Annotated in this window: 74 protein-coding genes and 4 pseudogenes (1 of these 78 running past the window's edge); 24 read left to right on the plus strand and 54 right to left on the minus strand. The window is 69.8% G+C overall.

The features are described 5' to 3' along the window. The 6 genes from ACIHFD_RS47995 to ACIHFD_RS48020 form a co-directional block, all read right to left on the minus strand. Positions 1-587: the 5' portion of an ABC transporter permease gene (locus tag ACIHFD_RS47995; protein WP_397372589.1), read on the minus strand. Its footprint begins 364 nt before the window's first position; the window shows 587 of its 951 coding nt (coding positions 1-587); it begins with the start codon at positions 585-587; its stop codon lies off the left edge, out of view. Further along, the gene (locus tag ACIHFD_RS48000; protein WP_397372590.1) at positions 587-2182 is read right to left on the minus strand and encodes a hypothetical protein; all 1596 of its coding nucleotides are present in this window, start codon (positions 2180-2182) and stop codon (positions 587-589) included. Before ACIHFD_RS48000 ends, ACIHFD_RS47995 begins: the two co-directional genes overlap by 1 nt. A gap of 141 nt (positions 2183-2323) precedes the next feature. Continuing rightward, positions 2324-3343 carry a LacI family DNA-binding transcriptional regulator gene (locus ACIHFD_RS48005; RefSeq protein WP_397372591.1) on the minus strand — a complete coding sequence of 340 codons (1020 nt, stop codon included), beginning with the start codon at positions 3341-3343 and terminating at the stop codon, positions 2324-2326. Then, a complete protein-coding gene (locus ACIHFD_RS48010; RefSeq protein WP_397372592.1) occupies positions 3340-4320 on the minus strand; it encodes a LacI family DNA-binding transcriptional regulator in 981 nt (326 codons plus the stop codon). Before ACIHFD_RS48010 ends, ACIHFD_RS48005 begins: the two co-directional genes overlap by 4 nt. 47 nt (positions 4321-4367) lie before the next feature. Next, positions 4368-5549: a cellulose-binding domain-containing protein gene (locus tag ACIHFD_RS48015; RefSeq protein ID WP_397372593.1), complete on the minus strand. Its 1182-nt coding sequence runs from the start codon at positions 5547-5549 to the stop codon at positions 4368-4370. Between the two features lie 158 nt (positions 5550-5707). Beyond that, entirely contained in the window at positions 5708-6523 is an 816-nt protein-coding gene (locus ACIHFD_RS48020) for an SGNH/GDSL hydrolase family protein (protein WP_397372594.1), read from the minus strand. A gap of 501 nt (positions 6524-7024) precedes the next feature. Between ACIHFD_RS48020 and ACIHFD_RS48025 the strand changes: the two genes are divergently transcribed. From ACIHFD_RS48025 to ACIHFD_RS48035, 3 genes and pseudogenes are all read left to right on the plus strand, one after another. Next, positions 7025-7273 (plus strand): helix-turn-helix domain-containing protein, encoded by a 249-nt coding sequence (locus ACIHFD_RS48025; RefSeq protein WP_397372595.1) that lies wholly within the window; start codon positions 7025-7027, stop codon positions 7271-7273. 195 nt (positions 7274-7468) lie between these two features. Continuing rightward, positions 7469-7972: pseudogene (locus ACIHFD_RS48030) on the plus strand (BREX system ATP-binding domain-containing protein); the annotation flags it as partial. 1915 nt (positions 7973-9887) lie between these two features. Continuing rightward, positions 9888-10280: pseudogene (locus ACIHFD_RS48035) on the plus strand (sigma factor-like helix-turn-helix DNA-binding protein); the annotation flags it as partial. A gap of 176 nt (positions 10281-10456) precedes the next feature. Here the strand turns inward: ACIHFD_RS48035 and ACIHFD_RS48040 are convergent. After that, a complete protein-coding gene (locus tag ACIHFD_RS48040) occupies positions 10457-12826 on the minus strand; it encodes an SCO7613 C-terminal domain-containing membrane protein (RefSeq protein ID WP_397372596.1) in 2370 nt (789 codons plus the stop codon). A 581-nt stretch (positions 12827-13407) separates the two neighbouring features. On the opposite strand from ACIHFD_RS48040, the gene ACIHFD_RS48045 reads away from it, so the two are divergent. Next, positions 13408-14304, plus strand: a complete 897-nt coding sequence (locus ACIHFD_RS48045; RefSeq protein ID WP_397372597.1) for a TetR/AcrR family transcriptional regulator — start codon at positions 13408-13410, stop codon at positions 14302-14304. Positions 14305-14395: 91 nt separating this feature from the next. Here the strand turns inward: ACIHFD_RS48045 and ACIHFD_RS48050 are convergent, their stop codons facing one another. From ACIHFD_RS48050 to ACIHFD_RS48060, 3 genes are all read right to left on the minus strand, one after another. Further along, positions 14396-15994, minus strand: coding sequence for a hypothetical protein (locus tag ACIHFD_RS48050; RefSeq protein ID WP_397372598.1), 1599 nt, complete (start codon positions 15992-15994; stop codon positions 14396-14398). 58 nt (positions 15995-16052) lie between these two features. Further along, complete coding sequence (locus tag ACIHFD_RS48055; protein WP_397372599.1) at positions 16053-17030, minus strand: hypothetical protein; 978 nt, start codon at positions 17028-17030, stop codon at positions 16053-16055. Between the two features lie 107 nt (positions 17031-17137). Continuing rightward, entirely contained in the window at positions 17138-17917 is a 780-nt protein-coding gene (locus tag ACIHFD_RS48060) for a hypothetical protein (RefSeq protein WP_397372600.1), read from the minus strand. 350 nt (positions 17918-18267) lie between these two features. On the opposite strand from ACIHFD_RS48060, the gene ACIHFD_RS48065 reads away from it, so the two are divergent. Together ACIHFD_RS48065 and ACIHFD_RS48070 are read left to right on the plus strand one after the other, a co-directional pair. Further along, positions 18268-18960 carry an AAA family ATPase gene (locus ACIHFD_RS48065; RefSeq protein ID WP_397372601.1) on the plus strand — a complete coding sequence of 231 codons (693 nt, stop codon included), beginning with the start codon at positions 18268-18270 and terminating at the stop codon, positions 18958-18960. Continuing rightward, entirely contained in the window at positions 18960-19106 is a 147-nt protein-coding gene (locus ACIHFD_RS48070) for a hypothetical protein (RefSeq protein WP_397372602.1), read from the plus strand. Before ACIHFD_RS48065 ends, ACIHFD_RS48070 begins: the two co-directional genes overlap by 1 nt. An 80-nt stretch (positions 19107-19186) precedes the next feature. Here the strand turns inward: ACIHFD_RS48070 and ACIHFD_RS48075 are convergent, their stop codons facing one another. From ACIHFD_RS48075 to ACIHFD_RS48150, 16 genes are all read right to left on the minus strand, one after another. Further along, the gene (locus tag ACIHFD_RS48075) at positions 19187-19699 is read right to left on the minus strand and encodes a carboxymuconolactone decarboxylase family protein (protein ID WP_397372603.1); all 513 of its coding nucleotides are present in this window, start codon (positions 19697-19699) and stop codon (positions 19187-19189) included. Between the two features lie 308 nt (positions 19700-20007). Further along, complete coding sequence (locus ACIHFD_RS48080; protein ID WP_397372604.1) at positions 20008-20460, minus strand: DUF2690 domain-containing protein; 453 nt, start codon at positions 20458-20460, stop codon at positions 20008-20010. Positions 20461-20548: 88 nt separating this feature from the next. Beyond that, complete coding sequence (locus tag ACIHFD_RS48085; protein ID WP_397372605.1) at positions 20549-21775, minus strand: MFS transporter; 1227 nt, start codon at positions 21773-21775, stop codon at positions 20549-20551. Then, positions 21772-23007, minus strand: a complete 1236-nt coding sequence (locus ACIHFD_RS48090) for an acetyl-CoA carboxylase biotin carboxylase subunit family protein (protein WP_397372606.1) — start codon at positions 23005-23007, stop codon at positions 21772-21774. Before ACIHFD_RS48090 ends, ACIHFD_RS48085 begins: the two co-directional genes overlap by 4 nt. Then, entirely contained in the window at positions 23004-23564 is a 561-nt protein-coding gene (locus tag ACIHFD_RS48095; RefSeq protein ID WP_397372607.1) for a cupin domain-containing protein, read from the minus strand. The genes ACIHFD_RS48090 and ACIHFD_RS48095 overlap by 4 nt, the downstream gene beginning before the upstream one ends. Beyond that, the gene (locus ACIHFD_RS48100; RefSeq protein ID WP_397372608.1) at positions 23564-24502 is read right to left on the minus strand and encodes a hypothetical protein; all 939 of its coding nucleotides are present in this window, start codon (positions 24500-24502) and stop codon (positions 23564-23566) included. Before ACIHFD_RS48100 ends, ACIHFD_RS48095 begins: the two co-directional genes overlap by 1 nt. Positions 24503-24506: 4 nt before the next feature. Continuing rightward, positions 24507-24962: a GNAT family N-acetyltransferase gene (locus tag ACIHFD_RS48105; RefSeq protein ID WP_397372609.1), complete on the minus strand. Its 456-nt coding sequence runs from the start codon at positions 24960-24962 to the stop codon at positions 24507-24509. Further along, positions 24963-25877, minus strand: a complete 915-nt coding sequence (locus ACIHFD_RS48110) for a hypothetical protein (RefSeq protein WP_397372610.1) — start codon at positions 25875-25877, stop codon at positions 24963-24965. It lies immediately after the preceding gene. Next, a complete protein-coding gene (locus tag ACIHFD_RS48115) occupies positions 25878-26156 on the minus strand; it encodes a hypothetical protein (RefSeq protein WP_397372611.1) in 279 nt (92 codons plus the stop codon). It abuts the gene before it with no gap. Then, the gene (locus ACIHFD_RS48120) at positions 26149-27060 is read right to left on the minus strand and encodes a chlorinating enzyme (protein WP_397372612.1); all 912 of its coding nucleotides are present in this window, start codon (positions 27058-27060) and stop codon (positions 26149-26151) included. Before ACIHFD_RS48120 ends, ACIHFD_RS48115 begins: the two co-directional genes overlap by 8 nt. After that, positions 27057-27980 carry an amidohydrolase family protein gene (locus ACIHFD_RS48125; protein ID WP_350734065.1) on the minus strand — a complete coding sequence of 308 codons (924 nt, stop codon included), beginning with the start codon at positions 27978-27980 and terminating at the stop codon, positions 27057-27059. Before ACIHFD_RS48125 ends, ACIHFD_RS48120 begins: the two co-directional genes overlap by 4 nt. Continuing rightward, positions 27977-28207 (minus strand): acyl carrier protein, encoded by a 231-nt coding sequence (locus tag ACIHFD_RS48130; RefSeq protein WP_350734063.1) that lies wholly within the window; start codon positions 28205-28207, stop codon positions 27977-27979. The genes ACIHFD_RS48125 and ACIHFD_RS48130 overlap by 4 nt, the downstream gene beginning before the upstream one ends. Continuing rightward, positions 28204-29706: an AMP-binding protein gene (locus ACIHFD_RS48135; protein WP_397372613.1), complete on the minus strand. Its 1503-nt coding sequence runs from the start codon at positions 29704-29706 to the stop codon at positions 28204-28206. The genes ACIHFD_RS48130 and ACIHFD_RS48135 overlap by 4 nt, the downstream gene beginning before the upstream one ends. Beyond that, the gene (locus tag ACIHFD_RS48140) at positions 29696-31048 is read right to left on the minus strand and encodes a hypothetical protein (RefSeq protein ID WP_397372614.1); all 1353 of its coding nucleotides are present in this window, start codon (positions 31046-31048) and stop codon (positions 29696-29698) included. Before ACIHFD_RS48140 ends, ACIHFD_RS48135 begins: the two co-directional genes overlap by 11 nt. After that, complete coding sequence (locus ACIHFD_RS48145; protein ID WP_397372615.1) at positions 31045-32643, minus strand: GMC family oxidoreductase; 1599 nt, start codon at positions 32641-32643, stop codon at positions 31045-31047. The genes ACIHFD_RS48140 and ACIHFD_RS48145 overlap by 4 nt, the downstream gene beginning before the upstream one ends. Next, the gene (locus ACIHFD_RS48150) at positions 32644-33480 is read right to left on the minus strand and encodes a TauD/TfdA family dioxygenase (protein ID WP_355209419.1); all 837 of its coding nucleotides are present in this window, start codon (positions 33478-33480) and stop codon (positions 32644-32646) included. Between the two features lie 326 nt (positions 33481-33806). Between ACIHFD_RS48150 and ACIHFD_RS48155 the strand changes: the two genes are divergently transcribed. The 5 genes and pseudogenes from ACIHFD_RS48155 to asnB all read left to right on the plus strand — a co-directional run. Next, the gene (locus ACIHFD_RS48155; RefSeq protein WP_397372616.1) at positions 33807-34502 is read left to right on the plus strand and encodes a class I SAM-dependent methyltransferase; all 696 of its coding nucleotides are present in this window, start codon (positions 33807-33809) and stop codon (positions 34500-34502) included. Positions 34503-34523: 21 nt separating this feature from the next. After that, positions 34524-35747, plus strand: a complete 1224-nt coding sequence (locus ACIHFD_RS48160) for a diaminopimelate decarboxylase (protein ID WP_397372617.1) — start codon at positions 34524-34526, stop codon at positions 35745-35747. A 2-nt stretch (positions 35748-35749) separates the two neighbouring features. Then, positions 35750-36568: a 2,3,4,5-tetrahydropyridine-2,6-dicarboxylate N-succinyltransferase gene (locus tag ACIHFD_RS48165; RefSeq protein WP_397372618.1), complete on the plus strand. Its 819-nt coding sequence runs from the start codon at positions 35750-35752 to the stop codon at positions 36566-36568. A gap of 12 nt (positions 36569-36580) precedes the next feature. Beyond that, the gene (locus ACIHFD_RS48170) at positions 36581-37780 is read left to right on the plus strand and encodes an aminotransferase class I/II-fold pyridoxal phosphate-dependent enzyme (RefSeq protein ID WP_397372619.1); all 1200 of its coding nucleotides are present in this window, start codon (positions 36581-36583) and stop codon (positions 37778-37780) included. Next, positions 37777-39519: pseudogene (gene asnB, locus ACIHFD_RS48175) on the plus strand (asparagine synthase (glutamine-hydrolyzing)); the annotation flags it as partial. The gene ACIHFD_RS48170 and the pseudogene asnB, both read left to right, overlap by 4 nt. Here asnB and ACIHFD_RS48180 read toward each other — a convergent pair. The 5 genes from ACIHFD_RS48180 to ACIHFD_RS48200 form a co-directional block, all read right to left on the minus strand. Then, positions 39467-40294 (minus strand): polyprenol monophosphomannose synthase, encoded by an 828-nt coding sequence (locus ACIHFD_RS48180; RefSeq protein ID WP_397372620.1) that lies wholly within the window; start codon positions 40292-40294, stop codon positions 39467-39469. The pseudogene asnB and the gene ACIHFD_RS48180 overlap by 53 nt on opposite strands. Before the next feature lie 9 nt (positions 40295-40303). Then, a complete protein-coding gene (locus tag ACIHFD_RS48185) occupies positions 40304-41782 on the minus strand; it encodes an ArnT family glycosyltransferase (protein WP_397372621.1) in 1479 nt (492 codons plus the stop codon). Between the two features lie 58 nt (positions 41783-41840). Then, entirely contained in the window at positions 41841-42518 is a 678-nt protein-coding gene (locus tag ACIHFD_RS48190; protein WP_363971897.1) for a response regulator transcription factor, read from the minus strand. Further along, positions 42515-43615 (minus strand): sensor histidine kinase, encoded by a 1101-nt coding sequence (locus ACIHFD_RS48195; protein WP_397372622.1) that lies wholly within the window; start codon positions 43613-43615, stop codon positions 42515-42517. Before ACIHFD_RS48195 ends, ACIHFD_RS48190 begins: the two co-directional genes overlap by 4 nt. A 416-nt stretch (positions 43616-44031) precedes the next feature. Beyond that, positions 44032-44634, minus strand: a complete 603-nt coding sequence (locus ACIHFD_RS48200; RefSeq protein WP_397372623.1) for a hypothetical protein — start codon at positions 44632-44634, stop codon at positions 44032-44034. 185 nt (positions 44635-44819) lie between these two features. Here ACIHFD_RS48200 and ACIHFD_RS48205 point away from each other — a divergent pair, with 185 nt between their 5' ends. After that, positions 44820-45032: a hypothetical protein gene (locus ACIHFD_RS48205; protein ID WP_397372624.1), complete on the plus strand. Its 213-nt coding sequence runs from the start codon at positions 44820-44822 to the stop codon at positions 45030-45032. Here ACIHFD_RS48205 and ACIHFD_RS48210 read toward each other — a convergent pair. The 8 genes from ACIHFD_RS48210 to ACIHFD_RS48245 all read right to left on the minus strand — a co-directional run bounded on the left by ACIHFD_RS48210 (position 44986) and on the right by ACIHFD_RS48245 (position 51138). Next, positions 44986-45519, minus strand: coding sequence for an OsmC family protein (locus ACIHFD_RS48210; protein ID WP_363971903.1), 534 nt, complete (start codon positions 45517-45519; stop codon positions 44986-44988). The two genes, ACIHFD_RS48205 and ACIHFD_RS48210, sit on opposite strands and share 47 nt — an antisense overlap. Before the next feature lie 135 nt (positions 45520-45654). Then, positions 45655-46563 (minus strand): glutathione S-transferase C-terminal domain-containing protein, encoded by a 909-nt coding sequence (locus tag ACIHFD_RS48215; RefSeq protein WP_397372626.1) that lies wholly within the window; start codon positions 46561-46563, stop codon positions 45655-45657. Positions 46564-46851: 288 nt separating this feature from the next. Further along, positions 46852-47751: a hypothetical protein gene (locus ACIHFD_RS48220; protein ID WP_397372627.1), complete on the minus strand. Its 900-nt coding sequence runs from the start codon at positions 47749-47751 to the stop codon at positions 46852-46854. Between the two features lie 76 nt (positions 47752-47827). Continuing rightward, positions 47828-47992 carry a hypothetical protein gene (locus ACIHFD_RS48225; protein WP_397372628.1) on the minus strand — a complete coding sequence of 55 codons (165 nt, stop codon included), beginning with the start codon at positions 47990-47992 and terminating at the stop codon, positions 47828-47830. A 51-nt stretch (positions 47993-48043) separates the two neighbouring features. After that, positions 48044-48520 carry a GNAT family N-acetyltransferase gene (locus ACIHFD_RS48230; protein ID WP_355209462.1) on the minus strand — a complete coding sequence of 159 codons (477 nt, stop codon included), beginning with the start codon at positions 48518-48520 and terminating at the stop codon, positions 48044-48046. Then, entirely contained in the window at positions 48517-49494 is a 978-nt protein-coding gene (locus ACIHFD_RS48235; protein WP_397372629.1) for an ABC transporter substrate-binding protein, read from the minus strand. Before ACIHFD_RS48235 ends, ACIHFD_RS48230 begins: the two co-directional genes overlap by 4 nt. Positions 49495-49513: 19 nt before the next feature. After that, positions 49514-50275: an amino acid ABC transporter ATP-binding protein gene (locus tag ACIHFD_RS48240; protein WP_397372630.1), complete on the minus strand. Its 762-nt coding sequence runs from the start codon at positions 50273-50275 to the stop codon at positions 49514-49516. Further along, positions 50272-51138 (minus strand): amino acid ABC transporter permease, encoded by an 867-nt coding sequence (locus ACIHFD_RS48245; RefSeq protein WP_397372631.1) that lies wholly within the window; start codon positions 51136-51138, stop codon positions 50272-50274. The genes ACIHFD_RS48240 and ACIHFD_RS48245 overlap by 4 nt, the downstream gene beginning before the upstream one ends. A 519-nt stretch (positions 51139-51657) precedes the next feature. Between ACIHFD_RS48245 and ACIHFD_RS48250 the strand changes: the two genes are divergently transcribed. Beyond that, positions 51658-52059 carry a hypothetical protein gene (locus ACIHFD_RS48250; RefSeq protein ID WP_397372632.1) on the plus strand — a complete coding sequence of 134 codons (402 nt, stop codon included), beginning with the start codon at positions 51658-51660 and terminating at the stop codon, positions 52057-52059. Beyond that, entirely contained in the window at positions 52052-56545 is a 4494-nt protein-coding gene (locus ACIHFD_RS48255; RefSeq protein WP_397372633.1) for a hypothetical protein, read from the plus strand. The genes ACIHFD_RS48250 and ACIHFD_RS48255 overlap by 8 nt, the downstream gene beginning before the upstream one ends. Positions 56546-56556: 11 nt before the next feature. Here the strand turns inward: ACIHFD_RS48255 and ACIHFD_RS48260 are convergent, their stop codons facing one another. The 11 genes from ACIHFD_RS48260 to ACIHFD_RS48310 all read right to left on the minus strand — a co-directional run bounded on the left by ACIHFD_RS48260 (position 56557) and on the right by ACIHFD_RS48310 (position 67324). Next, positions 56557-57012, minus strand: a complete 456-nt coding sequence (locus ACIHFD_RS48260) for a hypothetical protein (protein ID WP_397372634.1) — start codon at positions 57010-57012, stop codon at positions 56557-56559. A 143-nt stretch (positions 57013-57155) separates the two neighbouring features. Then, positions 57156-58538, minus strand: a complete 1383-nt coding sequence (locus tag ACIHFD_RS48265; protein WP_397372635.1) for a DUF1996 domain-containing protein — start codon at positions 58536-58538, stop codon at positions 57156-57158. A 232-nt stretch (positions 58539-58770) separates the two neighbouring features. Further along, a complete protein-coding gene (locus tag ACIHFD_RS48270; protein WP_397372636.1) occupies positions 58771-58899 on the minus strand; it encodes a hypothetical protein in 129 nt (42 codons plus the stop codon). A 19-nt stretch (positions 58900-58918) separates the two neighbouring features. Continuing rightward, positions 58919-59725, minus strand: coding sequence for an alpha/beta hydrolase family protein (locus ACIHFD_RS48275; RefSeq protein ID WP_397372638.1), 807 nt, complete (start codon positions 59723-59725; stop codon positions 58919-58921). A gap of 15 nt (positions 59726-59740) precedes the next feature. After that, positions 59741-60568, minus strand: a complete 828-nt coding sequence (locus tag ACIHFD_RS48280) for a carbohydrate ABC transporter permease (RefSeq protein ID WP_397372639.1) — start codon at positions 60566-60568, stop codon at positions 59741-59743. Continuing rightward, the gene (locus ACIHFD_RS48285) at positions 60565-61494 is read right to left on the minus strand and encodes a carbohydrate ABC transporter permease (RefSeq protein ID WP_397372640.1); all 930 of its coding nucleotides are present in this window, start codon (positions 61492-61494) and stop codon (positions 60565-60567) included. Before ACIHFD_RS48285 ends, ACIHFD_RS48280 begins: the two co-directional genes overlap by 4 nt. Next, complete coding sequence (locus ACIHFD_RS48290; RefSeq protein ID WP_397372641.1) at positions 61491-62786, minus strand: ABC transporter substrate-binding protein; 1296 nt, start codon at positions 62784-62786, stop codon at positions 61491-61493. Before ACIHFD_RS48290 ends, ACIHFD_RS48285 begins: the two co-directional genes overlap by 4 nt. 197 nt (positions 62787-62983) lie before the next feature. After that, a complete protein-coding gene (locus tag ACIHFD_RS48295; protein WP_350743148.1) occupies positions 62984-63985 on the minus strand; it encodes a LacI family DNA-binding transcriptional regulator in 1002 nt (333 codons plus the stop codon). A gap of 236 nt (positions 63986-64221) precedes the next feature. Further along, on the minus strand, positions 64222-65217 hold the full coding sequence (locus tag ACIHFD_RS48300) for a LacI family DNA-binding transcriptional regulator (RefSeq protein WP_355213123.1): 996 nt from the start codon (positions 65215-65217) through the stop codon (positions 64222-64224). Positions 65218-65336: 119 nt separating this feature from the next. Further along, positions 65337-65510: a hypothetical protein gene (locus tag ACIHFD_RS48305; protein WP_397372655.1), complete on the minus strand. Its 174-nt coding sequence runs from the start codon at positions 65508-65510 to the stop codon at positions 65337-65339. Between the two features lie 50 nt (positions 65511-65560). After that, on the minus strand, positions 65561-67324 hold the full coding sequence (locus tag ACIHFD_RS48310) for a cellulose binding domain-containing protein (RefSeq protein ID WP_397372642.1): 1764 nt from the start codon (positions 67322-67324) through the stop codon (positions 65561-65563). A 682-nt stretch (positions 67325-68006) separates the two neighbouring features. Between ACIHFD_RS48310 and ACIHFD_RS48315 the strand changes: the two genes are divergently transcribed. Beyond that, positions 68007-69296: a PP2C family protein-serine/threonine phosphatase gene (locus ACIHFD_RS48315; protein WP_397372643.1), complete on the plus strand. Its 1290-nt coding sequence runs from the start codon at positions 68007-68009 to the stop codon at positions 69294-69296. A gap of 12 nt (positions 69297-69308) precedes the next feature. Here ACIHFD_RS48315 and ACIHFD_RS48320 read toward each other — a convergent pair whose 3' ends face one another. The 4 genes from ACIHFD_RS48320 to ACIHFD_RS48335 form a co-directional block, all read right to left on the minus strand. Further along, positions 69309-70034, minus strand: coding sequence for an alpha/beta fold hydrolase (locus ACIHFD_RS48320; RefSeq protein ID WP_397372644.1), 726 nt, complete (start codon positions 70032-70034; stop codon positions 69309-69311). A 39-nt stretch (positions 70035-70073) separates the two neighbouring features. Next, the gene (locus tag ACIHFD_RS48325) at positions 70074-71030 is read right to left on the minus strand and encodes an alpha/beta hydrolase (protein ID WP_363971945.1); all 957 of its coding nucleotides are present in this window, start codon (positions 71028-71030) and stop codon (positions 70074-70076) included. Positions 71031-71133: 103 nt separating this feature from the next. Then, positions 71134-72120, minus strand: a complete 987-nt coding sequence (locus ACIHFD_RS48330; RefSeq protein ID WP_397372645.1) for an alpha/beta hydrolase — start codon at positions 72118-72120, stop codon at positions 71134-71136. A gap of 48 nt (positions 72121-72168) precedes the next feature. Next, a complete protein-coding gene (locus tag ACIHFD_RS48335) occupies positions 72169-75018 on the minus strand; it encodes an AAA family ATPase (protein WP_397372646.1) in 2850 nt (949 codons plus the stop codon). 256 nt (positions 75019-75274) lie between these two features. Between ACIHFD_RS48335 and ACIHFD_RS48340 the strand changes: the two genes are divergently transcribed. The 9 genes and pseudogenes from ACIHFD_RS48340 to ACIHFD_RS48380 form a co-directional block, all read left to right on the plus strand. After that, a complete protein-coding gene (locus tag ACIHFD_RS48340; RefSeq protein ID WP_397372647.1) occupies positions 75275-76228 on the plus strand; it encodes a hypothetical protein in 954 nt (317 codons plus the stop codon). 245 nt (positions 76229-76473) lie between these two features. Next, the gene (locus tag ACIHFD_RS48345; RefSeq protein WP_397372648.1) at positions 76474-77523 is read left to right on the plus strand and encodes a GlxA family transcriptional regulator; all 1050 of its coding nucleotides are present in this window, start codon (positions 76474-76476) and stop codon (positions 77521-77523) included. Positions 77524-77693: 170 nt separating this feature from the next. After that, positions 77694-78845, plus strand: a complete 1152-nt coding sequence (locus ACIHFD_RS48350; protein ID WP_397372649.1) for a TDT family transporter — start codon at positions 77694-77696, stop codon at positions 78843-78845. Next, the gene (locus ACIHFD_RS48355; RefSeq protein ID WP_397372650.1) at positions 78846-78971 is read left to right on the plus strand and encodes a hypothetical protein; all 126 of its coding nucleotides are present in this window, start codon (positions 78846-78848) and stop codon (positions 78969-78971) included. 714 nt (positions 78972-79685) lie between these two features. Continuing rightward, entirely contained in the window at positions 79686-80882 is a 1197-nt protein-coding gene (locus ACIHFD_RS48360) for a hypothetical protein (RefSeq protein ID WP_397372651.1), read from the plus strand. 58 nt (positions 80883-80940) lie between these two features. Beyond that, a complete protein-coding gene (locus tag ACIHFD_RS48365) occupies positions 80941-81780 on the plus strand; it encodes an SGNH/GDSL hydrolase family protein (RefSeq protein WP_397372652.1) in 840 nt (279 codons plus the stop codon). A gap of 120 nt (positions 81781-81900) precedes the next feature. Then, positions 81901-82845: an RNA polymerase sigma factor gene (locus ACIHFD_RS48370; protein WP_397372653.1), complete on the plus strand. Its 945-nt coding sequence runs from the start codon at positions 81901-81903 to the stop codon at positions 82843-82845. A gap of 86 nt (positions 82846-82931) precedes the next feature. Beyond that, positions 82932-83642: an alpha/beta fold hydrolase gene (locus ACIHFD_RS48375; RefSeq protein ID WP_397372654.1), complete on the plus strand. Its 711-nt coding sequence runs from the start codon at positions 82932-82934 to the stop codon at positions 83640-83642. Positions 83643-83743: 101 nt separating this feature from the next. Continuing rightward, positions 83744-84189: pseudogene (locus tag ACIHFD_RS48380) on the plus strand (arabinofuranosidase catalytic domain-containing protein); the annotation flags it as partial.

Here is an 84189-nt window from a genome sequence, read left to right on the forward strand (position 1 = left end):
TAGATGATGCTGTTCCACCCGCAGTGCTGCCACACGTCGGAGATCACGTACACCGGTACGAAGGCCGCCGTGTCGCCGAGGAAGTTCACCCCGTCGAGGCCGAACAGGGCGGAGACCCGGGTGAGCAGCCCGGTGGACGGGTTGAGGAACGCCTGCAGCATGCCGACGATGACCACGATCGAGATGAAGTGCGGCAGGTACGTCGCCGTCTGCATGACCCTTTTGCGCCGGCCGCCGGCGATCTGGTTGATCATCAGGGCCAGCAGGATCGGCGCGGCGAACCCCACCACGAGCGTGGTGAAGGCGATGACGAACGTGTTCTTCAGCAGCGGCCAGAACAGCGGGCTGTCGAAGAACTGCCGGAAGTACTTCAGGCCGACCCAGTCCCCGCCGGTGAGCCCGGCGGTGAAGTCGAACTCCCGGAAGGCCAGCTGGATCCCGTACATCGGGACGTACATGAACACGGCGACGAACCCGACGGCCGGCAGGACCATGAGCCACAGTTGCCAGTACCGCCTGACGTGCCGGCCGGCGCCCATCCTTCGGGCGCCGGCCGGCTTGCGAGCCGCGACGAGAGACTCCGCCATCAGCGCGTCTTCACGTACTCGTCGTAGTAGCGCTGGTAGATGTCGATGTTCTTCTGCAGGCCGGCGTTCTGGACCTGCTGGACGTACTGTCCCCACTGATCCTCGACGCCGCCCTTGGTGATCCACTCGGCGAACTTCGTCATCGCGGAGTTGAGCATCGTGGTGTTGTTCAGCCCGAGCTGGTTGGTGTCGTCGGGCTTCATCTGGATGAACTGGAACGGGTAGACGTCCTTGTCCACGTCCATGTTCGCCAGCGCCTTCTGCAGCGGCTCGGTCTGCTCGACGGCCTCGTCCAGGTCGGCCGGCAGCTTCACCTCGATGTCGTCCCGGATCCAGACCGGGCCGGCGTCGGCGATGGTGACCGTCCACTTCCAGGTCGACGGGTCGACCTTGGGGTCGGCCGGCGGGAGCACCTCGTACTCCTTGTCACTGATCTTCTTGACGTACTTGCCGAGGTCGCCCCACAGCACCTGCAGCGACATCTCCTTGTCGTAGAGAGCGTTGACGATCTTGAGCGCCGCCTGCTTGTTGCTCGTCTTGGCGGACATGAGGATCTGGTTCGACGGGAAGTTCTCGCCGTTGGAGTCGTACGTCCAGGTCACCGGGGTGGTCTGGCCGGCTTTGGCGAGCAGCGGCGCCATCGCGACGTACTGATCGGCCAGCTCGGCGCCGAACCGGTCGCTGGCCGTCCAGCCCCAGCTGAAGCCGACCTTGGCCACCTTGCCGGAACCGCGGCCGACCGCCTGGTAGGCCGAGTAGTCCTGCGTCATGACGTTCTTGCTGACCAGGCCGGCGGCGTAGCAGCGATGGAGGAACTCGATCACCTGCTTGTAGCGCTCGTCGACGAGGAAGTTGCCGACCTTGCCGTCCTCCAGGAAGTAGCCCTGGCCGCCGCCGCCCGCGATCGGCAGGCCGACGCTGCCGAGCAGCACGCTGGGCTGGAAGTAGCCGAAGCCGCCCGTGCCGACCGGTGACCAGTCCATCGGGATCTCGTCGTTCTTGTCACCGTTGCCGTTGGCGTCCTCCTCCTTGAACGCGACGAGCACGGTGTAGAGCTCGTCCCAGGTGGTGGGGACCTTCAGGCCGAGCCGGTCGAGCCACTGCTTGTTGATGTACTGGTGGGTCACGGTCGTCGGCCAGAACCGCTTGTAGCCCGGGACCGCGTAGACCTCGCCGCTCGTCAGCGTGGCCATCGACTTCAGCTGCGGCTTCGCCGCGAACAACGCCTTGACGTTCGGAAGCGCGTCCAGGTCGTCGGCCAGGTTCTCGAAGAGCGTCCGGTACGTGCCCAGGTCGGCGTTCGTGATCGCGTTCGTGCCGATGATCAGGTCCGGCACGTCGCCGGCCGCCAGCATGGTGGACTTCTTCTGGTCCCAGTCGGCGGAGATCTCCTGCCACTGGATCTTCACGCCCGCGATCTTCTCCAGCTGTTTGGGCCACTCCATCGTGCTCATCGGCTTGGTCAGCGGATGCTTGTTGACCAAGATCCGCAACGTGTTCGGATCGCCGGAGTTCTTGCCGGAGCAACCCGCGAGTGCGGTGAGGCCGGCCGCGACGACGAAGGCCCGGCGGGACAGAGCCGGTGAGGTGGCCATGCGGTCCTCCTGAGGGGGGGACGGAGGGGTGTGACCGAGATCTCGGTGAATGTTTCAGCGATGTTAGGGGCCGTCATTCAGCGTTGTCAATGACAAGACAATCAGGGGAAGTAGTGATCGCGCCAAGGGGTGCGGAGCGGGTCAGGCCTGCCCGGACGAGTCGCGAATCAGCAGGTGCACGCCGGTGTGCACCTGCCGGGCCGCGCCGTCGTACCCGTCGAGGCGCTCGATGAGCAGGTGGACGGCGGCGGCCACCATCTCGCCCTGGTCGGGGCTCACCGACGACAACGACGGGATGGTGAACTCGCCCTCGTCCGTGTCGTCGAAGCCGGTGACCGCGACGTCCTCGGGGATGCGGATGGCGTGCGCGCGCAGGGCTTTCAGCACGCCCACGGCGATCGTGTCGTTGACGCAGACCGCGGCGTCGAACCTGGGCCCGGAGCGCCGCAGCAGCCCCACCATCGCCTCGTAGCCCGAGGCCCTGCGGTCCCAGTCGGAGCTGTAGGCTACGAGCGAAGGATCATGCTCGATGCCATGCTCCTCCAGAGCGGCCACGAACCCGGAGTAGCGGTCCCCGGTCGGGACCGCGCCCGCCGGACCGTTCCACACGAACGCGAGCCGCCGCCGGCCGGTGGCCAGCAGGTGCCGGGTGATCGCCAGGAAGCCGGCGTACTCCCCCATCAGCACACCGTCGAGCGTCTTGATCGGCGCGCCGCCCAGGGCCACCGCCGGGCGCCGCGGCGCCGCGCCGGCGAGCAGCTCGTCCGACAGGTGGTGCGGGCAGATGATGACGCCGTCGACGTCGGCGGTCGTCACGCCGAGCACCGCGTCGCGCTCGCGCTCCCCGCCGTTGGCGATCCGCAGCGTGCTGGTGAACCCGCACTCGGCCAGGGCGAGGATGAGCCGCTCGGCGTTCTCCGCGAAGTACGGCTGGTAGAGGTTCGGCACGACGACGGCGATCCGGCCGGTCCGGCCGGAGGCGAGCCCGCGCCCGGCCTGGCTCGTGGCGTGTCCCGCCTCGTAGCCGACCTCCTCGACCGCGGCCTGGACCTTGGCCCGGGTGGCGGCCGAGACATGCGGGCGGCCGAGCAGGACATTGGACACGGTCTTCGCCGAGACCCCGGCCCGCACGGCGACATCCGCCAGCGTCGGGCGCTTCACCGCGGGTCCCGGCCGAGCGTGGACTCACGCCGGATCAGCTCGACCGGGGAGACGACCGCGCGCGGCCGTCGCGGCGCCGTGCCGGCGAGGCGTTCGGCGAGTAGCTCCAGCGCGCTGCGCGCCAGCCGGGCCGGTCCCGGGTCGATCGTGGTGAGCGACGGCGTCGAGAACCGCCCGTCCTCCAGGTTGCCGTAGCCGGCGACCGCCACCCGTCCGGGGACGTCCACCCCGTGCTTGACGAGCGCCGCGAGGGCCCCGAGCGCCACCTCGTCGTTGACGCACAGCAGCACGTCGACGTCCGGGTGCCGCTCCAGCACCTGTACGGCGGCCCGCGCTCCCGCGCGCCGGTCGGCCACCTCGCCGAGGTCCGCGCACGGCACGGGCACCGGACCGGATCGGTCGAGACAGGCGCGCAGCTCATCCTGATGCGCGCCGAGCAGCGCCGGGCGGGACCGGCCCATGACGGCGAGGTGGCGGGCCATCAGGGCCGCCGCCTCCGCGACGTCCTCCTGAACGCGATCCACCTCAACCCGGTCCACCTCGGCCGCGCCGCCCTGCACGACGACCACCGGGCGGTCGTCCGGCCCGTCGCCGACCGGCCCGACCGGCCCGATCAGCACCACGCCGTCGAACGTCTTCCCCCGGGCGGCGAGCACCGCCGCCACCCGGGCCGGATCGCCGTGCGTCGGCTCGACCGCGGCGAGCATCCCCCAGCGGTCGGCCTCGGTGACCAGGGCTTCGACGAGTCCCGCGAGATACGGGCGGCGCAGCTCGGTGACGGCGATGCCGACCACCCCGACCTGCCCGGTCCTGAGCGTCCTGGCGGCCCGGTTGGGGACCCAGCCGAGCTCGTCGATCGCCGCATGCACCCGGCTCACCTTCTCCGGACGGATGTGCGGCTCGCCGTTCACCACACGTGACACGGTCTTGATCGAGACGCCCGCCCGATCGGCCACCTCCCGCATCGTCACGCGCATGCGAACAGCGTAGGTCACGGTAGGACTTCTCAGCATTCGGTTTGTGATCAGCAGGCCAGGGGTGCCGAGCCGAGCGCCACGTCGTCGTACCAGAGGGTGTCCTGGTCGTTGCCGTAGCTCTCCCAGCCCAGCCGCAGCGTGGCCGGGCGCGGCGCGGTGGCGCGGCGCAGCCACTGGGAGTCGATGTCCTGCGTCGGGGTGCCGTCCACGCGCAGGCCGGCGACCTCCTGGTTGTCCAGGTACGTACGCATCGACTGCTTGGTGGTGTCGATCTCGTAGCGCAGGCAGACCCAGCGGTTGACGGGAAGCGCGGTGCTGAGCGCGACGCCCGCCGGGCTCTGCTCGGGCAGGGTGGCGTCGTCGGACTCGCGGTTCCACTGCAGGGCGCCGTTCTGGCCGCCGATGCGCAGGTCGCGGTTGCCGTCATTGGCGTCGGCCATGGTGATCATGCTGACGTGCGTCGCGGGCAGGGCGGTCGTGTGCCGGACCCACATCCTGGCGTAGACCACCGGGCCGACGCGGGAGACGTCGCGGGTGGTGCCGACGAAGAGGTGATTGCAGTAACCGCCGCCCCCGTTGACCCGCAGGGACTTGCCGCCGCTGTGCGTGATCGCGGTGTCGATCACGGCCGTGCCGGTGCCGGCGCAGTTGGGGGTGACGACCTGCCAGTCGCCGGACGGGCTGCCCGCCTGGTCCTCGAACCCGGAGCAGACCGTCGCCCCCGAGCAGCCGGGCGGCACCGTGGGGGTGACCGTCGGGGTGACAGTGGGCGTTACGGTGGGCGTGACGGTGGGGGTTTGGCTCGGGGTCGTGGTGCCGTTGCAGGCCACGTCGTTGAGCGTGAAGTCGGTGGGCGCGGGGTTGGCCGCCGACCAGGTGGCCTGCAGGCCGAACTCGGCGCTGCCGCCCGTGGCCAGCGCGCTGTTCCACGCGACGTTTGCCGCCGTCACGACCCGGCCGGTCTGCTCCACCTGCGCGTTCCACGCGCTCGTCACCCGCTGGTCCCCTGCGTACGTCCACCGCAGCCGCCACCCGCTGAGCGCCGTCCCCAGGTTCGTGACCTTCACCTGCGCGGTGAAGCCGCCCTGCCAGGAGTTCACGGTGTAGTCCACTTTGCACCCGGTGTCCGCGGAAGCGGGGGCGGTCACGGCGGCGATGCCGCCGATCGCCACGGCGACGCAGGCGACGACTGCCCAGAGCCGGGCAGACAGCGTGTGGGGACCGGACATGACATCGCTCGCCTTCGGGGTCCGTATGGGAGCGCTCCCAAACCGTCTCTTGAAGACGATGGTTCGCGGGATCACGCCGAAGTGTCAACCCCGCACCTGCTCCCTACGCACCTGACCAGGGAGCTCACCGCTGAACCTTTCATCCCGGCCGCACGGGATCAGCCCGCGGCGAGGGCGGACAGGATGGAGTCGGCGATGACCCGATGTCCGGCGGCGTTGGGGTGGTCGCCGTCGGCGGCCAGCAGCGGGGTGTCGTCCCGGGAGCCGTCCCCCTTGAACGGGCCGTAGACGTCGACGTAACGCGCGCCCTTCGCCGCGGCCGCACCGGCGAGGGTCCGGTTCACGACGCGCGTGAGGGCGTCGCTGTTCGACATGTACGCCGTCCCCTTGGCCCGGGCGCTGTCGCCGTCCAGGAACACGTTCCAGTAGCCGGTCACGACGATCCGGCTGCGCGGGCGGGTCTGCAGCGCGCGAACCTTGCCGAGGATGCCGTCCACGTTGGCGCGCAGCCGCGCGAGATCGTTCTTGTAGCAGGCCAGCCCCGCGCGGGGACCGCAGTCGTCGTCCTCGAGCGCGTCGCTGTCGAAATCGTTGGCGCCGATGGTGATGATCACCAGGTCGGCTTTCACGATGGCGTCCGCCGCCGACCCGCCGTCCATCTGATCGAGCAGCCCCTGCGAGGTGAGCCCTCCAGTGGCCAGGTTGTGGACGGCGACGCCGGTGCCTTGCCTGGTCGCCAGGGTCTTCCTGATCAGCGAGACGAAGGTGTCGCAGTCACACGCGGAGCCCGCGGGCACCGAATCGCCCAGCCCCACGATGGAGGTCACCGCCGCCGGTCCGGGGTGCGGGGTGGCGACCGTCTCACCGGCTCGCGCGTCCCTCGCCACTCTCGCGACCGGGACGGTCTCGAGCGCGACGCTCCAGGCCACGGCGAGGACCGCGACCACCGCGACCCCTCTGAACCGCCGGGTCATGCCGGCATCGCGGCGGCCTGCTCCGTGACGCCCGCGCATGATGCCCACCCACCGCACGCGATCGCCCCCCTGCCTTACCGCCTCAGCCCCGCGTCACCGTACCGGCCGCCTGCGGCAGCGTGAGCGAGATGCATCAGCTTACGCTGGACACTCCACGCAAAACCCCGCAACCACGGCAGAACCCACGGCCCACGAGGACCCTTCAACGGCGGTGACGGCAGGCGAGTCCCGTGCCGGATGGGTCTCACCGGCGCGGCTGCCGGCCGATTCGGCGAAGGCGCCGTGGACCAGGACGATGACGCGCTGCTCGCTCATGAGTGGACCTTTCCGGTGTTCGGTACGTCGCGGCTTGTGACAGCCCCCGAGAAGTTGCTGGTCGATGTCCGGATTTTGGTGGGCCTACCAGTCATCGACGACGGTCACGCTAGGGACGTCACGGATGCGAAGGCGGCGCGGACAGGTGGACCCTGTCCCGGCAGAAGAGAAGGGGGCTGACAGGCGATGGCCGATCTGGACTATGGCTGGCGTCTTCGCGAGGTCATGGCGGAGCGCGGCATGTCCTCCACCGTGGAGCTGCGTCCCCTGCTGGCCGCTCGCGGTGTCGATCTGTCGCCGAGCCAGGTGTACCGGCTCGCGGTCGGCAAGCCGGAACGGCTCAGCCTCCGCACGCTGATGGCGCTGCTGGACATCCTCGGCTGCACGATGGACGACCTGATCCGGCCGCTGCCCGCCCGCCGTACCGGGAAGTGACCGCTCCTCCCCGCGACAACGCCTGACGAAGTCCGCACCCTCCCCGCCGGACACTCCGTTCGCCGCATCCACGCTCGCCGCCGCGCGGCGCCATCCAGCCGGTTCGTTGATCAGGCCGTCTGGATGAGATATTGCATTAGATGAAAGTCGGTCCCGGTATCGCCGGTGATGCGTGGTGCGGAAGATATGGCGGAGATGCCCGATAAGGCTGATCTTGGGGGTGGGTGGTCCGCGACAGGCGGAACCCCGCGGCCGGGGTGGCTGGTGGGCCGAGAGGCGGAGTGCGCCACGCTCGACCGGCTGCTCGCGGACGTCCGCGGCGGCGAGAGCCGGGTGCTGGTGCTGCGCGGCGAGGCCGGAGTCGGCAAGTCGGCGCTGCTGGACCACCTGATCGCGAAGTCCGCCGGGTGCCGGGTCGTGGCCGCGACAGGGGTCCAGTCGGAGATGGAGCTGCCCTTCGCGGCCGTCCACCAGCTCTGCGTGCCGATGCTGGACCTCCTCGACACCCTGCCCGAACCCCAGCGTGACGCGCTCGGGACCGCCTTCGGGATGCGCGCCGGGCCCGCTCCCGACCAGTTCCTCATCAGCCTCGCCGTACTCAATCTCCTAGCCCAGGCCGCCGACGAGCGTCCGCTCGTGTGCGTGATCGACGACGCCCAGTGGCTCGACCGCGCTTCGGCGCAGGTCCTCACCTTCGTGGCCCGCCGCCTCATGGCCGAGAGCGTGGCCTGCGTCTTCGCCGTCCGTGACTCCGGCGAGACCGGCGTGCTGCCGGGCCTGCCCGTGATGGAGGTCGGCGGACTGCGGGACTCCGAGGCGCGGACCCTCATCAGCCGGGTGGTCCCAGGGCCGCTGGACGAGGAGGTGCGCGACCGGATCCTGTTCGAGTCGCGGGGGAACCCGCTGGCCCTGCTCGAACTGCCACGCGCCGCGTCCGCGGGCGGATTCGTGGCGGCGGCGAACGGGCAGTCGCTGGCGGGCCGCCTCGAGGACGGCTTCCAGCGCCGGCTGAACGGCCTGCCGGCCGCCAGCCGGATGATGCTGCTGCTGGCCGCCGCCGAACCCCTCGGCGATCCGGCCCTGCTGTGGCGCGCCGCCGACGTGCTCGGCGTCGACACCACGGCGGTCGACGAGGCCGACGAACTGATCGACTTCAGCGACCGGGTACGTTTCCGGCATCCGCTCGTCCGTTCCGCGGTGTACAACGCGGCCGTTCCGAGGGAGCGCCGGCAGGCCCACCGAGCGCTGGCGGAGGCGACCGACGCCGCCACCGACCCGGACCGGCGGGCCTGGCACCGCGCGCAGAGCGCCGCCCACCCCGACGAGAGCATCGCCGCCGAGCTCGAACGCTCGGCCGGGCGCGCCCAGGCCCGCGGCGGTCTGGCCGCCGCCGCGGCCTTCCTGGAACGGGCGGTCGGGCTCACCCCCGACGCCCGGCGCCGGGCCGAACGCGCGCTCGACGCCGCCCGGGCCAAGCACCTGGCCGGCGCCCTCGAGTCCGCGCTGGCGCTGCTGGCGGCGGCCGAGGCCGGGCCGCCGGACGAGCTGCGCCGCGCCAAGGCCGAATCCCTGCGCGCCGAGATCGCCCTGACCTCGAACCGCGGCACCTCCGCCCCGGCGATCCTGCTCAAGGCCGCCAAACAGCTCGAACCACTCGACATCGGCCTGTCCCGCGACACGTATCTCCAGGCGCTGCTCGTGGCGATCGGCGTCCTGCCCGGCTGGGACGGCATCATCGAGGTGGCGGCGGCCACCCGCGAGGCGCCACCCGCGCCCGGCGCGCCCCGCGCCGCGGATCTCGTCCTCGAAGCCCTCTCCCTGTCCTACACGCAGGACACCCTGACGGCCGAGCCGGCCCTGCGGCGTGCCGTGGACGCCATCATGAGCGAGGAGACCCCGCCCGCCGAACAGCTCCGGTGGGTCTGGTTCGTCAACTTCTCCGTCATGAGCCTGTGGGACGACGAGGCCGGTCGCGACCTGACCCGGCACTACCTCCGCCTGATCCGCGGCTCCGGCGCGCTCGCGCTGCTGCCCCTGGCGCTCAGCCTGTCCACGATGCTGTTCCTGTTCGAGGGCGACCTGGCGGAGGCCGAGACCCAGAACGAGGAGGCGAAGGCGAACGCGGTCGCCGCCGACGTCTGGACCACCTCGGGGGCAATGGTGCAGACGGGCGGCGACCTCGGCCTCGCGGCGTGGCGGGGAGACGAGGAGGAGACCGAGCAGCTCGCGGAGATCATCGCGAAGGAAGGAGCGGTCCGCGGGGAGGGGAGGACGCTGGAGATCAGCCATTGGGTCCGATCCGTCCTCTACAACGGGCTCGGCCAGTATGAGAAGGCTCTGGAAGCCGTTCTGCAGGCTGGCGTGGACCACCGGGCGCCGGGCGGCTGCGGGGTCCAGTGGGCTCCCCTCGAACTCGTCGAGGCCGCCGCGCGTACCGGCCGGCACGACCTGGCCGCCCGTACGCTGGAGCGGCTCTCCCGCTCCACCCGGGCGGGCGGCACGGACTGGGGCCTCGGCCTCGAGGCCCGCTGCCGGGCGCTGCTCTGCGACGGAGAGCAGGCCGACCGCCACCTTCGTCGAGGTGCGTCCGCGCCTGTTCGGCATCGCCTACCGGATGCTCGCCGGCTCGGCGGAGGCCGAGGACATCGTCCAGGAGACCTGGCTGCGCTGGCAGAACACCGAACGCTCGGCCATCGCCAACCCGGCGGCGTTCCTGACCCTGATCACGACGCGGCTGTCCATCAACGCCGTGCAGTCCGCCAGGGCCCGCCGCGAGACCTACATCGGCCCCTGGCTGCCCGAGCCCATCGACACCGGCGCCGACCCCGCCGCCGGAGCCGAGCGAGGTGAGGCGCTCGAACTCGCCCTGCTGTTACTGCTGGAGAAGCTCACCTCGGCCCAGCGGGCCGCGTACATCCTCCGTGAGGCCTTCGTCTATCCCTACGAGCAGATCGCCGAGATCATCCAGCTCAGCCCGGCCAACGTCCGCCAGCTGGTGAGCCGCGCCCGCAAGCACCTGAGCACCACCCGGCGCGGGTCGATCGGCCCCGACGAACACCGCCGCCTCCTGTCGGCCTTCCTCGACGCCTCCCAGGAGGGGAACCTGACGGCCCTGGAGAACCTCTTCGCCGCGGACGTCGTCAGCTCCCCCGACATCAGAGGCGCGGCGGCGGAGTCCGGGGTTCATCCCATCGCCCGCAGGACGTCACGCACCCGGCGCAGGTCCCGCATGCGAGCCTCGTACGTCGCCCCGACGACCACGAGCAGCACCCCGCCGACGGCGATCGGCACCCAGCGCGGCACCGCGAGGAACATCTCCGACACGTACGGGGCCAGTGCCCGCACCGCGACCCCGGCGAGCACGACGCCCCCGATCACCGTGGGCGCCTGCAGCCGGAACCGGGCTCCGGCGAACAGCACCATCAGCGCCAGCACGCCGAGCGCCAGCGACCGCCGCCATTCCGTGTCCGAGTAGACGACCACCAGGCTGGGCAGCATCGTGAAGGAGAGGCCCGTGCCGTAGGCCGCCCACGACGAGACCGGCGCGGCGCGCCGCCGCAACCAGCCGAATCCCAGCAGCACCAGCGAGCACGGCACCGTGTACGCCTCGACGACGGTGACCTCGTCCGCCCCCAGCCGCAGCCACGAGGCCAGCAGCAGCAGGGTGGTGCCGGCGTACCTGAGGCCGCTCGCACCGCCTGCCCACAGCGACATGAGCAGCACCAGCACTCCGGCCACGGCGAATCCCACGCTCGCCGCGACCAGGACGCGCAGGCCCAGCGAGAACCCCACCGCCACCGCCTCCAGCCCGAGGAACAGCGCGGCGAAACCCAGCCCCCAGACCCTCAGCCCCTTCAGCCTGGCCACCAGCGCCATGGCGGCGGCCGCCAGCGCCAGGATCGGCAGCACGATCAGCGTCGCCGGCTCGCTGCCGAACGCGTACGCCGCCGCCCGTACCGCGGCCGGACCGGCGACGAGCGCGCACGCCACCGCCCACCAGGGCGCCCGGCCGAGTGTGGCGGCCACCGCCGGCGCCACGGCCAGCACTGCCAGCACCGCCACCGCGGCCGGGTAGGGCATCGCGAAGGCTTGGGGTACGACCGCGACCATGAGCACCCCGGCCACCAGCGCCCCGACCGCCAGCACCCGGAACACCAGCCCCCCGGACACCAGCGCGCGGGACACCGCTGCGTGGGACGTCGCTGCCTCGGACGCCGCCCCCTTCCTCGGCATCGGCCACCCACCGGTCCCGCGCACGGCCACCAGTAGGAGGCCGAGCGCCAACGTGCCCAGCACCGCCACGTCCGCCGGCGTCGCAATCTCGAACGGCTGCCACTGCCGCCCGTTCCAGGCGCCCGTCCAGAGCACGTCCAGCCAGGCCAGCGGCGCCACCAGCGTGGCCACGAGCCGAGGCAGCACCACCAGCGTGGTCAGCAGCGCCACCAGCCCACCGGTGGCCATGCCCGCCAGCCGTACCCGCCGCCAGGGCAGCCAGGCGGCGGCGAGCACCACCACGAGTGCGGGAACGAGGAACGCCAGAGGACGCCAGTCCGTCCCCGGCCCGACCAGCACCGGCTGCGCCAGCGCCGCCGGGATGGCGATCAGCGTGAGCGCGGTCCCGACGGTGACCACGGCCGCCCAGGTCTCCCCCAGAGCCTTGCCCGGCCTGGCCAGCAGCCACGTCACGAACCCGCCGAGCAGAGCCAGCGCGACCAGTGGCGCCGACCTGACCAGGGCCTGGCCGACGGAAGGGGACCCCAGCGCGTCCGCCGAGCCCACCAGCAGGGCAAGCATCGCGACCCCGCTGCCTGCCACGGCGGCCGTCACCCGCACCGCTCCCCGGCCATAACGGACCAGGGGGACGTCCAAGGCCGCCGTGGCCACCAACATGGCCACCAGCCAGGTCTCCGGCAGGTCGCCGGTCAGCAGCGGCAGGACCGGCTGCGCCAGCACCACGGCGACCGGAGCGGGCCCGCGCAGCCGGGTGACCCGGGCATAAGCCACCAGAATGAGCGCGGTAAGCCCGAACACCCCCGCCGTGTAGTGCAGCGCGTCGAGCGCGTCGACCCCGAGGAAGCCCACCCGCCTGGCCGCGTACCCGTCGAGCAGCAGCAACACGACCGCGAGCCCGGCCACGGTCTCAGCCGTCGCGGTGAGCCTGCGCCGGATCAGCACGACCGGCGCCAACATGACCAGCGCGGTGAACGCGGCCAGCACGACCGCCCGCCCGGCCATGCTCATCTGCCCCCAGCTCACCACGGTGAACACCACCGCCGCCACCGTCAGCAGCAGCCCACCAAGGATGAGCAGGACATTCTTCGCCGTACCCGGAGAGACCTCCCGCCCCGGAACACCGGGCCCCGCACCTCCAGGCCCGGCCGCCACCCCCGGATACGGCGGCAACACACCCGCATAGGAAGGCACCACCCCCGCCGCACCCGTCTCTGCCGCCCCCTGACCCGCGACGCCGGCGCGCAGGATGCCGATCAGTTCCGTACGGCGGGCCTGCAGCCTGGCCTGCTGCTCCCTCAGCCCGGTGAGAGCCTGATCCACCTGCCAGAGCTCGTACGCGGCGGGCCCCTCCAGAGGCAGCGCACACCTGGGGCACCTGGACACCGGCCCTTGGGACCCGGTCCCGGACAACACCGCACCGCAGTCCGGACATTTCATACTTCCACGCACCGATACTCCGTTTGAGCCTGTCGAGATGACCCATATTCCACCCCGACGCCCTTGCGAACCACTGTCACCGGCAACCACGAACGACGACCGGCCGACGCATGGGAGCAACCTCCGGAACGAGGTCGCGCTCCGGGACGCTCAGCAGGCGGTCAGACCGGCCCCGGCCCCTGACCACCTTGGTCCCGCCGGCGTCTCGCCGCTGGGCGTGTCGTCGCAACGTTCCAGGAGAGTCAGCAGACGGAGCAGCCGACGCGGACCGCGGCGGCCGGACGTCACGTCCTGGGCGCGGGAGCGGATCACGATCCCGCCCGGGCGACACCGCTTGATCAACGCGAGCCGGGCCCGCCTCGGGCAGGGGATTCGGCCCTCGGTCGAGGGACTGGGCGGCAATCAGGCATGCGAACGCCGCGAGCCGGTTGAGAGGCTCCAGACCTGTCAGGGTGAGGACGACGGTGAGGATCACCAGGATCAGCGCGGCCGAACTGACGCCGAAGACGAGCCATCCGCGGCGCCACGACAGGACCGAAACAACGATCATCGCCACGATCCCGGCCAAGAGGAGCGGCGGCATGGCGCGGCCGTGGTCGACGTTGAGGGCCTGCCAGTACCGGACGTACGCGGGCCCCGGCATGCGAGCCACGGACGGGGCGATCACCACGAAGAGGACGCCGCCCGCGTACAGGCCGACCAGCAGTAACGCGACCGTCCTGGACGCGACGAGAACCAGGGACACCGCACGCCCCTCCACGACGAAGATCGCGACGGCGGCGCGGGAGTTGATGATCAGGAACGGCTACGCCGACACCACCATGGCCGAAGTGGCGCGCGAGGCCGGCGTGGCCGTCCAGACGCTGTACACGTCCTCCCCCGGCGGCAAACCCGCGCTCGCCAAGCTCGTCTACGACGTCACGCTGGCCGGAGACGCCCAACCCCTGCCGCAGAGCGACCGCCCCGAGGTCCAGGCGATCATCGACGAACCGGACCCCGCACGCAAGCTGGCCCTGTACGCCGCCACGGCCACCGCGATCCTTCGGCGCATCAAGCCCGTGCACCGCGTCCTGCGCGCGGCGGCCGCCGCGTCCCCGGCCGACCCGGGACTCCAGGACCTCCTGGCCGACATCGAACGCGAAAGGCTGACGGGAAGCCGCGGACCGGCCGAACATCTGCACGCTCTCGGCGCCCTGCGCCCGGACCTCCCTCCGGCCAGGGCCGCCGAGCAGATCTATGTCCTCACCTCGACGGAGAACTTCGAGAAGCTGACCGAGGTGTGCGGATGGAGTGAGGCCGAGTACGAGGAGTGGCTCGCCTCCATACTCGCGGCGGCCCTCCTCGGACCCCCTCACGAGTGAGATCCCCGGCGCCGTTCGTCCCCGGGTGCCGTAGTCGGGTGTCGCGAATCGCCAGACCCCTCACAGCATCGGGTGCCGGCTTCAGACCATCTCAGGCTGTCGACGGATCGTCCACCGACTCGCGAACGCGCCGGCCGGTGAGCTCCTCCAGCTTCGCCATCAGGCCCTTCGCCTGGTCCCTGAGCAGGCCGCGGACGAGAAGTTCGACAGTGTCGCCAGCGACCCGCACGTCGGCCGTGTCGAGCAGGCCAAGCCTACGGTCCGGATACAGCCGCAGCTCACTGATCTCGCTGTGGGCCACCCGGGTGACATCAGATATCCGGTTCCTGGTGTCCAGCTCGATCGCGCGCACATACCGATCGCTTACAACGATGACCGCCGAGCCTGGCATACCACCGCTCATGCGGTACGGCGCGAGGCAGACGAACCGCTCCCGCTCGTCCAGTGACTCCATGACGATGTTCAGCAGCAGGTCCTTGTTGCCAAGAGTGCGTTGCATGAACGGCAGATGCTGCTTGAGCAAAGCGTCTATCTCGGCCCGGGAACGTGGCACACCGACCACGGACGGCTTCCCTCCAGACGGGACGGACGCCTGGAATGAGGGCCAGCCGAGCTCCTTCCGCATCCGAAGGTACTCGCGTGTCCCATAAGCGCTGAGGTCGAAGAACCACTGCCGGACATCGTCGGTCAGCCGACCTCGTCCCGCGAAGATCAGCCCGCAGCCGATCAAGGAGAGCAGCGCTTGCGCGCGCCACTGATCGCCGAAACTCCCGCGGTTGGCCCACCTCTGCGCGGTGCCGTGGAACGCCGTACTGACCGCCTTCGGCCCCATGACAGAGGCGGCTTCCGACTTGTCAGGGGTGACGATCGCGACTTTGAGGTCGTGCCGTATCGGGGAGTCGACCGCGAAGTCTCCCAACCACTCCCGGGCGAGGCTCAGCAGCAGATACGCCGGATCGTAGGCGAGCGATGCGGCTTCGGCGAATCCGCCATAGTCGATGAGCTTGAACCCCTGCGGATCGTCGGGGTGCACGAGCACGTTTCGCACGTTCAGGTCACCGTGCGCGCGCCCACGCCGAACGAACAGGGAGTGTGCGTCATTGCTGTGTGCCAGCGCCAGTGGGTTGAGCGCCTGTCCGCCATCTCCGTCCGGCACGAACTCGGCCGTGGCCAGCCCACGCGTGGCCGCCCATGTGGACAACGCGCTCCCGGCCTCGAGCCGGTCTCCGAGCAGGAGTCGCAGGTACTCGCCTGCGGTCATGGGCAACGGCGGATGGGCACGCGCCGAATTCCACTCGTCGAGCAGGGAGCCGACCACGGTTCCGCAGACTTCGTGCAACCTGGCATGGTGTCGCAGCTTCACCAACGGCTGCACCATGGACTGGTCACCGCCGGCAATCTCCATCTGGATCATCCACCAGGTGTCCAGCGGGATCGCGTCACCGATCAACTCCACCAGATGCGCCTCGCGAAACTCCCGCGGCGAGTGGTCCAGCGCCTGGCGCGTCCGCCGCGCCTCGCCGGGGCCGTCCTTCGGCAGGAATTTGAGTATCGCCTGTCGGTCGATGACGTTCTTCTCGAACTGAAGGACGACAGCTACCTTGGCCTCGCTCATCCCTCCGTCGAGCCACCCCACCAACCTGGTGTCGTAGCCGGTGGAAAGATGCCACCGGTCGTAGGCGTCGAGCACTGCGGAGGGAAGCCGTGCTTCCCATCCGTCGCCTAGCCTCTTGCCCACGTGATCCGTCCTATTCCAGAAAGAACAAGATGATGGAAATGATGATCCCGAGCACCCCGATGAGAATGCCGTAGAACTCCCAAGGCCTGTCCCTGACGATATCGCGCAGTATGCGCCGCTGAACGGCTTGCAGGCTCAACGGCAGCGCTTGGAATCCCTGCGGCAGCGTTCTGCACAGTTCTCGCAGCCCACTCATGTTCAGCGACGCCTGGTTGACGCGGGCCCCCTCTTTGAGGAGTGTCTCTGCTCTGATCCAGCGAGCGTCCGGGCCGACGAGCAGGTACGGGCGTGACGACTGGAAGTGGAGGAAGGTGATTTCGTACCTGGTGAGGACGCCCAGCGTGCGCGAAAGTTGCGTGATCTCGGCCGTACCCATGTCCATAAGCTGATCCTTGCCGGCGTCAAAGACGAAGCGCGGGAGTTCTTCCTCCAGTTCCCGGATCGCGACATCACGCATCGTCGGATCAGCGGGACGCATCCGTCCGCCCGGGAGTTGGTACTGATTGGCCGCGCTGTCATACATGGCCAGGCAGCAGACGCCCTGCCCACGCAGCCGCGCCGTAACAAGGATTTGGGCGACGCGTACATGGCGTAGCGGCCGGGCCCGTGGGTTCATGTGCGCACGCTGGCGCTCTATCAGGTAGAGGAATTGCGGCCCCGTGAGGATCGTGTGGTTCAGATACGGCGGATCGCCTATTCGGGCACGTTCCCAGTTGCCCAGGACGGCTGTACCGGTCTCGACGTGCTCGGCCAGGCTGCTGAGGAATAGTGCGGAGGAAACATGCGCGGCCTTGACCCGCTGGTCTTTGACCGCCAGCACGCCAAAAGTGTTGAGCAGCGTGATCAGCATCCGGCCGACGAACTCTGCCTGTTCCTGGTCCAGCCCCATACCCTCACACAGGGACGCTTCCAGCACGGGCCCCTCGTTCTCGCCCGGTAGTCTCCGAAGCAGTTCCGCTACGGCCTGCCGCACCTCTGACTCCGTCATTACACAATGTTCTCGAGCTTCGCGGCTCCGAGCCAAGGGTCCTCATGGCCCCTGCGATGCCGGCGCAGGTAGAACGTTCAACACCTGCTTGATGGGCAGATGCCGTCTCAGGTCTGGCCCCAGCGTTCGAGATCCGGCAGAGCCAAGGTCTGACCTGCTGTGACGGCATCCTGCACACTGCGCGCAAGAGTGCCTTCTACCGAGGCCGCCTCCTGTAAAAGCCTTTTCATGCCCAACCTGTCGTCTGTGTGTGCGAGCAGGTTGTGGTACTGGTTGTTGTTCCGCAGCTGCGCTTGAGCCCGTAGTGCGGCGTCGGCCTCCAGGACCCGGTGCGCATAGGCTTCCAGCTCCACGACCCGTTTCGTGACCATATTGGCCGAATGCTGTATGGCCCGTTGCTGAGGGGCCAGGACAGCCCTCAGCTCAGCGGTGACGATGACGCCATGGGTGGCACGTGCCTGCTCGGCACGAAGGAAGCTCTGATCACGCAGAAGGCGACAGATCTCCCACAGTTGCTGGGGCAGGAGCACATGATTGGCGACAGAATCCAGATACCCCCACCGGTTGACCTCGGACCGGCTGATTGTCGAGATGGCGTCGGAAGCCCGTTTGAACAGGACATGGGCTGCGTTGTCAAGATCGCTGGGAAGGACATAGCGAGGGCGGTAGAGCCGGGCGAGCCGACTGACAGATCCGCGATCTGCACCTATAAAGCATGCTGTCACGGCCATAGAGAGCAGAAGAAAGGCGAGCGCGCCAACCCAGGACCCTGAGATCAAGGCCAAGGCGATGCCGGCGAGAAACACCATGCCGGCTGTGACGCCAAAGATGATCGACCACTCACTCCCTCCGCCCCACGCTTGAAGGTTGGCAGTCCCGACGCGCACGATGCGGCGTTGGTCATGGGGTGGGACAGTGGGATCGACAACTGGCCAGGGATAAGCCCAAGCATGCACGGTTGATCATCCTCCATCGACTATGGCATGTTCCATGGGCTGGACTCGGCACCGTGCGGATTCCAGGCAGCAGATAATCGCAGAGGTCACTTCTCGATACAACCGAATGTATTGGATTGGTCCGGTTCAGTGGGCACATGATCTCCGGGAACCATGATTCCCAGAAGAAGGAGCCTGCTGTGCCGAACAACGACCAGCAAGAGTTTCGCCGGCAGATGGTGGTGTCGGCGCAGTAACCGGATGGCCTCGATACGGTCTTGCTGTCGGTCGCCTCCCCGGTAATGGTGGCTGGACTGAGCGCTCCGCAGCCGGGGATGGCCAGCGGCTACGGGGCACGCATCAATGGGATCGGGCTTGTCGCCTTCCCGGCCACCGCGGCGCCGACCCGCCATGAGCTGGTTCACGCGCACCGCCCGGTAGCCGGCGCGCAGCAGACCGCCAGGTGCCGGGTCGGTCCGGCCGGGCGGACCGTGCTCGCCGGCAGCGCCACCGAGTTCGAGCGGCTGGTCCCGTTCGGCGTGTACGTGGACGCCTTCACCCGACTGGCGGACGAACAGGGCGGGCACGTCGACGGTGGCCGACCAGGTGGCCTCGCGGAGTCCGCCCTGCGCACGTTGTTGTCGGCGGGCGAGACGAGCGACACCGTACGGGGCAGGCTGGATCGCTTCCATGCGTATCGAGGCATTCGTGCGCTCCTGATCCACCTGGCGACCGGCCGCGGCGCCGTGCTCGCACTCGACGACCTGCACTGGGCGGACGCCCCGTCGCTCGAACTGACCGAGTTCCTGCTTCGCAACCCGCCCGCCGCCGGATTCCTGCCGGCCATCGCCTGCCGCTCCACGATGATCCCGCCGGCGGTGGCCGACGCCGTCGCCTGCCAGGACGCGTACATCACCAGGCTGAGCCTGTCCCCGCTGGATGAGGAGGCGGCGGCGGCATACCGTCCGACGCCGGCCCCCGGCCCCGGCGGTTGATGTATCGGATCAGCGGCGGCAACCCGCTGTTCCTGCGGGCCTTGCACGACGCCGACGACAACGCCCTGGCGAAGCCGGCCGACGGCGGCCCGGGCGCGGCTCGCCACCGAGGAGCGCGCCTTGCCGGCCGGCCCATGGAGAGCTGACCGCCCCGAGAAGCGCGCCTTTCTGGTCGGCGCGCCGAGACCGGGAATCGGGATCGCGCCCTCCACCGCCCGGGAGGTCCTCAGGCGGGATTCGCCGCCCGGGCTGACGTCCACCACATGCTCCGGCTTCCTGCGGCCGCCGCTCCACGGGCGTCCGCGTCGGGCGGCGCGCCGCTGCCCTCCAGGCGGGTGGTGATCGCGATCCGGTTGTGCGCGTTGATCACTGTCGCGGCCCAGATCAGCGCCGCCAGCTGTGTCTCCTCGAACTGCCTCGCCGCCTCGGCGTACACCTCGTTCGGGACCTGCCCCGCGAAGACGAGGGTGATCGCCTCGGTCAGCGACAGCGCGGCGCGCTCCCTGCCGTTGAAGAGCTTGCTGTTCCGCCAGGCCCGCAGCTCGCGGATGCGCTGCTCCCCTTCCCCCATGGCCCGCGCGTCCTGGGTGTGCCGGTCGAGCGAGAGGGAACAGCCGTTGATCTGGGACGCGCGAATCTTGATCAGCTGGAGCAGCCCCGGCGCGATGTCCGCCGCCTGCGCCGCGGCCAGAGCGGCCTCGTGCAGGGCGCTCATCGCGCTGGAGACTTCGGGGGTCACGTTCTTGATCGCAATCCGCGGGGCAATCGTGGCTACAGACATGTCGTGACTCTCATCTCGCTCGTTGAAGCTCTTTCAAGCAAGGACGGGCGCAGCGACGATGTGGCGATATGTCCCCCTCTCCGTCCCGCTCGAGAGCGCGCCCCCGGCACCAGGCCCCGCGCGCGCCCTCCGTACTGCATGGGATACGCGACATCGGCCGCCCCGGTTCGCACCACGGATCTCACCGAGGACGCGCTCGATCGGGAGCACAGGTCAGAGGTCGGGCCCGGTCGGGCGGGACCGTAAACGATTCCCCGGAGTGCCGCTCAGCCGCACGCCTTCGCGGTGCCGCCGGAGCCGGTCTGGACGCTGCGGCGGCCGGCGTTCCACTCCACCTCGACCCTGCCCCAGGCGCAGGTTCTGGGGGCTCGGAGCATGTTGCCCCAGTGACGGCCGTTGTTACCCGGCTTGAAGTCGTACGCGTCCCTCCTGTTGTCCACCGTGTACACGTAGATGGTGCCGCTCACCTTGGAGTCGGTCCTGATCTCGACCCAGTTGGTCTTGCACCGGGGGGACCACCAGAGGTGGATCCGCCCGGCGGCCCCGCGGGGCTGATGTCTGACGAGCGTGCCGGTCCGCACCACCTGGGCGGAGTTCCAGCAGCCCGTCTCGGCCGGGTCTTGGTGGTCGTACGCATTGGCCTGCGCGTACGCGGGAGCCTGCGCCGGCAGGACCGCCGTCATGGCGGCCACGGCGATGGCCGCAACTCGAAGCTGCACGAGGAGTCGACTCCTTACCTCGAACGACAAATGAAGAACGCCGAGGCTCAGAATAACAGAGCGCGTGCTCCAAAATTGCGGACCGTGACTACCGCGGGACGAGGTCGCGGACGCCCGCGCGCATGCCGAGACAGGCGAGCACGCCGAGACCCGCGCACATCACCCAGACCGCGCCACCGACGTACTCGAACAGCGCCGTGCCGACGCTGGGGCCGACGGCCCAGCCCGCTGTCTGGCAGGTGGACAGCGCGCCGATGTAGCGGCTCCGCAAGGCGGGCGTAGGGGCGGCGAGGGCCGGATATGCGCCGATGGACGGGGCGCTGATGATCTCTCCCAGCGTCCAGACGACGGCTCCGAGGATGAAGACCCACGGGCCGAAGGGCAGGCCGAACAGGCCCAGGCCGATGCCGAGGAGGAGGCAGCCGGCGGCGACGGTGGCCCGCATGGAGAAGCGCTGGATGAGGGTGGTCAGCGGCAGTTCGACGAGAATCACGAGCGCGCCGTTGAGCGCGACGACCGCGCCGTAGAGCGCGGTCGGGTAGCCGCGTTGCTGCACCTCGAGCGGCAGCGTCGACTGGTACTGGACCTCGGCGACCGCCGTGATGAACATCCCGGCGAGGAACAGCAGGAACCGCCGGTCCCGCAGCAGGTCACGGTACCGAGCGGTCTCCTCCGGCGCGGCGGTGTCCTCGCGCAAGCGGTGCCCGGCCGCGGCCGGCATGACGAGCAGGACGACGACGGCGAAGAGCAGGTCGACGACGGCGTTGACGACGAAGACCACCTGGTACGAGAACGCGGCGGCCAGCCACACGCCGAGCAGCGGCCCGATGGCGGCGCCGAGGTTGAGCCCGAACCGGCTGGCGGCCGAGGTCATCACGAGCCGCTGCGGCGGCGTCAGCTCGGCGAGCATCGTCGCCGCCGCCGGGCGGTACATCTGCCCGAACGCGCCGGCGGCGAAGCTGACGATCAGCAACGGGACGATCGCCGTCACGGCGGCGAGCCCCGCGGTGGAGAAGCCGCACAGCAGCATCGACCACACGATCACCGCCCGCGCGCCGAACCTCCCTGTCACGCTGCCGCCGACGAACGTCCCCACGATCGACCCCACCCCGAAACCGGTGAGGACGAAGCCGGCCTGCGCGGGGCTGTAGCCGATGCCCGTCAGGTACAGGACCAGGAAGAGCGCGACGAAGCTCCCCATCCGGTTCAGCGCGATGCCGAACAGCAGCACGATCGCCGGCCGCGGCAGCTCGCGCAGCGTGCGGATCACTCCGGCGGGAGCCTCGTCGGCGGGTGCCTTCGACACGTCGGTCACGCGGGGCTCCACGTGCAGCGCAACGCCGCCAGCGCCCGGTCGAGCGCGGCGGACAGCTCCTCACGGGTGGCCGCGGCGGCGGTGGCGAAGGCGACGCGGCCCTCCATGAGGTCCTTGTGCGGCAGCAGGACGACCTCTCCCGGGCGGACGAGCGGGACGGCCAGGTCCGCCTCCGGCGGCAGGCCGGACTCGTCGAAGGCGATCTCCTCGACGCGGGTCTCGTGCCACGGCGGGTAGGCGAACCTGATCCCCGCGCAGAGCGCGCGCGTCCGCGTGAGGTCGGGGACGTCGCCGCACGAGACCGCCGCCAGAGCCAGGCCCGGGTCCACGCCGGAGGCGCTGTGGCACAGGTACGAGATGAGGTCACCGCCGAGCCGACCGTTGATCTCGATGAGCTTCGGGCCCTCGTCGGTGAGCTTGAGCTCGGTGTGCGTGGCGCCGGTCGCGTACCCGATGGCCGCGTGGACCTGGGTGAGGAAGCTGGTGATCGCGGGGTCGCCGAGCAGCGGGTCGTCCCCGCGCGTCCAGTGGCCGGTCTCCTCGAAGTACGGCGCGTAGCCCATCTCCTTGTGCGAGACGAAGACCGGCAGGACCCGGCCGTCCCGTACGACGGAGTCGACGCCGATCTCCTCCCCGGTCAGGTACTCCTCGATCATCACGGAGCGGTCCGGAGATCGCAGATCGGCGGCCGGGAGGCGGTGCGCGGAGGCGAAGTGGTCGGCCAGTTCCTCGCCGTCGCGGACCAGCGCGACGGCCTGGCTCGCGACCCCGGCCCTGGGCTTGATGACGACCGGATAGCCGAACTTCTCCGCCACGGCGCGCGCCTCGGCCACGTCGGCGACCAGCACCGACTGGGGCTGCGGCACGCCACGCGCGGCGAGGGCCGAGCGGGTGACGTGCTTGTCGCGGCAGGCGCGGGCGGCGTCGGGGCCCGGGCCGGGCAGGCCGACGGCCGCGGCGGCGAGCGCGGTGTCGACGACGTGGTCCTCGGCCCACGTCATGACCCCGTCAACGGCGCCGTCGATGGCGCCTTGTGCCACGACCGCCCGGACGGCCGCCACGATGCCGTCCGCCGTCATGCCGGGTACGACGCTGACCCCGGAGACGTACGGCGCCTCCCACTCGGCCGGCCGGCCGATGACGAGGTGGACGTCGTAGCGCTCGCCGATCCGGCGCAGCATGAACTCCCGGTACAGGCGCGGCCCCGTCCCCACGACGACGAGCCGCTTCATGACGGCCGCTCCGCGCCGATGCCGACGAACGCCATCAGCGCCGGTGTCTCGGCGCGGTTGTGCCAGGCGTGCCGGGTCCCCTGCTGAACGACGCAGGCGCCGGGGGTGAGCCGGACCTCGTCGCCGGAGTCGAGTTCGAGCCAGAGCTCGCCTTCGAGGCAGATGCCGTAGTCGAGCGTGTCGGTGGTGTGCATCCCCGACGGGTCGCCGGGTTCGAAGACGTCCATCAGCCCGGGGAGCCGCCCCTCGACCTCGGCGTCGATCTCGGCCTGGTCCTCGGGCGACGACGCGGACGGCAGTCCGACGATCGCGGACGCGGGCGGGAAGCGCACGAGCAGCAGCCGCGTCCCGCCGGCTCCGGCGAAGAACGGCAGCGTGATCGGGTCGGCGGCCTTCGGTCCGACGGTCGCGCCGCCGTCGGGGCTGCCCCACAGCAGGTACATCTCCTGGCCGGGCAGCGCGCGGGCCGTGATCGGCGCGACGGGCGTGTCACGTACGATCACCGCCGCGCCGTCCGGGCCGAACCCGGTCACGACCAGGCGTGGATCGATCGCCATCAGGCTCCCCCTTGTCCCCGCAGCCGCTTCAGCGTGTCCTCCTCCGCCGCGCGGAGTTCCGCGCATGCCGCGGCCACGCGGAACGCGTCCACCTGGCCGATCGCCTTGCCGATCATCAGCTGGTTCCTGATGTCCTTGCACCGGCCGACGAGGTCCGCGAGCGCCGGCTCGACGTCCGCGTACGCCGGTTGCCGCGCGGCGAACTCCCGCAGGCAGGCCCGCGACCCCTCATACACCGAAAAAGCGTCATAAAGCAGGGCGATCGTCCGCGCGGGCGTGATCCACCGCGTCCCCAGCAGGTCCGCGACCCCCTCCAGCAGCGCGTACGTGTCGTCGTACGTCCGGAGCACCTCGGAGAACGCCGCCGACGACCCGGTCACCGCCGCCGCTTTGTCGTACGGGCCGGCCGGGAACCAGCTGACGTGCCGCAGCTTCCCGTTGTCGTACGCCGCGGCGATGACGTCCTCGGGGTAGGCGTACCGGCACAGCACGCTCGCCCGGTTGTCGTCGAGGATCGACCAGTGCCCGTCCGCGTACGAGGTGAGCGTGATCGTGTGCACGACGTGGTCGGTCCGGTACTCGGGGGTGTGTGGCAGGTAGTACACGTCCACGAACAGGATCACGTAACCGGCGCGCCCGGCCGTGTCGATGACGATCTCGCGCGCCTGCGCGTAGGTGTCGAACGGGACGTACTCGCGGGCGATCCCAACGCGGGCGAGGGCCGCGGGGTCGAGGAGCTTGCTCTGGAAGTCGTATTTCGGGCGGCCGAGGCGGATGACCTGGTCGGCGATGTCGTCGCCGCCGACCAGGCAGTTGTAGAAGACCAGCGGCAGGTCGGGAACCCGCTCGGCGAGCATGACCATGGCCTGCCGCTGGTAGCAGTTGAGGAACGACCGGTCGTATAACTGCTGGTCGTAGTCGTAGACGTCGTCCTTCATGCCGTCAGAGCGTCCGGGTCATGAAGGCGCTGTGCGGGTCGGGGCCGTAGCCCGCGAACGGACCGCAGGGCTCGAAGCCGAACTTCGCGTACAGCTTCCGCGCCTGCTCGAAGTGCTCGGTCGAGCCGGTCTCCAGGCTGAGCCGCTCGAGGCCCATCGCCTTGGCCTCCTCCAGCATGTGGGCGAGGAGCAGGCTCGCGATGCCGTCGCGCCGCCGCTCGTGGGCGGTGCGCATGGACTTGACCTCGCCGTGCCCGTCGTCGATGCGCTTGATCGCGCCGCAGCCGACGAGCTGGTCGCCGTCGTACACCGACCAGAACGTGACCTCGGGGACGCGCAGCCCGTCGAGGTCGAGCGCGTACACGCTCTCGGCGGGGGTGATGGCGTGCATCTCCCGCAGGTGTTCCTCCAGGAACGCGGCGATCTCCGGTCCGCGCAGGTCGTCGACCACGATCTTCATTTACTCTGCCTCCAGTAGTGCGCACGCGAAGAAGCCCGGTGCGGAGGCCTGCGCGAGGTAGAGCGCTCCTCGCTCCGGGCCGGACTTGTCGGTGTGGTCCATCAGGTTGATCAGCCAGTCCGCGTTACCGCAGTGACCGTACCGGGTCATCGGCCCCTGGAAGTGCAGGAGCTCGCGGGCCTGGCCGGCGGCCATCGCGTTGAAGCTCACGATGGGAGCGAACAGGCTCGAGGTGAAGATCTTCGTGACGTCCCCCGGCACCCGGCCCGCCTGACGGAACGCCTGGTCCAGCGCGGCCCGGGCGACCGCCTGCCGGGACGCGAACGTGTCCTGCCCGACCATGCCGGAGAAGTCCGCGGCCAGCCCGGTCCCGGCGAGCGTGAGGCCGCCGTGGTCACGGCTGATCAGGCAGCCCGCCACGGCGTCCCCGAAGAGCGCGAAGGACTTCACCCGGTCGCGGTCGTCCGGGGTGAAGTCCAGCGCCACCAGCACGACGTTGCGCGCGCCCGCGCCGGCCTCCGCGCCGGCCAGGCCCCAGGCGTACCGAAGGGCTTCGAGCGAGCTGCAGCACTGCTGGAGCGACACGATCGCGGGAACGCACGCGGTCAGCCCGGCGGCGCGCATGACCTCGACGGCGACGTCCCTGCCGAGCAGGCCGAGCACGCCGTCGGAGGTCGCGAGCACGAGCCGGTCCACCTCCGCCGCGCGGACCCCGTGCGTGCTCAGCACCTTCGCCACGCAGTCCACGACGTACGGGACGAGCGGCCCGGTCATCTTCCGGTAGGTGCCCGTGCCCATCGCGGCGAACGCGGTGTCCGGCGACACCGCGCGCCACAGGTCCTCGAACCCGGGGATGTCCTCAGGACGGCCTATGGCGTCGCCGACCACGTACGCGAAGGACCCGATGCCGCCCACTCAGACCTCGGCCGGCGTGCTCGCGTCGATTTCCTCGATCACCGACAGGATGCCGTCGATGTCCTCGAGCATCGGCACCCATTCGGGGCGCAACGCGATCCGCCCGTTCGCCTTCTCCTCGATGTAGCTGTTGACGAGGATGAGGATGTTGAGCGAGCTGATCCCGAGCTCGGCGCGCGACCTGCTCTGCGCGACCTCGTCGTAGGTGAGGTCCGGTGCCATGGGCTGCGTGCCGAGGAAGTCGACGAAGTTTCGCAGCCGGTCGTCGATGTCAGGCATCGGCGGGCACCCGCTTGAACGCGAACCCGTTGAGGTTCTCGGTGTAGATGCGGTTGTAGCCGTACCTGTCCTCGCCGGAGACCAGGACGCAGCCGTGGTAGTCGAGGGCGATCTCGTCGCCGAACTCGACCAGCCTGTCCACGTGTTCGTACACCTTGGTCTGCGGGATCACGTACCTGGAGGCGTAGCCGAGGCGGGTCTGGTCGCTGACGTTGGGCAGGGACCCGTGGACGCACTTCTCGACGAACAGGACGAACTGCCCGGGGCCCATCTCCATCTCGACGACGTCCTCCTTCTCCGGGTCCCAGTCGGGGTCGAGCTGGAGCTCGGAGTAGTCGTAGCCGAAGAAGTCGGTCTTGCGCTGCGGGCCCTTGGTGAGCCGCTTGTTCTCGTCGTAGAACCAGCGCTTCTGGCTGCCGCGGATGAAGCGCAGGCAGCCGTTCTCGCGCTGGGCCGGGGAGAAGGCGGTCCAGACGCTGACGTCCTGGAGGACCGCGTCGTCGTCGCGGTCGTACGCGAAGCTCAGCGACGGCGTGGCGGCGGTCGTGGTCTCGCCGACGATGTACTTCTCGACCTGGTGCCAGCCGGTGCCCGCGTCACCCGGCTGCTTCTGGAAGATGTTGGACTTCCAGCAGATGATGTCCTCACCCAGGAGCGAGCGCAGCTTGTTCACGATCTCCGGCCGCGAGATGTGCTCGGAGAGCGTGTCGCAGTCCAGGTGCCGGTCATAGTTGATGACCGTCGAGTTGTGCGGCTTGTTCTTCGACAGCGCCATCTCGATCATGGCCTTGCTCCAGATCTTCTGAGCCTCGTCGGGCTCGTAGAGATCGAAGGGGCCGACGTAGCCGTTGTCCTTGAAGAACCGGACCTGTTCGGCGGTGAGGCCGTCGGTCAACGTGGTCATCTGCCTGTGCCCTTCTTGTCGAGGAGCCGTTTCGCGTTCTTCCCCATGAACAGGTCGCGATCGGCCTGGGTCATCTCAGCCGGGAAGGCTCCTTCGGCCGTGAGTCGTTCCACGAAGTTCGTCTGTTTGCCCTGCAGCCGGAAGATCGGCCAGTCGGTGCCGAACAGCACCTTGTGGTTGATGTTGCGGCGGAAGAACCGGTTGAGTCCCGCCACGCCGTCGGGGGCCTCGTAACCGCTGGCGTCGATGTAGACGTTCGGCCGGTTGTTGCAGAGCATCGCGCACTCGTCGGGGTAGTGGACGCTGCCGTGCGCGAGCACGAAGTCCACGCCGGGGAAGTCGCGCGCGGGCCGGTCCACGTAGATGGGCAGCGCGATCTCGAAGTCGAGCGCCGGGGAGGTCGCGCCGATGTGCGACAGCACCGGCAGCCGGTGCTGCGCGCAGATCTCGTAGTACGGGTAGAGCGCCTTGTCGTCGAGGCGGTAGCCGCACGGCGGGTAGAGCTTCATGCCGTCGAAGCCGTACTCGACGACGGCCCGCTCGAACAGCGCGATCCCGTCGGCCCCCCAGCGCGGGTCGACGCCGGCCAGGACGCGGAAGCGGCCGGGATGCCGATCGACGACCGCCTTGTGGTGATCGATGATCTCCTCGATGGAGTGCGTGCTGTCCTTCAGCGCGTACGTGAAATCCGGCAGCAGCAGGACGGCCTCGTCGATCCCCGCGTCGTCCATCTCCTTCACGAGCTGGTCGCACAGCGGGTCCTGGAGGGTCGCGTCGTGCATGCGGCGCAGCCGTTCCTTCGTGGCGGGCAGGCCGCGCGCCTGCATGGCCGCGGCCATGTTGTCGATGACCCCGTCGCGGAACGACGGCGGGAAGCACATCTCGGCCGCGACGTGGCAGTGGAAGTCGATGATCGTCATGAGTTCGCTCCCAGGCAGATGCCGACGATGTCGTGCACGTACTCGGCCTCGATGAACTCCCCCATGCGGCTCATGGCGTCGATGCCGGTCTGCTCCTCGAGGACGAACACGATGCTCATGAGCCCGATCGAGTCGACGCCGAGGTCGTTCCTGAGGCTCATGGACGGCGCCACGTCCCTGCCGGGCAGAACGCTGGCGATGATCTGGCAGAGCGCGTCCTCGGTCACCTGTCGCCACTCCCCCAGACGGCGCGCGCGACCGCGCCACGGTCGATCTTGAAGTTCCGGGTCAGCAGACCGCTCTCCACGGTGAGCTCCTCCGCCGGGCGGACGAGAGTCGTCGCGATCCGGTGCGACGGCTCGCGGCCCGCGTTCCTCCGCTTGATGTACGCCTCGATCTCGGCCGCCCTACCTGTGTCCTCGGCCCAGACGACGCAGGCGAGCAGCGCGGCGCCGTCCGGCAGGGCCACCATGGCGCGGACGCCGGGAAAGGCGCGTTCGACGTCGGCTTCCAGCTCGGCCGGGTTGATCTTCACCCCGCTCCGGGTGATGATCACGTTCTTCTTGCGGCCGGTGAGCCTCAGGAACCCGTCCTCGATGACCCCGAGGTCGCCGGTGGCGATCCTGCCGTCGGGGAGGAAGACCGCGTCCTGCGTGTCGACGCCTTCGTACACGTATCCGACGACCTGGGGCCGCTCGGCGCGCACGACGACCTCGCCGTCGTCGCCGAGTTCGACGGTGATGCCGTCCACGGGCCGTCCTGCGGTGCCGACCCTGGCCTGGCCCGGCACGTTCATGGCGATCCAGCCGATCTCGGTGCTGCCGTAGAGCTCGTAGAGCGGCGCGCCGAGCTCCTGGAACAGGGTGACCATGGCCGGCGGCACCGGCGCGGACCCGGTGTACATGAGCCGCACCCGCGACCCGTACATCGACAGCCACCCGCGGCCCTTGTCCATGCGCTCGGCCGGGGCGGCGGCCATGACCCGGTTGTGGAGCAGCTCGAAGAAGGACGGCGGGCCGAGGATGATCGTGGGTTCCACGGTCTTGAAGGCCTGGAACATGATCTCCGGCGGGACGACGGTGGCCGCGCAGCCCGTCCAGATCGCGAGGTAGGTGAGGTAGCGCTGCTGGAAGTTCGAGTACGGCATCACGATCGCGATGTCGTCGTCCGGCGTGACCTGCCACGCTCGGGCCGACAGCTCGACGGTGTTGGCGATGCCGTCGTCGGTGAGCAGCAGGCCCTTCTGCGTCCCCGCGGTGCCCGAGGAGAACGCGATCGTGCGCACGCCGGGCGGCAGCGCCGGAGCGCCGGGGTGCCGTACCGGGTCGAGCTTGACCGGCCGGTCGGAGAGGATGGCGGTGGCCGCGGGCAGGCCGGCCTCGCCCGGGAGCGCCCGGGTCAGCAGCAGCGCGGCCAGCCGGTACGTGCCGACGAGCGCGCCGATCTCCGCGGGATCGTGACGGTTCTCCGCGGGGATGGCGACGGGGACGCAGCCGAGGGCGAGCAGCGCGAGGTCGGCGAGGATCCACTCGTAGGAGTTGGGGCCGAGCACGCCGACGAGGTCGCCCGCGCCGAGGCCGCTGTCGCGCAACTCGGCCATCAGCAGGCGGGCGTCGTCGTGGATCTCGGCGTACGTCCTGACCAGCGTGCTCCCGTCGCGCGACAGGAACCGCATCCGCTGCCCGGGGTGCTCGGCGAGCCTGTCCACCAAGGAGTCAACGAACATGGAGGTGTTCCTGGACGTACTCGACGGACCGCATGGGCCTGCGGCGTAACTCCTCGACCAGCGGCTCGAGGGGCCCGAGGTCGGCCGGGCCGTACGCGGCGTGCAAGGCGAGCGCGGGCCCGGGGTCCGGCAACAACAGGGTCTCGGCGAGGACGCGGGCCAGCGACCGCAGCCCGGCGAGCACCGCGTCCGGCTCACCGGCGAGGGCAAGGCCGTCGAGCGCGAGCGCGCCGAGTTTCGCGAGGTAGGACAGCTGGAGGAACATGCCGTCGCTGTCGGGGAACGTGCCGAGCCCGCGGTCCACGTAGCGCAGGCACTCGGCCAGGTAGTACGCGATGACGTCGGCCTGGTCCAGCCCGAGCGGCCCGGCCCACACCTCGGCGAGGACGAGGATGCCGAACACGTCGGCGGCCGTCTCCTGGAGCACCCCCACGACCCACGGGTCGGCGGTCCACAGCGGGGTGAAGTCCGTGGCGGGCCGGTGCACGAAGTGCCCGAACTCGTGGCTGAGCACCCCGAGCGTCGGAATCCCCGCGAACCGCTCGGCCGCCGGGTCGAACCCGTTCCCCACCCGCGCGTACCGGGCGGAGAGCGGCCCGGACACCGTGTCGAGGACGGCCCGGTGGGTGTTGCGGAAGTAGTAGGTCTTCTTGTACGGCGACTCGTCGACCCCTTCGTCCTCCGGCAGGAAGTACGCGATGTGCTTGGGGTGCAGGTTGCCCTCCCCTGCCATGAAGAACAGCCGGGTCGCGCCGAACGCCGGGAGGTCGCCGAGCCGGAGGTCCGCCATGAGCGTGCGCAGGTACGGCTCGACCTGGTGCCGCTCGGCGAGCGCGGCGGCCACGAACTCCTGCCCCACGTCGTCGCGGCGGCAGGCGAACGCTGTGGGCAGCCCGCCGGGGTCCTTGCCCGACCAGGTGCCGAGATGGCCCGCGACGAGCGTCACGTCCTCCCGCAGTTCCGCCAGCTCGCACAGGGCCTCGGCCGGGTAGCCGTGCTCGACGGCGTCGGCGCGCAGCGCGAGCGCGCGCCGGTCGGCGTCGCCGGGCAGGTGCTTGGCGATGTCACGCATGGCGGAGGCGACCAGCGCCGGGGCGTGGAAGCGCCGTCTTTCCCGCGCGTCCTCGGGCGGCCCCGCCGCCTCCTTGACCCGTTGCCAGTCGGCGTCGACGGCCGCCTTCAGCGCGGCCAGCCCGGCGAGGAAGCCATCACCGAGGTCCGGGGTCTCGGCCGCGAGGTCGAGGCAGGCCAGCTGGTAGCCGTCGGACGGCGGCCAGAAGGCGCTGCGCCAGTCACGGAAGGTCCCGGCGGCGGCCAGGTTGCGTGCGTAGTCGAACCTCATGCGTTCTCCAGGAAATCGGCGATAACGAGCGCTGCGCCTTTTTCGCCGATCATCATGCTCGCGGCGTTCGTGTTGCCGGAGACCATGGTCGGCATCACCGAGGCGTCGATCACGCGCAGCCCGGACAGGCCGTGGACGCGCAGCCGGTGGTCGACGACCGACATCGGGTCGGCGCCCATCCGGCACGTCCCCACCGGGTGATAGGACGTGTCGCCGTTCTCCCGCGCGTAGGCGACCAGCTCGTCGTCGGTCCGGACGTCCTTGCCCGGGATCAGCTCGAACTCGCGGTACGCGTCGAGCGCGGGATCCTCGACGACGCGGCGCGCGATGCGCATCCCGGCGACCAGCCGCGCGCGGTCGGCCTCGGCGGCGAGGAAGCGCGGCCGGATCGCGGGCGGGGCCATCGGGTCAGCGGAGCGGATGTGGATGGATCCGGCCGACTCGGGCCGCAGCGGATAGACGCCGACGGTCATGCCGGGAGCCGTGTCCAGCCGCCGGGTCGCCCCCGCGCCATAGCTGGCCGGGGCGAAGTGGAACTGGACGTCCGGCCGCTGCTCGGCCCCGGACGAGCGGACGAACCCGTGGCCGAGCGCGATGGGCAGGCTGAGCAGCCCCCGGCGGCGCGTCACGTACGTCGCGACCTCGCGGGCCAGGCGCAGGCCGCGCGAGCGCTCGTTGAACGTGATGGGACGGCGGACCCGCCAGCGCAGCCGGGTCGCGTAGTGATCGCGGAAGTTCTCGCCCACGCCGGGCAGATGGTGCACGACCGGCACCCCGGCCGCGGCGAGCACGTCGGCGGAGCCGATCCCCGACAGTTCGAGCAGTTGCGGCGACTGGACGGTCCCCGCGCTGAGGATCACCTCGCGCCGGCAGCCGGCCTGCCGCGCCCGGCCCTGGTGGCGAAAGCTGACGCCGACGCAGCGCGTTCCCTCGAACCGCAGCCCGGTGACATGCGCCTCGGTGAGCACCATGAGATTGGGCCGCCGCAGCGCACGGCGGAGATACGTCCCCGCGGCCGACGAGCGGCGGCCGCGGTCGTGGTTGACCTGGTAGTAGCCGAAGCCCTCCTGGTCACCGGAGTTGTAGTCGGGGTTCTCCCGGTATCCGGCTTTCTGCGCGGCCACCAGGAACGCGTCGCACAGCTCGTCACGCTCGCGCGGCAGGCCGACGCTGATCAGCCCGTCGCTCCCCCGGCTCGGCCCGCCGACCCCCGCGCTCTCCAGGCTCCTGAAGTACGGCAGGACATCGGCCCACGACCAGCCGGGGTTGCCGAGCCGCTCCCACTCGTCGTAGTCCTCGCGCTGGCCACGGACGAAGATCATGCCGTTGATCTGGTTGGATCCGCCGAGCAGGCGCCCGCGGGGGATGCGCAGGGTCCGGCCGCCGATCGTCGGGTCGGCGTCGGTCTCGAAGCACCAGTCGTACCTGGGGTTGCCCATGAGGATGGTCTCGGCGGCCGGGATCGACAGCAGCGGGCTGCGCCGCCGCGACCCCGACTCCAGCAGGAGCACCCGTGTGCCGGGGTCCTCGGACAACCGCGACGCGAGCACGCACCCCGCCGCGCCCGCCCCCACGATGATGTAGTCCGCCCGCATCTAACCGGCCGCCGCGAGGGTGGTCCGGTGCATCAGGCGCCGGTGCTTGACGTGGTCGTAGGAGGTGGCCCGGTGCATGGCGCTGCGGTTGTCCCACAGGACGATGTCGCCGGCCTGCCACCGGTGGCGGTAGGTGAACCGCGGCATCGTGGCGAACTCCTGCAGGAACGTGATGAGCGGCCGGCTCTCGTCCTCGGACATCCCCTCGATCCGCCACGGCACGTTGCCGCCGACGTACAGGGCCTTGCGCCCGCTCACGTCGTGCACCTTCACGATCGGGTGCGCGACGTCCGCCCACTCCTCGCGTTCCTTCGCGGTGGGCGGCGGCCGGTCCGGGTAGTTGTAGGGCCGTGACCGGACCCGGCTGATGACGACCCTGAGATCGGCGATCCGGTCCTTGACCTGGTCCGGGAGCGCCTCGTAGGCGGCGTACATGTTGCCGTACCAGGTGTCCCCGCCGACCGGCGGGACCTCGCGGGCGTACAGCATCGACCCCGCCGGCGGGGCGGTCAGGTACGCGCCGTCGCTGTGCCACACCCGGCCGCTGTACGCCGAGCCGATCGGCTTGCCGTCGCGGGTCAGATTCGACAGGACGAGGATCTCGGGATGGTCGTCGGCGTTGAACTGGGACCGGGTGTACGTGACCACCTGACCGAACCTGCGGCTGAACTCCACCTGTTCGGCCGGGGTCATTTCCTGACCCCTGATCAGCAAAATGGTGGTGTCGATCCAGGCGCGATAGATGCGCTCGAAATCATGGTCGGAAATATCACCGGTGACATCGATCCCGCGGACTTCGGTGCCAATACCCGCCGTGATGGGAATCAACTCAAGCACGGCGGGAGCATACGACCCGGCCGCCGCGCGGCGCAAGGACGCGGGAAACTTTCATTTTCCGTAATCGGCCCGGCGAGCGACCCCGATAAGAGTCGTGACAAAATCCATGCACCGGCACCGACCAGCGAGTTTACATGTTACAAACTTCTCACACCCAACGAATGAGCGTGCGCCGGCCTTTGCTCCGGCCGGAATTGGACAGGGGCCTTTGCCCGCCGTCGGCCGCGTGTTACGCTCCTGCCGCTCGTCCGACGACCGGAAACTCAACGGCGAGAAATCCGCCCCGCCGGCACGGCTTCGACACCGTCAACCCAGGGAGGGAAAGGGTGCCGCAATCCAGACCGGAGCTGGCGCGCATTCACGACTATTACTGCCTGCCTCGCTCCGTCGGCTCCGCCTCGCAGAGCATCTATGACATTTGGGAGAGCGGTGGCGCTTTCAACGACTCCATCACCCCGTCGACCTACGTCCCCGAATACCGTGCGCACATCGTCCTCAAGATCCTGATGCTGACCGCGCCCGGGGCGGCGGTGCTGTCGCTCGGCTGCGGCAACGGCTTCGTCGAAGGCGACCTCGTCGCGCACGACCGCGACGTGCGCGCCATCGACTGCAACGCCGAAGCCGTCGAGCTGACCAGGAAGAAGGGGGTCGACGCTCGCACCGTCGACTACTTCGACCTGCGTCCCGCCGACGCCGCCGACGTCTCGGCCATCTACGCCGACGGCCTGCTCGGCCACCTCTTCGACGCGGCCGGGGAGCTCGCCCCCGCCCTCGGCAAACTGCGCGACCTGGACCTGCGGCCGGGAACGTACCTGGTCCTGTCCAACGACGCGCCCCGCGACGCCAAGGCCGACTTCGCGCCGCACCAGCACGTGGACGGGTTCTGGTTCATCGCGAAGGACTATCTGCACAAGAGCCTGATTTCTTTCGGGTTCGAGCCGGTGGAAAGCTATTATTTCCCGTATTTGCGGCCCGTGAGCGGAATACGCAACCGCACGATCTGCGTCGCGCTCGTACCCTGACGATCGGATCCCGCCTTGCCAATGTCGGCTGAATTCGCCGAGCGACTGCTGCCGCTGCTCCCCGATCTCGTCGCGGATTACGGCACGCCATTCCATCTCTACGACGCGCGCGGCATCGTGGCCGCCCACGAGGCGATGACGCGCGCATTCGGCGACACCTCGTACCGGCAATATTTCGCGGTGAAGGCGTTGCCGAACCCGAATATCCTGGCGTTGCTGCGCGCCGCCGGAAGTGGTTTCGACTGCTCCTCCGCAGTGGAAGTGCGCCTTGCCGGGGCGGCCGGCGCGCAGGCCGGTGACATCGTGTTCACCTCCAACAACACCGCGCTGTCCGAATATCGCACGGCCCGCGCCGCGGGAGCGCTGATAACGTTCGACGACAGGTCGTTCGCGGAAAAGGTCGATGAACTTCCCGAGACCGTCGCCTTTCGCATCTCCCCCACCGGTCTGGCCGCCGGTTGCGCGCTCATGGGCAACGCGGCGCACAGCAAGTTCGGCGTGCCCGTGCACGAGCTCGCGGACGCGTACGCGGACGCCGTCGCCCGTGGCGCGCGACGGTTCGGCATCCACGGCATGACCTGCGCCAACGAGCTCGACACCAGCCGCGCCGCGCGGGCGGCCGCCGACGTCATCCGGCACGGCGCGCGGGTCGCCGAGGCCGTCGGGATCGAGCTTGAGTACGTGAACGTCGGCGGCGGGCTCGGCATCCCGTACCACGAGGACGACAAACCCATCGACTTCGGGGCGTACGCGGACGAGATCCTCGCCGCCAGGGAGGAGTTCTTCGGCCCCGGCGGGCCGCGCATCCTCACCGAGATCGGCCGGTACGTGACCGGCCCGCACGGCGTCCTCGTCACCCGCGTCATCAACCGCTGCCGCAAGGGCCACGAGATCGTCGGCCTGGACGCCTCGATGTCGTCACTGATGCGGCCCGCCATGTACGGCGCGTACCACCACATCTCCCTCCCCTACGCCGAGGGCAGGGAGATCGGCAGATTCGACGTCGTCGGCGCGCTCTGCGAGAACCTGGACAAGTTCGCCGTCGACCGCGAGCTGCCCGAGCCACGCGACGGCGACATCGCGCTCATCCACGACACCGGAGCCCACGGCCACTCCATGGGCTTCACCTACAACGGCCGCCTGCGTCCCGCCGAGCTGATGCTCACCGACGGCGGCGACGTGGTGGAGATCCGGCGCGCCGAGACCTACGACGACTACATCGCGACCGTCCGCTGGGGAGCGTGACCTTGAACAGGAGCTTGGTCGAGACCGCCTTCGAGCGGCGGGAGTCGTTGTCCGCGGACGAGCTGGCGGCCCTCGCGCCGCACGTCACCGCCGGACTCGCGGCCCTCGACCGTGGAGAGCTGCGCGCGGCGCGGCCGGAGGGGCCGGAGTGGGTGGTCGACACGTTCGTGAAGAAGCTCATTCTGCTGTCGTTCCTGATCGGCCGGAACAAGGTCGGGTCCGGCGGCCCGCGACAGCCGAAGAGCTTCGACAAGATCGCGCTCAAGTTCGAGACCTGGGACGATGCCGTCTTCCGCGACGCGCGCCTGCGCGTGGTCCCCGGCGGGGTCGTCCGCCACGGCGCGTACGTGGCGCCCGGGGTCGTGCTGATGCCGTGTTTCGTCAACGTGGGCGCCTACATCGGCCCGGGCACGATGATCGACACCTGGGCCACCGTCGGCTCCTGCGCGCAGATCGGCGCACGCTGCCACATCTCCGGCGGAGCCGGCATCGGCGGCGTGCTCGAACCCATCGGTGAGCAGCCCGTCATCGTCGAGGACGACGTCTTCGTCGGCGCGCGCTCGGAGATCGCCGAGGGCGTGGTCGTACGGCGGGGCGCCGTGATCGGCATGGGGGTCTTCCTCGGGCGATCCACCCCCATCGTCGACCGCGCCACGGGAAAGGTCACGTGCGGAGAGGTCCCCGAGAACGCGGTCGTCGTCCCGGGCTCCCGCATCGACGCCAACAATCCCGATATATCGGTGTATGCGGCGATCATCGTCAAGCACGCCGACGACCGCACCCGCGGCAAGACGGCCCTGAACGACCTCGTCCGCGACTGAGCCCCTTCATCGATGCCGTCACCCTCATCGCCGAGCGCCTTCGACCGGCTGCGCGCGCTCCTGGCGGGAATCCCCGCACCTGCCGGCGTCACCCCGATCCCCCTCCACCTCGGGGAGGCTCGCCTCGTCACGCCGCCGGTGGACGGCCGGCTCCTGGCTGACGTGGCCGGCTGGACGCGGTATCCCCCGCTCGGCGGCACCCCCGAGCTCCGTGCCGCCTACACGGGCTGGCTCGAACGCCGCTTCGGCACCCGCGTCGGCGCCGCCGTACGTGAAGGGTCGCTCGCGATCGAGCCGTCCCCCGGCACGAAGCAGGCCGTCACGGCCGCCATCGCCCTCGCCGTCTCCGGCAGCGTCCGCTCGCCCGCTCCGGCGGTCGTCCTGCCCAATCCGTTCTATCCCACATACCACGCGGCGGTGTCGGCGGCGGGCGGCCGGGCGATCTTCTACGGCCACGCGTCGGAGGTCGCCGCCGCCGTGGCCGCTCGGCGGGACGTCGCCGCGGTCGTCGTCTGTTCACCGGGCAACCCGCGCGGCGAGACGCACAGCCCCGGCACGGTACGCGCGATCAGCGCGGCGACGCGAGTGGCCGGTGCGCTGCTCGTCGTCGACGAGTGCTACATCGACCTCGTCCACGGCGCGTCCGCGGGCGGCGGATTCCTGGCGTCCGGCACGGCGAGCGAAGCGGGGCGCTTCCTGGTGCTCCACAGCCTGTCCAAGCGGTCCGGGATGCCGGGCCTGCGGTCCGGGTTCGTGATCGGGGATCCGGAGAGCGTGGCGGCGTACGCGAACCACAACCGCACCTGCGGGGTCTCGCTCGCGGAGCCGGTGTGCGCGGTGGCGGCGGGGCTGTGGGCGGATGACGCGCACGTCGCGCGCCTGCGGTCGGCCGTGAGCGCGAACTGGGATATCGCTGACGAACTGTTCGGCGATCTCGCCGGTTATCGGCGGGCCGAGGCGGGATTCTTCCTCTGGTTCCCCGTACCGGACGACGAGGAGGCGGCGCGCCTGCTGTGGCGGGAGGAAGCGGTGACGGCGATGCCGGGCCGCTACCTCGGCGCGGCCACCGACCGCGGGGCCAATCCCGGCGCGGGCCACCTGCGCATCGCGCTCGTCCACGCGCCGGACCGCACCCGCGAGGCGCTGACCCGCGTACGGCGGTCGCTCGCGGAGCCGAGACCTACTACTACTGCAGGGGAGCTGACCAGATGAGCGGCGGCCTCATCGGATGGATCGACCTCGAACGCGACCTCATGGAACGGGCGGACGTCGTGGGCGCCATGACGGACACGATGGGCGATCGCGGGCCTGACGGAGGCGCGGTCCACATCATCAGGCACGCGGCGCTGGGCCATCGCCGCCGCACGACCCCGGGCGCCGGCGAAGGGCATCAACCGGCGCTGTTCGCGACGCGCGGCGGCCCCTCGCCGGACGACGGGACCGTCGTGCTCGTGTACGACGGCGCGATCTACAACCTGGCCGCTCTCCGCCGGTCCCTCGGCCTGTCCCCCGTGGCCACCGACACCGATGTGCTGCTCCACGCCTACCTGACGCACGGCGCGGACTTCGTCGGCCGTCTCGTCGGCGCGTTCGCGATCGCGATCTGGGACGGGCGGGACCGGCGGTTGCTGCTGGCGCGGGACCACATGGGGCTGAAGCCGCTCTACTACCACCCTTATGCGGGCGGGATCCTGTTCGCCTCCCTCCCGAGGGGGATCATGGCGAATCCGCTGTTCACCCCGGTTCTCGACCGGTCGCTGATGACGATCGCGCTGCAGCCGCGCCTCACGCTCGCCGGTGAGACGCCGCTCGTCGGGGTGCATGAGGTCAAACCCGCGCACGTCATCACGTACACACCCGGCCACGGGCCGGTTTCGCGCGCGTACTGGCGGCTGACGAGCGAGCCGCACGACCACACGCCAGCCGAGACCGCCGAACGCGTGCGGGAGCTGCTCCATGACGCCGTGGCGGGCCAGTTGCCCGCGTCGGGGCCGTGCGGCGCGATGCTGTCCGGCGGCGTGGACTCGACGTCGGTGGCGGCGCTGGCGGCTCGGCTGCTGCCGCACGCGCTCGATACGTACTGCGTCGAGTTCGACAGCGACAAGGCGCACTTCGCGCCGACGGAGCTGCGCCCGGACGTGGACGCGCCGTACGCCGCGGCGGCGGCCGAGTACATGGGCAGCAGGCACACCACGCTCACGGCGACGATGCCGGACCTGCTCGCCGCGATCCCGGCGACGCGCCGCGCGCGCGACCTCCCCGGGTGGGGGCAGTTCGACGCGTCGATGTATCTGCTGTTCCGGCGGATGCGGCAGGACACGCCGGTGGCGCTGTCCGGCGAGGCGGCGGACGAGTTCTTCGGCGGGTATCCGTACCTCTTCAAGACCGAACTGATCCGGCGCGACACCTTCCCGTGGCTCGGGGACGGGCCGAAACTCGCCGACTTCCTCGTGCCGGAGCTCGCGCGGGACGGTGACGAGAAGGCGCGCTACGCGCAACTCCTCGGCGAGGTACCGCGCCTGCCGGGTGAGGCGGGGCTGGACGCGCGCATGCGGGAGGTGCTCTATCTCGGGATGGCGGGGCCGCTCGCCGTCGTGCTCGACCGCAAGGAGCGGATGAGCGCGGCGCAGGGCCTTCACGTGCGGCTGCCGTTCTGCGACCACCGGCTCGTCCAGTACGTCTGGAACGTCCCCTGGTCGATGAAGTGCTCGGGTGGGTTGAAGAGCCTGCTCAAGGACGCGATGGCCGGCATCCTCCCGCCGACGACGCTGACCCGGGAGAAGAGCGCCTACCCGCACGTCCAGAACCCGGCTCACGATCAGGCGCTGGTACGCGAGGCGACGTGGATCGTGAACGCGAACGAGTCGCCGCTGCGCGCCATGTTCGACGCGCCGCGGCTCAACGACCTGCTGAAACGGATCGGCGCCGACGAGCTGCGCGCGCAACTGCCGGGCGGGGCCAGCGCCGCGCAGCTGCTGGTGCAGCTCGTCGAGCTGAACGCGTGGGTGCGTGAGTATCGGGTGTCCTTGTCCTGAGGGCCCATACGGTCACCCGCCAGAGCGCCTCGAAGAGGACACCGGCGCTCATCTTGCTCGCCCCGCTCGTACGGTCGACGAAGGTGATCGGCACCTCCGCCACCGTGCACCCGTGACGGACGGCTCGCAGCGTGAGATCCACCTGGAAGCAGTACCCCCGCGACTCCACGCTTCCGAGGAGGATCTTCTCCAGTGCGGCGGCCCGGTAGACGCGGAACCCGCCGGTGGCGTCGGCGACCGGAAGCCGGAGCGCCAGCCGTACGTAACGGTTCGCGAGTCGTGAGAGGAGCTCCCGTCTGCGCGGCCAGTTCGCCACGCGGCCGCCGGCCACCCAGCGGGAGCCGATGACGAGGTCGGCCCGCTCGGCCGCGTCCAGCAGGGCGGGCAGCCGCTCGGGAGGGTGCGAGCCGTCGGCGTCGATCTCCACCAGCGCGTCGAAGCCCCGGTCGAGTCCCCAGCGGAAGCCCGCCAGGTACGCGGCGCCCAGCCCTTCCTTGCATTGCCGGTGCAGGACGTGCACGCCGTCGAGCTCGGCCGCGAGCCTGTCCGCGATCAGGCCCGTCCCGTCGGGGCTGTTGTCGTCGACGACGAGAATGTGGGCGGCGGGTACGGCGGCGCGGATCCTGCCGACGATGCCGGGCAGGGTGTCTCGTTCGTTGTAGGTCGGCGTGACGACCAGGACGGTGTTCATGATCGCTCCTCAACTCGCGTGCCGGAAGTCGGGCCAGGCGGTCTTCCACGAAGTCCGCGGTCCTGAGCAGACCGTGACGGGCAGGCCCTGCTCCTCGTTCGCGACGCCGGTGCCGTGGTCGATGTCGCTGGCGGATTCGCAGCGCGTGAAGCGCAGCCGCAACCGCTCCGGCGGCAACCCCACGGCGACCACCGTCTGCGCCGTTTCCGGCGGTGGGCCTTGGAACCACAGCTCGTTGTGGCCGCTGTAGACGGGAATGTCCGGCGCGAACCGGTCCAGCGCGCCGGCTTCGCCGTAGTTCGCGGTGAGCACGACCGTTCCGGACGGCAGCGTTCGGTACACCCCGGCCACCTGGGCGGCGAAGCGCGGCCAGCCCACGGACTCCCTGGACACCTCGTTGGGCGAGGAGCCGAGCGCCGACAGCGGGAGCAGCGGCAGCGCCACGGCGATCCCGATGACCGAGGTGCCGAGCAGCCCCCACCACACCAGCCGACGCCGGGCGACCCGGCTCTCCGTCCACGTGGCGGCTGGCACGCAGCCGGCCACGAAGGCGAAAATCAGGCTCCCGGCGACATAGTCCGCCCGTCCTCCCGACGCCCAGCCGAGCAGGATCGTCACCAGGGACGCGATGGCCAGCGGCCGGGTCTCCGGCCGCCCGCGCAGCCAGAGCCACCCGGCGACGGCGATCGCGAAGGCTCCCATGCTGAGCAGCACCACCAGCATGGGCACGAACATGATCCGGTTCACGGATTCGCTGAGCGTGGCGGCCATGGTGAGCTGGGGCCAGCCGTTGGTGGCCTGGTAGAGCAGGTTCGGAGAGGCGATGAGCGCGGCCAGGAGCGCCCCGGACCAGAACCACCTGTCGCTGAAGACGGCACGCGGCCCCTTCACCGCCATGCCGACCGTGATGAGCAGCCCGGTGGCCAGGCCCGTGATCAGCAGGACGATGAGGTGCTTGTTGAACGTGGCGGCTCCCGCGACGGCGCCGGCCGCCAGCCACCATCGCCCGTCGCCGCGCAGCAGGGCACGCAGCACGCACAGGATGCAGGCCGTCCAGAACACGAAGTCGGCCGACTGGGTCAGCAGGGTGTGCCCGGCGAGCAGGGGGAACATCCCGGTGCCGAGGCCGGCGGCGGCGAGCGTCTGCGCGTTCGCGCGGCCGCCGAGCTCCCGCGTGATCGCGGCACCGAGGAGGATCAGCAGGCCAGCGCACAGCGCGGGGACGACCCGCAGGCCGACGATGGTGTCCCCGAACAGCCCCGTGGACAGCCGCGCCAGGAGCGGGGTCAGCGGGGGCTGGTCGAAGTACCCCCAGGCGGGAGTCTGGCCGAGCATGCGGAAGTAGAGCTCGTCGCGGTGGTAGCCGTACCACGGGCTCAGCATCAGCAAGGTGACCACGACGACGCCCGCGATGGGACCGATGGTCCGCCAGGCGATCGCCGGGAGCGAGGGAGCGGTGTTCCGGAGTCGGGGGGCTTGAAGAAGCATGCCTCCACGGTTTCCGATGGCCCGCCGTCTGTCGTCTGGCCGGGAACAGAACCTGGGGTCAGACCCCAGGCATAGGCGGCGACTCCCCGGGGCGGACGACGCCGTGGTCGAACGCGAAGACGACCGCCGCGGCCCGGTCGCGCACCGCCAGCTTCGTGAAGATCCGGCCGATGTGGGTCTTGATCGTGCCCTCGCCGATCACGAGCCGGTGGGCGATCTCGGCGTTCGTGAGCCCCCGGCCGATGAGCTTGAGCACGTCGAGTTCGCGGGCGGTGAGGTCGCCGAGCCGCCGGACCGCGTCGGGATCGGTCACCGGATCCGCGCGGTAGCGCCGCAGGACCCGCCCGCAGACGGCGGGGTCCAGCCAGCCGTCGCCCGCCGCCACCGCGCGTACGGCCCGCTGAATGTCCTCGGCCGGAGCGTCCTTGAGGCAGAACCCTGACGCGCCGGCCCGCAGAGCCGCCGCCAGAATGTTGTCCTCGCCGAACGTGGTCAGCACCAGGATGCGGGACGCCGGATCCGCGGCCAGCAGCGCGCGGGTGGCCTCCACCCCGTCCATGCGCGGCATGCGAATGTCCATGACCACGGCGTCGGGCCGGACGCGCGCGACCTCCGCCAGCGCGGCCTGGCCGTCGGCCGCCTCGCCGACCACGTCGAACCCGTACGGCTGGCGCAGGATCGTCCGCAGTCCTGCCCTGGCGAGCTCCTGATCGTCGACGAGCACCACCGAGATCATGCGGGCAGCTCCGTCCGTACGACCCACCGGTCGTTCTCGACGCCGGCGGTGACGTGGCCGCCGACCATGCGCACCCTGTCGGCCATCGCGCGAAGTCCCATGCCGCCATTGTGCCGAGGTGGGCTGCCGGGCAGGGAATTGGTGATCGTGGCCCGTACGGCGCCTTCCTCCGATATGCGCAGCCGTACCTCGACGGAACTCCGCGGCGCGTGGCGGCTCGCGTTGGCCAGTGCCTCCTGCATCAGCCGGTAGAGCACCATCCCGGTCGTCGGGCTCACCGCCGTCAGCTCACCGTCGACGCTCGACTCGAGTTCCAGGCCCGCCGTCCGGTATTCCTCGAAGAGCTCGGGAAGCCGGGGCGCGGTGGGCTGAGGGGCGACCACGGCCGGGTCGGAGCCTTCTTCGGCGAGAACGCGGACCACCTTTCGCAGCTCCGCCATGCTCTGCCGGGCAAGGCGCTCGGCCTCGGCGATCCCCGCCGCCGCTTCCCCGGGGTCGTGCTCGAGCGCCAGCCGCGCACCCCCCAGATGCAGCACCGTCACGGCGAGCGTGTGCGCGACGATGTCGTGCAGATCGGCCGCGAGCCGCTGCCGCTCGGCCAGGGCGGCGGCAGCGGCGGCGGTGCTCTCCGCGCGGTGCAGCCGCTCGCCGACCTCGATGCGGTAACGCGCGGCCCAGCCGCTCCAGAAGACGAGCGTCACGGCCGCCAGCCAGTTGGGCCACCCGGGGTCCGGCGTGGTGAACGCCGCCGCGACCACCACGGCAAGCGAGGCGAGCCACATGGCGATGCCCGGCCAGAGCCGCAGGTTCAGCGCGACGAACGCGATGTAGATCACCAGGACGAACCAGCCGATGCTGTTGACCGCGAGCCCCGTGAGCGCCGCTATGGCCGCGGGGGCCAGGAGACCGGCCACCTCGGCGAGCCGGCCCGACGCCGTACGCACGATGACGAGACAGAGAACGATGAAGGCGCCCCCTCCGGCGAACGGCCACCCGCAGCCGCAGCCACGCGTGATCGTCTGCGCCCACGACAGCCCGACCAGCAGCATCAGCAGCCCGAGGCCGGCCGGTAACAGCCAGCGGGGAGTCACCACCACCCGCCCATCGTAGGAACCGCCGGTTCGGCACGCATCCACCCGGAGTGGTACCCGCCATCTGCCCACGGTCAGAGGACAGAGGCCCCTGACGAGCACGCCCGCGGGCGATCGGCAGTCGAGACTCAGGAACTCGCAGTCATCGAGTAAGGCGAATTCGGGGTCGTCCTCGCGCGGCCATACCTCTCGCCGGATACGGGTGACCCGCTTCAGACGGAACCTGCCGTCTCCGGACCAGGTCGTCCGCTCATGAGAGAAGTTCCGCATCAGCTCGAACAGGCGCTGCACCCCTCGTTCGGACCAGGGCTCTCGGTGGTGGCGGGGAGCTCACCGTCTCGAGCCGGGCGTCCGGGCCGCCGGGGCGTGCGCGCCTGGCCGACCGGCGCCCCACACGCCTGCGGTCAGCGTCGGCGTTCTTGTCAAAGGCGTTCGAGTTCTTCGGCGCGGCGCAGGTCCTTGGGGCGTCCCAGGGCTCGGCGCATCAGGATGAGGTCGTCCCGGCGCAGGTAGCGCACCCGCAGACCGTCCGTGTCGACGGCGGTCAGTGCCCGGTTGAGCAAGGGGCGTACCGGCAGTGTTCCCCACGGCAGGGCGGGCGTGCAGCAGTCGCCGCTCACCTGCGGAGAGTCGAACGGCACCTTGGGACGCAGGAACGCCTGCGGCCTGGGCGGGATGGGGCGATGTTCGTCGTCCAGCAACGTGCAGCCGGCGGCGGCGAAGGCGTGTGTCAGGGCGTCGGCCTGCTCCGGTGCTCCGTCCCACAGCAGGTCGAGGTCTCCGGTCAGCTCCGTTGAGCCGTGCAGGATCCCGGCGACCTGGCCGATCACCACCGCTCGTGCTCCGGCCGCGTCCAGAGCCCGCAGCAGCGGGAAGGGGTCGAAGCGCTGCGCGCTGTCGGTCGCGAGGCTGCCGGCGACGGGATCGGCGTCATCGTGGGTGCGACCGGTGGCGGGGCGGCTCCGGGTCAGGGCCCTGGTGCGGTCGACGGCCTCGTGCAGCAGCTCCAGCGGTCCACGGTTCACCGCTTCATCCAACACCACGCGTACGACCGTGATCAATCTCGGCGCCGACGGCCGTGAGGTACGGACTCCCCGCCCAACCGCGATCGACCCCACGCGCACGCCACGACCGGTCACCGTCAGGCAGCGCGGCTCGGGTGCCCGCCGGGACCGCCTCCTGCCCGCCGCCGAAGTGCATGGGACCGGCGATGTGCCACCTCGAGCACTGCGCCGGGCGCGCCGAACGGCTCTACGGCCATGCCGCCTTCCGGGAGATCGACGAGGTCGCGTTCGCGCTGCCGTTCACCTTCGATCATGAGGACTACGCGCAGATCCTCACCGACATCGCCACCGAGCTCGGCCGGCGGTCCGGCCTTAGAGGGCCGGCGCGCCGGCCCGGGTCCGGACCACCGTTCCGCTGACCGGCTGTGGGTTGCGGATCAGGTTGAGGATGGGGCACACCCGCTCGACCTCGGCGTGCAGGTTCGCCAGCTCCTCGTCCGAGGCGGGCGAGTCGATCAGCACCTCATAGGTGAAGTTGTGCGGGTACACGGGAATGTCGCCGTCGCCCGGCTGCTGGGCCCTGGGGTCGTATTCGGCCTGTACGTCCACTTCCAGCGCGTCGATCGGCACCGCCAGCTCGGCCGCCTTGATCAGGAAGATGTGCGTGACGCAGCTGCCCAGAACGCCGGCCTGCAGCTCGGGCGAGGTAGGGCCGAGGTCGTAGCCGGCGAAGTCGGACCCGCTGTCGCTGATGATCTGGAAGTCCCTGATCCTGATGCGCCGGATCCCGCTGCGGCCTTCGGCGGTGACGTGGGCATGCAGCGGGACCGGCCCGGCGGCGGGTGCCTGCCGGCGGGCCAGCAGGGCGGTGCGTTTGTGTGACAGGTACTCGCGTAGGGTGCTCATGGTCTTTCTCGTCTGATCAGCGCTGGTCACGGGGCCGAGCGGGGTGTCGAGCGGGGTGTCGATGACGGCGCGCGGCGCCGGTTCGGTCCTGGTGGGATGTCGAACGGGACACCGCCGGATGGACCTGCTCGCGCGTCATCGGCCCCGCCCGTGCGGGGAGTCCCAGGCGGCGGGCAGCCCCTCGATCGTCTCCCTGAACGCCGGCCGCTGGTAGAGGTCGCGCGCGTACGGCCACAGGTGCTCGAAGTCGGTCAGCGTCCGCTCGCTGATGAGGTCGCCGCGGTTGTACTCGGAGTCGAACCTGGCCAGCGTCACCCACAGCCGCACGTCCGCCTCGGTGATCGTGTCGCCGGCCAGGAACCGCTGCCCGGACAGGCGCTCGTCCAGCCGCTCCAGGGCCGCGACGACGCGGTGGCGCTCGCTTTCGCGGTCTTCCTCGGTGGCGGCACGCGCCACCCGGGAGACACCGGCGTTGATGTCGTAGTAGATCCAGCCGTTGAGTTTGTTGATCTCCGGGCGGAGCGAGTCCGGGTAGAGGTCGACGGAGGTGTCGGCCCACTGCTCGAACTGGGTGGCCAGGTCGATGGTGATGTCGGGGAAGTTGTTGCTGACGATCCGGCCCGTCCGCCGGTCCCAGAGCACGGGGACCGAGATGTGGCCGCCGTACGCGTGCTCGGTGGCCTCGTAGGCCTGCTCCAGCAGGGTGAAGCCGTTGACCGGGTCGGGGCCGCGGCGCTCCCTGAACGCCCAGCCGCGGCCGTCGCGCTCGTCGTCGACGTACGACAGCGAGACCACGTCCTCCAGGCCCTTGAGCTGGCGGACGATGGCGGCGCGCTGGGCGTACGGGCAGACCCAGGCGACGTAGAGGTGGTAGCGGCCGGGCTCGGCGCGGAATCCGCTGGAGCCGTCGGCGGTGACGCGGCCCTGGAAGGGATAGATCGGGCGGTTCCAGTCCGGCGAGAGGTGCAGACGGCCGGGGCCGTAATGACCGTACGCGGCATGGTCGACGGGACTTGCGTAGACCGGCGTCTGGGTGATGGACACGGGCTCTCCGGGTTTCAAGAGTTATTTCCTACTCGACTTATAGGGTACTTGATATCCCATACTTCTGGTAGGAAAATGGGGCTACTTTGACGAGCGCCAGGAGGAACCCGGTGGCCCTGGGAGCAGCGCCGGCGGCTCATCCCCTACTTCGCCGACGACATCCGGCTGCTCCAGCGCGTCACCGGCGAGGACTTCAGCGACTGGCTCCGCCCCCGCGAGCGCTCCGGCGGGCTGGTCGGCGCCCGGCCACCGGGCCAGCGGCAGTCACGCAACGGCCGCCGGTCCTGATCATCGCAGCTCGGTACGCAACTCGTGGGCGCCGTCCGGGCGGGTGAACTCGTAGTACAGCCGGACCCCGCCACCCGGCAGGTCCACGAGCTCCAGGTAACGCAGGCCCCGGCCGCGATGCGGCGACTCGGCCGCAGGGGCCTCGCCCAGCGCGGTCAGCACGGCCGGGTCCGTGCCGGCGGCGATGCCGGTGCGCTCCTCGTAGTTCTCCGCCGCACTCGCCCGCCCGTCGTAGAACGCCACCACGCGGTCGCCGTCGAAGCGCACCGCGCTGATCCGGACGCCGCGCGCGTCCCACAGCCCGGGCCGGCCGCTCAGCGCCGTGCCGTGCCAGGTCCACTCCAGGCCGTCGGCGCTGGTGGCGTAGTCCGTGACCATCTGGTCGGCCTCGTCTGGGTCGGCGAGCGGGTGGCAGGAGGCCCACAGGTGCCAGACGCCGTCGCGCCGTACGATCACCGTGTCCTTCACTCCGGTCTTCGGGTCGCCCGGCAGAACGGTGACCCGCGAGCGCGCGTCGAACGCCGCCGGGTCGGCCGCCTCGAGCACCTCCACCCGCCAGTGCTTGGTGCCGGTGGTGGCGCAGCTCAGGTACAGCCGCCAGCGCCCGTCCGGCAGGCGTACCAGCGCGGGCCGCTCCAGGGACTCGGCGTCCATCTGCTCGCGGGTGACGGTGGTCAGCGTCTCGAAGCGCTCGCCGTCCGCCGAGCGGGCGACCACGACGGCGTACCCACGCCCCTGCCCGACCGGGCGGCGCAGCCGGTAGGCGAGGTAGATCAGCCCGTCCGCGGCCACCGCGCTGGGCGCGCCCGCCCAGTGCCCCTCCCCCTCGACCGGCGGCTCGACCGCGACCACGGCGCGATCGAGGTCGGGGAGCAGGGCGGCGTTCTCGTCGATCGACATGTCCGCGACACTAGGCGACGGCTCGGGGCTGGGCACGGACGATGACCTTCCTTGAACGTTTCCTCGGTGGCCGCCGTCACGCCTCGGCGGCATCGGTGAACGCCGACCGGCGCCACCAGGACCGCCGCGGTGCGGAGGGCTGCTCCTCCTGCTCGAGCTCGGCCTCGTCGTCCGGGAGGTCGTACCAGTGCATATCCCCCGAGAGGTCCGTGCGGACGGCCACGTCGCGGTCCTCGTTCATGCCGGTAATGTACGATCACACGTTGCAGATAGTCAACTTTCCCTACTCGCTTTACAGGAATCCATGCAGATCCTTGACGAAGGCGAGCGGGCCCTGCGCGGGGCGGTCGGCGACGTCGAACTGCGGGTCGTAGCCACTGGCCAGATAGAGGCGCACGGCCTCGGGCTGGCGCGGCCCGGTGGTCAGGTAGATCCGGCCGTACCCGCGGCGCAGCGCTTCCCGCTCCAGCTCGCGTACGACGAGGCGGCCGAGCCCTTCGCGGCGGTGGCGCGGGTGCGTCCACACGCGCTTGACCTCGGCGGTCGCCGCATCGTAGCGGCGGAACGCGCCGCCGGCCACGGTCTCGCCGCCGGACACCACGATCAGGAACGCCCCGTACGGCGGCGCGAACTCGGACTCCGGATACCTCGCCAGCTCGTCGTTGGGCCCGTACCGGGAGGTGTACTCCAGTTGCAGCCCGGCCAGCAGCGGCGCGGCGGCCGGGTCCGACATGGGGACGAGCCGCACCTCCGCGGTGAGCTCGCTCATGACTCCTGCCGAGGCAGGCCGGGCGGGTTGATCTGCGACTCGGGGATCGCCTCGTTGCCCAGACCCCACCGGTCGAGCACCTCCTTGTACTTACCGTTCTCGATCACGGTGTTGAGCGCCTCGTTGAGCGGCTTGACCAGGCCGTTGTCCTTCTTGGTCATGGCCGCGATGAGTCCTTGCAGGTCCGGGCCCGCGCCGGAGAAGGTGCCGACGATCCTGGAGCCGCCGCTGACGGCGATGTTGTAGGCGATGGTGGGGTTCGGGCCGAAGTACGCCTGGACGCGGCCGGACTTGAGCCCCAGCAGCACGTCGCTGTACTTCTCGTAGTAGAGGATCTCGACCGGTTTCAGCCCGGCGGCCCTGTTCTGCTTGTCCCAGTCGAGCAGGATCTTCTCCTGGTTCGTGCCAGACCCGACCGAGACGCGCAGCCCGGCGATGTCGGCCGGCTTGGCGATCTGCTTGATCGGGCTGTTGCCGGGGACCTGCCAGCCGAGCTGGTCGACCCGGTACGTCGCGAAGTCGTAGGTGTCCTTGCGCTCCTCGGTGACCGTGACGTTGTTGAAGACCACCTCGTCCTTGCCGGACCTGGCGGCGAGGAAGAGGTTCTCCCACGAGCTGATCCGCGGGGAGATCTCCAGGCCCAGCACGTCGGCCACGAGCTGGGCGAGGTCGGTCTCCACGCCGATCAGGGTGGTGTCGTCGTCGGCGCGGAACACCAGAGGCGCCGCGCCCTGGCCGCTGAAGCCCACCGCGAGCTTGCCGTCGGCGGCGATGTCCTTGGGCACCTGGGCCGCGATCGCGTTCACCTTGTCGGCCCGTACCCGGTTCTGGTCAGGGCTGAGGTTGATCTTCTTGCCCGCCACCACGGGGGCTGCGGTGGCCGACGGGGCGGTGACGGCGGGCTCGGCGCCGCAGGCGGTGGTCAGGAGGAGGAGCGCGGGCACGGCGAGGGCCCGCGCGAGCGAAGCGCGCATGTCACGGTGTCCTTCGGGATCAGAGAACCTTGCTGAGGAAGGTGCGGGTACGTTCGTGGGCGGGGGCGTCCAGGAGCTGTGCGGGCGGTCCGAGCTCGACGATGCGGCCGGCGTCCATGAAGGCCACGATGTCGGCCACCTCCCGGGCGAACCCGATCTCGTGGGTGACCACGATCATCGTGGTGCCGGCGCGGGCGAGGTCCTTGATGACGTCCAGCACCTCGCCCACCAGTTCGGGGTCCAGCGCCGAGGTCGGCTCGTCGAACAGCAGCAGCTTGGGCTCCAGAGCGAGCGCCCTGGCGATGGCGACCCGCTGCTGCTGCCCGCCCGACAGCGTGCGCGGGTAGGCGTCGGCCTTGTCCGCCAACCCCACCCGGGCCAGCAGCCGCTCGGCCAGCGGCGCCACCTCGGCCCGCGGCCGGCCCTGGGCCGACAGCGGCGCCTCCATGAGGTTCTGCCTGACGGTGAGGTGCGGGAACAGGTTGAACGACTGGAAGACGAACCCGATCTGGGTGCGCTGGCGCAGCACCTCGCGTTCCGGCAGCTCGTACAGGCGGTCGCCGGCCTGCCGGTAGCCGAGCAACTGGCCATCGACGCGGACCGAGCCGCGGTCCACCTTCTCCAGGTGGTTGATCGTCCGCAGGAGCGTGGACTTCCCCGACCCCGAGGGGCCCAGGATCACCAGCACCTGACCCTGGCGGACGTCCAGGTCCACTCCGCGCAGCACGTGCAGGGCGCCGAAGCTCTTGTGCACGCCGCGTAACCTCACCATGGCGCTCATCCGCGCCCCCTGCCGTAGTGCCGCTCCACGTAGTACTGCACGATCGACAGGGCGGTGGTCAGGATGAGGTACCAGATGGCCGCGACCAGCAGCAGCGCCATGACCCTGCCGTTGCGGTTGTAGATCACCTGCACCTGGTAGAACAGCTCCGGCAGCGCCATGATGTAGACGACCGAGGTGCCCTTGACCAGGCCGATGATCTCGTTGCCCGCGGTGGGCACGATGGTCCGCATGGCCTGCGGCAGGATGATCCTGAAGAGCCGCCGCGCCGGCGGCAACCCCAGGGCGGCCGCCGCCTCCCGCTGCCCGTGGTCCACCGACAGCAGGCCGCCGCGGACGATCTCGGCGGCGTACGCGGCCTGGTGCAGCGCCAGCCCGAGCGCCGCCGCGGTCAGCGGCCCGATCAGGTCCATCGTGCCGAAGTCGAAGAACGCCGGCCCGAACGGCACGCCCACCGACAGCCTGGGGTAGAGCAGCGCGAGGTTGTACCAGAACAGCAGTTGCAGGATGAGCGGCACCGACCGGAACAGCCACACGTATGCCCAGGCCACCGACGACAGCAGCCGGTTGGGCGAGAGCCGCATGAGCGCCAGCAGCGTGCCCAGCACGAACCCGAGCACGATGCCCAGCGCGGTCAGCTCCAGCGTGAGCAGCACCGAGCGCACCACCGACGGCGCGAACAGGTACTGCCCGACGATGGGCCACTCCCACGCGGGGTTGGTGATCAGGGCGCTGGCGACCATGGCCAGTAGGACGAGTACGCCTGCCGCGGCCAGCCACCGCAGCGGGTGCCGGGCCGTGACCACCTCCAGGGGCCGCTCCGCGTCCTGGCGCGAGACCTCCTGCACCTCCGGCAGCGTCACGAGCCGCCTCCACTTTCGATCACGAAATCACTCCTCTGGAGAGGGGGGTCGATGGATGAGATCTCGTGATCAGCGACACTGCGCGCTGGCGACGTGGCCGTGGTCCACGTGCGGGCGCCGGGTCAGGTTCGCGGCCTGGCTCATGCCCACGAAGCTACGAGCCGGATCACCTAAAGTCAACATTTCCTACTGGATATACATAGTTATCCGCCGGCCCCACACTGCGGGCGAGGCCGCGCCGGAAGCCCCCATCGTCGCGTCCACCCATCCCCCACCTGCGCCCCCGACGTGCGGCCGCGAGCTCCACGACCACCGGCGCGCTGAGGTCGGCGAGCCGCAACGCCACCCACGGATAGCGTTGGCCGTTCGGACATCTTGACATTTCAGCCGTCTGGTGTTTCTGCATAATACAAATGGACGTAAGTTACGCGCTTCGGACTCAAGTTATTTGATCTTATGATTTCCGTGTACTTTCGCTCTATCTTAGGTACGCGAACGTGACCCACCAGGAGGGACGTCATGGACGTACGCGTATCGATCGAAGATGAAGAAGATTCACGCCACCTGGAGTCGTTGCGCCACTGGATCGGAGGCACGGCCGAGCTGAAAGGCCGCGTCAATGACGTGACGGCCCCGCCACCTCCCGGCACTTTGGGGCCGTTTCTGGAAAGCATTGTCGTTGCTCTTAGTTCTGGTGCGGCGGGCACCGCATTCGCTTCTGCTCTGCTGTCCTGGGTACGGCAACAAAGCGGCGCGGTCAAGGTTCGAGTAGACCTGCCCGACGGGCATCAAATCCATGTCGACGCGACTCAGGTCAAAGCACTTTCGCCCGCGGAATTGCGGGAGCAAGTGGAGTCGGTCCTGCGTGAACTCCGCCAAGCGGAGGAGAAACACGATCAGGGGCGGACGCCGGATGAGTGACCTGTCGGGTGAGGGTGTGCGTGTCCTGTTGATCGGCACCGCCGACCACAGTGACTCTCAGCTGCCGGCGGTGCCCGCCGTCGAACGGACCATCACCGCACTACGGGACCGCCTGGTGAACAGGTGTGGTGTGCCGGACGAGCATATTCGCCTGCTGCTGAATCCGCCCAATGCCTTGGCCATCGGATCCGCAGTGACCGAAGAGGCAAAAAAGGCCAAGACCATACTGCTGGTCTACTACATCGGCCACGGGCTCTGGAGCTCGGAGGGACAGCTCTATCTGGCAGCGTCTTCCACCAGCACGCTCACGCCTGGCCTCGCGGAACTCCAGGCCTACTCGACGTCGATGTTGCGGCAGGCCATCGCCGGCTCGCCGACCGCCTCGACCGTGGTCGTCCTGGACTGCTGCTTCTCCGGACGCACGGACCTGGGGTCCTGGGCACCGGAATCAGTTTTTCAGCCGTCCCCGACCCATGGGTTGTACCTCCTCGGTTCCGCCGAACAACTCGCGCTGGCACCGGAAGACCAGGAATACACCACATTCACCGGTGACCTGATCTCGCTGCTGGACAACGGCGATCCCCTCGCCGGTAATTTCCTGACCCTTGACGACGCCTACCATTTCATCCTCCGCAGAATGTGGGAGAGAAGCGGCCCGCTGCCTCACCGGCAGGAAGGAGGACGAAGCGGCCATATCATCCTGTCGTCAAATCGATCTGCTTCACAAGAGATCTCTTCAGGGCAGAAGGAGGCCCAGTTACCGGGGCGCAGCCCTTATCTGAGTCTCCAGCCGTTCGGCGAGGAGGACTCGAAGATCTTCCACGGACGCGACGAGCTGACTTCCGCCATTCTCAAGAAGATCGCCGATCGGCTGAGCACTGCCGGGGTCATGCTGTTGGTCGGCGCGTCAGGCAGTGGAAAGAGTTCGCTGCTGCAGGCCGGCCTGCTCGCGAGAATGCGTCGTGGAGATCTCAACATATCCGGCACCAGCGGCTGGCCCTGCATCAGCATGACGCCGGGATCGTCTCCCGTTCAAGCACTGGCCGCGCGACTGGCCCCTGATGACCCGGCAGCCTTCAATCGGGTGTTCTCCGACCCCGACCACTCCTGCCGCCTGGCCACAGATCTGCTCGCCGACCGCCCGGGCGTGCGCCTGATCCTTCTGGTCGACCAACTGGAAGAGATATTCACTCTGTGCGAGGACGAAGGACTGCGTAGCAGGTTCATTCGCTGCCTGCACGCCATGACCCTTCCTGATCCCCGGACCGGTCGGCCTCCGGCAGTCGTCATCGGCGCACTCCGCGCGGATTTCTACAGCCAGGCGACCCGGCATCCGGAACTGTCCGCTGCCCTTCAGGACAGGCAATTCGTGATCGAGCCGATGAAGCCGCCAGAGCTACGTGCGGCCATCGAGCAACCTGCGACGATGCTGGGCCTGGAACTGGATGAAGGGCTGGCGGATCTGGTCCTGCACGAACTAGGCGCCTTTCGCCCACAAGGTCCTGAACCCGGATCTCTGCCGCTGCTCTCACACTCGCTCTGGGAGACGTGGAAACGTCGGGAGGGCAGACGGCTGACAGTGCGAGGCTACCGGGAGAGCGGAGGCATAGAGCGGGCGATCGAGCGATCAGCTGATGACACCTACCGGGCGCTCACCCCTTCGGCGCAGCTGGCCACGCAGAGCATCATGCTCAGGCTCATCAAAATCAGTGGCGATGTCTCGAACATCGACACCGAGCCGATCGTCACAGCGCGACCCGTGAACCAGGGCGACCTCCTACGAGGCCTGGATCCCGAAGCTGCATTGCAGTCCGTGAAGGCGCTGGACGCGGCCCGATTGATCACTACCGATCGAGAGATCGTCCGTATCAGTCACGAGAGGCTGCTGCAGGCCTGGCCGCTCCTTCAGGACCTGGTGAAGGAGAATCGAGAATGGCTGATCCTACGCGACGAGCTCGCCGCGGACGCGAAAGCGTGGATGGTCGACCGTGATCCCTCTCTGCTCTACCGGGGCGGGCGGCTCGACGCGGTCAGGGAACGGGTGGCCAAGGCGATCGACCACCACCAGCTCGAATCGAACTCGGAGCGGTTCTTCGAGGCGTCCGTCACCTACGAACGGCAACGCGGCAGAATCAGGCGCGGTGCGATAGCGGCGCTGGTCGTACTCACTCTCATCGCTTCGACGGGCGCGTTCGTGGCATGGTCGCAGAGCAGGGCGGCACAGCGCCAGGCACAGGTGGCGACCGCCCGAAGCATGGTCGCCGGCGCAGAGGCGGTCCGGGAGTCCGACCCGCGCCTGGCGCTGCAACTGGGGGTCGCCGCGTACCGGCTGGACCCCAATCGAGCCACGAATGCAAGCCTGTTGCAGACTTTGACGACCTCGCGCTACGAAGGCACCATTCTCGACTTCAAGGGTCGTGTGGAATCTGTGGCGATGTCACCCAAGGACGCCGTCATGGCCAGCGGTGACGACAATGCCACGCTCAAACTCTGGGATGTTTCCGATCCACACCGTCCGCAATTGATCGGCCCGCCTCTCACCATGTTCAAGGACGTGGTATCCGCACTGGCCTGGCGGCCCGATGGCAAGATGCTGGTCGTCGGAGACCGGGATTCCGTGTCGTTCTGGGACATGTCGACCCGGGACAAGCCAAGGAAGCTGGGCCAGATCCCTGGGCTCGGCAGCAATGTGACCGACATCGTCTGGGCGGCCGACGGGCAGAAACTCGTGGTCGGCAATCCTGCCAATGCCGCACTCCTGCAGGTTCGGCCCGACGGGGATCTGAAGGTCGCCGCCAACTTCAGATCTCGAGCAGGGAGTCATGACAACCCGCCTCTGGCAATGTCAGCGGATGGCCGCCTGCTGGCGGTCGCGGACGGCAGCTCACAGAAAATGCAATTGTGGGACGTGGCCGACCCACAAGCCGCACATCGACTCGGGAAACCCATTCCGGCCCCGTCCTCACTTATCAGCGATCTGGCCTTCTCTCCCGATGGCGACCTCTTGGTGATGGCGACCGAGGACGTCGGCCTGACCATCTGGAATCTGACGGATCCAGCGTCACCGCGAAAGGTCAGCGACACGACGTCGGCCACCTACCAGACCGACAAGATCACATCCATGACCTTCACTCCGGACGGCACGCGCCTGATTTGCAGCAGCCAGGACGGCACGGTTCAAATATTGAAGTTTCCGGTCGGCGTCAAGCTTTCCGAGCAAAGATTCCTGGCCCCCGATCGAACCGACATTCCACTTACCGGCCACCGTGGGCCGGTTCTCGGAATATCGCTGTCCAAGGACGGATCGCTGCTGGCCACCGCCGGACAGGACGGTTCGGTGATGCTGTGGGACATGTCGGACGCCAGGACTCGCCCTCATCTCCTGGGTGTTCCCTTGCCCGGGCAGCAGAAATTGCCGGGAAGCGCTCTGGGACCGACCTCGGCGACGCTGTCCGCTGGAGGCGACTTCCTGGCCGACGGCGCGGAGAACGGTCAGGCCATGCTGTGGGATGTCGGCGACCCAGGCAAGCCGGTGGCTCTGCCGACGATCAGGTTCTGGACGCCACCGGACAAGAACTCCGAAGGCGGTCCGTACGCTTCGGCCCTCTCGGCGGACGGACGCTTCCTTGCCACGCCGAGCGGCCCAGGCGACTTCGGTGTCAAGATTTGGAAAGCCTCCGGGCGGAGCGGCTTCGTACCACTGCCCACCGCGGTTTCCGGGCACACGGGCACTGTCGTGTCCCTCGCCTGGAGCGCTGACGGGGCCATGCTTGCCAGCGCGGACGTGCGTGGCGCGGTGCGTCTCACCGACATGCGGAGGGTGGAGACTCCTGCCGAGTTGGTGACGATCCACCATGGAGGCGAACTCAGGGATGTCCTGCTGGCTTCGAGCAAGCGGATTCTGGTCAGTGTGGGCGTGGATGACAGTGCCAAGATCTGGGATATCTCCCATCCTCGTTCGCCGCGGCAGGTCGGGACCGTTCCCACCGGCCTCATCGGTTCCTTCCGTTCGTCGGTCGGCCTCTCGGCTGATGGGCGATTCTTTGTCGTCGGACACACCACCGCTTCGTTCAGTCTGTGGGATATCAGCACGCCGGAAGCGCCAAGGAAGATCGTCACCGGCCTGACCGGGAAGGTCGGACCCGTTTCCGCGGTGGCCTTTTCGAAGAATGCCGACCTGTTGGCCACGGGAAGTGTGGACGGCAGCATCATCCTGTGGGATATCTCCGATATCGGGCGTGTTCATCGGATAGGGCCGGCCATGGACACCAACGAGCTGCTGGTTGTTTCCCTGGTCTTCCTGCCCGGAGACGGGACTCTTGTCGCGCACACGAACTCCTCGTTCTCGTTGTGGGACGTCTCCATGGTCGGACGGGTGCGCGACAACGTTGCGCAGTTGGCGTGCGAGAGATTGAACGGCGAAGGAATGACGCGCGCGCTCTGGTCTTCCTACGCTCCGGAACTGCCATATCCCAGCAGATGCTGAAGAGCGCGCTGTCATCTCGGGGACGGGGCAGTGCCGCCAGGGCCATGTTCCTCGACCTTGCCCCCGAGTTTCCTGCTCAGTTCCTGCATGAAGGACGTGGACTTGGCCGACAGCGCCCATCGATCGCCGACGAGGTAGAGGCCGCCGTACATCTCGGCGTAGTCAAGCCACTCACGCTGGCCTTCAACCGTGACGAAGTCAAGGAACACGTACGGAATCCCGTCGCTGGTGCATTCCCCTTGTCGGTAGTCCAGTGCCTTGAGGGTGATCTCGGCGGTGCAGCCGATGGCGGCCGCCAGTTGCTCCACGGTGTACGTGCGGGGTGCGTTCCCGCCGGAGGCGGCAGTGCTCCTGGCCGCCTCGGCCTGCACACCGCATCCGGTGAGCGTGAGCGCCGAGGCGATGGCCAGCGACAGGACGATGCCGCCGTGATCTCGCCTCCTGATGGCGCCGGTCAGACGCGCCACCGCCGCTGGCGCGGCGCCTTGAGCGCATCGCGGGCGGGAGAAGCCAGCCATGATGTTGCCCTTTCTCGCACCTGATGTGGTCTTGCTCCTGGCGATGAGGACGGCGTGGCCGGTCGCCCGGCCACGCCTTGCTCAATTCAGGGTCAGCGGCAGCGTCTGCCGCTGTTGATGCAGTCGACGACCCGCCCCATCTGCTGCTCATTCATCAGGTTGATGAAGTCGCTGTGGTCGGTGACCGGCTTGTGCAGTTCCTCGGGAAAGGTGTCGACGGCGAAATTGGGGCCCTGCGGCACGTTGTAAACGAGCCGGTGTTCCAGCGCGGGGATGGGCTGGAAGCCCTGCGGGCAGCTGCCGTCGGCCTGCGGGAAGGTGACATGGGTGCGGTGGTTGGCGCTGTCGACGTTCTGGCCGTCCCAGCAGCTCTGGAAATCGAAGACCCGCACCAGCCTGCTACCTCGCGGGCAGAGCGGGTACTTGTCCGTCAATTGGCGGTTCTCGAAGCCGATGCAGGTCCACCCGGCGTTGGCTTCGGCTCCCCCGACCCGGGCGTTACCGGTGATGATGCGCAGGAACTGCGGAGCCGCCACCACCTTGCCGGTCGGGTTGCCCTTGAAGGTGATCTGCACCGAGACCGGGGTGAGGATTTTGCCGACGTTCAGGTCAAGCCCGCCGCCTCGCCGGTTGGCGTCGAATTCCTCCTGCCCCAGTGCCCTCAGCACGGGCCAGTAGTGCGTGGACTTGTCGCCGTTGCGGCAGGTGGTACTGGCCGCCAGCAGGCTCTCATTGGTGGACTGGTTGTTGGTGGACTCGTTCCCCACGTAGTCGTGCGTGTGCTGCGCACCGTTGGACACGCCGGGCGCCACGATGACGTTGTCCGAGTTGAAGATGCGCTTCTCGTTGCGTCCGCAGTCCACGCTGAAGGTCCCATTGGAGCCGTCCTGCTGCGTGCGGGGCGTTCTCACATTCGGTTGTACAGAACGGATGTCAACGAAGTCCTCCGGAACGGGTCCCCTGGCCTGGCCTCCGCCGTTTCCATTGTTTCCGTTGTTCTCGCCGTCTCCGCCATCTCCGTTGTCTTCGCCGCCCCCGTTGTTCCCGTTGTCTTCGCCGCCCCCGTTGTTCCCGTTGTTTCCGCCGTTCCCGTTGCCCGGATTGCCATTCCGAAGCTCACATGTCGCCAGGGTTCGGAGGCTGGCCGGCGCTTGGGCGCCGGCGCGCTGGAAGGCGATCTGGATCCGTTGAAGGGCCGCCGTCCGCTTGTCCCGCAGCGGCCCGAGGATCGCATTCTGGACGAAGTTCGGGCCGCCCTGCCCCGCCGAGCCTGCCAGCCGCCGATTGGCCTCAGCGATCTGGTTCTCCAACTGCTGCAGATTCCGCTCAACCTCCGCCTGAGCGCGAGCGGGGACTTGGCCCAGCCTGTCCACGACAGAAGGGCAGGAGATGGCCGGCGCGAAAGCCGTTCCGGATGCCGCACTTGCAGCGCCGGCCGTGAGACCGCTGCTCATGACAGCCAGGGCCGTGAGCATACCCGCCGTCCTTCGGCGGACGCGGGAACCATGTCGATGTCTCATAAATCCCTCTCTCCGTCTGTGGATGCGGCCCGGCCTTGAGAGTCATCAGGCGGCATCCACAAAGGGGGTCGCGGCCGTCGTCAGAACGAGATACGCGCGCCCGACGCTTCAAGTTCGACATCGCGTAGAAGTTGGTCAGACGTGTATGGCCGCGCTTGCGGCCAGCCCGCATTGGGTGGCAGGGCAATCAGCTCGTGATCACGCCGCTGTCCGGGGCCGCCTGCGAAGTCGTTCGGACGCACTGATGATCGACGTCGAGGTGGAACCGTTCGTGATCGCCGACCAAGCGGCGGGCGGTCTCCAGCAGCACGCGCATGCACTCGCCCCGGAGCGGGTCATGCGGAGGGTTCCAGCTGCTCGCCGAGGAACTGCAGCGTCGACTCGTGCAGCCGGGTGCGGTGGGGAACGGTGCTCCATCCGTGGTCGGCTCCGGGGACGACTTCCAGTTCGGCGTTGCCGCCGTAGTGATCGAGATAGCGGCGGGCGTAGGCGACAGGGGCGATGTCGTCCTTGTCGCCATGGATGATGCGCACCGGCCCGGCATAACCGCAGGACCGGCCATAGACGTCGAGCCCGGCGATGTCCTCGACGAGGGCGGGGCTCATGCGGTGGCTGTCGGCGTCGAAATAGCCCTTCTCCCTGATCTCGGCGGCGATGTCGCGGCCCTTGAGGTAGCCCGAGCCCACTTCGAAGGGGGCGACGGCGGCCGGCGACCACAGGCACGCGGCTCGGATTCCGGGTTCCTCGGCGGCGACGATGCCCGCGACGACGCCGCCCATGCTCATCCCGACCAGGGCGATACGCTCGGGGTCAGCGAAGTCGAAGGTGCGGACGGCCTGAACGACCGACCTGGTTTCGGCTATTTCGTTGGTGATGGTGACGTCGAAGAAATCTCCGTCGCTTTCCCCGTGCCCGGACAGGTCGAACCGGACCGACGCGACGCCGACGCTCTCCAGCAGCCGCGCCATGAGGACGAAGGAACGATTCTCCATACGGTTGTTGGAGAACCCGTGGACGAACACCACCGTGGGCCTGCGGGCGGTGGCCTGGCCCTCGGGAATGTGCACGCTGGAGCGCAGGGTCAGCCCTCGGTGCTGGAACTCGTGGTGGTGGATCATCAGGCAGCCTTTCCGGATACGCACCGCCCCCAGGTCATGTCATCCCTTGATGGCGCCGGCGGTCATGCCGGCGACGATCTTGCGGTTGAAGAAGATGAACAGCAGCAGCGGTGGGATCGTGATCAGGACGATGTCCATGAACAGCAGGTTCCACTGGGTGTTGTACTGGCTCTGGAAGTTGTAGAGGGTCACCTGCACGGTGGCGTTGTCGTCGCCCGGGGTGAAGTAGAGCGGGTTGACGAAGTCGTTGAAGATGGCCACCGAGGTGGTCAGGACCACGGTGATGGTGACCGGCTTGAGCAGGGGGAAGATCACCCGGAAGAAGAGCGCGAGCCCGGTGCAGCCATCGATCTGGGCGGCCTCGTCCAGTTCGCGCGGGATGGCCGCGATGAACGCCCGGAACAGCAGCACCGCGTACGACAGCCCGAAGGCCACCTCCACCAGGATCAGCCCGGGCAGGGTCTTGAACAGTCCCAATCCCTGCAGCAGCCAGATCGTGGGCACGATCGCCGGCGGGATGATCAGGCCGGACAACACCAGGAAGTCGGCCACCCTGCCGACCTTCCCCACCCTGCGTTGCAACACGAACGCGGCCATCGCGGCGAACACCACGATCAGCGCGACCGAGGTGACGGTGAGGATCGTGGAGTTCAGGTACGCGCGCAGCAGCACGTAGTCGCGGGCCTCGATCACGTCCACGAAGTTCTGCACGATCGGCCAGTTGGCCGGCCAGGCGAAGTCCAGGTCGGTGGCCTGCGTCTGGTCCTTGACCGCGGTCAGCAGCATGAGCGCGAACGGGATCAGGAAGATCACCCCGGCCAGCACCAGCGCGATCGCCTCGGCACCGAGCCTTCTCAGCGCGGTCATGCGGGCACCTGCCTTTTGCCGAGGAAGTAGTTGAGCGGGACGACGATGGCGGTGACCACGACGAACAGCAGCACGTTGCCGGCGGTGGACAGGCCGAAGAAGCCGGCCTGGTACTGCTTGTAGATGATCGAGGCGATGGTGTCGCTGGTGAAGCCGGGCCCGCCGCGCGTCATCGTCCAGATCAGGTCGAAGGAGCGCAGGCCGCCGATGAACGACAGGATGATCACCGAGTAGGTGGCCGGCCAGGACAGCGGCAGGGTGACGTGGCGGAAGCGGTGCCAGGCCCCGCCGCCGTCCACGGCCACGGCCTGGTAGTAGTCGCGGGGGATGGACAGGATGCCGGCGATGTAGATGACGGTGGCGATGCCGACGCCCTTCCACACATCCACCAGGGCGACCGACAGCAGCGCGGTGCCGGCGTCGCCGAGCCAGTCGGGGCCGTCGATGCCGACCACGGCCAGGGCCTTGTTGACCAGGCCGGTGTCCGGCCTGAGCAGGGCGCTGAAGGTGATGCCGACCGCGACCGTGGAGACCAGGACGGGGAAGAACACCACCGAGCGCAGGAATCCGCGCAGCCGCAGCCGTGAGGTGAGCAGCACGCCCAGCAGCAGGCCGAGGATCACCTTGAGGCCGCTGGTGACGACGGCGTAGAACAGCGTGTTGGTGAAGCCGATGCGCAGGTTCTGCTCGGACAGGAAGTCGCGGAAGTTGTCCAGGCCCACGAAGGTGCTGTCGAACAGGGTCCAGCGGGTCAGCGCGAAGTAGAAGGCCATCACCGTCGGCACCAGGAAGATCACCAGGTAGACGACGGCGGCCGGCAGGTACAGCGCGTACGGGTAGGCCGACGTGCGCTTGGCCGGGCCGGCGGGCGGCCGCGCGAGTGCCGGGCCGGGCCCCGAGCGAGGCCCGGCGTCCTGCCTGGTCACCACCCCGCGAGCCCCAACTGCTTGGCCTGCTTCTCGACATCCTTGTCGTACTGGGCCGCCCCCTCGGCGGCCGGCGTCAGCCCCGAGCCGACCGCGACGGTGATCTGCTCAAGCGACGGGCCCTTGACCGGGGACAGGAACTCCAGCGCCGGCGCGGTGGAACCCTTGTCGATGTACGCCTGCACGTCCTTGGCGACCTGGATGGCGTTGTCGGGCAGCTTGGCACCCTTCACCCGGTACGGTCCCGTCGGCTGCACCACCTTGCTGATGGCCTCAGCGGCGGCAGGCGAAGCGACGAAGGCCGCGAACTTCTTGGCCGCGTCCAGGTTCTTGGTGCTCTTGGGGATGTAGATGGCCGGTGGCTCCCACACGGTGGCGCCGTTCTTGGCCGGGTCGGTGCCGGGGACGCCGAAGAAGCCGATGTCCGTTGCGGCCTGCGGGCTCGTGGCCAGCACCGGCGGCAGGATCGCGGTGAGCATCGGATAGTGCGCGCCTTCGCCTTCGGCGAGCATCTTCAGCCCCTGGTCCAGGGTGGCCGAGCCGAAGCCCTTGTTGAGGTAGCCCTTGACGTCGGCCAGGTGCTGGAAGCTCGCCAGCGCCGCCGGCGTGGTGGCGAACTTGGCCTTGCCCGCGGTGTAGTCGGCGGCGAAGTTCGGGACCGCGGCCTGCACGTTGTAGAAGTCGGCCAGGACGAACAGCTGCGAGGTCCAGGTGTCCTTGAACGTCGAGATCACCGGCGTGATCCCGGCCGCCTTGATCTTCTCGTTGTTGGCCATGAACTCCGCCCAGGTCGTGGGCACCTTCAGGCCGAGCTTGTCGTAGATCTTGCGGTTGTAGAGGATGCCGCCGCCGGACGCTGCGGTGGCCGGCACGCCGTACACGTGATCCCCTTGGGTCACCACCCGCAGGTAGTCCGGCTGGACGTTCGCCACCACCGGGTCCCCGGTGAGATCGACCAGGCTCTGGGCCGGGTTGAGCGCCTGGAGCAGCGACCCGGAGTTGTACCAGAACACGTCCGTCATCTCGCCGGTCGACAGGCGCGTCTTGACGATGTTGTCGCCCTCGCTGCCGCCCGGCTGGTTCTCGATCTCGACCTTGATCTTGGGGTTGGCCTGCATGAAGGCATCGGCCAGCGCCTTGGACGTGTCCACGGTCGACTGGTCGCTGCCTGTCATGAAGGAGAGGGTGACGGTGCCGTCGGCGGCGGGCTCCGAGCCGGAACCGCAGGAGGTCAGAGCCGCCAGCGCCAGGACGGCCGCAGCCGTCGCGAGCGTGCGGTGGGAGGTCTTCACACACCCCTCCAGGGTTATTGAATCGTTTTAAGCGACTCCCCGATGCGGTTAACGTAGGCGTTACGTGAAGGAAGTGTCAAGAATGTTTTGGGTAACGGTACCCAGCTTTTTCCCAGGTTGAGTCGCTGTAACAGGGTCTAAATCGGTAACGGTATCTACGGCGGGCAGCGCGGGACCCTGCTTGGGCAGCCGGAATCTCAGCTGACGGACTCTCCCGGTGCGGCCGTGGAGCCGCGGACGACCAGGCTCGGGGTGACCGAGAAGCGCACGGGCGTCATGCGGCCTTCGATGCGTTCCAGCAGGAGCTTGCCCGCGGCCCGGCCCATCTCGGCACCGTCCTGGTCGACGCTGGTCAGCGCGATGTTGGGCAGGGCGGCCAGGTGGATGTTGTCGTAACCCGCGACCGAGACGTCCGCCGGGACGGCCAGGCCGGCCTCGTGGACTGCGGCGAGCGCGCCGAGCGCCGCCTGGTCGGCTCCGGCGAAGATCGCCGTCGGCTGGATCGAACGGCTCAGCAGCTCGCGAGCCCCCTCGTAGCCGCCCTGCTCGTGATAGAAGCTGGTCGCGATGGCGATCTCGTCGCCGAGCCCGTGCTCGCGCATCACGCGTTCGTAGGTCGCCGACCGGATGTTGTGCAGCAGGTCGGCCGGCCGCGCCTGGCTGTCGTCCTGGTGCGTGATGTGCGCGATGCGGCGGTGGCCCAGTTCGATGAGGTGCTTCACGACGAGTTCGGCGCCCGCTTCGTCGTCGTCGAACACCGAGTCGTAGTACGACGAGCGCTCGTGCCGGGCGAGCACCACGGTCGGCTTCTCCTTGGCCACTTCCTCCAGGCGCGCTTTCGAGGCGAGCGGGGCGACCATGATGATGCCGTCCACCTGGCGGTCCATGAGAGCGTCGACCGCTCGGATCTCGACCTTGCGGGTCGCGCCGCCCTGGATCATGAACGCCTGGTAGTCGGTGTTCTCCAAATATTCGGTGAGGCCGTCGAGGATGTCGGCGAAGAACGGGTTCCTGATGTGCGGCAGGACGAGTCCGATGGTGAAGGTGCGCCCGCGCATGCCGCGGGCCACCGCCTGCGGCCGGTAGCCGAGCTCCTGGATGGCCGCCTTGACCCGGTCTTTCATGGCCGGGCTGACACCATAGGCGTTGCGGATCACCTTGGACACCGCTGTGACGGAGACCTGAGCGTGAGTCGCCACATCGGCGATGGTCACTCGTCGTCGACCAGGCGCGGCCATGGAACTCCCATTCCCGAGACGTGGTCCGATTCTACGAGCTCAGAGCATTGCTCCAGGTGGGCGTCGGCCAGGCCCAAGGTTGGACCGAGAACCGCGTCACGGACCTCCTGTAGGCTCGCAGTCTCGCTGAGGAGCCGGCGTACGTGCCGGTCAACCGGCTGCGGGACGGCACGATCCACGACTGGTGGGGCCTTCCGTCACCCCCGGGCGCCCTCACGGTCGGCCGGTGGAGCGGTGCTCTCCCGGACCGTGAGGGTGGTGGCCAGCTCGAGCCCGGCCTGCGGCGTCTCTTCCCCGCGCCCCAGGGCGAGCGCCAGCTCGGTGGCGGCCGCGGCCATCTCGGTGAGCGGTTGGCGGACGGTGGTCAGCGGCGGATCGACCAGGGCGGCGATGGGCAGGTCGTCGAAGCCGACCACGCTCAGGTCCGCGGGGATCCGCAGCCCCATCGTCCGCGCGGCCTGGTAGACGCCGATCGCCTGCAGGTCGTTGCAGGCGAAGATCGCCGTGGGCCGCTCCGGGCGGTTCAGCAGCTCGAGCGCGGCGGCGCGGCCGTCCTCGGTGGTGAGCAGGGTGCGTACGACGAGGTCGGCCTCCACCGGGAGGCCGGCGGACTCCCGGGCGGAGCGGTAGCCGTCGAGCCTGGCCTGGCAGTAGAGGGTCCGGTCGGGGCCGCCGATCATCGCGATGCGGCGGTGTCCCAGCTCGATCAGGTGGCGGGTGGCCGACCGCCCGCCGGACCAGTTCGTCGCTCCGACGAAGGGGACGTCGTCCGGCAGCTCGGTGGCGGGGTCGAAGACCACGAACGGGATGCCTTTGGCGCGCAGCTGGTTGCGCTGCTCAGCCGACAGCTGGGCCACCGTCACCACGCAGGCGGGGCGGCGGGCCAGGGTGTCCTCGCTCGGATAGTGGACCGCGTTGCGCTCCGGGCCGAACTCCGTCAGCACGACGGCCACGCGGTGTTCGCGGGCCACCCGCTCCACCCCGCGGATGATCTCGGTGCCCCACATGTGCTCGAGCTCGTCGAAGACGAGCTCCATCATGTTGCTGCGGTTGGTCCTGCGGTATCCGTACTCGCTGATCAGCGCCTCGACGCGGGCACGCGTGTCCGCGGACACGCCGGAACGGCCGTTGATGACCTTGGAGACCGTGGGGATGGACACTCCGGCGGTCTCCGCGATGTAGGAGATCGTCACGGGTCTGGACGAATCGCCTCGCGAGGCTTCCCGGTCAGCCACCGGTTCGCCCGACTCGGCGTGTGACACCCTGGCTCCCCTCCTCATCGGCCCCGTCTAGTCGCCCGTCATGGGCCCGTTCACGGCGCAAGAATAACCTGCCCCGGCCCTGTGTCGTGATCGAGAGGCTCGTAGTCGAACCAGTCGAACCAGTCGAACCGCACCGTGCCGGACGCGGCGTACATGCCGATCACCCGTCCGGTGAAGCCACCAGCCACCTCCGTCGACAGGTACCGGCCGTCGAGCCCGGCCAGCGGGTGCTCCGGCCGCGCGGCGGCGGCTCGGAGACCACCGAGTGGTCAGGTCAGCCGGCGGAGCAGGCGGACCCGTTGAGCGCGAAGCCGGTGGGGTTCGCGTCGTTGCCGGTCCAGGTGCCCTGGAACCCGAACGACTGGGAGCCGCCCGCCGGTATGGCGCCGTTGTACGACGCGTTGGTGGCCGTCACCGCCGCGCCGCTCTGCGTCACGCTCGCGTTCCAGGCGGTGGTCACCTTGGTGTCGCCGGGGAACGTGAAGGTCAGCCGCCATCCGTCGACCGCGCTGCCGCCGGTGTTCCTGATCGTCACGCTCGCGGTGAGCCCGCCCTGCCACTCGTTCTTGGTGTAGTCGACCCGGCAGGCGCCGGTCCCGCCGCCGCTTCCCGCGCGCAACTGGACGACCACGACGGAGTAGGCGGGCACGGTCTGTACGGCGGCGCTCCCGGTGGAGGCCGAGCCGATCGACGAGGCGTTCTTCAGGTACGAGTACACGGTCGGCGTCGCCGAGGACGGGGTGAAGCCGCTGTAGGAGAGGTTGACCGTCGTGGCGTTGTTCGGGTCCTTGTTGATCAGCATGACGCTCACGTCGCCGTTGGCGCGCTTGACGGCGTGCGTGGACAGCATCGCGGTGGAGGACGTCGTCCGCACCAGCGCGTCGCCGGAGGCGCCGAGCCTGGTCATCATCTGGATGCCGTAGTACGGCGGGAACGGCGTGTTGGCGGCCGGTTCGCAGGACGCCCCGCTGGACACCACGCCGCCGTCGTTGTAGTCCGTCGCCCCCTGGATGGTGGTGACCTTGCTGCAGTCGGTGCCGTTGCGCAGGTTCCACCAGTCGATGTTGAACGCGCCGTTCTCCATCCAGGTCAGGTAGACGTCCGGTGCGTACAGGCCGGACGGCGAGGTGTTCAACGCGTAGTTGGAGCTGTCCTCGGTGACGGCGATGCCGACGTTGGGGGCGTTGCCGCCCGCGTACTGGTTGATCAGTGCGCGCAGCGCGCTCGTCATGCTCGGGACCTCGGCCTGCGGCTTGGTCACGAGCTCGGCCTCGTTGGCGCTGTTCGGGTAGTGGTGCACGATCACGAAGTCGATCCGCGAGCCGGCGATGGACATGACGGTGCGGTTCCAGTCCATCGTGTCGCCGGGGCCGACGACGCCGTCCGGCCAGTTGCCCGGCGTCGTCAGGACCGCGCCGATCTTGATCGTGGGGTCGACCGCCTTCATCGCGGTGATGTAGTCGAGCAGGTTGGTGGCGTACGTGGCGGGGCTCTTGCTGGCGTGCTTGTCCGTCTCCCATTCGGCACCGTAGTGGCCGTTGCCGTACATCTCGTTGCCGATCTCCCAGTACTTGATGCCGTAGCCCTTGGTGACGTTGGCGTACCGCACCCAGTCGGCGGCCTCCTGCGCCGTGCCCGAGCCGTAGTTCGCGGTGACGATCGGCTGCGCGCCGGCCGCGCGGGACGTGGCCACGTACGCGTCGAACCTGGTGTTGGGCGCCACGTACCCGCCGCCCTCGACCGTGTGCGTCTGCCAGTGGTAGCCGTCGGCGTAGCCGCCGCCCGGGTACCGGACGGCCTTGACACCCGCGTCCTTCAGCAGCGTGGATGTCGCCGGATCGTTCATCCGCCCGTCCCACACGGCGACGTTCATGCCGACGCCGGCGGCGGGGATGGTGGCCAGCGTCTGCCCGGCGTCGACCGAGACGGTGGCGGTCGTGGCGGCGGCTGCCGGCAGGGTGGGGAGCGGGGATAAGCCGGCGGTGACCGCGACCGTGGCTCCGGCCAGAGCGATCAGACGGGTGACGCGTCTCCTCATGGACCCTCTCATGAGCCCTCCTGGGGCGAGAAAGTTTTCCGAGATTTGGTGAGATAATTTCTCGGCGGAGAGTAGTAAGCGTTAACCATGACGTCAACGGATGCCAGCCATGGAGGATAGGAGTCCAGCTTTACCGCTGGATGAGGTCGATACCTCCTTGAAACTTTCAGAGACAGGATCTCGAAAAGTTTCCTCCAGCAGGATGAGCGCGCGCCACGCCTACACGCTTGATCCAGTACAAGGGACAACCGGCCTGCATGATGTAGCTTAGAGCAACTAGATCATCACTCTGAGTGAAAAGGCGGTGTTGTCATGAACGCCCTGGCGTCGCTTCTTAACGCGCTGTTGCATCAGGTGCAGCAGCTCCTCGCGAGCCTGCACGTGGGCTGACGGACGAGGGTCGATCGGTTCCAGCCGAACGTACGGCTGGAGCCGATCGCCACCAGGCGAGGCCCTCACCGCATGACAACCTTCGCCTTCGGCTGTGGATATCGGCGTAAATCAATTGTCCCCGTGCCGTCAACGACCGGCCGGACCCTGGCCGCAGAGCTTTTCCTGGACGGCGACCGGCGGCAGCAGCGCTGCAATAAGCTCGCTATTTCGATTGACCAACTGTGAAAGCGCCGCACCCCGGGTGAACCTCTTGCTGTGATCAGGCAGAACACCTCGTAGAGTGGATGGCGTGGGCAGGATCGCCGGCCCGCACAGGCAGGGCGCACGCAAGCCGGGCGCGCCGCAGATCGATTACGCGGCGCTGTTCGCCGCCACGCCGAGCCCGTGCCTCGTACTGGATCCGGGCCTGATGATCGTCGACGTGAACCGCGCCTACCTGCGCGCGACCGGCCGTACGGCCGAGGATCTGATCGGGCGGCACATCTTCGACGCTTTCCCCGACAACCCTGACGACCCCTGCGCAGAGGGCGTGAAGAACCTGCGCGCCTCGCTGCACCGGGTGCTGGCCTACCGGGAAGCGGACACGATGGTGTTGCAGAAGTACGACATCCCGCTCGCCGACCACCCCGGAGCGTTCGAGGAGCGCTGGTGGTCCCCGATCAACACCCCCGTCCTGGCGCCGGACGGGACGGTGTCGTGGATCCTGCACCGGGTGGAGGACGTGACGGAGTTCGTCCACTCCTGCTCCGCTCAGCAGCCCGCCGTCCGCCTTTCGGCGGGGCAGGAGGAGTCGATGGAGGCCGAGCTGTACGCACGGGCGCAGGAGTTGCAGCGGCTGAACGAGGAGCTGCGCCATGCTCACGCCCGCGAACGTCGGGTCGCGCTCGCGTTGCAGGAGGCCATGCTCCACTCCCCCGACCTGGACCTCCACCCCGACGACATCGCGGTGCGCTACCTGCCCGCCGTCGGAACGCTGAACGTCTGCGGCGATTGGTACGACGTCGTCGACCTGCCGGACGGCTGTTTCGCCGTCGCGGTCGGCGACGTCGTGGGCCAGGGTCTGGAGGCCGCGACGGTCATGGGAATGCTCCGCAGCGCGCTCAGCGCGGCGATCCGCGCGGTCAAGGAGCCGGGCCCGGCGCTGGAGGTGGTCGGTCTGTACGCCCGTTCCCTCGAGGGCGCGCTGGCCACCACGGCGGTCCAGGCCGTGATCGACACCGCGGGCTGCCGCATCACCTACAGCAGCGCCGGACATCTGCCGCCCGTCCTGCTCCACCCGGACGGCTCCTGCGCGCTGCTGGACCAGGCCACCGACCCTCCCCTGGGCGCCCGCCCCGACCACGTCACCCGCCCCCAGACCGAGCTCCCCTACACCGCGGGAGACACCCTCGTCCTGTACACCGACGGCCTCATCGAGCGCCGCGGGGAGGACATCGACGTCGGCTTGGCGCGTCTGACCGCCGCGCTGGCCCGGTGCAGCCGGCTGACCCCCGATTGCCTCGCCGACGTCGCCCTGAGCTCCCTGGGCATCAGCAGCGGCGCCGGCGACGACGTCGCCCTGCTGGTCACCCGGCTGTAGAACCCGCGTATGTCAGGCCGAGACGGCCCGGACCGCCTCGCGGATCAGGTCGGCCACGTCCTTGGGACGGGACACCGCGACGGCGTGCGAGGCCCCCTCGACCTCGACGACGGTCGCGCCCGCCCGCTTGGCGCCGAACCGCTGGACCTCGGGGTTGATCGCCTGGTCTGCGGTGGCGATGAGGGCCCAGGAGGGCTTGGTCCTCCAGGCCGCCGTGGCCGCGGTCTCGGTGAACGCCCCCGCGGCCAGCGGCCGCTGCGCCACCGCGAGAATCTTGGTGACCTCGGCGGGGACGTCCGCGGCGAAGATCTCCGGGAACGCCTCGGGGGCGATCGTGACCTCGACCGCCGGGTCGGCGCCCTCGACCGGGTAGGCCGACTGCCGCAGGTTGGCGCCCAGCGGCGGCTCCGGGAAGCGCCCCTGCAGTTCGCCGAGGCTCTCGTCGTCCTCGAGCACGTAGGCGGCGACGTAGACGAGGCCGACGACGTTGGCGGTCGCGCCGGCCACGGTGATGATCGCGCCGCCGTAGGAATGGCCGACCAGCACGACGGGGCCGTCGATCTGGGCGGCCACCGAGGCGATGTAGGCCGCGTCGGAGGCCAGGCCGCGCAGCGGGTTGGGCGGGGCCACCACGGGAACGCCCTGCTCCTGCAGTTCGGCGATGACGCCGGTCCAGCTGGCGGCGTCGGCGAACGCGCCGTGCACGAGAACGACCGTGGGAATGGTGCTGTCCGTCATGGGGAGGGCTCCTTGATCAGGGGTGGGCTGTCCGGGCGCTCAAGGGCGCAGCGCGTCGCGGAGGAACTCGCCGCCCTGCTGGGTGGCCGCCTTCGCCGCGTACGTGTCGCGCATCGCGTTGACCATGACGAAGTCGTGGATGATCCCCTGGTAGCGCACGGCCGTGGTCGGCACGCCGGCGGCGCGCAGCTTGGCGGCGTACGCCTCCCCCTCGTCGCGGAGCACGTCGGCCTCGGCCACGATGACCAGCGCCGGCGGCAGCCCGGCGAGCTCGTCCAGGCTCGCGCGCAGCGGCGACGCGGTGATCTCCGCCCGCTGGGCGGGGTCGGTCGTGTACTGGTCCCAGAACCACTTCATGCCGTCGCGGCTGAGGAAGTAGCCGGTGGCGAACTGATCGTAGGAGCCGGTGTCGAAGGCGGCGTCGGTGACCGGGTAGAACAGCAGCTGCGCGGCCAGCTTCGGCCCGTTGCGCCGCTTGGCCAGGATGGTGGTGGCCGCGGTCATGTTGCCGCCGACCGAGTCACCGGCCACCGCGATGCGGGCCGGGTCGAGATCGTGCTCGGCCCCGTGCTCGGAGATCCACTGGAGCGCGGCGTAGATCTCCTCGATCGCGGTGGGGTACTTCGCCTCCGGGGAGAGGCTGTAGTTCACGAAGACCGTCGCGGCCTGGGCCCGTACGGTGAGCTCGCGGACGAGCCGGTCGTGGGTGTGGGCGTTGCCGAACACCCAGCCGGCGCCGTGGACGTACAGGATCACGGGCAGGGTGCCCTGGGCGCCGGCCGGCCGGAAGATCCGGATGGAGACCTCGCCCGACGGGCCGCCGGGGACGGTGAGGTCCTCGATGTCGGCGTCCGGCACGGGGACGTCGCCGTCCTGGACGCCGTCCACGGCCTTGCGGCCCTCGACCGGGCCGAGGTCGTAGAGATACGGCGGGTTCTTGGTCGCCTCGGCGAACGCCTGTGCGGCCTCTTCGAGGACGGGCTTGATATCGGACATGCTGCCTGATCTCTTTCCATGCGCGTACGTGCCACCTGTGGGCGGCTTATGCAGGTCAGCATCGCAACCCCGCCGCCCGGACGCATCAGTAAGTTGACTGGCGTCAGCGCCGGGCGGCCAGGGCGTCCTTGAGGAAGAGGGCCCCCTGCCGGACGGCGGCCAGCGCCGGCGGGCTGTCCCGCAACGGGTCCAGCGACGCGAAGTCGTGGACGGTGCCCAGGTATCGGACGGCGGTGACCGGCACACCCGCCGCCAGTAGCCGGCGCGCGTACTGCTCGCCCTCGTCCCGGACGACGTCGGCCTCCGCGGAGACGATCAGCGCGGGCGGCAGCCCCGCGAGGTCCGCCGTGCTCGCCCGCGCCGGCGCGGCGGTGGGCTCGTGCTCGTCGTCGGTGTACTGCTGCCAGTACCACTCCAGCGCGGCGCGGGTCAGGAGGTAGCCGGAGGCGAACCGCCGCTGCGAGGCGGTGTCGCAGCGCGGGTCGGTCATCGGGTAGTACAGCAGCTGGGCCCGGATGCGTGGCCCGCCGCGCTGCTTGGCCATCATGGCGAGCGCCGTCGCCATGGTGGCGCCCGCGCAGTCGCCGGCGACCGCCAGCCTCCGGCCGTCCAGCCGCAGGTCGGCGGCGTGCTCGGCCACCCAGGTCAGCACCGCGTACGACTCCTCGACGGCGACCGGGTAGCGCGCCTCGGGCGTGCGGGTGTACTCGGGGACCACGAACGCGGCCTCACCGGCGGCGGCGAGCTCGCAGATCATCCGGGCGTGGGTCCGCGCGTCGCCGAGCATCCAGCGGCCCCCGTGGAGGTAGACGACCACCGGGAGGGGGCCGGTCGGCCGGACCGGCCGGAACACCCAGAAGCCGGCGAGCCCGGACGGCCCCACCGGCGCCACCAGGAACTCGGCCGCCACGTCGGGGACGTCGCGCTGGTGGTCCTGGGTCTCCAGCAGCGCCTGCCGCCCGTCGACCGGGCCGAGCTGGTGCAGGTACGGCGGTGCCGCCGACGCGTCGACGAGCCTCTGGACCAGGGGATCGAGGACGATGGCGGGCCCCTCGCAGGCGCCGCCGTCCGTGGCGGGGTCAGTTCCCACGTCCCTCACCTTTCGCTCGCCGGGTGTGCCGATCGTACGCGCGGGTGGTCACAGGTCGTCGAAGAGGTCGCGGAGCTGGTGACGGCTGCTGACGCCCAGCTTCGGATAGACGTTGTAGAGGTGGGAGCCGACCGTGCGGGGAGACAGCATGAGCTGCTCGGCGATCTCCCGGTTGCGCAGTCCCCGTGCCGCCAGCCGGACGATCTGGCGCTGCTGGGCGGTCAGCTCCGCCAGCGGGTCCGCCTGGGCGGGCGCGGCGGCGACGCCGCTGGCCCGCAGCTCCACGCGCGCCTCGTCGGCCAGGCCGCGGGCGCCGAGCCGGGTGAACGACTCCAGCGCCGTGGCCAGCAGCGGCCGGGCGTCCAGGGGCCGCCGTTTCCTGCGCAGCCACTGCGCGTAGTGGAGCCGGGCCTGCGCCCGGGCCAGCGGCCACTGCTCCCCCGCCGGGTTCACCGTGGCGAGCCGGAAGTGGTGCTCGGCGTCCTTGGGTTCGCCGGTCAGCGCGGCGGCGTGGTGCACGAGCAGCGTCATCCGGGTGGTCGGGCGTTCGCCCAGCGCGGCGCGCACCGCCGCGACGATGCGCGCCCCCTCCTCCTGCCGGCCCGTCCGCTGGGCGGCCGCGGCCAGGTCGACGACCGACCGGTTCGACAGGAAATAGTGCAGGGGTACGCCGTCCTCGCCGAACAGCAGCCGGAAGTGGCGGAACGCTCCGTCGAAGTCGCCCGCCGCCGCGGCGCTCGTGCCGGCGGCGCGCAGCAGGCGGGCGTGGGTGGCGCGGTTCTCCTCCAGGCCGACGGCCGTCCAGGCGGGATCGGCCGGCATGTCGGCGGGCTGCCCGCGCAGGGCTCGCAGGATCATCCGCAGCGCCTCGACGTCGATCTCCAGATGCCTCAGCTTCTGAACGGCCGCCAGCGTCGCGGTCTCCTCCAGATGCTCCTCGGCCTCCGCCCAGCGACCGGTGTCGATCAGCGCCGAGCCCATCGCCGCGAGCGTGGGCGCGGCATTGCCCATGGAGCCGTACGCGGTGAGCAGGGCGAACGCCTGCCGGAAGGACTCCACGCACAGTTCGGACTCGTCGGCGTACCAGGCGACCGCGCCGGCCGCGTGCAGGCGGGTCACGTCCGCGATGCCGGTCGGCAGCTCCGGGATGCCGGGCCGGCGGCGGATCCGCCGCAGCAGCTCGGGGGCGTTGACCGGGTCGGCCCCGGCCAGGGCCACGGCCCGGACCGCCTCGAAGGCGTCGCTCGTCGTCAGCTCGGAGTAGGGCGTCTCGCGGCTTCCGGCCTCGAGCCCGTCGAGCAGGGCCGCGATCGGCCGCCGCACCTCGGGCAGGCCGGACTGGAAGGCGACCGCCTGGAGCACGGCGGCCAGGGCGAGCACCGTCATGCCGTCCTTGGGCGGATCCGGCTCCAGCGCGCTCAGCAGCACCTGGAACCCCTGCCGCTGGTGGCCGGACAGCGACAGGGCGATGCCGGCGCCGCAGGCCGCGACGCCCAGCAGGTCCCGGTCCTCGGTCAGCGCGGTGACCTTGTCGTACAGCTCGCGTACCCACGAGGGGTCGCCGGCGTTCTGGGCGGCTCGCAGCGCCTTGGCGTACCGCCGCGCCCGGTCCGCGGCGCCCGGGCTGCACTCGGCGGCCCGTTCCAGCGCACGTGCCGCCGCGAAGAAGCCGCCACGGCGTTCGGCGAGCTCCGCGGTGTCCTCCAGCGCCGCCGCGACGGACTCGTCCTGCCGCAGGCACGCGGCGGCCAGGTGCCAGGCCCGGCGCGCGGGGTCGGCGTCGAGGACGGCCGCGAGGTCCGTGTGCACCTGCCGGCGCAGGTGCGCCGGGGCTCCGTCGTACGAAGCCGTGCGGACCAGCGGATGCCTGAAGGCGACCCGGCCGCCGGCGATGGTCATGAGACCGGCGTCCTCCGCGGGCGCCCACACCCCGAGATCCGATCCGGCGCCCGCCGCGGCCATGACGGTCTCCAGGTCCTCGTGGTCAGACGAGGCCGCCGCGTAGAGGATCAGCCGCTGGGTGCCGGCCGGCAGGGCGCGTAGCTGGGCGGCGAACATCTCCTGGATGCGCAGGGTCTGCGGCAGCCCGCCGCCGGGCACCGCCTGCCCCGCTCGTACGGCGCGGGACAGCTCGATGATGGCCAGGGGGTTTCCGGCGGCCTGTTCGAGCAGATCGATCCGGGCCCGGCCGGTGGGCGGCTCCGGCTGGGCGTCCAGCAGGTGCGCGGCCGCCCGGCGGCCCAGCGGTGCCAGGGACAGCACCGGCAGGTCCGTATTGAAGCCGTCCGGAGGCGTCTGGCCCCGTGCCGCGAGCAGCACGGTCACGGCGTGGGTCGTCAGACGGCGCATCACGAACCCGAGGACGTCGCGCGTGTCGCGGTCGAAGTGCTGCACATCGTCGGCGATCAGCAGGACGGGGCGGCTCCGGGAGACGCGGGCCAGGAGGTTCAGTACCCCGACGCGCAGCGGCATCGGGTCGTGCTGCCGGGTGGCGGCGACGATCCCGAACGCCGCTTTCAGCGCCGCCCGCTGGTGTTCGGGAAGATCGTCCGTCTCGGGCAGCAGCGGAAGAAGCAACTGGTGCAGGGCGGCGAACGACTGCTCCACCTCGGCCTCACAGCCGCGGGCGGCCAGCACCAGGCTTCCGATCCCGCGCGCGTGGTCGGCCGCGGCCTCCAGCAGCGCCGTCTTCCCCGTGCCCGCCTCCCCGAGCAGCAGCATCGTCCGCGTCCCGCTCCGGCGCCCGTCGATCGCGTCCACGATGTGGGCGAGCTCGGTCCCCCGGCCTGTCAGCGTCGTGGTGGGGCCGGGCGGGGTCCCGCGTTCGTCGCTCCCGCCGTCGATGCGCGCCCCCGGCCAGGAAGAACCCGGACCGGCGGCGACCATCGGCTCATCCATGGTGTGTGTCCCCCGTCGTACCAATGCAGGCGACCTTATTCTGCCAGTTACTGATGATTTGGGCGATTTGCCGACGTTAGCCGCCCCATCGCCCGCTAATGACACGGAAGGACCATCAGGCCACCGCCGAATCCGGCGCGACCTGGAAGACAGCAAACGTTTACGGTCCCGCCACTCAAGATCATCCGATTGGTCGCCGATGATCTTTACGTTTGCGGCGTTTGTGCGGTTCTCTCACCCACGTGGAAGGACATCCATGCGCATTTCCGCTCGGGCATTCGTCGTCACCTTAGCGACGGCCCTGGCACTCAGCAGCGCGACCGTGGCCGGCACCCCGGCCATCGCGCAGGAAGACCCCGCCCTGGCAGCCCTCAGCCAGGTCGTGCCCGAGATCGTCGAAGAGGCGCGGACGACCCCGCCCACCGAGATCCCGGACGGCGACGTCCAGCGGCCCTTCGCCATCGCGACGGACCCCGACCGTACGCTGGTCGCGACCGTCAGCGAGACCGACATCGGCATCGGCCTGCCGGAGGCCGACGGCGCCGGCAGCCAGCCGCTGCCCGGCCTGGTCACCTACGCCGCCAAGCAGCCCAGCGTGGCCTTCGCCCACCAGCGCACCGGCCAGATCGCCCGCGCGCTGACCATCATCAAGGACGCCTCGGCGCCGACCGAGTACCGTTTCCCGATCTCCGCCCCCGAGGGCAGCATGCTGGAGGTCGAGGAGGACGACGGCACCGTCCTGATCTACAACAACGACTTCTACCTCGCCGAGATCGACCTGCCCTGGGCCAAGGACGCCAACGGCAACCCGGTGCCGACCTCGTACCGGGTGGAGGGCATGACGCTCATCCAGACGGTCGAGCACGCGGGCGCCGCCTACCCCGTGGTCGCCGACCCCGCGCTCAAGCTGCAGTGCGAGTGGTGGAAGGCCATGTGCCGGCTGATCTTCTCGAAGAAGCTCACCAAGAAGATCTACAACGCCTGGTTCGTCGCCGGCGTCGCCGGCGCCATCGAGGCGCTGAAGGGCTCCTGCGACAAGCTCAAGGGCAAGGCCAAGCTGATCTGCAAGGTCGCCTACACGACGGGCGGCGCCTCGGCCATCTACAAGGTCCGGGACGCGGCCAGGAAGAACCAGTGCTTCGCGATCCGGTTCCAGGCTCCGGGCATCGTCTGGTACGAGGTCCGCAAGAAGAGCTGCCAGAGCAAGTAGCCCCGCACCATCCCGACGCCCCCGCCCGAACCGGCGGGGGCGTCGCCCTTCGCGCACCTCCCCGAGCACCCATGCCTGCCTTCACGCCACGGGCCCTCGCCGGTGGCCTCGCTCTCCCGCTTCTCCCGCTGGCCGCGCTTCCGTCACCCGCCACCGCAGACCCACCCGCCGACGGCCGCCAGATCGAGGGCCCCGGCGATCGGGTTAGCATCGATCGGAGCGCGTCGCAGGTCCGGAGGCATTCGATGAATCTCAAACACGCCGGAACCGGCCCACTCCTCGTGACGATCTTCGTGTTTCCCGGGGTCCGGCTGCTCGATGTGACCGGGCCGATCGAGGTGTTCGCTTCGGCGAACGAGTTCGGCGGACGCTACCGCCTGAACCTGGTGTCGGCCGACGGCAACGAGGTGACGACCTCGGCGGGCACCCGTCTCAGCGTCGACATGGCCGTCGAGGACGCGCACGAGACCAGCGACGTCCTGGTGATCCCCGGAGGTCCGGGCTGGGACCAGATGATCAAGGACGACGCGCTGCTGGACATAGTGCGCAGGCTCGACGCGAACTCTCGTCGCACGGCTTCCGTCTGCACCGGCGCCTTCCTGCTGGCCGCCGCCGGCCTTCTGGACGGCCGTCGCGCCGCCACCCACTGGCGCCACTCACGGGACCTCGCCCTGCGTTTTCCCGCCGTCCAGGTCGAGCCCGACGCGATCTTCGTCCAGGACGGCAAGGTGCTGACCTCGGCGGGGGTCAGCGCGGGCATCGACCTCTCGCTGGCTCTCGTGGAAGAGCACTGCGGGGCCGAAGTGGCCCGCGCGGTGGCCAGGGACATGGTGGTCTTCATGCAACGGCCCGGCGGGCAGTCCCAGTTCAGCGTCCGCGCCCGTACTCCGCACACCCGCCAGGAGATGCTTCGCCGAGTGCTGGACGCCGTCGCGGAAGACCCCGGGGCCGACCACACGCTGTCCGCCATGGCTCGCAGAGCCGGCATCAGCTCCCGCCACGTGACCCGACTTTTCTACGACGAGGTGGGCACGACACCGGCCCGGTACGTCGAGCAGATCCGGCTGGAGGCCGCGCAGGCGTTGCTGGAGACCGGCGACGATCCCATGGCGGTGATCGCCCGCCGCACCGGGTTCGGCTCCGCCGAGTCGCTACGCAGAGCGTTCGTCCGCAATCTCAAGGTGACCCCGGGCGCGTTCCGGGCGCGCTTCCGCACTACCCAACGGGCGCAGGCGCTCCAACCGGGCGATGGCGGTCCCGTCCCAGGTTCGGGTGGAGCTTCCGTCAGGTCCTGATGTGAGGGTGTTGTGTCACGTGCCGTTATGGGCGAGGCACGGGTGGGCGCCATACCGTGAAGCCGACGGGCCGACAGGCTTGGCCGCGGCCCGCGAGGTGCTGGGCCTGCGCCCTGGGTCGGCCGGTTCGCGACGATGATTCCCGGACGAGGAAAGAGGCGTTCACCGCCGTGACACCCCACCCCAGCAGTGCCCGAGCCACTCTGACCGAGGGCGACGTGGACCCGGAGCTCTCCGCTCCTGCCCGCCCCTCGCCGCCCGGGGCGAAAGCGACAGGTCGTGCGCTGTTCGGCCCCAGCTGGTTCGCGGCCGTCATGGGCACCGGCATCCTCGCCAACGCGGCGGTCACCCTGCCCCTAAGCTTCTCCGGCCTGCGGGCCGCCGCCACAGTGGTCTGGTCGGGGGCCGGCCTGCTGCTCGTCGTCCTGGCGGCCGGCTACGTCCGGCAGCGGGCACTGCGGCTGCACGCCGCCGATCCGATGCACGCCCAGTTCTTCGGCGCGCCGGCCGTGGCGCTGCTCACGGTGGGTGCCGGGACCTTGCAACTCGGTCAACCGGTGATCGGGGCACGGGCCGCGCTGGACGCGAGCTGGGTGCTGTGGTCGCTCGGCACCGCACTCGGTCTGGCCACGGCGTGTACGGTGCCGTACCTGATGGTCACCCGGCACCGCTTCGCGCCGGACGCGGCGTTCGGCGGCTGGCTGATGCCGGTGGTCCCGCCGCTGGTTTCAGCGACGACGGGCGCGCTGCTCGTCCCGCACGCGCCTGTCGGGCAGCCGCGGCTGGCCCTGCTGCTCGGCTGCTACGCGCTGTTCGGGCTCGGCCTGCTGGCGGTGCTGCTGGTGCTGGCCATGATCTACAGTCGCCTGGTGCACCATGACGCTCCCACCGGTGCGATGGTGCCCACGGTGTGGATCGGCCTGGGGGCTCTGGGCCAGGTGGTGACAGGGCTCGGCGTGCTGGCCGCAGCGGCGCCGAGCGCTCTGCCCGCGTCGTACGCGCACGGCGCGGCGGTCCTCGCGCTGCTGGGTGGGGTCGGGGTGTGGGGCTTCGCCATGCTGTGGCTGGCACTCGCCGCGGCTCTGACCGTACGGGAGTTGCGCGCGGGGCTGCCCTTCGCGCCCTCCTGGTGGTCCTTCATCTTTCCCCTCGGCGCCTGCGTCACCGGCACCGGCGTGCTCGCTGCCCGTACCGGCTCGCAGGTGTTCGTCTGGGTTGCCGTCGTCCTCTACACGCTGCTCGCCGCCGCATGGGTCGTGGTGGCCTACCGCTCGGTACGCCACTTCGCCGCGCACGTGGGCGGCCGCATCCAAGAAGGGTAAGTGCGGGGTCCGCTCCTGGAGCCGAGCCCGGAGGCCGGCTGCCGGGGACGCGGAGAGGCCGGTGCCGAGGTGGACGCCCGCCTCTTCGGCGTGGGCCTGCTCGCGCCGGTCGCCCCGCGCGCCTGATCCCCCGCCACCCCTCCTGGCGCCCCGAACGGCGCATCGGCGCCGCCTGGCAGAACGTCGGGCCCCCGCACCCGAGTTTCTATCCGGACTCAATTCTTCCGTGTGAATACATTCATCAGCACAACTGTTCTCGGCGTGTCCGCGCTCCCGCCCGAACCTCCTCCGGAGCGACTGCGGCGTCCTGCGATCGCGCTGGTGGCGGGGCCATCACGGCCGTCCGTGCCCACCCGCTCCCATGGAAATTCCGAACCGCCGGCCGATTGTCCTCCGCTGCCATCTGACTGACCGCTTGACACGATCGCCATCCAAATCTAAGGTCACGTTGACGCGGCGACTTGAAACGTTTTTATCGATGTCAGGCGCGCCCGGCGGCGAAGCGCGGCCGCCATCTCCCCACCCCCCATCAACGGGAGAAAACATGCGTACCGGAAAAGCGCCAACGCTCCTCACCGCAACGGCAGCGCCTCCACGGTCGACTCCGGCGCCGGGACCACTTTCGCGATCGACCGCGGCGACGGCGCTCCACCCGACCGCCTCAACGGACGGCGTCACCGCGTACGGCGCTGATGCCATTCGCGGGGCAGCGGGCGCGCATCGTCGCTGACGCGAGACCGCAGGCACCGGGAGGCCGTCGCCCGGCAGGACACGGCGTACAACCAGCCGCCACACCTCACGTCTCGCCCTCACCAACCGGGCACCCCCACGGAGAATCCCATGACAGCAGCCCCCACCACGGCGCCACGCCCGCTCAAGGGACGACGTCGTCGGTTCGCCCGCATCGTCGCCGCGCTCGCCATCCTGTCGGCCGGCGCAGGGGCCGGCATCGTGCTCGGCCCGCCCCCGGCGTCCGCCGCCGCCTGCGGAGAGGGCACCTTCCAGTCGCAGGTGACCGTCAGCGGCAGCACCTGGACCGCCCGCAACAGCGCCGGCGGCAGCGTCTACACCGGCACCGACTTCCGGGCGGCGGTCCAGGCCGGCATCGGCACCCTCACAGCCGGGCGCACCTCGATCCAGCGGGTCGTCGTGCGCGGAAACGGCACGATGAGCGCCGGCAGCCGGATCTCGCTGCCGAGCTACACCTCCCTGTCGGTCTGCGGCACGATCAACGTAACCGGCTCCGGCTCCGGCGACTACGCGCCGATCTATTCGCGCGGCACCGCGAACATCGAGATCCCGTACCTCAACGTCACCGGCACCCCGATCTACGGCATCTTCCTGCGCAACGTCATGAACGTCTGGCTCGGGCAGATCGACATGCGGCTCGGCGCGGGCCTCGGCGTACGCATCGACAACCGCGGCGACACCAGCCAGTGGACCCGCAACGTCCGGGTCGACACCGTGTACGTGCAAGGGGCCAGTTCGCACGCGATGGAGACCTACGGCGTCGACGGTCTCACCGTCGGCACCGTGACAGCACGCAACGTCGGCGAGTCCGGCCTGCTGCTCAACCAGACCATCAACGCGACGGTCGGCACCGTCGACGCCGACAACGCGGGCGCCGGCACCGGGTACGCGGCCTTCCGCATGGCCAACCGCAACGGCCGGGTCGGCAGCGCCTACCCGAACAACATTCGAGTCGGCACCGTCAAGGCACGCGGCGGTGGCCGGGGCATCTTCTGCGTCTCGGAGAGCGGCGGCGCCACCATCGACCGGGTCGACATCGCCAACACCGGCAACAACTCGGTGCTGGTGGAGAACTGCTACAACGTCGTCATCGCCGGAGTGTCGGGCACGGTCAGCGGCGGCGGCGAGGTCCGGATCGCGGCCCGTACGGAGTTCGCTCCGTCGTCGGGCATCAGGTTCCAGAACCTGACGGTCACCAACACCGCCATCAGGTGGAGCCCCTGCACCGGCAGCAACAACACGATCAGCAACGTGACCCGTGTCAACTCGACGCTGACCTGGTGCTGACTCATCCGCCGCGGCTGTCGGCGCAATTCCCCTCGCTCTCGGACCGACAGGAGAGACCATGCGCAAGGTCCACTTCTTCATCGTCTCCGTTCTGATGCTGTCCCTGTCGCTGGTCGTCCCGAGCGCCGCTTCGGCCGCGATGATCGGCCCGGCCGGGTGCAGCGCCCGCGTCGGCACGGCGGCCGCCGCCGCGACGACGACCGTCTGGATGGCCGGCGACTCGACCATGGCAAACCCCAGCGCCACCTGCCCCGTGGGCTGGGCCACCGAATTCGACTCGCTGTTCCACAGCAACATCGTGGTCAACAACCTCGCCGTCGCCGGGCGCAGCATCCAGACCTGGCTCTACGAGGGCAATGTGACATCCACCATCGGCTCGAACGGCGAGTGCGTGCTCAGCTCCACCACCTACTCGTCCCGATGGCAGCAGGTGCTCACCGGCATGAAGGCCGGTGACTACCTGTTCATCCAGTTCGGCATCAACGACGGCTCGACGACCTGCCCGCGCCACGTCGGCACCGCGCGCTACCAGGAGCTAATGACGACGATGGCACAGGCGGCGCTGGCCCGCGGCGCCCACCCGGTCCTGCTCACCGCCGTCGCCGCCATCACCTGCTCGGGTAGCACCGCGGTGAAGAACCGCGGCTTCGTCACCCAGACCAACGCCGCCGGCGCCGCCACCGGCTCCCCGGTCATCGACCTGCAGACCCTCAGCGTCGACTACTACAACTCCCTGGGCCTGTGCCCCAACAACGGCGACTACACCTCCGGGGCGCTCGGACAGTTCTTCTGCAACGACCACACCCACTTCGAGGCGTACGGCGCCCGGCGGATCGCCCGGCTGGTGACCGGCGCGCTCCGGACACAGAAGATTCCGCTCGCCGACTCCCTCCTGTAGCACCCGCAGGCCGTCTCGTCGCTGGTGGCTGTGACAACGCAGGCACCCGCCGCCTCGGCGCGCCAGACGTCGGCGGGGGCCGCCACCGGGTGTTGGGACGACGTGTGGCAGAGTGACGAAGTGCGCATTTCCTCGCGGGCGTCGACCCTCGACGAGCCCATCGACCGTGAGCTGGTGCTGCTCGCCCAGTCCGGCGACTCGGCCGCCCTGGGCACGCTGCTGGCCCGGCATCGCGCGGGAATGCTGGCGGTGGCGGTGAGCGTGCTGCGGGATCCGGCCGAGAGCGAGGATGCCGTCCAGGACGCGTCGCTGACCGCGCTGGCCCGGATCGGCGACCTGCGCGATCCCGCCGCCGTGGGCCCGTGGCTGCGGATGATCGTCCGCAACCTCTGCCGAAAGCGGCTCAACGCCACGACCGCGATCCCGGCCGGGGACCTGCCGCCGTCGGCCGAGCGGGCAGCCGATCCGCAGGAGGTGCTGGAGCGGCACGCGCAGCGCGACTGGGTCTGGCACGCCGTCGGGCTGCTGTCCCCGCCCCTGCGTACGGTGACCCTGCTGCGGTACTTCTCCTCGGTCACCCGCTACGACGAGATCGCCGCCGCCTGCGGCGTCCCGGTCGGCACCGTCCGCCGCAGGCTGCATGAGGCGCGGGGCATCCTCTCCCGTACGCTGCCGGCCACCTTGCACAGCGCGTACGACGACATGGCCGCGGTGACGGCGGCCCGCCGCCGGGAGGCGGAGGAGGCCGTCGCGGCCGGGCATCAGGGCACGTTCGAGGCGTTGCTGCGGGAGCGCTGGTGGCCTGACGTGGAGATCGCCTGGGGCAACGGCCGCCGCACGCGCGGCATCGGTCACCTGGCGCAGGTGATGGACGTCCGCATGGCGGCCGGGACCCGGCAGCACCTCACCGGCGTGGCCGCGAGCGCCGACGTCGTGGTGTGGGAGACCGACGTATCCAGCCCGCCCGACGCCGGACCGGGGTGCGCGCCGTCCATGTGCTGGCTGCTGTCCTACGACGCCGACCGGGTGCGTCGGGTGCGGATGATCCACCGGGCGGCGGCCTGAAAAGAATCTTGGCGCCGGAGCGAACTTTCCGGCGCGCCACCGGATCGTGTCAGTGATTTCCACACGACCGGAAGGTAGAGCTCTTCATGTCCGACATCTCGACGACGTTCGTTCTCGTTCCCGGCGCCTGGCAGGGCGGCTGGTCCTGGCAGCCGGTGGCGCAGCGGCTGCGTGCCGCGGGCCATGCCGCCGTGACGATCACCCTGCCCGGGCTGGCGGACGGTGATTCCCGCTCCGGCCTCCACCTCTCGGACGCGGTCGACCATGTCGTCGGCGAGATCGAGCAGCGCGACCTGAGCGACGTGGTGCTGGTCGGCCACAGCTGGGGCGGCTATCCGATCACCGGGGCCGCCCATCGGGTCGCGCGCAGGCTCGCCAAGATCGTGTATTTCAACGCCTTCGTCCCGGCTCGCGGTGTGCCGTTCGTCGACGAGAACCAGGACTACGCCGCCATCCTGCGGGCGGCCATCGATGCCTCGCCCGACGGCAGCGTCTCCGTCACGTTCGAGCAGGTCCCGATGCTGGTGCCGGAGCTGCCCGAGGCGGCGCAGCGGCTGTTCCACGAGCTTCTCGTGCCGCAGCCGGGCGCGTACTTCCTGCAGGCGCTCGACGTGGACGACGTGACGACGCTGGGGTTGCCGGCGGCGTACGTCCTCAGCGAGAACGACCTGGCCCTGGCCCGGCCGGGCGACGAGCTGGCCGCCCGGATCGGCCTGACGCCGTTGATGGTGCCCGGCGGCCACCAGTCCATGCTGACGCACCCCGACGAGGTCGCCGAGGCGCTGCTCAAGTGCTGATCGGTGGTGCACGGGCGGTAACGCCCCCGTGCTCTCCGCCGCGCCGGCCAGTGCGGCCAGGCGCGGCGGTGGCCCCAGACTGACCGCGGCAGTCGTGCGACATCTACGCCGCGGGCGGCACGCCGTGCGTGGCGGCGCACAGCACGACCCGCGCCCTGTACGCCGCCTACAACGGCTCGCTCTACCAGGTACGGCGCTCCTCGGACAACGCCACCCAGAACATCGGCCTGCTCAGCGCGGGCGGGTACGCCAACGCCGCGGCACAGGATTCCTTCTGCGCCCGTACGACGTGTGTGATCACCGTCATCTACGACCAGTCAGGGCGCGGCAACAACCTGACCCAGGCGCCTCCCGGCGGCTTGTCCGGCCCGGCCCCGGGCGGATACGACAACCTCGCCGTGGCGACGGCGGCGCCCACCATGGTCGGCGGGCACAAGGCGTACGGCGTCTAAGTGGCCCCCGGCACCGGCTACCGCAACAACAACACCAACGGCGTCGCCAGGGGAGACCAGCCGGAAGGCATGTACGCCATCTTCGACGGCACGCA

It is taken from the genome of Nonomuraea sp. NPDC051941, from assembly GCF_044593615.1.

Bases quoted from the DNA above. Each gene is read 5' to 3' on its own strand.
- ACIHFD_RS48000 (WP_397372590.1), bottom strand. From the start codon at position 2,182: ATGGCCACCTCACCGGCTCTGTCCCGCCGGGCCTTCGTCGTCGCGGCC.
- ACIHFD_RS48010 (WP_397372592.1), bottom strand. From the start codon at position 4,320: ATGCGCGTGACGATGCGGGAGGTGGCCGATCGGGCGGGCGTCTCGATC.
- ACIHFD_RS48015 (WP_397372593.1), bottom strand. From the start codon at position 5,549: ATGTCCGGTCCCCACACGCTGTCTGCCCGGCTCTGGGCAGTCGTCGCC.
- ACIHFD_RS48020 (WP_397372594.1), bottom strand. From the start codon at position 6,523: ATGACCCGGCGGTTCAGAGGGGTCGCGGTGGTCGCGGTCCTCGCCGTG.
- ACIHFD_RS48025 (WP_397372595.1), top strand. From the start codon at position 7,025: ATGGCCGATCTGGACTATGGCTGGCGTCTTCGCGAGGTCATGGCGGAG.
- ACIHFD_RS48055 (WP_397372599.1), bottom strand. From the start codon at position 17,030: ATGACGGAGTCAGAGGTGCGGCAGGCCGTAGCGGAACTGCTTCGGAGA.
- ACIHFD_RS48065 (WP_397372601.1), top strand. From the start codon at position 18,268: ATGGTGGCTGGACTGAGCGCTCCGCAGCCGGGGATGGCCAGCGGCTAC.
- ACIHFD_RS48070 (WP_397372602.1), top strand. From the start codon at position 18,960: ATGTATCGGATCAGCGGCGGCAACCCGCTGTTCCTGCGGGCCTTGCAC.
- ACIHFD_RS48090 (WP_397372606.1), bottom strand. From the start codon at position 23,007: ATGAAGCGGCTCGTCGTCGTGGGGACGGGGCCGCGCCTGTACCGGGAG.
- ACIHFD_RS48095 (WP_397372607.1), bottom strand. From the start codon at position 23,564: ATGGCGATCGATCCACGCCTGGTCGTGACCGGGTTCGGCCCGGACGGC.
- ACIHFD_RS48100 (WP_397372608.1), bottom strand. From the start codon at position 24,502: ATGAAGGACGACGTCTACGACTACGACCAGCAGTTATACGACCGGTCG.
- ACIHFD_RS48105 (WP_397372609.1), bottom strand. From the start codon at position 24,962: ATGAAGATCGTGGTCGACGACCTGCGCGGACCGGAGATCGCCGCGTTC.
- ACIHFD_RS48115 (WP_397372611.1), bottom strand. From the start codon at position 26,156: ATGCCTGACATCGACGACCGGCTGCGAAACTTCGTCGACTTCCTCGGC.
- ACIHFD_RS48120 (WP_397372612.1), bottom strand. From the start codon at position 27,060: ATGACCACGTTGACCGACGGCCTCACCGCCGAACAGGTCCGGTTCTTC.
- ACIHFD_RS48125 (WP_350734065.1), bottom strand. From the start codon at position 27,980: ATGACGATCATCGACTTCCACTGCCACGTCGCGGCCGAGATGTGCTTC.
- ACIHFD_RS48135 (WP_397372613.1), bottom strand. From the start codon at position 29,706: ATGTTCGTTGACTCCTTGGTGGACAGGCTCGCCGAGCACCCCGGGCAG.
- ACIHFD_RS48140 (WP_397372614.1), bottom strand. From the start codon at position 31,048: ATGAGGTTCGACTACGCACGCAACCTGGCCGCCGCCGGGACCTTCCGT.
- ACIHFD_RS48145 (WP_397372615.1), bottom strand. From the start codon at position 32,643: ATGCGGGCGGACTACATCATCGTGGGGGCGGGCGCGGCGGGGTGCGTG.
- ACIHFD_RS48160 (WP_397372617.1), top strand. From the start codon at position 34,524: ATGTCGGCTGAATTCGCCGAGCGACTGCTGCCGCTGCTCCCCGATCTC.
- ACIHFD_RS48170 (WP_397372619.1), top strand. From the start codon at position 36,581: ATGCCGTCACCCTCATCGCCGAGCGCCTTCGACCGGCTGCGCGCGCTC.
- ACIHFD_RS48180 (WP_397372620.1), bottom strand. From the start codon at position 40,294: ATGAACACCGTCCTGGTCGTCACGCCGACCTACAACGAACGAGACACC.
- ACIHFD_RS48185 (WP_397372621.1), bottom strand. From the start codon at position 41,782: ATGCTTCTTCAAGCCCCCCGACTCCGGAACACCGCTCCCTCGCTCCCG.
- ACIHFD_RS48190 (WP_363971897.1), bottom strand. From the start codon at position 42,518: ATGATCTCGGTGGTGCTCGTCGACGATCAGGAGCTCGCCAGGGCAGGA.
- ACIHFD_RS48205 (WP_397372624.1), top strand. From the start codon at position 44,820: ATGTGCCACCTCGAGCACTGCGCCGGGCGCGCCGAACGGCTCTACGGC.
- ACIHFD_RS48210 (WP_363971903.1), bottom strand. From the start codon at position 45,519: ATGAGCACCCTACGCGAGTACCTGTCACACAAACGCACCGCCCTGCTG.
- ACIHFD_RS48220 (WP_397372627.1), bottom strand. From the start codon at position 47,751: ATGTCGATCGACGAGAACGCCGCCCTGCTCCCCGACCTCGATCGCGCC.
- ACIHFD_RS48225 (WP_397372628.1), bottom strand. From the start codon at position 47,992: ATGAACGAGGACCGCGACGTGGCCGTCCGCACGGACCTCTCGGGGGAT.
- ACIHFD_RS48230 (WP_355209462.1), bottom strand. From the start codon at position 48,520: ATGAGCGAGCTCACCGCGGAGGTGCGGCTCGTCCCCATGTCGGACCCG.
- ACIHFD_RS48235 (WP_397372629.1), bottom strand. From the start codon at position 49,494: ATGCGCGCTTCGCTCGCGCGGGCCCTCGCCGTGCCCGCGCTCCTCCTC.
- ACIHFD_RS48240 (WP_397372630.1), bottom strand. From the start codon at position 50,275: ATGAGCGCCATGGTGAGGTTACGCGGCGTGCACAAGAGCTTCGGCGCC.
- ACIHFD_RS48250 (WP_397372632.1), top strand. From the start codon at position 51,658: ATGGACGTACGCGTATCGATCGAAGATGAAGAAGATTCACGCCACCTG.
- ACIHFD_RS48255 (WP_397372633.1), top strand. From the start codon at position 52,052: ATGAGTGACCTGTCGGGTGAGGGTGTGCGTGTCCTGTTGATCGGCACC.
- ACIHFD_RS48265 (WP_397372635.1), bottom strand. From the start codon at position 58,538: ATGCTCACGGCCCTGGCTGTCATGAGCAGCGGTCTCACGGCCGGCGCT.
- ACIHFD_RS48270 (WP_397372636.1), bottom strand. From the start codon at position 58,899: ATGCGCGTGCTGCTGGAGACCGCCCGCCGCTTGGTCGGCGATCACGAA.
- ACIHFD_RS48280 (WP_397372639.1), bottom strand. From the start codon at position 60,568: ATGACCGCGCTGAGAAGGCTCGGTGCCGAGGCGATCGCGCTGGTGCTG.
- ACIHFD_RS48310 (WP_397372642.1), bottom strand. From the start codon at position 67,324: ATGAGGAGACGCGTCACCCGTCTGATCGCTCTGGCCGGAGCCACGGTC.
- ACIHFD_RS48320 (WP_397372644.1), bottom strand. From the start codon at position 70,034: ATGACGGACAGCACCATTCCCACGGTCGTTCTCGTGCACGGCGCGTTC.
- ACIHFD_RS48325 (WP_363971945.1), bottom strand. From the start codon at position 71,030: ATGTCCGATATCAAGCCCGTCCTCGAAGAGGCCGCACAGGCGTTCGCC.
- ACIHFD_RS48335 (WP_397372646.1), bottom strand. From the start codon at position 75,018: ATGGATGAGCCGATGGTCGCCGCCGGTCCGGGTTCTTCCTGGCCGGGG.
- ACIHFD_RS48340 (WP_397372647.1), top strand. From the start codon at position 75,275: ATGCGCATTTCCGCTCGGGCATTCGTCGTCACCTTAGCGACGGCCCTG.
- ACIHFD_RS48345 (WP_397372648.1), top strand. From the start codon at position 76,474: ATGAATCTCAAACACGCCGGAACCGGCCCACTCCTCGTGACGATCTTC.
- ACIHFD_RS48360 (WP_397372651.1), top strand. From the start codon at position 79,686: ATGACAGCAGCCCCCACCACGGCGCCACGCCCGCTCAAGGGACGACGT.
- ACIHFD_RS48365 (WP_397372652.1), top strand. From the start codon at position 80,941: ATGCGCAAGGTCCACTTCTTCATCGTCTCCGTTCTGATGCTGTCCCTG.
- ACIHFD_RS48375 (WP_397372654.1), top strand. From the start codon at position 82,932: ATGTCCGACATCTCGACGACGTTCGTTCTCGTTCCCGGCGCCTGGCAG.